This is a genomic window from Lentzea sp. NPDC059081 (assembly GCF_042738015.1).
In the GTDB taxonomy this organism is placed as follows: Bacteria; Actinomycetota; Actinomycetes; order Mycobacteriales; family Pseudonocardiaceae; genus Lentzea.
On sequence record NZ_JBHYGW010000005.1, the window covers coordinates 57672 to 167059 of the forward strand.

The window sequence follows — 109388 nt, forward strand, 5'->3', positions numbered from 1 at the left end:
CGTGGTCGCGACCTCGCAGGACGGGTTCCGCGCCGTGCTGTCGTGGGCCGAGGTCGACCCGGAGTTCGGCTCCTGCTCAGCGCTGCTCGCCACCCGTTACAACGGCCGCAGGCTCACCCGGCCCACGCTGGTCACGCCGCGGGACGCCCGGTCGAGCCGGTACGTCCGCGACGTGGCGCGCATCGAGATCCACCGGGTGGGCGCCGCGGTCACCCGCTGAAGCCGGCGAACAGCACGCTGGCGAGCCCGAGACCCACCAGCAGGTTGAACACGGTCGCGCTGGCGAACACGCCGATCGGCTTCCACCCGGCCTCGCGCAGCGGTGCGACGCGGAACTCCAGCCCGATCGAGACGAACGCGAGGATGAGGAACAACGTGCGCAGGTCGTTGACCGTCGTGATCACCGACTTGTCGCCGCCGGACTCCAGGAACACCGTCGCGATGACCGACGCGGCCAGGAACCCGAGCACGAACTTGGGGAAGCGCTCCCACAAGGCCCGGCCGCTGACCTTCGCGTCCCCGGTCCGCTCGACCTTCAGCGCGAAGTAGGCCGTCAACGCCACCGCGACGACGCCGAGCAACGCGTTCTGCGTCGTCTTCACGATCGTCGCGATCTGCAGCGCCTCCTCGCCCACCAACGCCCCTGCCGCGCTCACCGCCGCCGTGGTGTCGATGTTGCCGCCGATCCACGCGCCCGCGACCGCCGTCGGCAGCCCGAACACGTCCACCAGCAACGGGAGCACGAAGATCGACGGCAGCGCGAAGATGATGACGAGGCTCGCCGTGTAGGCGAGCTGTTCGCGCTTGGCCTGCACCGCACCCGCCGCCGCGATCGCCGCGCTCACCCCGCAGATCGACACCGCGGACGACAGCAGCGCCCGCAGCTTCGCGTCGATGCCGAGCTTCCCGCCCAGCCACCAGGTGAAGCCGAACACGAGCGTGATCAGCAGGAACGCCTGGGCGATCGCGGGCCCGGCCGCCTTCACGATCACCGCGAAGTTGATCGACGCGCCCAGCAGCACCAGACCGGTCTTGATGAAGAACTCCGTGCGGAACCCGCCGGCCAGCCGGTCGCGGAACCCCAGCCCGGTCAGCACCGCGTTTCCCAGCAACCCCAACAGGATCGCGTAGACGGGGTACTCGACGCTCTTGGCGACGCCGCCCAGCCAGGTGCCCTTGGTGAACACCGGCACGTTCTGCTCCAGGTACCGGGTCAGCGCACCCAGCACCACGACGACGGCGACCCCGCCGACCGCCCACCAGACCTGGGACCGTTGCCGCGCCTCGACTTCCGCCATCACGGCACCAGCCAGCCGGGCACGACCTTCACCAAGACCAAGATCAGCAGCACCAGCCCGACGATCGTCGCCGCCCAGTCCTCGTTCAGCGCGAGCCTGCGCTCGCGGCCGACACCTTCCTCCGCACTCACGCCGCCCCTCCGTCCACTCGGTGGTGGCGGCCATGGTCAGAGCAGCGGGGCAGGCACGGCAAGGGCTCCCGCGATGTGGAACGACGCCGGCAGGGCTTGCGCCGCGACCGGCCGGGGCTTGTGCTGTCGCCGGCCGGAAACCACCACCGGGCGCGGTGATCGTTTGGTAAGAATCCCGCCATGCAGACACAGGTGTGGGTCGCGATCCTCTCCCTGACCGGCGTGGTGCTCGGTGGCGGCCTGTCCTTCCTCGTGCAGACCACCGTGCAGCGCCGGGTGGAGCGCAACGACCAGCGGCGCCAGGCCACCGAACGCGCCGACGCCAGGCGGGTGGAGCAGCTGGACCTGTTGCGCCAGTTCATCCAGGTCGCCCAGCAGGCCGAACGCGCGGCGGAGGACCGCGACGACTCGGCGGCGTGGAAGTCGAAGGCGCTGGACGTCCTCGACGAGCTGTGGGTGTGCGAGCGGATGGTCCACATCCTGTTCGCCTCGTCGCTGCACGGGCTGGCGCGGGCGTACGTCAAGGCGCTCGACCACGTTCTCTGGCAGGAGCCCGCCGAGGGAACGCTGTGGGATCACCTGAAGGGCCCCAAGGTCGAGTTCCTGGACGCCGCGCGGAAGGAGCTGGCGGAGCCGTTTGCCGGGAAGCCCGCCGGGTAGTCCTGCCGGATGCGCATCAGCCGGAAGCCCACGGGCACGAAGTTCTTCGAGCTGTTCACGGAGATCGGCGCGAACATCGCCGCCAGCGTGGAGTTGTTGCGGGAGTTCGTGAACGCGCCCGTCGAGCGGCGCGGGCCGTTGGCCGAGCGGATGCACGCGCTGGAGAACGCGGGCGACGACGCCACGCACGCCATCATCGGGCACCTGGACCGGTCGTTCGTCACGCCGTTCGACCGCGAGGACATCTACCGACTGGCGTCCACGTTGGACGACGTCGTCGACCACATGGACGCCGCGGTGGACCTGACGACGCTGTACCGCGTGGGTGAGCTGCCCAGTGGCGTCTCGGCTCAGGTCGACCTGCTGGCCAGGGCGGCGCGGCTCACCGCGGACGCGATGCCGCGGCTGGCCGAGCCGCAGGAGCTGACGGCGTACTGGGTCGAGGTCAACCAGCTCGAGAACGAGGCGGACCAGGTCTACCGGCGGCTGTTGTCGGAGCTGTTCAACGGTTCCCGCGACGCGCTGGAGGTCATGAAGCTCAAGGACGTCGTGGACGAGCTGGAGGCGGCGGCCGACGCCTTCGAGCACGTCGCCGATGCCGTGCACTCGATCGCGGTCAAGGAAGCGTGATGCTGACCGCGGGCCTGGTGCTCGTGGTGGTGCTGGCGCTGGCTTTCGACTTCACCAACGGCTTCCACGACGCGGCCAACGCCATCGCCACGGCGGTGTCCACGCGTGCACTCACGTTGAGGGCCGCGCTGTCTCTCGCGGCGGTCATGAACCTGATCGGCGCGCTGCTCGGCACGGACGTCGCCGTCACCATCGCGTCCGGCATCATCGACACCCCGGTGGGCGAGGGCGCGCTGCGCGTGGTCACCGCCGCCCTCGCCGGTGCCATCACCTGGAACCTGGTCACCTGGTACTTCGGCCTGCCGTCGTCGTCCTCGCACGCCCTCGTCGGCGGCCTGGTGGGCGCGGCGCTGGCGTCGGCCACCACCGTGCACTGGTCGGGGGTGCTGGAGAAGGTCGCCGTCCCGATGGTGGTCTCCCCCGTCATCGGGCTGGTGCTCGGCTACGCGGTGATGACCGCGATCATGTGGGCCTTCCGCAACGCCAACGCCCACCGCGCCGGACGGCTGATGCGGCGCGCCCAGGTGTTCTCGGCGGCGAGCCTCGCGCTCGGGCACGGGCTGCAGGACGCCCAGAAGAGCATGGGCGTGATCGTCCTCGCGCTGGTCGTCACGCGGAACCAGGCCGGCTACGCCGTGCCGTTCTGGGTGATCCTCGTGTGCGCGCTGGCCCTGTCGGCCGGGACGTACGCGGGCGGGCTGCGGATCATGCGCACGCTGGGCCGGCGCATCTTCCACCTCACCCCGCCGCACGGGTTCGCCGCCGAGCTGTCCGCCTCCTCCGTGCTCTACCTCGCGGCGTTCGTGTTCCACGCGCCGATCTCCACCACTCACGTGATCACGTCGGCGGTGATGGGCGTCGGCGCGACGACCCGCAGGTCGGCGGTGCGGTGGTCGGTGGCGGCCGACATCGCGCAGGGGTGGGTGCTGACCCTGCCGGCGTCCGCGGCCGTCGCCGCCGGCGCGTACGGGCTGATCGCCCTCGGGCAGGCGGTGTGAACCGGGCGGTGCGCGGGTAACCGCGCGCTGCCACCCCACCCGACGCCCGGCCTCGAAGGGGCACCATGACCACGCTCAGGACCGCTCCCGTCGTCGCCCGCCCGCCGCACCAGGAGGCCTTCCCGGTCTGGCAGGCGAACTGCCGCGCCGTCCGGCACGCCGTCGACCTCGTCGGCCTGCTGGGAGTCGTGGGCGGGACCGTCACGGGCACGTTCACGCTGGTCTTCGGCGGTGCGCTGGTCCTGCTGGCCGGGACGTGCCTGCACGCGTCGGCCAGGAACGGTGCCGTCCGGCACTGATCCCGCGCCCGCTCTACCCGCGCGTGTGGAAGCGCCCCCGCTCCTCCGCGAGCCGCTGCCGGAACCCGGGCGCCGCCGTGGGCCCGAACCCGACCTCCTCCCGTCGGTCCGCCAACTGGCCGAACACGGCGTCGCAGACCTCGTCGACGTCCGCACCGTGCTCCTGGCCGGGACCGGCGACACCGGTCGCCACGGCGGGCGGGATCAGCTCGGTGACCACGATCCCGGTCCCGGCGAACGCGCGCCGGAGGTTCATCGTGTAGCTGTGCAGCGCGGCCTTCGCGGCGCTGCAGGTCGGCGCGAACGGCTGGGGGACGAACGCGCGGACCGCCCGGTGACCACGACCCGGTCGCCTCGCTCGCGGTGGCGCCGGGCGCCCCAGACCGATTCCCCAGGTGCCTCCGGTGATCAGGGGCGACCGGGCTCTCGAGCGCCGACTTCTCGGTGCTCACGCGGGTGGTCGAGGAGGGCGGCGGCAGCCTGCGCCGGCAACGGCTGTCCGACGACCTGGGCTGGGAACGCAGCCGACTCGCCCGCCACCTCGGCCGCATGGAGGAGCGCGGGCTGGTGACCCGCGGCGGCACCGTCGCGGAACGCCTGGTCACCGCGACGGAGGACGGTCACCGGCTCGCCGGCAGCTAGCTCCCCAGCCGCTGCAACCCGACCACGCGCAGCAGGTCGAGCTTCTGCTCGTCCTCCGACCCCGGCGCGGCCGTCATCACCACGATCGTCTGGTCACCGGGTCCGCCGGAGAACGTGTCGCAGTCCACCACGACGTCCCCGACCTGCTCGGTGTGCAGCGTCTTGCGGCTGGTGCGCAGCTCCCCCACCGTCCCGGCCTTCCAGCGGCGCGCGAAGTCGGGCGAGGCCTCGACCAGGCGGTCGATCAGGCGCGGGATGTCCGGGTCGGCGGGGTAGCGGCCCGACGCCGCGCGGATGTGGCCGACGAGGTCCCGCGAGTACGCCTCGTCGTCCTCGGGTGTGTGGGTCACCGGGAGCGAGCCGGCGAAGTGCTGCCAGGCGACGTTGCGCTCCAGCCGGGACTGGCTGGAGGGGTCGCCGAACAGCACCGCCCACAGCGGGTTCCACAGCACCAGCTCGTAGATCGCGGTGTGCACGGCCACCGCGACGGGGGCGTTGCGGAACCGGTCGACCATCCGCTGCGCGCTCGGCGTGACCTGGCGGGGCACGAGGCCGGACGACGGCGCGGCCGCTCCGGCGACGCGGAACAGGTGGTCGCGCTCGGCGTCGTTCAGGCGCAGCGCCCTGGTCAGCGAGGTCAGCAGCTGCGGCGACGGGTTGACGGCGCGGCCCTGCTCCAGCCGCACGATGTAGTCGACGCTCACCCCGGTGATCAGCGCGAGCTCCTCGCGCCGCAGACCGGGCGCGCGCCGGTTCAGGCCCGGCGCCAGCCCGACGTCCTCCGGGCGCACCCGGTCCCGCCACGCCCTCAGGATCTGCGCGAACTCACCCATGCCGTCCATGGTGCCCCGGTTCCGGCACGGCGGGTGGTACTGCCGGTACCACCGTCGAACGGTGCCTGTCAGCGGCTCCGGCGCGAGCCCAGGGTGGTGGCATGACCACCACACTGGTGACCGGGGCCAACAAGGGCCTCGGTCTCGAAACCACCCGCCGCCTGATCGCCGCGGGCCACACCGTCCACGCCGGCATGCGCGACCTCGCCACCGGGGACGCCGTCAGGGAGCTCGGCGCGATCCCCGTCCAGCTCGACGTGACCGACCAGGACAGCGTCGACAAGGCGATCGCGTCCCTGCCCGAGCTCGACGTCCTCGTCAACAACGCCGGCGTCACGGGACCGTCGTGGACGCTCGACGACCTGGACGTCGAGGCGATGCGGGTGGCGTTCGAGACCAACGTCTTCGGCGTCGTCCGCGTCACCCAGGCCGCGCTGCCCCTGCTGCGGCGCTCGGCGAACCCCGTGATCGTCAACGTCGCCTCGTCGCTCGGCTTCCCGCGGGCCATGCTCGACCCGGACGACGACTCGTTCGGCGCGCTGCTCGTCCCCTACCCGAGCTCGAAGGCCGCCGTGATCGCGCTGACGGTGCAGTACGCCAAGAGCCTGCCGGGAATGAGGATCAACGCCTCCGATCCGGGCTACACCGCCACGGACCTCAACCAGCACCACGGCCACCAGACCGTCACCGAGGGCACCGACGCCACGGTCGCGCTGGCCCGGATCGGCCGGGACGGCCCCACCGGGGAGTTCCACAACCGCCAGGGCCGGATCGACTACTGACGATCGACGGGATGGAGAAGGTCATGACCGACGACGACCTGCGCGACTGGTACCTGCGGTACGTCGCGACCCTCGACGCCCACGAGCTGGGCGGGATGGACGAGTTCATCGCCGACGAGGTGCTGCTCAACGGAGAACCGGGGACCAGGGACGACGTCGTCGCCGACATGCGGCGCAGCATCGACGCCGTCCCGGACCTCCACTGGCGGGTGGACGAGCTGCTGCTCGACCGCGACCGCATCGCCGTGCGGGCGGTCAACACCGGGACCCCGGTGGAGGAGTGGCTCGGGGTCACTCCCACCGGGGCCTCGTTCGAGGTCGTCGAGTACGCGATCTACCGGGTCAGGCGAGGCCGGTTCGTGCAGATGACGAACCTGCACGACTCGGCAGAGGTGCGGCGGCAGCTGACGCGGTGAGCAGCAGCGCGAGGTTCGCGGCCACCGCGGCTCCGAGGATCGCGGTGGCCGGTGCGGCCAGGCCCGGCAGCGCGTACGTGCCGAGCAGGGCGCCCAGCAGCGCCGCGCCGATCGCGGCGACCAGACTGGTCCGGCGGGCCCGGCCGGTCCACTCGGGACGGACGCACGCCAGGTGCGCGCCGAGCCCGACCAGCACACCGACGCCGGGAACGACCACCGTGGCACTGACGAGGTAGTCGCCGGGGAAGACCGTCCACGACACCAGGACGCCCAGCAGCCAGCCGCCGAGTCCGAGCGGGAGTGCGGTGGCGACACGGGTCCAGACGCTCGCCCGTGCGCTGAAGCCCTGGCGGCGCGACCTGCGGACGAGCCACGCGAGCACGAGCAGGCCGAGCACCGCGCCACCGACGGCGACACCGACCAGCAGCCGGGCGAGGGTGGACATGCTCAGCGGCACGTCGGCGAAGGCGATCGGACGGCGGTCGAAGCCGGAGCTGTCCACCTGTCCGGACTCGAAGAACGCGGTGAGGAGGTGCTTGCCCGCGTCCGGGCGGTGCTCCCAGAAGTCGTAGGTGTGGCCGAGACCGGGGAGGATCACCTGCTTGCCGCGCGAGAGCGACGGGAGCAGCTCCTTGGTCGCGTTCTGGGCCGGGGTCGAGAAGTCGACCTCCCCGCTGATCACGAGGGTCTCGACGTCGCTGGGCCGCATGGTGCGGTACTCGGCGTTGTCGGGGCTGTCCGGCCACACCTTCTGCACGCCGGCGCCCGCCCAGAGGAAGTCGGTGGAGGAGTTGCCCAGGATCGAGCCGTGATCGCCGCCCGCGTCGTAGTACCGCTGGTTGAACTCGGCGTCGAGCATGGCGAACGAGGCGAACTCGCCCCACACGAGCGACTCCGGCAGGGCGACGTCACCGAGCACGGACATCGCCCACAGCGCACCGGTGTCGCCGCTGAGGTAGGCGTCGAAGACGGTCGGGGCGTTGTTCGGCGCCGACACGTGCCCGTTGTGGTTCATGGCGTACTGGCTCACCACGCGGACGTTCGTGTCCTTGATGGACAGTGGTCCCCAGCTGTCCGGCATGGCGCTGGTGACGGAGCGCATCGAGGCCGCGAGGTCGGAGGTGCGGGCGGAGCAGCCGGCGTCGGCGCGGCACAGGTCCGCGTACTGGCCGAACTGCGAGTCGGTGGTGGCCGGGTCCCAGAACAGGTGTCCCGGCGGGTTGACGGCGATCATGGCGGACCGGTTCAGCGCCTCGGGGTGGCGCCAGGAGTAGATCATCGCGGTGCGGGTGCCGGCGCTGGTGCTGATCAGGTTGATCTTCTGGTAGCCGAGCGCGGTGCGGGCTGCCTCGAGGTCGTCGACGCGCTGGGCGACGGAGTAGCCGGTGAGGTCGGCGCCGTCCGCGGTCAGCCGCTTCGCGCACAGCTCGAACGCCTTGGTGGTGGCGGGCAACGTCTTCGCGTCGGCGATCCCGTCGCCCCCGCGCATCGACCCGACGACCTCGGGGCAGTCCAGGCGGCGCGAGCCGTCGATGCCGCGGTACCCGACGATCACCACGTCGTGGCGGTCGGTGAGCCTGCTCGCCTGCGGGAAGGCCATGTTCGTCGCGCCGGGGCCGCCGCCCAGCTTGAAGACCGGCTCGGCCGGGTCCGGCGTGGTGGCGCGGATCCTGGTGACCGGCAGGGCGATCATCTTCGTCGCGGGGTCGCGCCGGTTCTCCGGGACGACGAGCGTGCCGCAGTCGGCGGCGACGGTGCCCGCCTCCGTGTCGAAGTCGCAGGGCTGCGTCGTCAGCGAACCGGGAGCCGCACCGTCGGGCACGGCGAGGACCGCGTCGGGGCGCACGCCCAGGTAGGCGAGGCCGAGCAGGACGGCGCCGGCGAGCCCGATGGCGACCACCCGGCGGGAAGGCTTGAACGAAGGCATGGGGAGAAACCTAGGAACTCCGGAGACGCGGATCTTCCCCTCGCCGAGCGGACCCGTCTCCCTCGCGCGAGGGATGTCGCGCGCCCGCCGCCCTGACATCGTCTGCGGGTGATCAACGTCCCCTCGCTGTCCCGTGCCAGGACGAACCTCCAGCGGCAGTCCCTCCTCGTCGCCGGGGTCTGCGCGGTCGCCGACGTGCTGTCGTTCCTCGTGCAGGACCTCCCGGTCGACGGCGCGTGGATGATGGCGCTGCTGGGGATCGTGGTGGTCGACGCGGCGCTCGCCTCGCGGACGAAGTGGTCGGGGGCGGTCGCGGTCGCCGCCGTCGTGTTCAACGCGGCGGTGGCGTTGCTGCTGGGCGGGCCGCGCACGCTGCGGCTCAACGAGACCGGCATCCTCGTCGCGTCCTACCGGGCCGGTGCCTGGCTGCGCGGGCGGTGGGCGGTCGCCTCGCTGCTCGGGGTGATCGGCGGGCTCGTGCTCGCCCACCTCACCCGCGGGTACGCGCTCGACTGGTACGTGCTCGTGTCGGCGGCCAAGACCGGGCTGATCTCGTGGCTCGTCGGCCGCTACACCACCTCCCGCCGTGCCTACCTGGACGAGATGAGACGCCAGGCCGAGCAGGAGGAGCGCGAGGCGCAGGCCGAGGTCGACGCGGCCATCGCCGAGGACCGCGCCGCGATCGCCCGCGACCTGCACGACGTGATCACCCACCACGTCAGCGCGATCAGCGTGCACGCGGGCGCGGCGCGGCTGCGGCTCACCAGGACCGAGGGCGACGAGTCGGCGCTGCGGTCCGTGCGGTCGGTGGAGGACTCCAGCCGGACCGCCCTGCACGACCTGCGGCAGATGCTCGACCTGTTGCTGGGCCAGCGTCCCCACGCCGACCGCGATCCCGGCCTCGCCGACATCGGCGCGATGCTGGAACGCTTGCGGGACACCGGGTTGGAGGTGCGGCTGGACGTCTCCGGCACGCCGCGCGACCTGTCGCCGCAGCTCGACGCCGCGGTGTTCCGCATCGTCCAGGAGATGCTGACCAACGCGCTGCGGCACGGCTCCGGCGGGCCCATCGAGGTCGCGGTCCGCCACGCCCCCGAAGGGCTGGAGATCGAGACCGTCAACCCGCTGGCCGGTGACGTGCGCGACGAAGGCCGTGGCCTGGCGGGGATCCGCGCTCGCGCCGAGGAGTTCGGCGGGGTGGTCGACAGGGGTCCCGGGCAGGACGGGAAGATCTGGCGGACCGCCGTCTCGTTCCCGCTCGGAGGACCTCAGTGACCATCACCGTCCTGGTCGCGGACGACCACGCGGTCTTCCGCTCCGGCCTGCGGGCCATCCTGGACACCGAGGACGACATCGAGGTCGTGGCCGAGGTCGCCGACGGCGAGCAGGCCGTGGACGCCGTGCTGCGATTACGCCCGGACGTCGCCGTGCTGGACATCCGCATGCCGCGCCGCGACGGACTCGGTGCCGCGTCGGCGATCCTGGCCGCGCCGGGCAACCAGACCAAGATCGTCGTCCTGACGACGCACGACACCGACGAGTACGTGCACCGCGCGATGAGCGCCGGAGCCCGCGGTTTCCTGCTCAAGTCCATGCCGCCGGAGGAGATGATCGCCGCCGTGCGCATCGCGGCGCGCGACGACGTGCTGATCGACCCGTCGATCGTCCGGCGGCACCTGGCGCGCTTCGCCGACACGCTCAGCACCCCCGCTCCCCCGAGCGACCTCGACCGCCTGACGGCCCGTGAGCGCGAGGTGCTGCTCCTGCTGTCCCGCGCGCACACCAACTCCGAGATCGCGGGCCTGCTGCACGTCGGCGAGGAGACCGTGAAGTCGCACGTGTCGAGCATCCTGCGCAAGCTGAACCTGCGCGACCGCACCCACGCCGTCGCCTACGCCCACCTCACGGGGTTCGCGAGCCGGAGCTGAGGCGCCCGTCGGCCTCGGCCGCGGCGGTGGTGATCCTCGCGAGGAACGCCGCGACCGTCCGGAGCTCGGCCGGCGGCGTCGTGTGCAGGACGCCCGCGATCTCCGTTCCGGCGAGGGCGAGGAACCGGCGGGCGTGTTCGCGCGACTCGGGAGCGGGGCGGAGCGTGACGCGGCGGCGGTCGGCGCTCTCGCGGCTGCGGACGACGTGCCCGGCGGTCTCCAGGCGGTTCAGCAGGATCGTGGTCGCGCCCGTGGTCATGCCGAGCTGCCGGGCGAGCTGAGCGGGTGAGAGCGGCGCGTCCGTCTCGGCGGCCCAGATGATCTGCCCGAGGGCGTTGGCGTCGGAGGCCGGCAACCGCATCCACGTCCCCAGGTGCTGGTTGAGCGCCGTGAACCCGACGACCCAGTCGCGCAGCCGGTGCATCACCTCCACCTGCGCGGACGACCAGTCCGCGGCGAGCGGGTCGTTCGTCATGCAACTCCCTTCACACCGAAGTAGCTTTGCAGCAAAGCTACCAATGGGGAGTGGGACATGACGACACGACACGCGGTGGTCTCCGGCGCGAGCATCGCCGGGCTCTCGGCCGCGTTCTGGCTGCGCCGCACGGGATGGGAGGTGACCGTGCTCGAGCGGGCGGAGGAGTTCCGCGACGGCGGGCAGAACGTCGACGTCCGCGGCACCGCCCGCGAGGTGCTGGACCTGATGGGCCTCACCGAGGCCGTCCGGGAGCAGAACACCACCGAGACCGGCACGGTCTTCGTCGACTCGGCGGGCGAGGTGCGCGCCGAGCTGCCGTCGGAGGGTCCCGACGGGGCGACCGCCGAGCTGGAGGTGCTGCGCGGCGACTTCGCCCGGACGATCCTGCGGCACCTGCCGGCCGGCGTCGAGATGATCTACGGCGACACGATCTCGTCGGTCGAGGGCGACGGCACCAGGGTGACCACGGCGTCCGGCCGCACCTTCGACACGGACCTGGTGGTCATCGCGGAGGGCGTCCGGTCCACGACCCGTGACCTGCTCTTCGGCGACGCGGTCGAGCGCCGTGACCTCGGCATCGCGATGGTCTTCGGCACGATCCCCCGCACAGCGGACGACGACTCCCGGTGGCGTTGGTACACCACCACGGGCGGACGGCAGATCCACCTGCGTCCGGACAACCACGGCACGACGCGCGCCATGCTCGCGTGCACCGACAACCTCACCCGGCTGGACCGGAAGGAGGCCCTGGCGCACTTCCGCGAGCGCTACGCCGACGCCGGCTGGCAGGCCGGCCGCGTGCTCGACGGGTTCGACCGGTCCGAGGACGTCTACGTCGACCAGCTCACCCAGATCCGCATGCCTGCCTGGCACCGCGGCCGGGTGTGCCTCGCCGGGGACGCCGCGTGGTGCGTCACGCCGATGGGCGGAGGGGGCGCCTCCCTCGCGCTGATCAGCGGCTACGTCCTCGCGGCCGGTCTGTCCGGGGCGCGGCGGGTGGAGGACGGGCTCGCCGCCTACGAGGAGTGGATCCGGCCCCTCGTCGACGACGTGCAGAACTTCCCGCGCTGGATCGTGCCGTTCGCCTATCCGCGGACGCGGCTCGGGCTCGGCCTGCGCGAGCTGGCCGACAAGGTCCTCACCTCACGGCTGTTCGCGCCGGTGACGGCCAAGATGACCCAGGTCGCCGCCAGCGACCGGGCGTTGCCGCCGATCGCAGCCGTGCGGTGAGTCAGGGCTGGAGGTTCTCCAGGTCCTCCAGCAGGCTCGGGTGCTGCGGCTTCCAGCCCAGCACCTCGCGCGTGCGGGCGCTCGACGCCGGCTGGTCGGCGGCGAAGATGACGCCGAGCGGCCCGTAGGTCTCCGCCGGCACCGGCTGGACGGGCAGCCCGAGCCGCCGGCCGATCACGGCGGCGATGTCGCGCACCTGGTCGCCCTCGTCGTCGACGGCGTGCCAGGCGGTGCCGGCCTCGGCGTTCTCCAGCGCGAGCCGGAAGAGCGCGGCGGCGTCGAGGGCGTGCACGGCGGGCCAGCGCTGCGTCCCGTCACCGGGGTAGCCCGAGACGCCGCTCTGCCGGGCGATCCCGGTGAGCAGACCGGCGAACCCGCCCTGCCCGTCCTGGTGGACGGTCCGCGGCAACCGCACGGCCGAGGCGCGCACCCCGCGCGAGGCCAGGCCCAGGACCTCGATGACCGCGCGGCTGCGACCGCCGACCGGACCGTCGGTGGCGACCTGGTCGTCCTCGGTGGAGACGCGGCCCGGCACGGCGGGCGTGCCGGAGCAGACGACGAACGGCCGGTCGCTGCCGACGAGCGCCTCGCCGAGCGTCGCGACGGCGGCGTTCTCCTCGGCGACGGCGTTCGCCAGCGCCTCGGGGCTGCTGAAGTCGTTGGAGAAGGCCAGGTGGATCACGCCGTCGGCCCGCCCGGCCGCGGCCCGCAGGACGTCCAGGTCGGCCAGGCCACCCCGGACCACCTCGGCACCGGCCGCCTCGGCGGCCCGCGCGGACGCGTCGGACCTGGCGAGCGCGAGCACGCCGTGCCCGTGACCGAGCAGCTCGGCGACGACGGCGGACCCGATGAGGCCGGTGCCGCCGGTGATGAAGACGCGCATGAGAACTCTCCCGCAAAGTGATGGGACTCTTGTCCCATGACCGTACCAGAGTGACGGGACAAGAGTCCCGTCACGTATGCTCGTCCCATGGGTCGCTGGGAACCGGGCGCACGGGAACGCCTCGTCGTGGCAGCGGTCGACCTCTTCAGCGAGCAGGGGTACGACGCCACGACGGTCGCGCAGATCGCCGAACGGGCCGGCGTCACCAAGAGCACGTTCTTCCGCCACTTCCCCGACAAGCGCGAGCTGCTGGTCGCGGGCCAGGAGACCCTGAGCACGCTGCTGGCGGAGGGCATCGCGGAGGCACCGCGCGACGCCACCCCGCTGGAGGCCGTCGCGGTGGGCCTGGAACGCGCCTCGACCGCGATGGGCCCGATGAGCCGCGAGATCGCCCCGCGCATGAAGGCCGCCGTGGCCGCTAGCGCCGAGCTCCGCGAACGCGACGCGCTGAAGAGCGTCAGCCTCGCCGCCGCCATGACCGAGGCCCTGGTGGCCCGCGGCGTGCCGGACGCGACGGCGGCGCTGGCCAGCGAGCTCGGGGTGCTGGCGTTCAAGCGCGGGTACGCGGAGTGGTCGGAGGGCGACCGGGCGCCGGAGGACGACTTCGCCGGGTACCTGGTGAAGGCGCTGGCGGAGCTGAGGGCGGCGAGCACGTCGCTGGGGTGAGCGCGCGGCGGTCCGTGCGGGCGCTGCTGTTCGACGACCGGCACCCGCCCAGCTCAGCGACGCGTTCGCCGAGGAACTGAGGGCGGTGGCAGAGGTGCGCGGCCGGGTGCCGGTGATCTCGGCGGAGACCTCGCGGAGCGTCGCGGTGCAGGAGATCTTCGCGGCGCGGCTCGTGAGCATCGACGAGGCGGCGCGCAGCGGGGCGGAGTGGACCGACGCCGGCCGCGGTGGTTACGACGTCGAGCGGGTGCCGGTCGACGAGGTCGGCGGCCTCGACCTCAAGCCCGCGGAGCTGCGGGACTTCGTCATCCGCAACGCCCACACGCTCCTGGCCGACCTGTTCGGCTGAGCCCGCGGCGGCGGGAGCGGTCGAACCGGTCCAACGCGCGTTCCGGGCCGGTCGTTGATCAGGAGCGCCGGAGCGGCTGGGATGAGCGGCGTGGCGACGACGATCGTGAACGCGAAGGTGTTCGACGGGGCAGAGCGGAGCGGCTGGACGTCGGTCCGGTTCGCGGACGGTGTGATCACCGGAGACCAGGCACCCGAACCCGGTGACGAGGTGGTCGACGCGCAAGGCGGGACCGTGCTGCCCGGCCTGATCGACACGCACGTGCACCTCGTGCCCGGAGCGTTGCAGCAGTCGCTGAACCACGGCGTCACGACCGTGCTCGACATGTTCAGCGAACCGAGCGTGGTGGCCACCGCCAGAACCCAGGCCCGTGAACGGAAGGACGTCGCGGACGTCCGGTCCGCCGGGATCGGGGCCACGGCACCGGGCGGGCACCCGGCGCCCCTGTACCCGCCGTTCCCGACGGTGGCCGACGCCCGCCAGGCCGAGCGGTTCGTGGCGGACCTGACAGCGGATCACCTCAAGGTCTTCTCCGGCGTGGGGGGTCTGTGGCCGGCGCTCGACGACGCCACGATGACGGCCCTCGTCGCCGCCGCGCACGCCCGCGGCCTCGTAGTCGTCGGACACGTCAGCTCGCCGGCCGGTGTCGCGCAGGTCGTGTCCGCCGGTGTGGACGTGATGGCCCACGTGCCGGCCCAAACCCTCGGCGACGCGCTCGTCCGCCGCATCGCCGACGCCGGGATCGCGGTCGGCCCGACGCTGGCCACCGTGCGGAACACCCTCGGCGCGCCGCTCTGCTCGCGAGCCGAGGACAACCTGCGCAGGCTGGCCGAGGCGGGCGTCACGCTGCTGGCGGGCACCGACGCCCCGAACCCCGGGACCGTGTTCGGCGAGAGCCTGCACCAGGAGCTGGAGCTGCTCGTCCGGTGCGGCGTCACCCCGGCACGTGCCCTGGCGGCCGCCACCTCCGCGGCGGCACGGGTCTTCGGCCTCACCGACCGGGGACGCGTGGCGCCCGGCCTGCGCGCGGACCTCGTCCTCGTGAGCGGCGAACCGCTGGCGGACATCACCGCGACCCGGTCCGTCGAACGGATCTGGCGCGCCGGCGAGGAGTGCGAGCGCCGCCCGTTCGTCCCGGACGCCGCCGAGGCCGCGCAGCTCGAGGCCTTCGACGCGCGGATCGAGAAGGTCGTCGCGGAGGTGCGCGCACGCCGGCCGAGGTGAAGCAACCATTCCCGCCTCCCGACTGGTAGTAGCGGTGACGGACTGAGGCGAAGGGCCGGGAAGTGCGCACACCTGAGGGGTTCGAGGAGTTCGTGGCGTCCGCGTCGCCACGGCTCTTACGGCTGGCGTTCCTGCTGACGCGGGACACCGGGCACGCGGAAGACCTGCTGCAGACGGCGCTGGCCAAGGCCTGGCGGGCCTGGGGCCGCGTCGACGGCGATCCGGAACCGTACGTGCGGAGGATCGTCGTGACCGTGCACGCCACCTGGTGGCGGCGGCGGTGGAGGGGCGAGCACCCGACGGGCGACCTGCCGGAACAGCCGGGCGACTCGCCGCAGGACGCCGTGGACGAACGCGAGTGGCTGTGGCAGGCGCTCGGCCGGCTGCCGCGCAGGCAGCGGACCGTCGTGGTGCTGCGGTTCTACGAGGACCTCACCGAGGCCCAGGTGGCCGCGCTGCTCGGCTGCTCCGTCGGCACGGTCAAGAGCCAGGCCAGCAAGGCGCTCGCCAAGCTGCGGCTCGACGACACGATCACCACGTTCGAAGGGGTGCGGCGATGAACCTGACCGACCTCACCGAGGTGCTGCGCGACCGGGCCGAGGTCGCCGACGCGTCCCACGAGGCCAGGATGGCCGGGGTGCGCGCACGGGTGTCGGCCACCCGCGCGAGGCGGGCGGTCGCCGGTGTCGCGTGCGTGGTGCTCGCGGTCGTCGGCATCGTCTACGCGACGCTCCCCCGCCCGCAGGCACTGCCCGAGCCCGCCGTGCCGCCGCGCAGCCTGCCGGAGTACCAGCAGGGCACCAAGCTCATCGGCCAGGCGTGGGGCGACCTGCCGACGACGACGATCACGCTCCGGTTCGTGCCGAAGTCCCTGGACCTCTGGGTGTTCACCCGGTGCGACGCGGGACCGGACACCGCGCTGCTCATGGACAACTCGGTCAACGGGCACAGCATCGCCGACCAGAACACCTGCGGGGGCGCGGGCCGGCCGGTCGACTGGAGCGGGATCGTCGTGCCGGGACAACCGGCGGTCCTCACCATGACCGTCACCGGGAAGCAGTTCTTCGACGAGTCGAACCAGCTGCAGTCGCTGCCGCTTCCGGACAAGGGCTCGTTCGCGGTCGGGGTCGGCGAGGCGGTGCCGGTGGACGAGTACCCGCTGCCGCCACGCCCGCAGACGCTGGCGACCTTTCCCCCACAGCCAGGCCGGGAGCCGGAGTTCGAACTGCGGTCGGACCCGTCGGACCCGGTCGCGCGGAAGGAGCTCACGGTCCGGTGGCCCGGCCGCAGTTCGCTGAGGGCGCAGATGAACACACCGGGCAAGGTCCGGGTCCTCGTGAACGACGTCCAGGTCATCGACATCTCGAACTGGGGGTACGGGGTGTACCAGCAGGAGATCTCCCCGACCGACTGGGAAAGGGGGCCGAACTTCGCCGAGGGACAGACGGTCAGGATCACCGTGATCCCGGAACGCGTCACGGGCGACTGGTTGGTCACCCTGACCCCGAGAGGCAGGTAGAGGTGACGGGTGCGTGCCCCGGCCGGGACACGCACCCGCCGGCTCACGCGGCGACCGGCACGCGAACCTCGAACACCTGCCGGATCACCCCGACCCACCACAGCATCGTCAGGGCGATCACGGTCGGGTTCTTCACGAACAGCAGCACGGCCAGGTAGGTCTGCCGGGCCGACTCGGGCAGCAGTCCCGACACCACGTGCTCGGCGACCACCTCGAACACCGCGAACGCGACCCCGAGGAACAAGGCCTGCCACAGCAGGCTGACCCAGTGCGCGCGCACGAAGGCACCGGCCGCGCTCCAGCTCAGCGCCACGCCCGCCATCGCGCCCCGCCACATCAGCACCACCAGCGCGATCCTCACCGCGACCACGACGAACTCCGAGGCCGTCGCGAGCCCGGACGGGATCTCGCCGGTCCAGTTCACGACGACCAGCCGCTGCACGGACGCGACCAGCGACAGCCCCACGACCAGCCCCAGGTGGGACGTGTACCAGTGCCAGACCCACCTCGGCACCTCCAGAGCCAGCTTCCACTCCGTCACGCGCTTCCCCCAATACTTCAGTCAACTAAACCTTTTAGTTCAGCATACTGAAATATCGAGCCGGGTAAAGTGCGTGGGGTGGAAGGTCGAGACGCCGGACGTGAGCTGAGCACCGCAGTGGTGGCGTTCCACGAGGCGGTGGGCGCGCGCCTCGGCGTGACGGCGGTGGACCAGCGGGCGCTCGCGTTCATCGCGGGCTCGGGGTCGGTGTCCGCCGGCGAGCTGGCCAGGGAGATCGGCCTGACCCCCGGCGCGGTCACCGGGGTGGTCGACCGCCTCGAACGGGCAGGGCTCGCCCGGCGCGCACCGGATCCCGGCGACCGCCGCCGGCTGGTGATCACGGCGGTGCCCGGCGCGTTCGGGGACGCGTTCGCCGGGCTGGCGAAGGCGATGAGCGAGCTGACCGACAGCTACTCCCCCGCAGAGCAGGCCGTGATCGCGGACTGGGTGGTGCGGACGATCGACGTCCTCAAGGAGCAGACCCGCGTCCTGACCGCGCGGAACCAGCGGGAGAGCTGATTCCTGCCACCGCGAGGGGTAGGAAGCGCCGGGGTTGGTTCCCCACCTCGTGAGGCCGGTCCAATGGCGTGGTGACGACGACCGGAGGACTTTCCATGACCAGCACCGAGACCCTCGACCCCGCGGACTTCGGCTTCACCCGCCAGGCGTGGGTCGACGCCACCCCCGACGACGTCTACCGGCTCGTCAGCGACGTGTCCGCGATCGGGCGGTGGAGCCCGACCGCGAGCGACGTCGCCTACGACGAGGGCGCCGGGCCCGAGGCGGGCGCGTGGTTCAGCGGCCGCAACCGCAGGAACGGCAAGGAGTGGACGAGCCGCTCCCAGGTCGTGCGGGCCGACCCCGGCGCCGTCTTCGCGTTCGTGGTCGACGGGATCGTCGAGTGGACCTGGACGCTGCGCGGCCAGGGGCGGGGAACGGTGGCGGAGCAGTCGTGGCGCCTGCTCCGCCTCGACCCCGTCCTCGGCCGCACCCACGACGACCTGACCGCGTTGCGCGACTACATGGCGGCGAGCGTCGAGACCACGCTCGCCGCGCTCGCGGAGTGGGTCACCACCCAGCGCTGACCGGAGCCGGGCTGACCAGAGCTCGGCCGGGTCAGAGCTGGGCTGGTCAGAGCTGGGCTGGTCAGAGCTGGGAGGCCCCGCCGTCGACCGGGAGCTCCGCGCCGGTGGTGTAGGTGGCGTCGAAGGCCAGGTACAGCACCGCCGACACCACCTCGGCGGGGTCGCCGAACCGGCCCATCGGGTTGGTGGCCTTCATCTGCGCCTTCATCTGCTCGGCCTTCTCGCCGCCGACGGTCCTGTCGAGGATCCCGGTGTCGATGGGTCCGGGCATCACGGCGTTCACGCGCACGCCATGCGGGATCATCTCGCGGGCGAGCGTGCGGGACATCGAGCGCAGCGCCGCCTTGCTGGCCGCGTACACGCTCCTGCCCGCGATGCCCTTGCGGTTGACCACCGACGTGGTCAGCACCACCGACCCGCCCTCCGCGAGCAGCGGCGCGAACCGCTGGACCGTGAAGTACGGCCCCTTGGTGTTGATCTCGAAGACCCGCTCGAACTCGCCCTCGGTGACGTCGCCGAGCGGGGCGGGCACGGTGATGCCCGCGTTGACGAACAGGAGGTCCACCTCGGTGAACTCCTCCCGCGCCCGTGCGGCCAGCTCGTCGACGTCGGCGAGGACCGAGGTGTCGCTGCGCAGGGCCACGCCGCGGTCGCCGAGCTCCGCCTGGGCCTTGGCGAGGAACTCCTCGCCCCGGCCGGTGACGAGGACGCGGGCGCCGCCGTCGACCAGCCGCTTCGCGGTGGCCAGCCCGATTCCGCTGGTCCCGCCCGTGATGACTACGCGCTTGCCGTAGTAGTCGGCCACGACTTCCTCCTTGAACGACCGGTGACATGGATGACGGTGAGGGTCACGGCGACGATCGCGCCGAGAGCACTGGCGGCCAGGAACGCCGCGGAGAGACCGGCTCCCACCACGATCGGCTGGGCGATCAGCGGCGACGAGAACTGGCCGAGGTAGAGCAGGGACGTGACGAGACCGAGCGCACGGGTGCGCGCGCTGGGGTCCACGGAGGACACCACCCAGCCGTTGAACGTGGGGTTGCTCAGGCCGATGCCGACGCCCGCGATCAACATGCCGATCACGGCGGTCACCAGGTTTCCCGCGGTGCCGACGACGACGAGCCCGATCGCGTAGGCGGCGAAGAGGGCGACGGCCAGCGCGCGGAAGTCCCAGCGGGCACGCAGCCGCCCGAAGTTCAGGCCGATCACGGTCATCACCAGGTTCACCCCGGCGAACGCCGCGCCGATCACCACCGGGCTCATGGCGCCGACCTCGACCAGCCAGAACGGCCCCTGGGTGGGCAGCACGTAGAACACCACGATGCTGAGCGCGACCAGCGCGTACAGGCCGAACAGCTGCGGGGTCCACGTCGCGCGAGCCGGACGGGTTCCCTCGGTGCCCGACTTCGGCTCCGGGGTGTCCATCACGAAGAACAGCACCAGCACCAGCGCGGGCAGGGCCAGCAGGTAGACGGCGAACGGGCCGCGCCAGGACAGCTCGGCCAGCGTGCCGCCCAGGAACACGGCGATCACGCCGCCGAACCCCAGCGCGGCGCCCTGGAAGCCGAGCACCCTGCCGTGCTCCGAGGGCGGGTGGTGGTCGGCGATGAGGGCCGTCGCGGTCGTCATGATCGCCGCGACGCCGACGCCCAGCAGCGCCCGTCCGCCCAGCAGGGCGGGCAGCGAGTCGAGCACCAGGCCGGACCCGCCGCCGGCCGCGTAGAGCACCAGGCCGCCCGCGAGCACCCGCACCCGGCCGATGCGCGTGCTGAGGAAGCCGAGCACCGGCGCCGTCAGCACGATCACCAGCCCCGGCAGGGTGAGGACCAGGCGCACCAGCAGGTCGACGTTCTGCGTGCCGGCGAAGTACTGCCGGATGCCGGGCAGTGCCGGGGTGATCGTGGCGCTCGCGAGGATCGTCAGCGTGCTGACGCCGAGCAGCGTCACCAGCAGGGCCGGGGACGTCCTTTCCCGTGGCATGCGAATGCTCCTTCGTCAGAGGTGGGTGTCGAACCAGGCGAGCATCGGCTCGGGACGGCGCTGGAACTCGGCGTAGCCGTCCCAGCGCAACGGGGTGTTCTCGATCCACTGCAGCTTCTTCTCGGCGATCGGGATGGCGTCGTACATGCCCTCCAGGTCGGCAGGGACGGTCAGCAGGTCGTCGCGGACCCCGTAGAGGAACGTGGGGACGCGGACCGAGCCCGCCCACGCCGTCGGCGTCCGGTCGGCGAGGCCGAGCCCGGCGCCGACGCGCTGGACGACCAGCTCCTCCAGCCGGTCGTAGTGCTCGCCCAGCCCGGCGTAGGCCAGCCAGCGGGGCGTGACGACGCGGGGCGTGATGGGCTGCGCGGCGACCAGCGCGCCCACGCCGTCGAACGCGCGCGGGAACTGGGCCATGGCGGCGAACGTCGAGGCCGCTCCGAAGCACCGGCTGAACAGCCCGATCGCCATGTCCCCGGTCTCGGGGCGTTCGCGTGCCCAGTTCAGCGCGCCGACCACGTCGCGGGCCTCGAAGAAGCCGCTCGTGACGACGCCTCCGTTGGCGGCGGCGCTCAGGCCGTGGTTGCGCAGGTCGTAGGCGAGCACGGCGTAACCGGCGTCGTGCAGGATCTTGTAGTCCGGCACGAAGTTCAGCTCGAAGTCGTTGCCGGTCGGCGCCCAGACCGAGCGCCACGGTTCGAGGTGGGTGGGGAAGCCGGAGCGCGAGAACCCCAGCGGGTGGTTGGCGATGATCAGCCGGGTCGCGCCGGGGGCGGGGATGAACCAGCCCTCCAGCGGGACACCGTCGGTCGCCGGGAACGAGACGTTCTCGTACTCGAGGCCGGCCTCCGACGGCTGGTGCAGGACAGGCGAACGACGTGGCTGCGCGACGTTGTCGGCGAACCGGGCCAGCGCCTGCTCGATGTCGGGTGCGGTGGTCATGGCGACGAGTCAACCGCCGGACCGTTCGCAAACGGAAAGACCGCTTCGCTCTGGATTGATATCCTGGCGGTATGAGTGACCTGGAGACGCGTCAGCTCCGGTACTTCGTGACGGTGGCCGAGGAGCTGCACTTCGGCAAGGCGGCCGTCCGCCTCGGCATGGCCCAGCCGCCGCTGTCGAAGGCGATCCGCGACCTGGAGCGGCAGCTCGGCGTGCAGCTGCTGTTCAGGACCACCCGCAAGGTCGGGCTCACCCCGGCCGGGGAGCGGCTGCTGGCCGACGCCTCGGTGGCGCTCGACGCGGTCGCCGCCGCCGAACGCCGCGCCCGCCGGGCCGGCGAGAAGTCACCGGTGCTGCGGCTCGCCCTCAAGGCCGACTTCGACGCGGGCCTGCTCCCCCGGCTCCTGCGGGCCTACGACGCGCAGCCCGTCGAGCTGCTGTTCGGCGGCCGCGGCGAGCAGGTGAAGGCGCTGCGCGACGGCCGGGCCGACGTGGCGCTGGTGATGACCCCGTTCGACGAGCGGGGCCTCGACGCGGAGCCGCTCGTCACGAGCCGCCGGGTGGTCGCGCTGGCCGCCTCCGACCCGCTCGCGGCACGCCCGTGCGTCTGGCTGGCGGACCTCGTCGGCAGGACACTGCCCGACGGCGCACCGGCCGAGGGCGGCGGGCTGGAGCTGCCGAAGGGGCCCCTGGACCACCTGGACATCGCGAAGATCTTCACCATGATCGAGGTCGGCGACACCGTCTGGGTCGTGCCGGAGTGGGTCGCCGACCGGTTCCCGCGGCCCGGCACCGCCTTCCTCCCGGTGGTCGACGCCGAACCGGCGACGCTGGCGGTGGCTTGGCCGGCCGAGTCGCGGTCCCCGGCGGTGGCGGCGTTCGTGCGCACCGCCCAGGAGGTCGCCGACGTCCGGAGCCGGGAAACCGCGTCCTGACGGCCGTCATCCGGCGAACCGCAGCAGGACCTTGCTCGACTCGGCCGGGTCGCGTGCCGCTGTCATCGCGTCCTGCACGCGGTCGGCCGGGTACTCGGCGGTGACGACCGGCTCGACCAGGTCCCGGTGAGCGGCGATGGTCGCCAGCGTCTCCCCCATCCCGCCCGCGAACCGGCTCGACCCGGACAGCACCAGCTCACGCCCGACCGCCAGGTGGAACGGCGCCGTCACCCCGGCGCCGGGGAGCTGCCCGACCTGGACGAGCGCCCCGCCGGGCCGCACCGCGCGCAGGGCCGCGGCCAGTGCCTGCGCCGCGCCGGACGACTCGAAGGCCACGTCGGCGGCCGGCAGGTCCTCCCCCGCCTCCACCACCCGCGTCGCGCCCACCCGTTCCGCCGTCCTCAGTGGACGGTCGTGCAGGTCGGTCACCGTCACGGACCGGGCGCCCGCGATGCTCGCGAGTGCCACCACCAGCAGGCCGATCGGGCCCGCGCCGGTGACGAGGACGTCCCGGCCGCGGACACCGCCGGTCAGCGCCTCTGCCCTGGCGAGCGCGTGGGCGGCGACGGAGGCCGGTTCGGCCAGTGCGGCGGTGCGCAGGTCGAGCCCACCGGGCACGGGAACCAGCCGGTGTCCCGGCACGAGCAGGCGGTCGGCGAACCCGCCGTCGGTGTGCGGGCGCCGGGCCGCGCTGCCGAGGTAGCGCAGGGCGGGGCACAGGTTGGCACGGCCGGCGAGGCAGGCTTCGCAGCGGCCGCACGTGTCGGCGGGATGCACGGCGACGGGCGTGCCGGCCGGCGGGCCCGACCCGTCGGCGGCGGCCTCGCGGACGGTGCCGACGACCTCGTGGCCGAGCACCATCGGGTCCACGAGGACGGACTCGCCGACCTCGCCCCGCTGCCAGTAGTGCAGGTCCGAGCCGCAGATGCCGCCGTAGACGACGTCGACCACGGCCTCGCCGGGACCTGGCTCCACGGCGGGGAGTTCGCGCAGTTCGAGCCGGTCGGCGCCGAGGACGGTCACGGCTCGTCCCATCGGGGTGACGGTCATGTCAGATCACCGCCGTCAGGCCGCCGTCGACGTAGACGACCTGCCCGTTCACGAAGTCCGACGCGGACGACGCCAGCCAGACCGCCGGGCCGGTGATGTCCTCCGGGGTGCCCCAGCGCCCGGCCGGGGTGCGCCGGGTGATCCAGTCGGTGAACCCGGGGTCGGCGACGAGGCTCGCGTTCAGCTCGGTGTCGAGGTAGCCGGGTGCGAGGCCGTTGACCTGCAGGCCGTGCCGCGCCCACTCCGCGCACATCGACCGGGTCAGGCCGCCGAGGCCGCTCTTGGCCGCCGCGTAGGGCGCCGTGGTCGGGCGGACGAGGTGGTTCTGCACCGAGCAGATGTTGATGATCTTGCCGCTGCCCCGCGCGACCATGCCGCGGGCGATCGTGCGGCCCACGACGAACGCGCTGGTGAGGTTGACGTCGACGACCTTCCGCCAGTCGTCGACCGGCAGCTCGGTGAGCGGTCCGCGCAGCTGGATGCCCGCGTTGTTGACGAGGACGTCCGGGCAGCCGTGCTCCTCGACGAGCGCGGTCAGCGCGGCTTCGGCGGCCTCGGTGTCGGAGACGTCGAACGCGCAGGTGAGCACGCCGTCACCGAGTTCCGCGGCCGCCTCTCGCAGGGCGGACGCGTCCGGGCTGTTGAGAACCACGCGGGCGCCCGCGGCGAGGTAGGCCTCGGCGATGGCGCGGCCGATGCCCCGTCGTGAGCCGGTGACCAGGGCCAACCGGCCGGTCAGGTCGAAAGTCGGCAAAGTCAGTTCTCCCCTTCTGCTGGGCCGAGCACCTCGGCACGGGCTTCGCGCACGAGTGCGCGGGACGCCGCCTCGGCCGCCGCCTCGTCCCCCGCCGCCACGGCGTCGACGAGCTCGGCGTGGCGGACGAGCGACAACGCGGTCGCGTCGCCGAACGAGCGGTGCCCCGCGTACCGGGCGTGCAAGGTGGCGAGGACCGTCTGGACGAGCTGGCTGAGCACGTCGTTGTGCGCGGCCCGCAGCAACGCCTCGTGGAACGCGGTGTCGGCGGTGGCGAAGTCGTGCGGTTTGCCGTCGTGGAACGCGGTCTCCATGCGCTGCAACGACTCGCGCATGGTCCGCACGGCGTCGTCGTCCCGTTCGGCGGCGGCCCGGTGCGCGGCCACCGGTTCCAGCGCCTCGCGCAGGGTGATCAGCTCGCTGAGCTGCCGGCGCGAGTCCGGCCCTGTCGAGCGCCAGGCGATGACCTGCGGGTCGAGCAGGTTCCAGGCGTGGACGGGCCGCACGACGGTGCCGACCCGTTGCCGCGGCTGGACCAGGCCGAGGCCGGTCAGCGTGCGCAGCACCTCCCGCACCACCGAGCGGGACACCCCGTGCTCGGTCTCGATCCCCTCGGTGGACAGCACGGCGCCGGTGACCAGCTCACCGGTCGCGATGCGGCGACCGATCACGTCGACCACCTGCGCGTGCAGGCCGCCCGGTCCACTCAGCGGGTTCACATCGCCTCCAGTTTGCGTATGATAAATCATACTTTATCCGAACGGGGTGGTCATGCGAGTCATCGACGTCGAGACGTTCCTCGTCGCGCCGCGCTGGATGTTCGTCAAGGTCTCGACGGACGCCGGCGTCCACGGCTGGGGCGAGGGCGGGCTCGAGGGGTCGGCCGACGTCACCGCGGCCGCGGTGGCCGCGCTGGCCGAGCAGCTGATGGGCGAGGACCCGACCCGCATCGAGGATCACTGGCAACGTCTTACCAAAGGCGGCTTCTACCGCGGCGGACCCGAGCGCTCCTCGGCGGTCGCGGCGCTCGACCAGGCGTTGTGGGACATCGCCGGACGACGGCTGGGCGTGCCGGTGTACGAGCTGCTCGGCGGTCCGGTGCGCGAGCGCGTCCGCGTCTACGGCTGGATCGGCGGCGACTCGCCCCAGGACGTGGCCGCCGCGGCCGCCGCGCAACGCGAGGCGGGCATGACGGCGGTGAAGATGAACGCCACCGCGCAGTTCCCGCCGCTGCCGAGCGCGCGGGACGTCGCGGAGGTCGCCGACCGGGCCCGGCAGGTCAGGGCCGCGCTGGGCGACGAACGGGACTTCGCGGTCGACTTCCACGGCCGGGTCAGCGCGGCGGCGGCACCGCGGCTGATCGAGGCGGTCGAGCCGTTCGACCCGCTCTTCATCGAGGAACCCGTGGTGCCGGAGCAGAACCACACCAACCTCCGGCGGCTCGTCGAGAGCACCAGCCGCCCGATCGCCACCGGGGAACGGCTCTTCTCCCGCGCCGACTTCCTGCCGGTGCTCCAGGCAGGGGTGCGGGTGGTGCAGCCCGACCTGTCGCACGCGGGCGGTATCTCCGAGGTCCGCCGGATCGCCACGCTCGCCGACACCTTCGGCGCGCTGCTCGCACCGCACTGCCCGCTGGGGCCGCTCGCGCTCGCCGCGTGCCTGCAGGTCGACTTCGCCACCCCCAACTTCCTGATCCAGGAGCAGTCGCTCGGGATCCACTACAACCGCACCGGCGAGCTGCTCGACTACCTCGCCAACCCCGAGGTCTTCACGTTCGCCGACGGGCACGTGGCCAGGCCGACCGGTCCCGGGCTCGGCGTCGAGATCGACGAGGGCGCCGTCCGCAAGGCCCACGAGCGCGGCATGCGCTGGCGCACGCCGATCTGGAACCACCCCGACGGCTCGTTCGCGGAATGGTGATGTGCACAGGGCGCAACAACGTGGGCAATCGACACCGAAAATCTTGACAGGAATGGAGGCCCGCCTCAGTCTTCGCCGCAGAACGTGCTTATTTCGCACCAGGGTGTGCACATCGCGCAACAAAGGAGTTCGCCATGAACGTTCGCCGCACCCGGACGACCATGACCGCGCTCGCCACGGCGGCTCTGCTCGTTCTCACCGGATGCACGAAAGCATCCGACGACGCGCAGCAGCAGTCGAACCAGAACACCGCGAAGCTGACCGGCTCGACGGAGTTCAACGACAAGCAGCTGGGCGAGCTGACCAGGAAGATCAAGCAGGCCGTGCAGGGCAGAGACCTCGCCGCCGTGCGCGTGGCGATGGTCATCAACAGCCCGTCCGCGTACTGGACCGAGGGCCGCACCGGCATGGAGAACGCCGCGAAAGAGCTTGGCGTGCAAGCGAACTTCCAGGCTCCGGCCGGTGGTGACCTCAATACCCAGCTGTCCATCCTGGACACCCTGCGCGCCGACAAGATCGACGGCTACACGATCTCCGCGGTCGACCCGAAGGCCGTCGCCGGCCCGGTCGGCACGGCGCAGAAGGCCGGCATCGGCGTCGTCGCCATCGACTCCCCGCTCGCCGGGACGCCCGATCCCACGGTCTACCTCGGCACCCCGAACACCGACGCCGGACAACGCGCGGGAGAAGCGATGAAAACGCTTCTGAACGGGTCCGGAAAAGTCGCGATCCTCACCGGTTCGCTGACCGCCGCGAATGCGACCCAGCGCATCGCGGGATTCAAGAAGGCGCTCGAAGGAACGGGCATCCAGATCGTCGACACGCTCAACGACGACGCCGACCCGTCCAAGGCGCTGTCGAATGCGCAGGCCGCTCTCCAGGCGAATCCCGATCTGAACGCGTTCTACACCGTGTGGTCCTACGACGGCCCGGCGGCCGGTCAGGCGGTCAAGGCGGCGGGCAAGTCCGGCAAGGTGCTGATCGTCGCGGACGACGCCGAGCCGAAGACCGTGGAGTTCGTGAAGGACGGCACGGTCCAGGCGATGATCCTCCAGCGGCCGTACCAGCAGGGCTACGTCGGCGTGTACGTGCTCACGGCGCTCAAGGTGCTCGGCAAGGACGCCACCGCCGAACTGCTCAAGCCGTACCTGGAGGACAAGGACGGCGCCAGCACGCTCAGCTCGGGCATCGGCCTCGTGACCGGCGACAACCTGCAGACCTACCTGGACGACCTGAAGAAGCTGGGCGTCACCCAGTGAGGGTCGGCGCGGTGACCGCTCGGGTGGAGGCCACCGGGCTGCGCAAGCGGTACGGCACGGTCGAGGTGCTCAACGTCGACCGGCTGGAGCTGCGCGGCGGCGAGGTCGTGGCGGTGCTCGGGGAGAACGGCGCCGGCAAGTCGACGCTGATCAAGGTGCTCACCGGCGCCACCGCGGCCGACGAGGGCCGGGTCGTGATCGGCGGCGCGGAGCTGCGCAACGGCGACCCGGCGCACGCCCAGGAGCTCGGCGTCGCGATGGTGTCGCAGGAGTTCCCGCTGGTGCCCGAGCTGTCCGCGGCGGAGAACCTGCTGCTCGGCCGCCACGCCGGGAAGGGCGTGCTGTTCGACCGGCGGGCCACCGAGCGGACCGCCCGCGCGATGCTCGCCCGCATCGACGCCGACATCCCGGTGCGGCGGCCCGTCGCCCGGCTGTCGGTGGCGCAGCGCCAGCTCGTGGAGATCGCCAAGGCGCTCGGCCGCGACCCGTCCGTCCTGGTGCTCGACGAACCGACGTCGGCGCTGGGCCCGGTCGAGTCGCGCCGGGTCCTGCGGTGCGCCCGCGACCTCGCCGCGCAGGGCAAGGTGGTGATCTTCATCGGGCACCGGCTGGACGAGGTGCGCGAGATCGCCGACCGCGTGGTGGTGCTGCGCAACGGACGGCTGGTCGCAGACCTGACGCCGGAACAGGCCACGAACCGGGCGATGATCGCGGCGATGGCGGGCGACGAGGCCGAGGTCCTGGTCGACGGCGACCCTCCCCCGGCGGGCGACGGCACGGTGCTCGCCGTCCGGGACCTGGAGGCCGCCGGCATCGGCCCGGTGAGCTTCGAGGTGCGGCACGGCGAGATCCTCGGCGTCGCGGGGCTCATGGGGTCCGGGCGCAGCCGCCTGATCCACGCGCTGATGGGCGCGCTGCCGACGACGGCCGGTGCGATGTCGCTCGACGGCGAGCCCTACGCGCCGAAGCACCCGGCCGACGCGGTGCGGGCGGGCGTCGGCCTGATCCCGGAGGACCGCAAGCACCAGGGGCTGCTGCTCGACGCCCCGGTCCGCTGGAACATCTCGCTCGCCTCACTCCCCCGGATCGCGAAGCGCGGCTACCTCAGACCGCGCGCCGAGAAGGAGTTCACCGACGAGGTGCGCAGGTCGGTGCGGGTGCGGTGCGCGACGCAGGAACAACCGATCGGCACCCTCTCCGGCGGCAACCAGCAACGCGCGATCTTCGGCCGGTGGTTCGCCACCCGCCCGAAGCTGCTGCTGCTCGACGAACCGACGCGCGGTGTCGACGTCGGTGCGAAGGCCGAGATCTACGCGCTGATCGAGACCTTCGCGGCGCAGGGCATGGCGGTCGTCATCGCCTCCTCCGAGCTGGAGGAGCTGATGCGGCTGGCGCACCGGACGGTGGTGCTCGCCGGCGGCCGCGCCACCGCCACTCTCGAGCGCCGCGACTACAGCAAGAACGCGCTGATGACCGCCGCCAACGACGTTCCGGAAGAGGTGAGCAGGTGACCACCACGCGGACTGAGCCCGCGCTCGCGAGAACGGCGCCCGAGCGCGGGTTCGCCGGCTCGTTCCTGCACGTCAAGGAGCTCGGCGTGGTGGGGGCGGTGGTGGTCGTGTTCGCCGCCTTCTCCTTCGCCAACCCGAACTTCGCGAGCGGGGACAACCTCCAGACCATGGGCGTCGACCTGGCCCAGTACGGGCTGCTCGCGCTCGGCGTCAGCTTCGTGATCATCACCGGCGGCATCGACCTGTCGGTCGGCTCGGTCGTCGCGCTCTCCGGCGTTTGGTCGGCGTGGCTGAACGTCCACGCCGGACTGCCCGACGTCGTGGCCATCGTCGTCACGCTGCTCACCGGCGTGGCGATCGGGCTGGTGCACGGCTTCGCGGTCACGTTCCTGGGCCTGCCACCGTTCGTCACGACGCTGGTCACCCTCGTGGCGGCCCGAGGTGCGGCGCTCGCGCTGACCCAGGGCTTCCCGATCGACGGCATCGGCGACGCGTTCGGCAGCATCGCCCAGTACCGGCTGGCCGGTGTGCCCGTGCCCGCACTGCTGTTCGTCGGCGCGTGCGTGGCCGCGTTCTTCTTCCTGGAACGCACGCACGTCGGCCGCCAGGTGTACGCGGTGGGCGGCAACGCCGAGGCCGCGCGGCTCGCCGGCATCCGGACCCGGCGGCGGATCATCCTCACCTACGTGGTCAGCAGCACCTGCGCCGCCGCCGTCGGCATCCTCGTCACGGCCCGGCTCACGGTCGGCCAGCCCGGGGTGGCGGTGGGCTGGGAGCTCAACGCGATCGCCGCGGCGGTGATCGGCGGGATCAGCCTCAGCGGCGGTGTCGGCCGGGTCCTCGGTGTCGCGTTCGGCGCGATCCTGCTCGTGTGCATCAACAGCGGCCTGGTGATCCTGCACGTCTCGCCCTACTACCAGCAGATCGTGCTCGGCGCGGTGCTGGCCGTCGCCATCGTCACCGACCGGTTGCGCGCTCGCAGGTCCGAGCGGCTGCAGAGCTGAAGAGGGCCACCATGAAACGCGTCCTGCTCGCGGTGCTGGCCTTCGCCCCGGCCGGGAACCCGCGCGACACCGTTCCCGAGCAGTCCACCGTGGATCTGACCGGGACGACGACGTACACGTTCCCGGCCCGCTCGTACACGTCGTTCCGGATCGGACAGGGGGACCGTGCGCACCTACCAGGCTGAGATCTGCCTCAACGAGCGCGCCGAACACGCCGAGGGACCGGTGTGGGACGACGTCCGGCAGGAGTTGCTGTGGGTCGACGTCTACGCCGGGCTGGTCCGGCGGGCGAAGTGGGCGCCACCGCGGCTGCTGCCCGTGCGGACGTACTCGTTCGGCGAGATGGTCGGCGCCGTCGTGCCGTGCGCCGAACCGGACGACGGCTGGGTCGTGGCGAGCGAGCTGGGGTTCGCCCGGCTGGCCACCGACGGTGCGGCACGCAAGCTGACCGAGCCCGAACGCGGGCGCGGCACCAGGATGAACGACGGCGCCGCCGACCCGCGGGGCCGCTTCTGGGCGGGCAGCATGGCCCACGACGTCACGCCGGGCGCGGGGACGCTGTACCGCCTCGAAGGCGCCGAGGCGGTGCCCGTGCTCACGGGCGTGACGATCTCGAACGGCCTCGCCTGGCGCACCCCGGACGAGTTCTTCTACATCGACACCCCCACCCACCGGGTCGACCTGATGACACCGGACGGCCGGGAGCCGGCGTTCGCGATCGACCCGGCGCTGGGCGCCCCGGACGGCATGAGCATCGACGCCGAAGGTGCCCTGTGGGTGGCGTTGTGGGGCGGTTCGGCCGTCGTGCGGTTCAGCCGGGACGGCGAGGTCCTCGCCCGCGTCGACGTGCCGGCCACGCAGGTCAGCAGCTGCTGCTTCGGCGGCCCGGACCTGACGACGTTGTTCGTCACCACGTCTCAGGAACGCTTCACGCCCGAGCAGTCGGCCGCCGAACCCCACGCCGGGAAGCTCTTCGCCGTCGACGTGGACGTCGCCGGGCTGCCGGTGGACCGGTACCGGCCGGAAGGAGAAGCGTCGTGACTCAGGTGGCGCTCGTCGGGTGCGGCGCGATGGGCGAGATCGTCGCCCGCTCCGTCTACCCGGCCCTCGGCGGGCTCGCCGCCGCGATCGACCCCGACCCCGCCCGTGCCGCCGCGGTCGCCGGGCTGACCGGCGCGCGGCCGTTCCGCTCGCTGGCCGAGGCGCAGCGGGAGATCCAGGTCGACGCCGTGGACGTCCGCGTCCCGCACCACCTGCACGCCGCGGTGACGCTGGAGGCGTTCCGGTCCGGGTGCCACGTGCTCGTCGAAAAGCCTTTCGCCACCACGCTTTCCGACGCGCGGGCGATGGTGGAGGCCGCCGAGCGGACGGGGCTCGTGCTGGCCGTGGCCGAGAACTACCCGCACCTGCGGGCGGTCGCCGACGCCCGTGCGGCTCTGGAGGCCGGTCGCATCGGAGAGGTCCTCGCACTGCGGTCCACCCGCGCGTACCGGGTCGGCGGGGTGTGGGTGCGCGACGGCTGGCGGCACGGCCGCGGACCGTCCGGCGGCATCCTGCTCGACCAGGGCACCCACCAGGTGAGCCTGCTGCGGCGGCTCGGCGGCGCGGTGGAAGCGGTGTCCGCCACCGGGAACGCCGACACCGTCTCGCTCACGTTGCGGATGGCGAGCGGCGTCGTCGCGCAGTCGCTGCTCACCTGGTCGGTGCCGGGACCGGCGGCGCAGGCGGAGGCGACCGTGCTCGGCAGCGGTGGCCGGCTGGACGTCGTCGTCGACTACGACAACGACGAAGGTGGGTGCCACGTCTGGACTCCCGCCGGCACCGAGCGCCTCGGCAAGGAGAACTACTACGACAGCCACCGGCTGATGATCGAGGACTGGCTCGGCGCCATCTCCACGTCGAGAGCACCCGTCGTGCCTGGTGCGGAAGGACTCGAGGACCTGGCGGTGGTGCTCGCCGCGGCGGAGTCGGTGGCGAACGGCGGCGCCTTCGTCGAGGTCGAGGCCGGGAGGAGCTGACATGTCCCAGTCCGTCGACCGCGCAGCCGTAATCCTCGACGCCTGCGCCCGCGGCCCGTCGCGGCTCTCGGACCTCTCGCGGCTGCTCGACGTCCACCGCTCCACCGCGTTGCGGCTGTTGCAGACGATGGAACGCCACCGGCTGGTGCGCCGTCTCGACGACAACACGTGGGCCATCGGGTTCGGCCTGATCGGGATGGCGTTGGAGAGCCTCGACCGGATGGACCTCCGCGCGGCCGCGCGGCCCCGGCTCGAACGGCTGGCGCGCGAGGTCGGCCACACCGTGCACCTGGCCGAGGTGGTCGGCACCGACATCGTCTACGTCGACAAGGTCGAGGGCCACGGCGCGGTGCGGATGGCGTCGCGGATCGGCGCGCCGGTGCCGGTGCACACGGCCGGTGTCGCGAAGACCATCCTCGCGGGCCTGGCGCCCGAACGCCGGGACGCGATCCTCGCGACCACGCGGTTCGAGCGCTTCACAGCGTCGACGATCACCAGCCCGTCGGACTTCGCGGCGGTCCTGGCGCGGGTGCGCAAGCAGGGGTACGCGGTCGACGACGGCGAACACGAGAGCGTGCTGGCCTGCATCGCGGTGCCCGTGCGCGACCACACGGGCACCGTCCACGCCGGGGTGTCGATCACGGCGTTGTGCGCCCTGGAACCCCTGGACCGCCTCAAGCGGCACCTGCCGCTGCTGTGGCGGCTGGCGTCGGAGATCTCCCAGCACCTCGGCTGGGACGGCACCTCGGGGGTGCGCCGTCATGTCGGCTGACTTCTTCGAGCGGCACCTCGCCGCGGTGCCGGCCATGGTGATCCTGCGCGGTCACGACCCCGAGACCACCGTGCGGTTGTGCCGAGCCGCCCAGGGCGTGGCGCTGATCGAGGTTCCCTGGCACGGCGAGGAGTCCACCGCGTCACTGGCGGCCGCCGTCGCGTGGGCGCGGGAGGTGCCCGGGGTCAGCGTGGGCGCCGGAACCGTTGTGTCCCTGGACGTTCTCGACGCCGTCACCGCGCTGGGAGCTCAGTTCACCGTCGCGCCCGGCTTCGACGCCCGTGTCGCCGCGGCCAGTGTCGAACGCGGTCTGCCGCACCTGCCGGGAGTCGCCACCGCCACGGAGGTCGGCACCGCGCTCGCGGCCGGGTTCCGGTGGCAGAAGGCGTTTCCCGCGAGCGTGCTCACGCCCGCGTGGTTCACCGCCCTGCTCGCGCCGTTCCCCGGCGTGCGGTTCGTGGCGACCGGCGGGGTCGATGCCGCGAACGCGCGGTCGTTCCTCGACGCGGGAGCCCGTGCGGTCTCGTTCGGCAGCTCGTTCACCCCGGAAGCCTTGTCCTCGCTCATTTCCTGACCCGCGAGAACGGAGTACAACGATGTCCCAGCACTCTCGTCGTGTCTTCTTAGGCGCTGGAGCGGCACTGGCCGCCGCTCCCCTGCTCCAGCCCGGTACGGCCGCGGCGAAACCGGGTGTGCGGGCCGGGCAGGAGCTCCTGCGCGACACCTTCGGCCCGGTCAGCGGCTGGGAACGCCGCGGCACCGTGATGCGGCAGGACCTGCCGTGGGAGACCTCCCTGCTGCAGGACCCGTGCCTCGTCTACAACCAGGGCGGCGGCCCGAGGTTCAAGCTCTGGTACGGCTCGCTGTACTACGTCGGCTACGCCACCAGCGAGGACGGCGTCACCTGGACGAAGAAGGCAGAGCCGGTGCTCAGCCGCTCGATCGACGCCGACCACAACAACCTCAACCAGCCCAGCGTCGTGTACCTCGACGGCACGTGGCACATGACGTACTTCGGCATCGACGCGGCGGGCAAGGGCCGGGTCCTCTACGCGACGGCGGCGAAACCGGAAGGCCCGTGGACCAAGCACGGCGTCGTCCTGGAGTCCACGATGCCGTGGGAGGACGACTACATCTACAACTCCTCCCTCTTCTACGACGACCGCGAGCGCCTGTGGAAGATCTGGTACACGGCGGGCAAGATCGCGTCGGCGGGCGGCGAGCCGGAGTACATCTGCTACGCGACGGCCCGCAACCCCGCCGGCCCCTGGACCAAGTACGCCGGCAACCCGGTGCTGCGCCCGATGAAGGACGGCGGCTGGGCGTCCCTGGGCATCGGCGGGCCGAACATCCGCCGCACCAGGGACGGCGGCTACGAGATGCGCGTGGTCGGCTGGCAGGCCGACTACCCGTCGCGCGGCGGGAAGCTGCTGTCCCGCGACGGGGTCAGGTGGGAGCTCACCCGCGCGAACCTCGACCTCGACCTCGGTGTGACCGGCGGGCCGGAGGACTCGATGGTGTACCGGACGTTCGTCGTCACCCACAACGGCTCCGACCACGTCTTCTACAACGTCAAGAACTTCCGGCCCGGCTGGAACGAGACGATCCAGCTCGCCGTGTGGCGCGACCGGCTGCCGATCGTCGACCCCGCCAAGTGGACGATGACGCAGGGCACCGCGATCCCGAGCGGCGCGTCGTTCGAGGTGCGGGACGGCAGCGCGACGACCCTCGGCAACTCGTCCGGCACGCAGACGTTGCAGGGCAACGTTCTCCTCCGCGCGCTGGACTACGAGCTCTCGGCCGACGTGACGCCGCGCAGCGCCGCCGTGGCGGACCGGGACGCCGTGCTCATGGCCCGCTACACCATGCGCGACTCCTACTACTACGCGGGAATCGCGTCGTGGGGCCAGAAGTACGCGATCGGCGTGATGGACGGCGGCGCGAACACGAAGCTCGCCGGGGTCGGTTCGGCGTCGGACATCGTGGCGGGTGAGAAGCACGCGCTGCGGTTCGTGGTCCGCGGCACGACGCTGACCTTGTTCGACAACGGCCGCGAGGTCCTGTCCGTGGTCGACCCGACCCTGATCCCGCAGGAGAGCCACGTCGGCCTGCAGAGCTCGACGGGAACGGGTCGCACGTCGTTCGCGAACGTCTCAGTGCGCGCTCTCTGAGGCCGCCTCCAGGATCGAGCGCAACGGGGTCGTCGGCCGGCCGATCAGCTTCTCCAGCTGGTCGCCGGTCGTCGCGAACTCGCCGCGGCGCGAGGCGTGGAACATGCCGAGCAGCAGGGTGGCCTGGGCCTCGGGAACGCCGTGCCGCACGAGGGACGCCGTCCACTCCTCGTCCTCGACGACGACCCGGCGGATCGTGCGTCCGGTGATCTCGGTCAGCTGTGCGGCGACGTCGCCGAGGTCGAAGGCCTCCGGCGCGGTGAGGGGCGGGGTGGGTCCGTCGAACCGCTCCTCACCGGCCAGCAGGACGGCCGCGGCCTCGGCGAGGTCGGCGTGCGCGGTCCACGACACCGGGCCGTCCGCGGGCGCGACGAGCTCGCCCGTGGTCAGCGCCTGGCCGAGCAGCTGCGGCACCGTGCTGGCGTAGAAGCCGTTGCGCAGCGACGTGAACGTCCCCGTCCGCGCGAGGTACTCCTCCGTGGCGGCGTGGTCGGGCATGGGCTCGAAGAGCGAGCCGGCCGCCGCGCCCTGATGGCTCGTGTAGAAGACGCGCTCCGCTCCGGCCGCGCGGGCGGCGTCGATCGCGGTGACGTGCTGCTGGACGGCCTCGGGACCGGTGGTGCCCGCCGAGACCACGAGCACCGCGGACGCCCCCTCGAAGGCACCGGCGAGGGAGCCCGGCTCCGCGAAGTCGCCGCGCCGCACCCGGACGCCCTTCCCCGCCAGTGCCTCCGCCCGGCTCACGTCCCGCACGCTCACACCCACCCGGCTCGCCGGCACCCGGTCGAGCAGCCGCTCCACGACCTGTGCGCCGAGCTTGCCGGTCGCTCCGGTGACGATGATCATCCCAGCCTCGCTAACGTTGGTAGTAACGCTGTCACTATCGACGTTAGCAACAGATCGGTAGGATCGGCAACGTGGTCGAGAACAACCGGGACAGGGCCCGCGCGAACGTCGTGGAGGTCGCGGCCCAGCTGCTGCGCGAGCAGGGAGCCGCCGCGGTCACGATCCGCGCGGTGGCCCAGGCCGCGGGCACGCAGGCGCCGACGATCTACCGGTTCTTCGCGGACAAGGACGCCCTGCTGGACGCCGTCGCCGAGCACGTCTTCGCCGGCTACGTCGCCGAGAAGGCGACCACCGCGCAGCTGGAGGACCCGGTGGCCGACCTGCGCGCCGGGTGGGAGACGCACCTCGGCTTCGGTCTCGCGAACCCCGAGCTGCTGAGCCTGCTGCTGGACCCGGTGCGCACGGCCCGGTCCCCCGCGATGACCAGCGGCATCGAGATCCTGCGAGCCCGCGTGGCCAGGGTCGCCGCCGCCGGACGGCTCCGCGTCGACGAACGGCGGGCCGTCGAGCTCATCCACGCCGCCGGCACCGGCGCGATGATCACCCTGCTCGCCACCGCGCCGCAGGACCGCGACCCCGGCCTCGCCGACGCGCTGTACGAGACGCTCATGCGGGAGATCCTCACCAGCGAGCCCGCGACCACGTCCTCGGTCACCGAGACGGTCCGCCGCGCCCTGCCCGCGTTGCACCAGCTCACGGAGGCGGAACGCGCCCTGCTCGGAGAGTGGCTGGCCAGGACCTGAGGACGCCTCGAACCCTCGGAACGACGTCGAGAACATCACGGAGAACGTCGCGGCTGCGTCGTTTCTGAGTCGATGGAGCGGGTACCGCTGGATCAGGTACCACCCACGATCTCAACGGCAGGGAGTCGCACGTCATGAGCACGATCACCAAGTCCGTGGACGTCGAGGCGGACGTGACCAGCGTCTACAACCAGTGGACCCAGTTCACCGAGTTCCCCCGCTTCATGGAGGGCGTCGACCGGATCGACCAGCTCGGCGACACCCGCACCCACTGGACCGTCAGCATCGCCGGCGTGCAGCGCGAGTTCGACGCCACCATCACCGAGCAGCACCCGGACGAGCGGGTCGCGTGGCGGTCCGACTCCGGCCCCGACCACGCCGGCGTGGTCACCGTGCACCGCCTCGACGCCGCGCACACCCGCGTCACCGTGCAGATGGACATCGACCCCGAGGGCTTCGTCGAGAACGTCGCCGACAAGCTCGGCGTCCTCGACCGCCGCGTCCAGGGCGACCTCGACCGGTTCAAGGAGTTCATCGAGCACCGCAACGGCAGCGAGACCGGTGCGTGGCGCGGCGACGTGGACCGTCCCGGCCAGGTCTGACCGAGCTGTAGCCGAAAGGCCGCGACCCCGACGGGGGTCGCGGCCTTTTTTGCTGTCCGCGCTCAACCCAGGGTTGACGAACTTCTCATCTCGCGGCAATAGTATCCGTCTAGCGAGAGAAGTTACCACTGTATGAAAATCTACGGAGGCGGCATGCGGGCGTCTGTCCTGGGGTTGGGTGAAGCCGGCGCGCTGTACGCGGCCGGTCTGGTGGAGCAGGGCTGGACGGTCACGGGCTACGACCCGGTGGCCGCCGCCACACCGCCGGGGGTCGTGCGGGCCGCGACCCCGCAGGCGGCGGTTCAGGGCGCGGGCCTCGTGGTGAGCCTCGTCGGGGGCAAGGCCGCCGAGGACGCCGCCGTCTCCGTGGCGCCGCACCTCGCGGTCGACGTCGTCTACGCGGACCTGAACACCGCGGCCCGCGAGGTCAAGCGCCGGATCGCCGGCGTGGTGGGCGAGGACCGGTTCGCCGACGTCGCCGTGGTCGGGTCGGTGCCCGCGCACGGCGCCGCGACCTCGGTGGTCGTCAGCGGGACCGCGTCGGCGCGGGCGGTGAAGGTGTTCACCGCGCTGGGCGCCCCGGCGGAGGACATCGGCGGGGCCGCGGGCGACGCCTCCGCGCGCAAGCTGCTGCGCAGCACGTTCATGAAGGGACTGGGCGCGCTCATCGTCGAGTCGGTCGCCGCGGGTCGCGCGGCCGGCGAGGAGACGTGGGTGCGCGAGCAGATCGCCCGCGAGCTCTCCGGCGGCGACACCGCGCTGAACCGGCTGCACGACGGCACGGTCAAGCACGCGGCCCGGCGTGCGGGCGAGTCGGCGGCGGCGGCCGAACTGCTCGACACTCTGGGAGTGAGGCCGGTGATGACGCGGGCAGCCGCCGAGCTGCACCGGGCGGCGGAGGACGCGGCCCTGCGGCCCACCGACGACCTGCTGCCGGCGTTCGACGGGCTCGCGGTGGCGAACATCGGCGACGCCCGTGACCGCATGGGCATGCTCGACGGCGCCGTCCACGCCCTCTGGCGGGGTGCGCGCGTCGTCGGCCGCGCCCGCACGGTCTGGGTGCGCAACGGCGACAACCTGGCCCTGCACCGCGCGATCGCGACCTCCCAGCCCGGCGACGTGCTCGTGGTCAACGGCGGCGGCGACGTGACGCGGGCGTTGCTCGGCGAGCTGATGGCGGAACGGGCCAAGCTGCGCGGCGTGCGCGGGATCGTGGTCGACGGCGCCGTGCGCGACGTCGTCGAGCTGGAGAAGATCGGCTTCCCGGTGTGGGCGCGCGGGGTCTGCGCGGCGGGCCCGTACAAGAACGGGCCGGGCCAGGTGGACGTGCCGGTCGCGGTCGGAGGCGTGGTCGTCCAGCCGGGCGACCTGGTCGTCGGCGACGACGACGGGGTGATCGTGGTGCCCGCGGCCGAAGCCGCCGCGAGCCTGCTCGCCGGGCGCGCCGTCGAGGCCGACGAGGCCCGCCGCCGCACCGCGATCCTCGCCGGGACAGCGTGATGACGGGCGTCTGGGCGCTGCTGGCGTTCGTCGGCGTGATCGTGTTCTGGAACGCGGTCGTGAAGCGCAACATCGGCGAGTCGATGATCCTCGGGTTCGTCGCGGTGTGCGGGTTCGCCGTGGTGGGCGGCGTCGAGGGCGGCTCGGCTTGGCACTCGATCGGCGAGGCGCTGCTCGACGCCATGCAGGAGGAGGTCACGTTCGCGGGGCTCGCGTTCGTGTTCATGTCCTACCTGCTGGCGCGGACACCGGTGCTGGACCGGCTGATCGACCTGCTGAACTCGTTCCTGGGACGGCTGCGCGGCGGCTCCGTCTACACGGCGACGGTCGCCGGTGGTGTCTTCGGCGCGATCGCCCACGTGGGCGCGGCCGTGACCGCCGCGGTCGGGTCGGTGACCGTGCCGTGGATGAAGCGGTCCGGCGTGAAGCCCGAGCTGGCGGCCACCGTCGTCGCGGGCGGCGCCGGCATGGGCGTGAGCTTCCCGTTCTCGGCCACCATGTTCATCCTCGTCGGCGGGCTCGCCGCCCAGGGGGTCATGCAGCCGGACGAGATCGTCGCGCCCCTGGCGTTCGCGGGCCTGTGGTGCCTCGGCTACCGGATCGTGCTGGCGTGGTTCCTGGTGCGGCGCAACGGGATCGAGCCGATGTCGCCGGACGACCTGCTGCCGGTGCGGCGGAGTCTGCGCACCGGCTGGACGTCGTTGCTGCTGTTCCTGCCGATCCTGGTGCCGCTGCTGCTCACCCGCGGCCCGATCGCGTCGCTGGTCGGCAGCTGGTCCGGGGTGGCCGACGACCTGAAGAAGCCGGTGAAGCTCGCCGACGGCACCAGCCTGGCCGCCCAGCCTTACGGGATGCCGGACGTGATCAGCCTGGTCACCTGGATCCCGGTGCTGATGATCGCGCTCGTTCTGGTGCTCGGCCGCCGGCACCTGCCGCGCACGGCGTCGGCCTGGCGCACGACGATCACCGGTGCCGCGCCGTCGTTCGGCGTCATCGGCGTGACGATCGTGGCCGCGTTCGCCGCGTCGAACGTCCTCGCGGACCTCGGTCTGGCCGGGCAGCTCGAGTCGGTGCTGACCGGGCTCGACGCGCCGGGATGGCTGATGGCGATCGCGATCGGCGTGATCATCGTGGCCACCGCGGTGCCGCTCACCGCCAGCGCGACCATGGCCGCGATCGGACCGGTCGCCGTCGTCGCCCTGATCGGTGCCGGGATCCCGGCGCCCGTCGCGGCCGCCGCGGTGCTGATCTTCGCCTCGACCGAGGGCGCCTCACCGCCGTCCGGCGCGCCGATCTACGTCGCCGCCGGCATCGCGCGGGTCGACCCCGTGAAGACGTTCATGCCGCTGCTCAAGTACTACTGCCTGCCCATCCTCGTCATGGGCGTGCTGATCGCCGTCGGCGTGCTCCCCGTCTGATCCCCGAAGGAGAAACCTGATGCACACCGAGACAAGGACGTCCGGGATCGTCTCCGTCCTCTTCGGACTGTCGGTCGTGTTCTTCCTGCTCGCCGGCCTCGCCGTCGTGGTGGGGCAGGCGGCGACGCTGATCGCCGGGGACGCCACGGCGGCCAGGGCCTGGTCGACCGCGCTCGCCCCGTACGCGTTCGGCGGCGCCTCCGTGGCCGGGCTGCTGTCGTTCGCGCTGTCGTACGGGCAGAAGAGTGAGTGACGGCCACCCGTCGTACGCGGACCTGCTCGACCGCGACCCGCCCGGTGCCAGCTGGGGCGTCTTCCGCGACGACCCGGAGCGCGGGACGGCGAACTTCGCGGAGGCCGCGCAGGTAGCGGCGGCCGCCGCGACCGTCACGCGCGGCGCGGTGTTCAGCCTCGACCACGCGCTGGACGCGTTCGACCCGCCGATGGCCCGGGCCAGGTCCGCTCCCCGGCACGAGCTGCTGTCGTCCCACGAGAACTCGCGCGACGACGTGTTGCGCGAGTTCTACCTCCAGGCCACGTCGCAGGTCGACGGCCTGCGCCACCGCCGCGCGACCGGGCACGGCTTCTACAACCGCGTGCCCGACTCGGAGATCCGGGCCGGGAGCCCGGCGCTCGGCGTGCAGCGGTGGGCGGAGAAGCCGATCGCCGGACGGGGTGTCGTGATCGACGTGGCCGAGGGGCTGGACCACCGGCTCGGTCCCGTGCTCGACGTCGACCTGCTGGACCGCGCGCTGGAGGCGCAGGGCGAGGACGTCCGCCCCGGTGACCTGGTGCTCGTGCACACGGGGTGGGCCCGCTGGTTCCTGGACGCGGACCCGTCCGTGCGCGCCGAGGTCCGCGACGCGCGCCGGGCGACCGGGTTCCGGCAGACCCGCGACCTGCCCGCGTGGCTGTGGGACCACCGGGTCGCGCTGTTCGCCACCGACACGTTCGCCGTCGAGGTCCTGCCGGTCGCCGCGGACACGTTCCTCGCCGACGCGCCCGACGACGCCGGGATGATGCACCAGGAGCTGATCGCGAAGCTCGGCGTCCCGCTCGGCGAGCTGTGGAACCTGGACGAGCTGGTCGCCGACAGCCGGGCGCACGGCCGGTGGGACGCGCTCGTCGTCGTGAAGCCGCTGCACCTGGTCGGCGGCGTCGGCTCGCCGCCCAACGCGACGGCCCTGCGGTAGGTCCCCTGACGTAGATCCCTGAGGTAGATCCCTGACGTAGATCCCTGAGGTAGATCACTGTTCCCGGAAGGCGTTACCACTGTGTGGAAGGATGGCGTCGTCAGCGATCTTCCGCAGGAGGCGTCATGTCCGAGCCGGCCAAGCCCGCGACCAGCATGCGGTCGCTCGAACGCGCCATCGACATCCTCGAGGTCATCGACAGCAGCCACCACGCCCTGCGGCTCACCGACGTGGCCCGCCAGGCCGGCCTGCCGATCCCGACGGCACAACGGATCCTGGGCGTCCTCGAAGCACGCGGCCGCGTCGAACGCGACGCCAACGGCTACCGCCCCGGCGTCGGCCTGGTGTTCGGCGCGCACGCCTACCTGACGACGAGCCCCCTGCTCAACGCCGCCCGCCCGGTGCTGCAGGACCTGGCGGCGGCGACCGGCCTGACCGCGTCGCTGTTCAAGCGCATCGGCTGGTCCCGCGTCGTGCTGGCGCGGGTCAGCGGCGCCGCTCCCCTGCGCTACGAACTGCCCATCGGCGAACGGCTCCCCTTGCATTTGGGCGCCGGCAAGGCCCTCACCGCCCAGATGCCCGAAGACGAGCTGGCACAGTTCCTCGACCAGCTGACCGCCCACACCTACGCCGACGGCTCCGCGGTCTCGCGCGACGACTTCGTGGCCGAGCTGGCCACCATCCGCACCCGCGGCTACTCGCACGCCCGCGGCGAACGCGAGCCCGGCATGGCGTCGGTGGCCGCGCCCGTACCCGCGTCCGGCGGGGAGGCAACCGCGGCCGTGCAGGTCACCGGAACGGCCGCCGACGTGCCGGAGGAGCGGGTGCCGGAGCTGGGGGCGGAGCTGCGGCGGGCGGCGATCGCGATCTCGCGCCGAATCCCCTGACGGAACGCCCGTCGGGACGCGCGCCTGACGACTGGGCGACTGCGCCCCTCTGGGCACGGGGGACGCCGAGACGCACGCGTTCATCGGGGACACCCGTCGTGGCGCTCAACCGGGCCATCGCGGTGGCCGAACTCGACGGACCGGAGGTGGCGCTGGCGACCGTCGACCGCCTCGAACCGCGCCTGGCCGGCTACCACCCGTTCCACGCCACCCGCGCCGACCTGCTGCGCCGGCTGGGCCGCACGGCGGAGGCACGGGACGCCTACGACAGGGCAGTCGAGCTGGCGGGCAACGCCGCGGAGGCCGCCGAGCTGACCCGCCGCCGCGACCGGCTCGGGTGACGTCAGGCGCCCTCGAAGCGCAGGCCCAGCAGGACGGTGTCGTCCGTGTACACGACGACGTCGTGCATGTCGTGCACGATCGCCGACAGCGCGGCCCCGAGCGGTCGTTCCGCGTGGACGCCCGCCGTGTGCACGAGGCGGTGTTCGCCCTCGTCCACGTCGCCGCGGCTCTCGACGAGCCCGTCGGTGTAGAGCAGCAGCAGGTCTCCCGGCGCCAGCACGCTGTGGTGGATCTCGGTGCTGCCGGGGTCGGGGAACCCGACCCCGCGGCCGGGCGCGGGCAGGTACGCGGGCTCGCCGGTGGCGGGCAGCAGCAGCGCGGGCGGGTGGCCGCCGCCGGCCAGGCGCAGCTCGCCGGTGCGCGGGTCGAACCGGGCCAGCAGCACGGTGGCCATGAGGCCGTCGTCGATCTCGGCGGCACGGCGCACCAGGTGCTCGAACGGGTGACCCTCGCGGGTCAGCGTGCGGATCGTGTGGGTGACGGTGAGGGCGTTGCGGGTGCAGGTGACACCGTGGCCGACGGCGTCGACGACGGTGATCTGCAGGGTGCCGTCAGCCAGCACGAACCAGTCGTAGAGGTCACCGCCGGTGGGCGCGTCCCGGTCGGCTGGCGCGTAGTGCACGGCGAGCTCGACGCCGGCGACGTCGGGCGGTGGCGGGCGCAGGGCGTCCTCGAGCTCGCGGAAGATCACGGCGTGGGCGCGGCGGAGCTGCTCGTCGCGCTGCTCCAGCTCGACGTACATCGCCATCACGCCGGTGTTGGTCTCGGACAGCTCCTGCTTGAGCTTGCGGTGCTCGCGTTCCAGCACGTCGGTGCGCGCGAGGCTGGCGACCAGTTCGAGCTCGGTCGCGCCGAGGTCGTCTGCCGCGCCCGCTCCGCCGGCGGGGGCCGTGTGGGTGGGGAGGTGCCACACGGCGGCGAGCTCGTCGGTGGCTTCGGGGAGCAACGGCAGCGTGAACGACCGGGCGTGGTCGAGAGGCGCGCGCAGCGGCACGGCCACGACCAGCGTCGTGCCGGCCGCGACGCGGGCGTGGACGGCCAGGGGTTCGGTCGTCAGGTGGTCGCGGGCCAGGAAGGTCGCGCTGAGCACCAGCCGCGCGCGGAGCTCGACGTCCACGCCGTGGTCGTCGCACAGCGACCGGAGCAACGCCCGCAGCCCGCCGACGTCACCGGCGGTGGCGGACGAGACGGGCAGGTCGGCGGTCACCGGGCGCCGGAACCGCGGACGGCGGAACCACCGGCGCACCGCAGCCTCATCTGTCGCCATCCACGCCCTGACCGCCGAGTCGTTCCCGTCCTGAACTATTGTCGCCCGGCAAACGTTAGCAGAGGCGGCTCACCGCGGGCGGTGTCGTGGCGCGGGAGTCCCGGCGGGTCGTGAGGGGGCCGGTCTGTCAGGCGGTCTGGGTGCCGGCCCCGTCGTGGCCGTCCTCGAGCGGGTGCACCGCGGCGGCCGTGTCGCGGAACCGGCGCAACCCGCTGACCAGCGTCGACCGGGCGGCGGGCGGCAGGGCGTCCACCACGTCGCGCAGGTGCTCGCGCCGCCGCTCGCGCAGGTCGTCCAGGTAGGCCCTGCCGCGGTCGCTCAGCGACAGCTCGACCTCGCGCCTGCTCGTGGCGCTGAGGCCGCGTTCGAGGAAGCCGACCGCCTGCAGCCGGTCGCAGAGCCTGCTCACCGACGACGGCGCGGCGTCGAGCGCCTCACCGAGCGCGCGCAGGTTCGTGCCCGCCGAGTGCTCCAGGACGAACATCACGCGCAGCTGGGACACCGAGATCGGGGCGGGCGAGACGTCCTTGCTCCGCTCCCACATGACCTCGATCTGTTCGACCACCTGGGTGAGAACCTGGAGCACGTCGTCGACGGCGGCGTGCGGCCGTATGCGGTTCACGTGCCCACTGTCGCATCATCGCCTCGTCCGTGTCATGTTCCACCTCCCACCCAGCGCGGCCGGCACCCGTCCGCAGAAAGCAGGAAGCCCGTGGCCGCCCCAGCCGAGAACAGATATCTGGCCGTCGAGCAGGCCCTCCGCACGGCGGAGCCGCACGAGCTGCTGACCGTCGCCCGCGCGCAGCTGCGGGAGCTCTTCCGGGCGGACGCGGTGGACCTGCTCCTGGCCGACTACGCGCTCACCATGCTGCAGCCCGTCGCCGAGCTGCCCTACACGACCGAACCGATCCCGGTGAACGGCAGCACGCCCGGCCAGGCGTTCGGCGCCCAGCAGCCGTTCGTCGAACGCCGCCCCGGCCCGTCCGCCACGGCCCACCTCCCGGTCACGGTCCGCGGCGACCGGCTCGGCGTGCTGGTGGTCGAGCTGCCGGACGTGCCGGAACCCGGCGAGCTGGCCGAGCTCGCCACGATCGCGATGACCCTGGGCCACGAGATCGTCATCGCCGAACGCGACACCGACCTGTACCTGCAGGCCCGGCGGGCCACCCGGCTCACGCTCGCGGCGGAGATGCAGTGGCAGCTCCTGCCGGGCAGGTCGTGCCGCGGCGCCGAGTACGACCTGGGCGCCCAGCTGGAGCCCGCGTACGCCATCTACGGCGACAACTTCGACTGGTCGACCTCCGCCGAGCACCTCACGCTGACGCTCACCAACGGCATGGGCGAGGGCCTCGACGCCGCGCTGCTGACCAACCTCGCGATCAGCGCCCTGCGCAACGCCCGCCGCGCCGGCGTCCCGCTCGCCGACCAGGCCGCGCTGGCCGACCAGGCCGTCTACGGCCAGTACGGCGGCCGCCTGCACGTGTCGGTCCTGCTCCTGCGGTTCGAGCTCGGGACCGGCAAGGTCGAGGTGATCGACGCGGGCTCACCGAAGATGTGGCGGCTGCGCGGCAACACCGTCGAGCAGATCGGCTTCCAGGACCAGCTCCCCCTCGGCATGTTCGAGGACACGCCCTACGCCGCCGAGCAGTTCCAGGTCCAGCCCGGCGACCGGCTGATCTTCGTGAGCGACGGCGTGTACGACGTGGCGTCCCCCGCCGGCGAGCGCTACGGCGCCCGGTCGCTGGCCCGCGCGATCAACCTGACCCGGCTGCTGCCCGCCGCCCAGGTGCCGAGGGAGGTGCTCCAGCAGCTCGCCGGGCACCGGACGACCGGCACGGCGGAGGACGACGCGATGGTGATGTGCCTCGACTGGCACGGCACGACCGGCGACTGACCCGTCTGACCGGCCCGATCCGGCTGGACGACCGGATCCGGCGGGCGCGTCGATCCGGTGGCGGGCGTCACGCGGGTTCGGTGGCGCGGACTCTCGCGGGAACCCCGAACCGCGCCTGCACCCCCGGCGAGTACAGGACGCTGAACGGCTCGCCGGTCACCTCGATCCCCGCCGACGCCACCAGGTTGTCGTCGCACCGGACGACCGTGGCGCGGTGCAGCACCCACGGCGCGTGGTGGTTGGGCAGGTAGGCAGTCCGGCCGAACCACGACGTGTGCAGCCCCCACCGCGCCGTCAGGAACTCGTCCAGCGGACTCGGCTCGATCCGCTCACCCGGCCGCACGGTGAGCGAGCTGGTCGCCCCGGGACGGCGCGGCCACCTCCGACGGCAGGTGTAGGTCAGCTCGTCGCCGTCCCGTCGCACGGCCATGTCCGACCACATGTACGGCAGTCCGACCGAAGCCCGTGTGCCCGCCACGAACGTCAGGTCGGCGGCGTCCATCGACAGGAACACGACGCCACGGCGTCCCGTCGTGTCGACGGTGTACAGGCGCACGTTGGTCTCGGGGAAGCTCCACCGGCCGGTCAGGGCGGGCCAGCCCAGCGGGGACAGGCGGAAGGCGACGAGCCCGACGAACGTGTCGCCGTCGACCACGTCCGGTCGCGTGCCGGCGGGCAGCAGGTGGTCCACCGCGCCGGGAGGGACGCGCCAGTGCAGGAACGTCACGTCGCCCCACCACTGCGTCAGCGCCGACCGGTCGATGCGACGGGGCGGGTCGAGGTCCATGGTCACGATTCAACCGCACCGCACCTGAGAGGAAACTTGCGAAGGTTGACGGTCTCGTCGGCACCACCCGCCGGCCGCCGCTGCGACAGTGACGTCATGTCACCCGCCGAACGTCCCCGCAAGATCGACCTGGCCGCCGAGGCGGCGACCCTCACCGAGTTCTGGTCGCAGCGGGAAGTGGCCCGTGCCAACGGAAACCTGTTCAAGGTCGCCAAGGGCATCGGGTCCACGAACTGGCACGCGCACGACGACCAGGACGAGACGTTCGTCGTCCTCTCGGGACGGATCACCATCCAGCTCAGGGACGGCGACGTCGAGCTGGGGCCGGGCGAGCTGTTCGTGATCCCCCGCGATACCGAGCACTGCCCGGTGGCCGAGGAGGAAGCGCGCTTCCTGCTCGTGGGCCCGGAGATCACGTCGACCGCGGCGGGCGGCAAGCCCGCGTGGAGCCACCGGGCCGAGTAGGTCAGACCAGGATCCGGTCGAGGCACAGGGTCAGCCCGGCCTCGAGGTGGTCGGCGGAGCCCGTGGAGAGCAGCACGGTCACCCCGCCCTGCACGGTGGCGAGCAGGGCCGCCGCGGTCCGGTCGGCGTCCAGGGCGGGATCCGCCTCCCCCGCCGCCTGGGTGGCCTCGATGCCGGCGCGCAGGCAGGCCTGCCACCGCCGCACCAGCTCCGCCGTGACGGCCCGTGCCGCCGGGCTGTGCCGGCCCACCTCGGAGATCAGCACGCCGAGCGGGCAGTACAGGCCCTGGTCGCGGTACTGGACGACGACCAGGTCGCGCCACGCCTCCCAGGCCGCGCGCGACACGAGCTCGTCCAGGTACGGCTGCTGGTCGTCGAACACCCGCTCGGCCTCGAGCTGGGCGACCGCGAGCAGCAGCTCCTCCCTGCCCTGCGGGAAGTAGTGGAACAGCTGGCTCTTGCCGGTGCCGCTGCGCCGCCCGACGTCGTCGAGCGTCGTGGCGTTCGTGCCGCGTTCCCGGATCTCCGCGGCGGCGGCCTCGACGATCCGCAACCGGGTCGCGGCGCCCTTCTTCGTGGTCACCACCCGGACTGTACCCGCGGGTACATTTCACCGCCCGGCCTCAGCCCCTGCGGTGGTGCACGACGATGCCGCCGCCGAACAGCAGGGCGAGCACGCCGAACGCGATGCCGACGACGGTGAGGCCCATGGCCTGCACGGTGGCGTTGGTGAGGATGCTCAGGACCAGGCCGGTCCAGAGGAGGGCGCGGGTGCGGGAGCCGGTGGCTGCGATCTCGTTGTTCGTCATGGGGAGAACGCTATTCATCCTGCGCGGCACCGACGATCCCCCGCACTGCCCGGTGCGGGGTGGAGCAGGCTCCACCGCAGGGTGGTCGCTGCCAGGTCGGCCCGGCGCGCTCGGCCCACCCGGTCCTGGTCGCACGGCCAGGGCCGTCCGGGTGGTTTCCGTCCACCTCACTAGGAGTTCATTTGGTTGCTCGTTGACAACCCGCGCGCGCACTCGACAGGCTGCACCTCCCTGCGACCGAAAGGTGCACCTGTCGTGAAACTCCGTTTCCTCCTACCGGCGCTCGCCCTGGTCACCGGCGTCGTCGTCACCCCGGCGGCGGCCCAGGCGGACCCCGTCTCCGCCGCCGACGCCTGCTACACCTGGGGACGCACCCTGTCCGAGGGCACGTCGGGCGAGGACGTGCGCCAGCTGCAGATCAGGGTGGCCGGCTACCCCGGTTACGGCGCCGTGCTCGGCATCGACGGGCAGTTCGGGCCCGCGACCAAGGCGGCGGTGACCCGGTTCCAGCAGGCCTACGGTCTCGGCGCGGACGGCATCGCCGGGTCGGCGACGTTCTCGAAGCTGTACGCGTTGCAGGACAACGACTGCACGCCGGTCAACTTCAGCTACGACGAGCTGAACAACTGCAACTCCGACTGGTCCGGCGGCAACGTCTCGGCGGCCACCGCGCGGGCCAACGCCCTGGTGTCCATGTGGAAGCTGCAGGCGATGCGGCACGCGATGGGCGACCGGCCGATCGTCGTCAACGGCGGGTTCCGCAGCGTGTCGTGCAACAACGCCGTCGGTGGCGCGTCGGGCAGTCGTCACCTGTACGGCGACGCGGTCGACCTGGGTGCGGGTGCGCAGGGCTTCTGCGCGCTGGCCAAGCAGGCGCGCAACCACGGCTTCAACGAGATCCTCGGCCCCGGCTACACCGGCCACGACGACCACGTGCACGTCGCGCACAAGTCGAGCCGCTTCTGGTCCGCGCCGAGCTGCGGCGTGTCCTAGCCGCACCACCGGATCGCGGTGATCGGCACCGGTCACCGCGATCCCCACTCTAAGATGTCGTCATCATCTGAATGCTGACGACATGGGAGCGTGCGATGGCGCCCAGGCACCTGTACGTGGTGCGGCACGGCGAGGCGAGCCCGTTCGGCGAGCTGACCGACGTCGGGCACCGGCAGGCGCATCTGCTGGGCGAGCGCCTCGCGCGGCTGCCGGTCGACACCGTGTGGCACTCCCCTCTACCGCGTGCGGTGAGCACCGCGCGAATCCTGGGCGAGCACCTGCCGGGGGCCGCCGTCGAGGAGGCGCCCGAGCTGATGGACCACGTGCCGCACGTGCCGGAGGACGTTCCACCGGCGTGGGCGGGGTTCTTCGACGGGCACGACGCCGAGGAGGCCGCCGCCGGGGCCCGGCTCGCGGCCTCGCTCACCGCGCGGTTCGCCCGGCCCGCCGAGACCGAGACGCACGAGGTGCTGGTCACCCACGCCTACCAGGTGGCCTGGCTGGTGCGCGACGCGCTCGGCGCCCCGCCGTCCCGCTGGCTCGCGATGAGCTGCGGCAACGCCGCCGTCACGGTGGTCCAGCACCGCGACGGCACCCCTCCCGCGCTCGTGCTCTACAACGACATGGGCCACCTGCCGCCGGACCTGCGCTGGACGGGGTTCGGACCCGCCGTGCGGCCGTGAGCCCGGCGCGGTTTCGCCTCGACGCGCCGAGGGTAGGCACCGGCCGTGAGCAACGCGGAAGAGTCGGAGCACCGGCGTCTCGCCAGGAACCTCAACGAGCTGCTCCAGGAGCTCCGGGTCGCCCAGGCCGGGGTGCAGATCCTGTTCGGCTTCCTGCTCTCCATCGCCTTCACGGACAAGTACTCGACGGCCTCGGCTCTCGTCCACGTCACGCACCTGGTGACCGTCCTGTGCGCCGCCGCGGCCGTCGCCCTGCTGACCGCCCCCGCCGCCTGGCACCGCGTGCTGTTCCGCCGCGGGCGCCGTGAGGACGTCGTGGCGGCCGGCAGCACCTTCATGCTGGCCGGGCTGGGCTTCCTCGCCACCGCGATGGCGGGCACGGTGCTGCTGCTCTGCGAGGTGGTCCTCTGCGGGTGGGTCGCCGTGCTGATCGGCGCCGTCACCCTCGTCGTCTACGCCGGGCTGTGGTTCGTCATGCCGCGGCTGGTCCGCGACACCAGCTCGAAGCTCGGCGACGACATCACCGACATCTGAGCTCTGCTTCCTGGCCGACGTCCGGGCCGCACCGGAAAGCGAATTCCCGCGGCCGCCAGTTGAGACGAAATCGCTTTGGAAATGCTGTTGACCCTCTCTCCACAATGGATCGCGCCGATCTCCGCGTGATACCCAGGAATCACCACGCCGGACTCGTGCAGGCTTTCGCCATCGGCGTGGTGAGAGGAGATCCGAGGTGAAGAGGACATTCGTCGTCGCGCTGCTGCTCGCGCTCTGCACGCCGGTGGTCGCGTCGGCCGCCACCGCCTGTTCGGAGTTCACCAGCCCCGGCGGCATGCACGCGGAGCTGTGCGACCCCGGCGCGGACGTCGCGGTGGTGATGGTTCCCGGCGCCACCTACAACTCGGCGTACTGGGACTTCCCGTACCAGCCCGAGGTGTACTCGTTCCGCCGCGAGCTCAACGCCCGCGGCTACGCGACGGCCACAGTGGACCGCATCGGCACCGGCAGGAGCGCCAAGCCGCCCAGCCTCACCGTGACCGCGCTGCGCCAGGCCGCCGCGGTGGACGAGGTCGTGCAGTCCGTGCGCGCCAGGGGTTTCGGCAAGGTCGTGCTGGCCGGGCACTCGCTCGGCTCGATGATCACGATCATGTCCGCCGCCACGTTCCACCACGTCGACGGCGTCGTGGTCACCGGCGCCACCCACGCCATCGACCCGCCGGCGCTGGCCACCCTGCTGGGCAGCCGGCTCGAACCGAGGTCGCTGCTCGACGCCGGCTACCTCACGACCAGGCAGGGCGAGCGCTACAACGCCTTCCACGCACCGGGGAACGTCGACCCGCAGGTGCTCGCGACCGACGAGGCGACCAAGGACGTGGCCTCGCTGGGCGAGATGCCGGACGGCCTGTCGCTCGGCATCGTGCTGCCGTACTCGGCGCTGATCGACGTCCCGGTGCTGCTCGCGGTCGGAGAGCGGGACACGCTGTTCTGCACGGCGTTGTCCCGCGACTGCTCTTCCGCCCAAACCCTGGTCGCGGGTGAGCGCGGTTACTACGCCGGCTCACCGGACGTGCGCGGGTTCGTGCTGCCCGGCGCGGGTCACGACGCGAACCTGCATCCGCGCGCCAAGGAACTGCAGACCGCGGTGGCCGATTGGATCCGCGACGTGGTGTGACCGCTGAACCGGATGGGTTCGTGGAATGAATTTCCGCACCGGCCGCGATTCATTCCACGAGCTCGTCGAAAGAAATCCTGGAGCGGCACTTCTCCGCATCGTCGTCCAGACGCCGTCGCCGGTCAGGAACGTCTTCGCGTGCCGGCCGAGGTGCCCCACCTCGTTGCGCACGTCGTACGCGAGGACGTCGTATCCGGCCTGGTGCAGGATCATGTAGTCGGGCAGGAGGTCGACGCCCTCGGTGTTCGCGCCCGGCCCCCGGACCGGCCGCCACGGCTCCCGGCAGCCACGGCTCCCGGCCGTGCGGTCAGCCCTCCCAGGCCTGCGCCAGCGCCTGCTCGAACAGCGCCACCGGCTGGGCACCCGAGACGGCGAACCGGCCGGAGAGGACGACGAACGGCACGCCCGACACACCGATCTCCCTGGCACGCCGCTCGTCGGCGCGCACCTCGGCGGCGTAGGCGTCCGGGTCCTCGAGCACGGCCTTGACGTCAGCGGCGTCGAGCCCGGCCTCGGTGACGATCCCGGTCAGCGACTCGGGCGTGAACAGCGACCGCGCCTGCCCGAAGTTGGCGTGCAGCAACGCGTCGAGGACCTGGTGCTGGACGCCCCGCTCTCGCGCCAGCCGCACCAGGCGGTGGGCGTCGAACGTGTTGCCGACCTCGCGGTCCAGCCGGTACTCGAGGCCCTCGTCGCGCGCGAGCCCGGCGACGGAGTCCTCCATCTCGGCCGCGCGCGGCCCGAACTTGGCGGCGAGCATCTCCTGCACGGACTCCACCCCGGTCCGGGTGGGGTCCAGCTCGAAGGCGCGGTGCACCACGGTGACCTCGTCGCGGTGCTCGAACGCGGCCAGCGCCTTGTCGAAGCGCGCCTTGCCGATGTAGCACCAGGGGCAGATGACGTCCGCCCAGAACTCGACCTGCATCGTTCGATCATGTCACGGACGGCGGGCCGGGAGCGCCGGCTGCAGCCGGGGTCACGTCGTCCCCCGGCTGCGGCTCCCGGAGCGACCGGGCTACTTCTCCCTGAGCAGGTAGACGTTGCCGTTGCCCTTGCCGTCCGCGTCGCTGTTGAAGATCAGGTCCGTGTCGTTGACGAAAGCGGCGTGCGGGTGCACCGACTCGGTTTCCGAGGAGCTGTTGTGCTTGAACATCTTCACCGTGTCGACCTTGTTGGTGCCCGGTTTGATGTAATAGAAGTAGATGTAGGGCGTGCTGCCCTTGTGCCCGTCGCCTTCGATGATCGTCCGCGCCGGGTTCATGGCGAAGTGGTTGCTGGACTCGCGGATGTCGTAGCTGAAGAACTTCTCGTCGCGGATGTCGTAGGTGACCACCTGTTTCGGCGTGTCGCCCTGTGCGTCCTGCGAGAACGCGGCAATCCTGCCGTTCACCCAGAACGGGTGCACGCCGTAGTCGTGGGAATCGGTCAGCATCGTCTTCTTCTTGCTCTCGACGTCGACGAGACCGATCTGGCCGATGTCCTCCCCGTAGACGTGGAAGAGCAGCGTGTCGCCGCGCACCGGGTTGATCAGCACGTGGTCGACCTTTCCGTCGATCTTCTTGATGGTCTCCAGCTCGCCGGACCTCACGTCGATCAGGACGAGCGAGGACCGGTCCTCCTCCTCGTCGTAGAGGGACGAGGCGATGGTCTTCCCGTCCGACGTCAGCGCGACGATCCCCTTGACGTCGTACCTGTCCGGCACCTTGCGGATCTTCCGCTCCCGGTACGGGGCGCGCAGGCTGACGCTGGTGAACGTCCGGTCCTCGACGTAGAACACCTCCTCCGTCGCGGGCGAGACGTTGGCGTGGTCCCCGTCGATGTCGTCGGAGTCCGTCAGCTGCACGAACCTGCCGTTCTGCAGCGACATGAGGTAGAGGTTCTCGTGCCCGCCGTCGCGCTCCGAGTTGAACACGACGGAGTCGAGCGAGGGGACGTACGGGTTCACGTCGAGGTACATCTTGTTGTCGAGCGATTTCGAGGTGGTCAGCTGCACCACCTCGTAATCCGGGTCCAGGGCCGGGAGCTTTTTCCACTCCGCCTCGAATCTGGCCCCTTTACCCGGTTCGACCGCGGATTCCTCCGCGAAAGCGGGAGAATAGGATCCCATCATGCCCACGACGATCAGGAGTGCAAGAGTCGATTTCACGCGAACAACCTTCCCGGGACGAATGCGAGAGGTGCGCCGTTGTCGACTATAGAAATCGCGGTTCATGGTCACAACGAAATCGTCCTCATCCTTTCGAGTGGAGCGAAATCGAATTCGCGTCACGCTCGACTCAGAACCCGGACTTCTCGTTCCCCCAGTCGAGCAGACGCCGCAGGCGGGGGTCAGCCCCACCCGTCACCACGCGGGCGCGCCCCAGTGCGACCTCCCCGCTCGTTCCGTCGATCGTGACCAGCGTGCCCTCGGCGAGCGTGCGGCCGCCCAGCGTGATCGAGTCCGCGGCGACGGCGAGGTCGGTGACGCCCACGACAGCGGGCTTGCCCATCGACCGGGCCACCACCGCGGCGTGGCTGGCCGGGCCGCCGAGTGCGGTGACGACGCCCGTGGCCGCGGCGAGGCCGCGGATGTCCTCCGGCGACGTCTCCTGGCGGACCAGGACCACCGGGCCGCCGGCGGCCATGCGCACCGCGTCGTCGGCGGTCAGCGCGATGCGGCCGATGGCCACGCCGGGGCAGACGCCCAGGCCGCGTGCCAGCACCTCGGCGTCGGCGGTCCTGGGGGTGCGGGCGTGCCGGAGGTCGTGCGGTGTCACTCTGCGGACCGCCTCGGCGCGCGTGATCGCGCCCTCGTCGGCCAGGTCGACGGCCAGGCGGACGGCGGCGGCGCCGGTGAAGTGGCCCGGCCGGACCTGCAGGAGCCACAGGGTGCCGGACTCGTAGGTGAACTCGACGTAGCAGGCGTCGCGGTAGTGCTGTTCGATCCGGCGCAGCGCGTCCAGCAGGTGCCGCCACACCACCGGTTCACGGGTGGCCAGGTCGGGCAACGGGCGGGTGCGGGAGCGGCCGGACACCACGGCGTCACCCTGCTGTCCGAAGAGGACCTCGCCGAACGGGGTGTTCTCGCCGGTGTCGGGGTGGCGGCTGAACGCCACGCCGGAGCCGCTGTGCGCGTCGCGGTCGCCGAACACCATGTCCTGCACAACCACGGCCGTACCCAGGTCGTGCGGGATGCCGTGCAGGGTGCGGTAGGTCCGTGCGCGGGGTGTGTTCCAGGACGAGAACACCGACTCCACCGCTGCCGCCAGCCGTTCCGGCGCGTCCGTGCGCAGGTCGAGGATCGTGTCCATCATGCCCGGCATCGACACGGCGGCACCGGACCGCACTGAGACGGCCGGGGACGAGATGGTTCCGAGCTCGTCCCGCAGGCCGTCCGGGAGGCGGCCGTCGCGGAGGTAGGCGCGGCAGGCCTCCGTGGTCACGACGAAGCCGGCCGGTACCGGCAGACCCAACCGGTGCAGCAGAACGAGTCCGTGCGCCTTGCCGCCGATCACCTCCGGCGGCAGGGCGAGACCGGCGTGCAGCCGTGTCATCCATGCCATCGCGAGATCCCCTGCGTGGCGAGGAGGTCCTCGTGCAGCTCGGCCCACACCGTGTGGAACGAGGCCATCTCGTCGGCCAGGTAGCCGAGCTCTCCCGCGTGAGCACGGGCCAGCGCCGCGGCGAGCCGGGACTCGTAGCGGGCGAAGCGGGGTGCCACGGCGGCCAGTGCGGCGATCACGGTGGTCGCTCGGGCGTGGAGGTCGGTGAACAGCCCCAGGACGCGGTGGTCGTAGGCGGTGTCGCTGTGGTCGTTGATGGTCGCGACGCCGTCGACGGTCCGGACCTGCCACGCCGTGCACAGGTCGAGCAGCTCCGGGTTCAGCACCAGGAACTCCTCGAACGCCACCGCCAGCGCGGCACGGCCACCGGCGGCCTCCAGTTCGGCGGCTGTCCGCTCGGCGTCGGCGGCCTTGCCCGCCTCCGTCAGCGCCCACCCGCCGAAGCCCCGGTGGTGCGTGACGAGACCGGCCACCGCGAGATCGATCAGCTCGGACTCCGCCTCGGGCTCCGGCAGGCCCGTGAACGCCGCCACGCGGGTCAGCCCGGTGGTCCCGACGCACCGCAGGGCGTGCAGCACCTGGCTCACGACGCCACCTTCCCCGCCGCGTGCCCGGCGCCGCGGCCGGCAGCGCGGGCGACGATCACGCCGTCCCGCACGCGCACGGCCGCCTCGGTCTCGTCGCCCGGATCCGCCACCCCGATGGCCGACGCCACCAGCCCGTCGTCGTCGAGCACCAGCCGGAGGCCCTCCCAGGTGCCGGGAGGGAACACCCTGCGCAGGCAGGCCATCAGGTCGGTCACCCGGAGGCGGACCAGGCGGCCGGTCTCGGCCGGGTCGTCCGTCACCGCGGCGATCATCACCCGCTCGCCGGGCCCCGCCGACCGGACGGCCTCCTCGGCGGCGCCCAGCCTGCTCGCGCCCAGCACCACGACCACGCCGTCGGCCGGGGTCACCTCGGTGCCGCTGATCTCGTCCACCAGGTCCTCCGGCGGGGTCCAGGCGTCCGCGCACGTCCGTGCCGCAGCCACGAAGGGCAGGTGCGGAGGGGACCACGTGTCGGCGAGGTCGATGCCGGCGAGGTGCCGGCACGCGTGCGCCACGTCGAAGGGGTCGCCTGCTCCCGGCGCGGTCGCGGCTCGGTGACCGGCCCCGTCGAGCAGCGTCAGCACCAGGTCGGCCAGGCGCACCTGCCGCGCCGGGTCCCGCCGTTCCAGCGCCGTGGCCAGCAGCAGGGCCTCCAGCCGGGCCACCTGCGCGGGCACCGGACCGTCGACCACGCCGTCCAGCGAGCGCAGCTGCAGGCGACCGCCCGCCGCCGAGTCGCCGACCAAGGGCAGGCGTTCCAGCCACGTCCTGGCGAACGCCGCCAGCGCGTCGGCCGTCGACGCCGGCGCCGGCTCGGCCGGCCGCCCCTGCTCGACCAGGTCGATCAGCACGGCCAGGTACAGGGCCCGCTTGCCGGGGAAGTTCGAGTAGACGGCACCCCTGGTCAGCTCGGCCCGCTCGGCGATGCGGTCGACCTTCGCCGCCGCGTACCCGTGGTCGGCGAACTCCTCCCTCGCCGCCGTCAACACGGACGCCCGTGTTCGCGCCTGTTGCTGCACCCTGGTCAACCGAACCATCGCCGCCCCACTTCAGATGTCGTCACCATCCAGATTACGCCATCGTCCGAACTGGTCGCGCGTTGCCTTTTTGCGACAACTTGTCGTAACGTTCGCGACAGGTTGTCGCAAAAAGAAGGAGTCACCCATGACCGACGATCGCGCCGAGCTCGTCGAGCTGCTCAGCCACTACGCCGACATCGCGGACCTGAAGGAGTTCACGACCCTGCCCGGCCGGGTCTTCACCGACACCGTCACGCTCGACTTCGCGTCCGTGACGGGCCTGCCCGAGATGACGGTCCCGCTCACCGGCTACGTCGAGGTGCTCCGCGCGAGCTTCGCGCCGTTCCGGGCCACGCACCACGCCATCACCGGGCACGTGGTGGTGGTCGACGGCGACACCGCGACGATCCACGCCCACGTCCGCGCCGAGCACTGGCTCCCGGACGCCGACCGCTGGCTGGTCGTCGGCTTCTACGACAACGAGGCGGTCCGCACCCCGCACGGCTGGCGGCTCACCCGTGTCAAGCTGACCGCCGTCCACCAGGAGAACCAGCCGGACCTCGCCACCGCCGCGAACTGAGGAGACCGACCCGATGCCGCGCATCCGTGCCGCCACGATCGAGGAGCACCACGAGGTCGTGTGGGCCGGCCTCACCGAGGCCGTGCGGCAGCTGCTGCTCGAACGCGACTACGACTCGATCACCCTCGGCCACATCGCGGCGCGGGCCGGGCTCGCGCGCAACACCCTCTACAACTACGCCGCCGACAAGAGGACGCTCGTCCTGGAGCTCGCACGCCGGGCGAGCCGTCCGCTGGCGGAGCGGGTCTCCGCGATCGCCGCACGGTCGGCGGTCCCGGCGGCGGACCGGCTGCGGGAGATCGTCGACGTCGTCCTGGCGGGATCGACGGACCCCGGCATGGCGCTGCTGTTCCTCCCGAACGTCGGCCCGCTCGTCGCGGAGCTGCCGGCGTGCCGGGACAACCCGTTCGGCGCGGTCGTCGTCGAGGTGGAGACCGTGGTGGCGGACGGGCTCGCGGCCGGTGAGTTCCACGGCGCCGAGGACGTCGGGCTCACCGTGGAGCTGCTGGCCGGCGCCATGCGCGCGGCCTGCGACCGGGTCAGCCGGGACCCGGCCGCCCTGCCCGCCGCGACCAGGACGGCTCAGCGGATCACGCTGGCGGCGCTCACTTCGCCAGCACCGTGAGCATCCTGGCCACCTCGTCGCGCACCGCGTCGCGGCCGGGCGCCAGGTAGCGGCGCGGGTCGGTCAGCGTCTCGCGTTCGTCCAGGACCGCGCGGACCGCCTCGGTGAGCACCTGGTTCAGCCGCGTCCCGATGTTGACCTTGACGATGCCGGCCGCGACCGCCCCGCGCAGGCCGTCGTCGGTCACCCCGGACGAACCGTGCAGCACCAGCGGAACCGGCACCGCCTGGGCCAGCGCGGCGATCAGCGACTCGTCGAGCACCGCGCTCCGGTCCGTCATGGCGTGCGACGACCCCACGGCCACCGCGAGCGAGTCGACGCCGGTCGCCTCGACGAACTCCGCCGCCTCGCGCGGGTCGGTGCGCACGCCGGGCGCGTGGGCGCCGTCCTTGCCGCCGACCTCGCCCAGCTCCGCCTCGACGAGACATCCGGTGGCGTGACAGCGTTCCACGATCGCGCGGGTCCTCGCGACGTTGTCGGCGTAGTCGAGCTTGGAGGCGTCGAACATGACCGACGTGATGCCGAGGCCGAGTCCTTCGTGGACGAGCTGCTCGTCCTCCACGTGATCGAGGTGCACGAGCACCGGCGTCGTCGCGTCGGCGGCCAGCTGCAGGCACGCGCGGGCGAACGGCGCCAGCGACCCGTGGTAGCGCACGGCGTTCTGCGAGATCTGCAGGATCACCGGTAACCCGCTCAGCTCCGCGCCGGCGACGATGGCCTCGGCGTGCTCGATCAGGATCGCGTTGAACGCGCCCACCGCGCGTCGTTCCGCCCGCATCTCGCCGAGCAGCGTCGTCCAGTCCGCGGTCATCGCGTCTCCTCCACGGTCGTCAGGGGGATCCAGCGGGCCCTGGCCCCGCGGTCGATCTCGCCGGCGACCGGCCGCAGCACGGCGGCCGCCGACGTCGCCACCAGGTCGGCCAGCGCGGCCGGCCAGTCGACGTCGCCGCCGGACCGGGCGAGGTGCAGGGCGAGCGCCGCGGCGGCCGCGTCCCCGGCACCGGTCGGGTTGCCCTCGACCACCTCGGCGGGGCGAGCCCGCCACGAACCCCGTGCGGTCACGGCGATCGCGCCGTCCGGACCGGCGGTGGCGACCACGGCGGCCGCTCCCCCGGCCACCAGGTCCTCGACCCGGCCGTCGTCCACGAGCTCGGCCAGCTCGTCGGAGTTGGGCATCAGCACCGCTCCGCTCGACGCGGCCGCGCGCAGTGCCGCTCCGGACACGTCGGCGATCACCGGCACGCCGTGCGCGGCGCACAGGCGGGCCAGCCGGGCGGGCACCTCCGGGTCCAGCGCGGCGGGAACGCTGCCGGAGATCACCACGGCGCCGGCGCCGGCCCGCAGCTCGTCGGTCAGCACCGCGGTGATCGCCGCCTCTGCCCGGTCCCCGGCCGGGGAACCGTTCTCCTGCAACATGGTCGTGGCACCGTCGTCGGCCACGACCGCGATGGTCCTGCGCACCGAGGCGAGCGCGGGCACCAGCCGGTGGGCCAGGCCCAGCTCGTCCAGGCCCGCGCGGAACTCGTCCGGCGTCGCGGTCGTGGTCAGCGCCAGCACGAGACTGTCCGCGCCGAGCTGCCTGACCACGGCCGCGACGTTCACGCCCTTGCCGCCCGCCCGCGTCCGGACCTCCGGGACGCGGACCGTCTCCCCCACGCGCAACGCCTTCACGCGGTAGGTGACGTCGAGGGCGGGGTTGAGCGTGACCGTGACGACCCTGCTCGTCACGTCGCCGCCCCGGTGGACGGTGCCCCGGTGGACGGTGCCTCGGTGGACGCGGCCCCGGCCGACGGTGCTTCGGCGGAGGGGACCGCCTCGCTGCTCTTCTCCGCGCGGTAGACCATCAACGTCGAGCCGACGAGCGCCAGCACGATGCCCGCGACCTGGAACGCGGTCGGCGTGGCACCGAACACCAGCAGCGAGAGCACGATGGTCAGCACGGGCGCCAGCGCGTTGGTGACCGGCGCGACGATCGAGGCCTTGCCGCGGCTCATGGCCATCACGAGGAACAGCGCGCCGACGGCGTTGAGCAGCTGGGTGCCGGCGGTGAGAGCCGGTGCCTGCCACGGGAAGCCGAGCGGCAGCCCGCCCATCATCAGCACCGCCACCGGGATCAGCACCAGGCCGCTGATGGTCATCCAGCCGAACGTCGTCGCGTCGTCGACCCCGGCGAGGGCCGCCTTGCGCATGTAGAACGCCTGCACGCCCCACGCCACGCAGACGAGGACCGAGAGCAGCAGGTACAGCCAGCCGCTGTCGGACGAGTCGCCGGTGGACACCGAGAAGAGAACGATCGCGACGAGCGCCAGCACCACGCCGATCCACGACAGGGCGCCGAGCCGTTCGCGCAGCAGGCCGAACGCCATCAGCACGGTGATCGCGGGCGACAGGGCGACGATCGGGAAGATCACGTACGCGGGCCCGATGGTGAGCGCCTTGAACAGCAGCAGCTGGCCGCCGGCACCGGTGAGGCCGATCAGCAGGCCGTAGCCCGCGGCCGTGCGGCCGCGGTCGAACTTCTTGCCGCGCAACGACACCCACGCGGGGATGAGCATCGTGAGCGACCACACGACGTAGACCATCGGGTCGGGGTAGGCGTAGAGCTTGGTGGGCAACGCGGAGAAAGCGCCCCACACGCCCCAGAACAGCACCAGCAGTCCCGCGTACGGGACCCAGCTGTTCGCGCGGAGGACGGAGGGGGACGCGGCGGATCCGGTCATGGGGAGCTCCTCAGAGGGAGAGCGCGGCGGGAGAGATGTCCTGTGCCCGCAACGGATGCCCGTGCAGGCGCGCCGCGTGGAGCGCGGCACCGATGTGCGGTTCCAGCAGGGGTGCGCGCAGGTCGAAGTCGTGCGTGAGCGACTCCCGGAACGACGTCAGCACGTGCGCCGAGCCGAACATGCCGCCGGAGTAGGACACCGGGACCTGGTGCGCGGCGGGGAACTCGAGGGCCGCCCGGCCGACGTTCACGAGCAGGGCGAGCTCCTCGCCCGCGCTGCGCAGGACGCCCGCGGCCGCCACGTCGCCGGCGTCGGCCGCCGCGACCACGACCTTGCTCAGGTTGGCGATCTTGCCGCGGTCGCCGTGCCACCGGTTCACCACGACGTCGATGGCGTCGAAGTCCGCCGCCAGGCCGAGGGCCGTGCGCATCGCGTCCACCAGCGGACCGGCGGGCAGGCGGCCGTCGACCATGCGGCTGAACGCGTTGAGCCCGTTGACCGCGACCCAGTACCCGGATCCCTCGTCGCCGAACAGCTCGCTCCAGCCGCCGCCGCGCCACTGCCTGCCGTCGTGCTCGCCGTACGCGATCGACCCGGTGCCGGCGACGACGTTGATGCCGTCGATCCCGCCGAGCGACCCGGCCCAGCCGCAGATCATGTCGTTGCCGCAGCGGTAGTGGCCGCCGCCGAGGATCTTGGCGGGCAGCGCGTCGAGCACCGGGACGTCCCCGCTGATCTCGCCGTACGCGGGCAGTCCGAAGAACGCGTACGAGATGCCCGCGACCGGGATGCCGGCCGCGGCGCAGACCTCGTCGATCCCTTGGCGCAGCAGGGGTTCGACGATCCCGATCCCGTCGCTGAGGTAATACACGCTGGCGGTGCGGGCCTCCGCGACCACGCGGCCGTCGAGGTCCACCAGGCAGAACGCGGTCTTCGTGCCACCGCCGTCGACACCGAGGAACATCTCAGCTCACTCCCTCTCCGAACTCGTGGATGACCACGCCCCGCACCACGCGGTTGACCTCGCCGCCGGGGAAGGGGTTGTCCGGCGTCAGGTCCAGCGCGAGCGAGCACGCGAGTGCCGTCGTCTGCGCGGTGATCACGGCGACCAGCGCCCACGCGGACGGCGAGCCGAACGCGCCGCGGACCGGCCAGACCTGCGCTCCCCCGCACTCGGCGGAGTCCGCCTCTCCCACCACCACGACACGATCGGCGCCCAGCGACTGCACGAGCTCGCGGGCGATGTCGACGTCGTACGAGCGCGCGTACGGGTCGGTGGAGAGGAAGACGAACGCGATCGTGCGGTCGTCCAGCACGGACTTCGGCCCGTGCCGGAAGGCCAGCGACGACTCGGCGATGCCGACCACCTCGCCGCGGGTCAGTTCGAGGCTCTTGAGCGCGGCCTCCCGCGCGAGTCCCCGCAGCGCGCCGGAACCCAGGTACACCAACCGTTCCGGCTTGGCTCCGGCGATCGCCGACGCGCGGTCCGCGGCCTCGGCGAGCACCGCGGTCGCCTCCCCGGCCAACGCCTCGACGTCCACGTCCAGCCCGAAGGCCAGCAGCGCCGCCAGCGCCATGCCGGTGAACGACGACGTCATCGCGAAGCCGCGGTCGTTCGTCTCCTCCGGCAACGCCACCACGACGGCGTTCTCCGCGCCCGCCCACCGCTGGGCCAGCTCACCGGACGCGTCGCAGGTGATCACCAGGTGCCGCAGATCGGGTGTGAGCCGGTGCAGGAGCTCTGCCGCCGCAAGGGACTCGGGGCTGTTGCCGCTCCTCGCGAACGACACCAGCAGCACCGGCTGGTCGCCGATGGCCGCGGTGCCCGGGTCGGCGACGATCTCGGTGGTGGGCAAGGTTTCCACGGGCCTGCCGAGGTGCCGTGCCAGCGCCGGGGCCACGACCTCGCCGATGAACGCCGACGTGCCCGCGCCGGTCAGCACGATCCGCGTCCGGGCGTCCACCGGCCCGACCAGCCCGTCGACCAGCGGGCGCGACCGCTCCACCGCCTCCGCCACCCGCGGCCAGGTGACCGGCTGGTGCCAGATCTCCTCCGCGGTCCAGCTGCTGCCGAGCCCACGCTCACCCATGGTGTCGCCTTCCGATTACCGGGACACTTCCCAGACGCATTCGGACGCTTTCCCCGAATGCCGTTGATCGCCCTGATCCCCCGGCTCCTCCGCCGGTTCGACGAGTGGTGCATTCGTACGTCCGGCGCTGCGCGAGTGGCAAGACTCGCCGCCGAAGTGAGCATTTCGAATGAGCGTTTCGCGGCGTCTCCCCTGCTCAGGCCTTACGCCGGTCGGTGCAGCGCGCGCACAATCGCTCACCGGCAGGAGTTGTCGTAGGCTCCGTTCCATGGCCGACTCGACGGATTCCGCCGCACCTGAAATCCGCCCGCGGAAAAGGCGCACGACCCGCGCGGAACGCATGTCCGAAATACTGCGAGTGCTCAGGGAAACGGGTTCGCTGCAGGTCGGCGACCTCTGCGCGCGGCTCGGCGTCTCCTCGGCCACACTGCGCCGCGACCTGGCGCAGCTGGAGGAGCAGCGCCTGCTGACGAGGACGCACGGCGGGGCGAAACCGCAGGGCGCGGGCAACGAGGTGCCGGTGCGCTACCGCGGCGGCCGGTCCCGCGACGCGAAGCGGGCCATCGTGCGCCAGGCGGTCCGCATGCTGCCGTCCGGCTCGCACGTCATCGCGCTGACCGGCGGGTCCACCACGAGCGAGCTGGCCAAGCAGCTGCCGAGCCGCGCGGACCTGACCGTCGTGACCAACGCGTTGAACATCGCGATGGAGATGGCGTTGCACCCCAGGCACAAGCTCGTCGTGGTCGGCGGCGTCGCCAGACCGCAGTCCTACGAGCTGGTCGGGCCGTGGGCGGAGCACGTGCTGGCGTCGATCAGCATCGGGACCGCGTTCATCGGGGTCGACGGGATCGATGCCGCGGCTGGGATCACCACGCACGACGAGAACGAGGCGCGGACCAATCGGGCGATGCTCAGCCGGGCGAAGCGGGTGATCGTGATGGCTGACGGGAGCAAGCTCGGGAAGGCCACGCTTGCGCGGATTGCGGACATTCATGACGTGCATGAGGTTGTTACGGATCTGTCGGCTGATCCTGGTGCTGTTGCGGCTATTCGGGCTGTGGGGGTTCGGGTTACGGTGGTGGAGGTTCCGGCCACATAGGACGGTTGGGGTTGGATGCGGGTTCCAGCGTGGTTGCTCTGGGCGGTCTGGTGCCTGTTCCAGCGTGGGCGTGCACCTCGGACGAAAGACTGGGGTACATCGCCGCTCCGCGACGATTGCGATTGGGGCTTGACTTCGGGGCCCTTGCGAGGCGCTGGTTCGGCCGGAAAAGGCCGGATGCTTCGCACCCGGCCGATCCACAAGCGGTAGCACCTCGCACCCAAAGTCAAGCCCCAATCGCAAAACCACGAGTGGGTGCACCGCTACCCATCAGCGCAAGGTCTTTCCGGCTCGCCTTCGGCATCGCGGTCGCGAGTGCGTGGGGGGTTGTTACTGCTCGCCTTCGGCATCGCTTGGGGCCTCGGCTTGCCGTTGGCGTCTGAGTCGTTTGTCGAACGACTAATCGTTGATGTTCGTCGAAAAATTGACGGCCGTCAGGGAAGTGAATAGCTTCGCGGTTCTGGGGAGCTTCGGAACCCTGACCGGAGGTCGTAGTGATTGCGCTCGGAAGAATCCTGATGGCAGTTGTATTGGCTCTGTCCGCCACCTGTCTCGCGTCGGCGCCGGCGTCTGCGGCGTCGCTTGTCGAGGTGACATCCTTCGGAGACAACCCCGGGCGGATGCGCATGCACGTCTACGTGCCTGACACACGGCCCGCCAAGCCCGCGATCGTGGTCGCCATGCACGGATGCGGAGGGTCCGGCCCGGGGTTCTACTCGAGCAGCGAGTTCGCCTCGCTCGCTGACAGGTACGGGTTCGTGGTGATTTATCCGAGCGCACAGCAGGAGGCCGGGTTCGGCAAGTGCTTCGACACTTGGTCGGATGCCGCCAAGCGGCGTGGTGGTGGTAGCGATCCGGTGTCGATCGTGTCGATGGTGAGCTACGTGCAGCAGCGCTACGGCGGTGATCCGGATCGTGTGTTCGCCACGGGGTCTTCGTCCGGCGGCATGATGACCAACGAGATGCTCGTGCTCTACCCGGACGTGTTCAAGGCGGGCGCGGCGTTCATGGGGGTGCCGTTCCACTGCTTCGCCAACGCCGCGGACTATCCGCCCGGCAGCAGCAGGTGCACCGGGGGTGGTGGGCTGAACCGCACGCCGCAGGAGTGGGGCGACCTCGCCCGGCAGGCCTATCCCGGGTACAGCGGGCCGCGGCCGAGGGTGCAGCTGTGGCACGGTACCGCGGACACGCTCGTGCCGTACTCCTTGTTGCAGGAGGAGGTCGAGCAGTGGACGAACGTGTTCGGGTTGAGTCAGACGCCTACGTCCACGGACACGCCGCGGGCCGGGTGGAACCGCAGCAAGTACTCGGACAAGGTCGAGGCGTACAGCATCCAGGGGGCGGGGCACAGTCTGCCGTCGTCGGGCATGGCCGCTGTCGCCCTCGAGTTCTTCGGGCTCACCGGTGGGGGTGGCGACCCTGATCCCGACCCGACGCCGGGAACCTGTTCGGTCAGGGCCACCGTCAACGCCTGGAACAACGGGCTGACCGCGAACCTGTCCATCACCAACACCGGCACGGCGGCGGTGAACGGCTGGTCCCTGGTCTTCACCCTGGGGTCAGGGCAGACCATCACCTCCGGGTGGAACGCGACCTACTCGCCGTCGTCGGGGCAGGTCACCGCGCGCAACGCGGGGCACAACGCCACGATCGCACCCGGCAGGTCCGTCGACATCGGGTTCCAGGCCGTCCACGGCGGGAACGCGGCCGCCCCGACGTCGTTCTCCCTCAACGGCACTGCCTGCGCCACCGGCTGAGACGTGCCACTTGCTCCACAAGGGACACTGGGCGCATGACCCTGCACGATCTCGGCGCGGAGGTGCGCCGGTTGCGCGAGACCACCGAGCCCGCCGCCGTCGGACTGCCGTCCGGTGGACGGCGGGCTCGCGGGGTGCGGCGGGAGGAGCTCGCCGAGCTGGCCGGGGTGTCCGCCGACTACGTGCGCAGGCTGGAACAGGGGCGCCGGCACCCGTCGGCCGCCGTGGTCAACGCGCTCGCCCGCGCCCTGCGGGTGGGACCGGCGGAGTACGAGCGGCTCTGCGCGCTGGCCGGGTACGCCGCCGCGCACGGCCCGGTGCCCAGGGAGGCGGGCCCGGTCGCGATGCGGCTGGTGGAGCGGTTCGCGGACACCCCGGTGTTCCTGTGCGACCTGGCGTGGAACGTGGTGGCCGTCAACGGTGCGTGGATGGCGCTCGGGCCGGGGGCGTCGAACCGGCAGCCCCGTGACTGGAACGTCGCCTGGCGCACGTTCTCCAAGGCGCACCAGCAGATCAGCCGCAGCGACGACGACGCGGCCGCGTTCCGGGCGACGCTCGTGCGGCGGCTGCACAGCGCGTCGCTGCGCCATCCCGGCGACGAGTCGCTCGCGGGGCTCGTCGACGAGCTGCGGACCACGAGCCGGCCGTTCGACGAGCTGTGGCGGGCGCCGGGGAAGGCGGCCGGCTCCTGGACCAGGGCCGTGTTCCGGCATCCCGGCGCCGGGGACATCGCTCTCGACGGCAACCTGCTCGACGTGCCGGGCGACAACCTCCTGGCGGTGGTGCTCACGGCGGCGCCGGGGTCGGCCGACGCGGACCGGCTGAGCGAGGTCGTCGCCTCCGCCACCGGCCCCGCGGTCATCCGGGTGGGCCAACCTGGCCCAGGCTGACCGGTGCGAGGGCGGCGATCCTGGACCGGTGTCGATCAACGCCTCGGTCCGGGACGCGGACCTGGTGGGCAGGGACGCCGAACGCGCGGTGCTCGACCGCGTGCTGACCGGCTCGTCGCTCGTGGCGTACCTGCACGGCCCCGGCGGCATCGGCAAGTCCGCGCTGCTGCGCCACACCGCCCGGCAGGCCAGGCTCGCCGGGCGCGAGGTGGTGCGGGTGGACGCGCGGTCGCTGCACGCCGACCCGCGCCGGCTGGAGGAGGCCGCCGCGCCCGCGTCCGTCGAGGAGGGCGCGGTGCTCCTGGTGGACGCGTTCGAGCACTGCGGCCGGGCCGAGCGGTGGCTGCGCGACACGTTCCTGCCCCGCCTCGCGGAGGGCGCGGCCGTGGTGATCGCGAGCAGGACCGCCCCCGATCCGGAGTGGACGCTGGATCCCGGCTGGGCGCGGATCTTCGCCCCGCTGGTCGTGCGGCCGCTCGACGCCACCGCGTCCGACGCCCTGCTCGCGGCGCGGGGTGTCGCACCCGAACGCCGCGGTGCCATCACGTCCTTCGCCGGCGGCAACCCGCTCGTCCTCTCCCTCGGCGCCTGCGCCGCATCCCCAGGTGACGTGCTCACGACGCTGGTCGACCGGCTGGTGGGCGAGGTGCCGGGGTTCGTCCACCGGCGCGGTCTCGACGTCCTCGCGCAGGCCCGCGTCACCCGCGAGTCGGTGCTGCGCGAGGTCCTGGGCGACGAGGACGCCGCGACGGTGTTCTGCTGGCTGCGCCGGCAGCCCTACGTCGAGGCCACCCCGGACGGGCTGGTCCCGCACGACGCGGTGCGGGCCGCGCTCGACGCCGACCTGCGCTGGCGCGATCCCGAACGCCACGAGGACGTGCGTGCCCGCGTCTCGGCGGAGCGGGTTCGCGCGACCCCACCCGATCCCCTGCCGCGCGAGGACTTCGAGGCGGCCGTGTTCGAGGCCCTGCGCACGTGGCGCGCTCCCCGCGAGTTCGCGACCAGCGTCCTGCTGCGCTCCCACCTGGTGCCGAGCGACTCCCCCGATCCCGTGACGGACCTGCGCGCCACCATCACGGCCGCCCTCGACGCGTTGCGGGTCGACCCCGCGGGCGTGAAGGCGCACGACGCCCTCACCGCCACCTACGTCTCCGCGTCCGGCACGCACAAGGCGACCGCGCGCCGGCTCGGCGTGCCCTACGGCACCTACCGGCGGCACCTCGCCCTGGCCAAGCACCGGCTCGTCGAGCACCTGCTGGCGCGCTGAGGTCAGCCCTTGCGGCGACGGGGCGCGGCGGACCGGGGCGGGGTCGACCGCATGTGGTCGCGCACCGGTGCGAGCAGCCCGGCGAGGGCGTGGACGTCGTCGCGCGACAACGGCTCGAAGAGCAGGCCGCTGACGATCTCGACGTGTCCGGGCAGGACGGTCGCGAGCAGCGTGCGCCCGGCGTCGGTGATGGTGACCGTGACGCTGCGCTCGTCCTCGGCGGACGGGGTGCGCTCGACCAGGCCCGCCTTCTCCAGCAGCCCCACCTGGTAGGTCAGGCCGCTGCGGCTGTAGACGACGCCGTCGGCCAGGTCGGTCATCCGGTGGCTGCCCGTCGGCGCGTCGCCGAGCCGCGCCAGCAGCTGGAACTGCACGTAGCTGAGGTCGCCCGCCTCCTTGAGCTGCTGCTCGACCGCGTGCCGCAGCAGGCTCGTCACCTCGACGAGGGCGAAGTAGGCGCCGAGCTGGACGGGGTCGAGCGACGGCGGCGAGTCGGGCATGCCGGCAGTCTACTGCTTCGAATTCGAAGAGCCGGGACGACCGGATCCGGGCAGCGCTGGGCACCGGTGGGCACCGCGGGCCCTGGCGACCGGGCAGCGGCACGGGTGAGGGTCGTCGCACACCCATCCCGGCCCACCCCGATGACGATCTCGAGCAGAGGACGACCTTGAGCATCCCCCACCTCGCCCAGCGGGAGGACCAGCAGCAGCTCGAGTGGATCGGCGGGAGCGTCTTCAGCGTCCTGCTCGACTCCGCCGCGACCGGCGGGCAGCTGACCGTCGGCCGCTTCGACGCGGGCCTCGGCGAGGCGCCGCCGTGGCACCTGCACACGAACGAGGACGAGGTGTTCCTCCTGCTGTCCGGCACCGCGCTGGTGTGGGCCGGCGAGGAGGAGCACGAACTGCGCGAGGGAGGAATCGTCTTCCTGCCGCGGCGCATCCCGCACAGCTACCGGATCACCTCGGAACGGGCCGACCTGCTGCTCATCTCGACGCCGGGCGGACTGGAGAGGATGTTCCGCCACGCCGGTCGCGACCTGCGGGAACCACGTCCGGAGGGGTACGAGATCCCGCTGTCGCTGCTCGCGGAGGCCGCCGAGATCTCCGGCAATGTCGTGCTCGGCCCTCCTCGCTGACGAGTGCCGCACGTCACTTTGCTTCGAATTCGAAGCAGGTCTACTGTCGGTCCCAGTTGCTTCGAGTTCGAAGCAAAAGACGAGGGAGAGCGGTCATGAAGGCAGTGCGTTTCCACGAGTTCGGCGGCCCCGAGGTCCTGGTCCACGAGGACGTCGAGCAGCCAGTCCCCGCCGCCGGCGAGGTCCTGGTCCGGGTCACCTCGACGTCGTTCAACCCGGTCGAGGGCAACATCCGGCTGGGCGTCATGCAGGGACCGATCCCGGTCGGCCTGCCGCACACCCCCGGTCTCGACGTCGCCGGCACGGTCGACGCGCTCGGCGAGGGCGTCACCGGTCTGGCCGTCGGGGACGAGGTCGTCGGCTTCCTGCCGATGACCAAGCCCGGCGCCGCGGCCGAGTACGTCCTGGCCCCGGCCGAAGTGCTGACGACGGCGCCCAAGGGCGTCCCGCTGGCCGACGCCGCCGCGTTCCCGCTGGTGGGCCTCACCGCCTACCAGGCGCTCTTCGACCACGGTCAGCTCCGGGCCGGGCAGCGCGTGCTGGTCAACGGCGCGGGCGGACCGGTCGGCGGCTACGCCGTCCAGCTGGCCAAGCAGGCCGGCGCGCACGTGATCGCCACGGCGAGCCCGCGCAGTGCCGAGGCCGTGCGGACCGCCGGTGCCGACGAGGTCGTCGACCACACCGCCGCCGACGTGCTCTCGGCGGTGACCGAGCAGGTCGACCTGGTGCTCAACCTCGCACCGGTCGCCCCCGAGGTCCTGGCCCAGCTGCCCTCGCTGGTCCGCCCCGGCGGAGCCGTCGTCAACACGACCATCTGGATGCCCGCGCCGGCCGACGAGGAGCGCGACGTGCGCGGCGTGAACCTCTACGTCCGCAGCGACGCCAAGCAGCTCGCGAAGCTGGTGGCTCTGGTCGACTCCGGTGAGCTCCGCGTCGACGTCGCCGAGCGCCTGCCGCTGACCGACGTCCAGGCCGTCCACGTCCGTGCCGCCGCCGGCGAGGTGCGCGGCAAGGTCGTCTTCGTCGTCTGACCCACCACCCCCGAACAGGAGAAGACCATGTCACTCGGGCTGGACCCCGAGATCGCCGCCGCGCTGGCCCCGATGGCCGGCGCGATGGCGGCAGCCACCCCTCCGGCCGTCGGCGACGTCGAGGCGCGCAGGGCGATGTGGGAGCCGATCATCGGCGCCGCCGGGACGGCCCAACCGATCCCCGCCGACGTGACCACCACCGACCACCAGGTCAGCACGGACGACGGCGCCGAGATCACGGTGCGCTGGTACGCCAAGGACGGCTCCGCACCGGGTTCCGCGGTGCTGTTCTTCCACGGCGGCGGCTACATCTTCGGCCACATCGACCTGTTCGACGGGCCGGTCTCCCGGTACGTGTCCGCGAGCGGGGTGCCGATGCTGTCCGTCGAGTACCGGCGCGCCCCCGAGCACCCGTTCCCCACCCCGCTCGAAGACGCGTACTCGGCGTTGCGGTGGCTGCACGAGCACGCCGCCGAGCTGGGCGTCGACCCCGTCCGGATCGGCGTGATGGGCGACAGCGCGGGCGGCGGGATGGCGGCGGCGCTGTCGATCCTCGCCCGTGACCGCGGTGAGCTCCCCGTCGCCCGGCAGATCCTGGTCATGCCGATGCTCGACGACCGCACCACCGAGGTCGACCCGCACGTCGCGCCGTACGCGTTGTGGTCCTACGACGACAACCTCACCGCGTGGCCCGCTCTGCTCGGCGACCGGGCCGGTGGGCCCGACGTCCCGGCCACCGCGGCTCCGGCCCGGCTGGCGGACGCGACCGGTCTGCCCGCCGCCTACGTCGAGGTCGGCCAGCTCGACGTGTTCCGCGACGAGGACCTGGCCTACGCGGTGAAGCTCAGCCGGGCCGGCGTGCCGGTGGAGTTCCACCTGCACCCCGGTGCGCCGCACGAGTTCGACTCCATCGCGTTCGACTCCGACGTGGCCAGGCGCGCCATCGCCGACCGCGTCCGGGTCCTCAGGTCGATCTGACCCCGCTCGGCAGGACGTCCGGCTCGGTCACGGCGGCGAGCAGGACGTCCGGGTCCGGGCGGCGGGGCTGAGGTCTCGTCAGCCGCGCACGCTCTCCAGCTCGGCGCCCAAGTGCTTGCGCACCAAGGTCTTGTGCTCCTCGTACCAGTCGCCGGAGTACTGCCGCGGCGTGCCCTCGACCAGCATGATCAGGTACAGGTAGGCGCGGTACATCGCCAGCCGTCGCCGGGCGCCGGCGGTGACCGCCGCGGCGCCGTACCCCGCCAGGAACTCGCGGTCCTCTTCGATGTCGCCGAACAACGCGAGCGACACCATCTCGGCGAGCGGATCGCCCCAGAACGCGCGTTCGCCGTCGACGAGCCCGGTGACCTTCCCGTCCTGGACGAGAACGTTGCCGTCCCACAGGTCGAAGTGCACGAGCACGGGCCGTTCGACCTCGTCGAGCAGGTCCGCGCGCGCTCGCACGGCGGCCGCGATCTCCCTGCCGGGCAAGGGGAGCTCGGTGCCGAAACGGGCAGCGTCGGCGAGCACCGCGTCCACCATGCCCAGGAAGCCCTCCCGCCACGTCGGCGCGAGGCCCAGCTGCGGGTAGCCGAAGCCCGTGCCGGTCACCTCGTGCAGGCCGGCGACGACCTGACCCAGCTCCCTCCGCATCGCCGCGCGGGCCTCGGCGGTGAGCGTGGTCGCGTTGTCGCCCGGGATCTCCGTCATGAGCAGGAAGTCCGACGGCACCAGGCTTCTGGCGAAGTCGGCGTGCACGACCTCCGGCACCACCGCGTGGCCGTGGGCGGCGCGGTAGAAGGTGGTCTCGGTCCGCATCAGGTCGCGTTCGTACGTCAGGCCGGGCGCGTCCGGGCGCGGCGCCACCTTGAGCACGAACCCGCCCTCGGAAGTCCTGATGCGGTAAGCGGTGTTGAACGTGCCCTCGGTCAGCTCGGTCCAGCCGGTGACCGTGGCCGGGTCGAGGCCCGCCGCGCTCAGCACGCGGCGCAGGGCGGGCTCGTCGAGCTGGAGGCGGTGCTCGTTGTTCACGGGGCTCCCGGGTTCGCGGGCGGACTCTCGAACGGGTCGCCGGTCAGGGGACGAGGAGGGCCACCGCGGTCGTCATGCGCGACAGGTACTCCTCCCGCGTGGCGACCTGGTGCTTCACCCCGATCGACACGCTGAGCAGAGTCTGGGCGACGTCGTCCGCCGCCGCGCCCCCCAGTGCCGCACCGCCCAGCGCCGCGACGACGAGCTCCTCGAACCGCTCCGGTGCCGTGTGGACGATCGGCCCGAGCAGGTCGGGGTTCTCCTCGATCACCGACGGCACGTCCCGGCTCATCGGTCCGACGTAGCGGCCCGCCCACCGGTCGAACGCCTCGACCAGCCTCTCTCGCACCGGCCGCGCGGTGTCGGCGAGGGCCGTCTCCGCGGCGGCGAGGTCCTGGTCGAGCGCTCGGGTGACCGCCGCGCGGAACAGGTCCTGTTTGGACGAGAACAGGAAGTACAGGCCGGGCCGGGAGATCCGGGCCGCGCGGGCCACCTCGTCCATGGAGGTCCTGCGGTACCCGTGCCGCGCGAACGTCAGCAGTGCCGACTCCAGCACCGCGTCCCGCCGGCCGGTGTCGGCGGTGTCCAGGGGTTCGGCCATGCCACGACCGTACGCGGTCGAGACTTACTATACAAATATCGTCTAGTGCGTATAGTTCGCCACATGACCACCGGCAAGCTGATCACCACCCCGTTCACCGCCGCCAGCACGGCGGACGACGTCCTGGCGGGCGTGGACCTCACCGGCGTCCGCGCCGTCGTCACCGGGGCGTCGTCCGGCCTCGGCCTGGAGACCGCCCGCGCACTGGCCGCCGCCGGCGCCGAGGTGACGCGCGCGGTGCGCGACCCCGCACCGCACCCGCGGGCCGTCCGGCTCGACCTCGCCGACCAGGCGTCCGTCCGCCGGTTCGCCGACGAGTGGGACGGGCCGCTGCACCTGCTGGTGAACAACGCGGGCGTCGTCACCGCAGGACTCGACCGCACGCGCGAAGGCTGGGAGCTGCAGTTCGCGACCAACCACCTCGGGCACTTCGCCCTGGCCACCGGACTGCACCGGGCGCTGGCCCTCGGCGCGGCCGAGCGGGGCGAGGCGCGGATCGTCTCGGTCAGCTCGACGGCGCACATGCGCGCCGGAATCGACTTCGCCGACCCGCACTTCGACCGCCGCCCGTACGACCCGCAGATCGCCTACGCGCAGTCGAAGACGGCCAACTCGCTGTTCTCGGTGGAGGCGACCCGGCGCTGGGCCGCCGACGGGATCCACGCGAACACGGTCAACCCCGGCGGCGTCGCGACCGGGTTGCAGCGGCACTTCTCCCCGACGCAGAAGGAGTCCCTGGCCGCCGCGGAGGCCGCGGGCGTCTTCACCTACAAGACGGTCGGACAGGGCGCGGCGACCACGGTCGTCGCGGCGGTCGCTCCCCAGTTCGCCCGCACCGGTGGCCACTACCTCGACGACTGCCGGGAGGCCTACACCGTCCCGGATGACGCGGCGCTCGCCGACCACCCGCACGGCGTGAAGGCATGGGCGCTCGACCCCGAGACCGCGCACCGGCTCTGGCAGGTCTCGGCCGGCCTGGTCCGGCGCTGACCGGTTCCCGGTGTCCTACAGGCGGAGGTTGCCGACGTACTGGACGGCCTTCGCGCCCAGCTTCTTGGCCACGGCACCGCGGACCTGGCTGTAGACCTCGTCGTCGAGCGTGCAGGCCTGGGTCGCGTGGGTGAGCGAGCCGCCGCAGTCGTCCCACGGGAAACGTGCGGTGTTTCCGTTGGTGCGCAAGGAGAAGCAGGACAGCTGGAGCACCAGGACGGCCCCGAACCCGGCGCAGCTGCCGACCTGGAACGCGGCGGTCGCCCGGTCGCGGCCGAGCGCGTCCCAGACCTGGTACCAGGGGTCGTCGGCCGGCAGAGCCGCCAACGCACGGAGGGCCGCGGAGCTCAGCGCCTGTTCGCCGGCGGGCAGCACCGCGCCGAGGAGCCGGTCGACCGTGGATCTCGTGGGCTCGTCGTCGATCTGCCTGCGGTGGAAGGCGAACTCCCGGACGTCCCAGCCGAGAGCGGCCAGGACGGCGGCGTAGTGGTGGTGCCAGCCGGTCCGCTGGTCCTCGTCGAAGCGGTCGAACAGCCGGTCGGAGCTCAGCTGGGCGAGCAGGGTCGAGTGGAGCGCGTCGGCGCGGTGCTGGGCGCCGACGTTCGTGGTGAACGACAGCAGGCTGCCCGCGGCGACAGCGGCCGCGGCTCCCCGTGGCGCGACCCCGTCGGCCGCGCGGGCGAGCGCGAGCTTCGGGTGGATCGTGCCGATGTCGAGCCTCTGGACGAAGGCGGTGCGGTCGAGCGTGGTGGTCACGGGAAGTCCTCCGGCGGCGGTGGCGTGCCGGGGTCCCGGCGCATCGGAAAGCTATGGAGCGCAAGGGGTAGGTCCGCTGGACGCGACCGGGCCGCCGGTACCGCGCACGGACCTGGGAACTGCCGCTGTTCGGTCGTCGCGGCCGACCGGCAGAACCGGCAGGATGATCATGGGGTGGTCACGGGGTGGACGGGTTCGGGCAGCGGTTGCGGGCGGCGCGGCGCCGGCTCGGGCTGACGCAGAACGACCTCGCGCGCCGGACCGGCGTGAGCGTCCGGGCGATCCGCGACCTGGAGAACGGGCGGGTGCGCACCCCGCACTCGCACACCGAGCAGGTGCTCACCGCCGCGACCGGGATGTCCGCCGAGGCACCACCGGGGTTCGCGGGACTGCGGGTCGACGTGCTGGGCCCGCTCACCGCGCACCGCTCCGGCGCGCCGGTCGACCTGGGGCCGCCGATGCACGCGCTCGCTCTCGGCGTCCTCGCGCTGCAGCCTGGTGAGCCCATCTCGCAGGACGAGCTCGTCGACGTCCTGTGGGGCGACCGGCCACCGCCCAGCTGCGTGAACCTGTTGCACACCTACGCTTCCCGGCTGCGGCGGGAGCTGGGTGCCGACGCGCTGGTCCGCGACCGCAGCGGGTACGTGCTGCTGCCGGACGCGTCCGACGTGCTCGAGTTCACCGGCCTGGTCCGGCGCGCGGCCGCCGCGACCGGGGACCGCGCGACCGTGCACGACCTGACGTCGTCCGCCCTGGGCCTGTGGCGGGGCGACCTGCTCGCGGGGTCGCACGAACGCCTGCGGTGGCATCCGGCCGCGGTCGCCGTGGCCCAGCGGCGTCTGTCCGCCGCCCTGCTCAACGCCGCGACGGCCGCCACCCCGCAGGAGCACGCCGCCGTGGCCGCCCGGCTGTTTCCGTTGTCCGCCGCGGAACCCCTGCACGAGGAGCTGCACGCCGCGCTGATCCGCGCGTTGTCGTCGTCAGGCCAGCGCGCGCTCGCGGCCACCCGCTACGCCGAGATCGGCGACCGGTTGCGCACAGAGCTCGGCGTGGCGCCGGGAGTCGTGCTGCGGGCCGCGCTGTACTCGGGTCCGGTGGCGCGCGACGAGCCGGGAACGCACCGCGTGCCCGCCCAGCTGCCGCCGCTCGCCGTCGGCTTCACGGGCCGCGAGACCGACCTGGCCGCGATGGACGAGATGCGCGCGGAGTTCGTCGCGAACGGCGTCACGCCCGTGCTGCTGGTCGTCGGGACGGCGGGGGTCGGCAAGACCGCGATGGCCGTGCAGTGGGCGCACCACCAGCAGGACCAGCACCCCGACGGCAGCCTCCACGTGGACCTGCGCGGGCATTCCGGTGGCGAGCCGGTGACCGCGCACGACGCGCTCGCGGGACTGCTGCGCGCGCTCGGCGCGACCGCCCAGGAGATCCCCGACGACCCGGAGCAGCGGGCCGGCCTGTACCGGACGCTGCTCGCCGAACGCCGGGTCGTGGTGGTGCTGGACAACGCCGCGACCGCCGACCAGGTCCGCCCGCTGCTGCCGGGAGCACCCGGCTGCACGGTCGTGGTCACGAGCCGCAACCGGCTCGGCGGGCTGCTCGCCAGGGACGGCGCCGGGGTGATCGTGCTGGACGTGCTCACCCCGGCGGCCGCGCGGGCGGTGCTGGCCCGGCAGCTCGGCACCGCGCGGGCCTCGGCCGAACCGGACGCCGTGGCGGACCTGGCCGAGCGCTGCGCGCGGCTCCCGCTGGCGTTGCGCATCTCGGCCGCGATCCTGCGCAGCCGCCCGCACCTGTCCGTAGCGGACTACGCGGTGACGCTGACCGGAATGGCCGGGCTCGACGCGCTTGCGATCGATGACGACGAAGATGCCGCCGTGCGCGCGTCGTTCACCCTCTCCTACCGCCGTCTGCGCGACCCGGCGCGGGCGGTGTTCCGGTTGCTGGGCACGTTGCCGGGCCCGGACTTCACGGCCGCGACCGTCGCCGCCGCGCAGGCCGACGACGTGCACCGGGTGGCGACCCAGCTGGACCTGCTGGAGTCCGCGCACCTCGTGACGCAGCACCGCGCCGGCCGGTACTCGCTGCACGACCTGCTGCGCCTGTACGCGTCCGCCCGTGCCGCGACCGAGGACCCCGCGGAGCACCGCCACGACGCCCGCCGGCGGTTGCTGGAGCACCTGCTGGCCCACGTGCACCAGGCCCGCGTCGCGCTCTACCGGCAGGTGCACGTGCTGCCCGGCGCGCACCTCGTGGCAGCGGCGGAGTTCGCGGGAGGCGACCAGGCGAAGGCGTGGCTCGACGCCGAACGCCCCGGCCTCGTCACGGCGATCACCGCCCTCGACGACGACCACCCCGAGCTCGTGTGGACCCTCGCCGACGCCCTGCGCGGCCACTTCATGATGGGCGCGCACCTCATCGACTGGGCCCGCACCGTGCCGGTGGCCCTGGCCGCGGCGCAACGCGCGGGAGACCTGCCGGCCCAGGCCGCCCTGCAGCTCAGCCTCGGCGACCTGAACCGGTTGCGCGGCAGGAACCAGCGGGCCCTCGTGCACCTGCACGCGGCGCTGGCACTGGTGCGCAGGACGTCCTGGACGCTGGGCGAGGCCGCGATCCTCAACAACACCGGCGTCGTGCACCTCAAGAACGGCGACCTGGAGCACGCCGCCGCACACCTGCAGGCAGCACTGCGCATCTTCGAGCACGACGACGAACCGTTGTGGCAGATGAGCCCTCTCGGCAACCTCGGGCTCGTCCTGCGCGACTCCGGCAGGCTGCGCGGTGCCGTGGAGATCTGCGAGAGGTCGAGCGAGCTGCAGCGGCGCCTGGGATCACCGTTCAGCCAGTGCATCGCGGCGTCGAACCTCGGCGAGGCGCTGGGCGACGTGGGAGAGCTGGACCGGGCTCGGGAGGTGCTGAGCGAGGGGCTGCGGCTGAGCGAGGCCTACGGCGACCTGGGCACGCAGGGCGAGTGCAATCGACGGCTCGCGGTCGTGCTGTGCCGGGCCGGTGACCTCCCCGAGGCGCTGCGCCTGGCGGAACGCGCGTTCGCGTTGGCGGACAAGGGCGGCGACGCCATCGACCAGGCCTTCGCGCTCAACACCCTGGGCACCGTGCTGCTCGCTCTCGGCCGCGGCGAGGACGCGACGTCCGACCACCGGCAGGCGCTCGCCGTCGCCGAGAACGCCGCGAACCCCTACGCCACCTGCGAAGCGCGGACCGGACTGGGGTGGTCCACCGGCGACCGCGAGTCGGCAGAGGCGTCGTTGCGCCTGGCCCGCAGGTCGGGTTTCCAGGACCTGGCGGGCGCGGCGCTCGGGGCACTGGCCCACGCGCACCTCGTGGCGGGGTCGCGCGAGGAGGCCGCGCGGTACGGGGCGGAGGCGGTGGAGGTGCACCGCGGCACCGGGAACCCGTACGCGGAGGGACGGGCGGCGGAGGTGGTGCGGCGCGCCGCAGGGTGACGAGCCGAACGCCCGCCACCGCCGCGCCGCCCGAGCCCGGCCGGCGCCCGCACCGGTCGAGCCCGGTCGCCGCACCCGCCGTACGAGCCAGGCCGCCGCATTCGCTGTCCGAGCCCGGTCGCCACACCCGCTGTCCCAGCCCGGCAACCAGGCCTGGTCACCGCACGCGCAACCCGAGCCAGCTCGACGCGGCCACCATCCCGGCCCGGCCACCGCACCCGCCACCCACACCCGCTGCCCAGCCCGGCCACCGCACCCGCCGCCCCAGCTCGGTCACCGCACGCGCCACCCGCCAGCCGAGCCCGGCCACCCACTACCCCAGCCCGGCCACCGCCTGTCGCGCCCCGAACGGCGCCAGCACCCCGGCGTACGGCTTCGGCGGCGGCGCGGCGAACTCCCCCGCCGCGCTCGTCCGCAACCCCATCCGCACCAGCGACTCCACCTGCAGCACCGCCGCCTGCACGCCGTCGACCACCGGCACGCCCACCCGGCGTTCGATCTCCGCGCGCTGCGACGTCATCCCGGCGCAGCCGAGCACGACCACGTCGGACCGGTCCGCCGCCACCGCCGAACGGCAAGCGGCGACCACCACGTCCACCGCGGCCTCCACCTCCAGCACGGGCACGTCGCAGGCCGACACGCCGCGGCAGAACCCCGCCATCCCGTACCGGTGGGCGAGGTCCCAGGCGCGGCCGCAGGTGCGTTCCAGGGTCGTGACGACGCTGAAACCCCTGCCCAGCAACGCCGCCGTGCGCATCGCCGCCTCCGCGATCCCGACCACCGGGCCGTCCGCGAGCTCGCGCGCGGCGTCGAGGCCGGGGTCGCCGAAGCAGGCGATCACGTAGCCGTCGGCGGGGGCGGAGGCGATCTCGGCCAGCAGTCCCGGGACGCTCAGCGCCTCGTCGTAGTGGCTCTCGATCGACTCCGGGCCCATCTCCGGGCAGGTCGTGCGCACCTCCACGCCAGGACCGGCGATGGCCGCCGCGGCGCGGCCGATCGCCTCGGTCATGGACCTGCTGGTGTTCGGGTTGACGACGCCGATCCTCACCGGTTCCCCCGCGACAGCCCCGCGAACAGGGCGAAGCCCAGCGCCATCCCGATGAACCAGCTGTACGGGGCGACATCGGCCAGCGCGGGCACCAGCACCGGCACCATCGCGACCGCGGAGGCGACGGCCGTGGAGACGATCGCCGACGGGTTGTAACCCTTGCGGTACCAGTACTTCCCGGTGGGCGACATGGTGAACAGGTCGTCGACCTCGACCTGCTGACGCCCCACGACGTAGTGGCCGGCGATCAGGACGCCGAACAGCGGGCCGATGAACGCTCCGAGCGTCTCCAGCGTGTAGTGGATGACGGCGGGGTTGTGGTAGAGGTTCCACGGCGTGATCAGCACCGAGCCGACCGCCGCGATCATGCCGCCCGCGCGCCAGCTGATGCGGCGCGGGTTGACGTTGGAGAAGTCGAACGCGGGCGAGATGAAGTTCGCGACGATGTTGATGCCGATGGTCGCGATGCTGAACGTCAACGCTCCCAGCACGATCGCGAACGTGCTGTCGATCCGCGCGACCGTGGCGACCGGGTCGGTGAGCAGCTCGCCGAACACCGGCACGGTCAGCGACGCCGTGACGACCACGAGGACTGCGAACACCAGGAAGTTGACCGGCAGGCCGAGCAGGTTGCCGCGCTTGACGGCCGCGAACGACTTGCCGTAGCGGGAGAAGTCGCCGAAGTTCAGCATCGGGCCGGAGAAGTACGAGACCACCAGGGCGATCGCGCCGAACATCACCGGCACCGACGCCCAGCCGGTGTGCTTGACGTCGCCGAGGGTGAAGTCGATCGCGCCCCAGCCCGCGCGGGCGATCAGGTAGCCGGCCAGCAGGAACATCACGACGTACACGGCGGGGCCGCAGAAGTCGATGAACCGCCGGATCGTCTCCATGCCCGTCCAGAACACCGCCGCCTGCAACAGCCACAGCGCGGTGAACGACGCCCAGCCCAGGGTGGACAGTCCCAGGAACCCGTGCTGCTGCACGTCCGCGTACGGCAGCAGCGACGGGAACAGCTTGAGCAGCACCACGTCCAGCGCGGCCGACGCGAGGTAGGTCTGGATGCCGTACCAGGCCACGGCGATCAGGCCGCGGATCACCGCCGGCACGTTCGCCCCGAGCACGCCGAAGACGCTGCGGCAGATCACCGGGTAGGGCACGCCGGTCTGCTGGCTGGGCTTCGCGACCAGGTTGCAGAAGAAGTAGACGATGCCGATCCCCGCGAGCAGCGCGACCAGCACCTGCCAGCCGCTCAGGCCGAGCAGGAACAGACTGCCCGCGGTCACGTACCCGCCGACGCTGTGCACGTCCGACATCCAGAACGCGAAGATGTTGTAGGAGCCCCAGGTCTGCTTCTCCAACGGCGCCAGGTCGGCGTTCGTCAGCCGGGGGTCGTAGGCCAGCTTGCGTTCCGCGTTCGTCGCTGTCGCTGTCATCGCGCGCTCCTGCCTGGTGGGTTGGCGCCACCGTAGGGAGCGGTTGTTTCCCGGCTGCTACGGGAAACGTATATCTTCCCCGTCCGCGAACAGCCCGGTGTGCGTCGGCACCGCCGCGAGCGACGAGCGCAGCCGGTCGTGGTGGGTGCGGGCGGCCTCGACCAGCGCCGCCGCGTCCCGTGCGACGAACGCCGCGAGCATGCCCTCGTGGTCCGCGTGCAGCGCCGTGCGTTCCTCGGCGGGCACGTGTGCCATGGGCTGCAACGGTTCGGTGAGGTTCCAGGCCGCCTCGAACATGCCCAGCAGCCGCTTCATCCCGCTGGGACGGACCAGCGCCAGGTGGAACCGGCGGCTCTCCCGGTGGTACGCCCGCACGTCACCGGCCGCCTGCGCCTCCTCCAGCGCCGCGTGCGCGGACCGGGCCAGTTCGTCGTCCGACGGCTGCGCGTGGGCGACCGCCGCACCGAGCGCCGCCGCTTCGAGCACGCCCCGCACCACGTAGAGCTCCTGCAGTTCCTCCGGGGTGAGCTTCGCGACGAAGTACCCGAAGTTCTGCCGGTGCTCGACCAGTCCCTCGCCGATCAGCGTCTTGAGCGCCTCGCGCACCGGGATCCTGCTCACCCCGAACACCGCCGCCACCTCGTCGAGCGGGATGGCGGCGCCCGGCGGCACGCCGTCGAGCAGGCACCGGCGCAGCTCGGCGAGGATCGCCACCTGCCCGGCGCCACCGCGGTCGGCCTCGAGCTTCGCCGCCACGATCGACCGTCTTCTGGGGGCGCGCATCGCGTCACGGTAGCGCGAACGGCCTCGGGTCAGTCCACGTCGCGGAGCCAGCCGCGCAGGACCTCCCCGGCCGCGGCGGTGAGCGCCGGGCCGTGCTCGGCGGCCGCCCGCCTGAGGTCGGCCGGGTCGATCCCCGCCGCGGACAACGCCTCGGCGTGCCCGATGAGCCAGCGCTCGACGTCCGTCGCCGGGGTCTCCAGGTGGAACTGCAACGCCAGCGCCGAGCCGTGGCTGAACGCCTGGTTGTCGCACGACGGGGTCGACGCCAGGTGGACGGCGCCGGCCGGGATCGCGAACCGGTCGTTGTGCCAGTGCAGCACCGGCACGCCCGCCAGTGGCGCGAGGACCGAGTCCGCGGTGAGGGTCAGCGGTCCGTAGCCGATCTCCGTGACACCGGACGGCGCGACGGTGGCACCCAGCGCGCGGGCGATGAGCTGCGCGCCCAGGCAGATGCCCAGGGTCGGCAGACCGGCGGCGAGCCGGGGCCTCAACGCCGCGATCTCCTGGTCCACCACGGGATAGCGGTCGCCGTCGTTGGCGCCGATCGGGCCGCCGAGCACGACCAGCAGGCCGGCGGACAGGAAGACGCCGGGGTCGATCTCGTCGACGCCGGCGTCGAGGTAGCGGACGGCGTACCCGTGGTCGCGCAGGACCGGGTCGATCAGGCCGAGGTCCTCGAAGGCGAGGTGCCGCACCGCGACGGCGGTCTTCTGTGGTGTGGTCATCGCAGGTACGAGGCTCCGTTGAGGTCAAGGACCGCACCGGACGACCAGGCGGCCTCCGGCGAGGCGAGGTGCACGACGGCGGCGGCGATCTCCTCCGGCGTCCCGACCCGGCCGAACGGGCTCTGGTCGCGCACGGCGTCCCCCTCGGCCCCGGCGAGCTTGGCGGCCTGGCGTTCGGTGGCGATGAACCCCGGCGCGACCGACGTGACCGAGATGCGGTGGGGAGCGAGCGCGACCGCGGCCGACTGCCCGAACGCGTGCAGCGCCGCCTTGCTCGCGCCGTAGGCGGGGTGGTCGGGTTCACCGCGGAACGCCCCGCGCGAGCCGACGTGGACGATGCTGCCCGGCGCGCCCCGGTCGATCAGGTGCTGCGCCACGGCCCACGTGACGTTGACCGCCCCGAGCAGGTTCACGTCCAGCATGGACCGCCACGCCGCCGTCCACGCGTCCCACGACGTGTCGCCGATGCGGTGGAGGTTGGCGGCACTCGGGGCCACCGCGGCGTTGTTGACCAGCACGTCGACCGCGCCGAGCCCGTCCACCGCCTCCGCGACCAGCCCACGGGCCGCCTCCGCGTCGGCGAGGTCACCGCCGATCAGCACGTGCCCGTCGCCCGCCAGCTGGGCGAGGGTGGCTTCGGCGTCGTCACGGCGGCTGCTGTAGTGCACCGCGACCCGGCAACCGCGTTCGGCGAACGCCACGGCCGTCGCGCGACCGATCCCCCGCGACGCCCCGGTGACGAGCACACCTCTTCGATCCGACATGGATCGAAGCGTATGACACAAGGTTTCCTATCGGCAACTGGGTGTCCGAGCGGGTAGAGTCCGGACGATGAGCACGCTGCGCATGCTGAGGCAGGAGCGGGGCTGGACGCTCGACGCGCTGGCCGAGCGGTCGGGCACGACGAAGTCGTACCTGTCGAAGGTCGAACGCGGGCACAGCACGCCGTCGATCGCCGTGGCCATCAAGCTCGCGGAGGCACTGGGCGTCGAGGTCACCGACGTCTTCGGTGAGACCGCGGACGCCGCCCACGTCGAGCTGACCCGCCACACCGGCACGCCCAGGACGCCGGACGACGGCTCGCCGTACGTCAGCCTCGCCACCCGGATCAGCGGCAAGCACATGCTGCCGTTCCTCATCACGCCGTCGACGTCGGCCGAGGGCTGCGTCTTCCGCGAGCACGCAGGGGACGAGTTCGTCGTCGTCCGGTCCGGCCGGGTCGAGCTCAGCTTCCCCGACCGGGCCGAACAGCTCGGGACGGGCGACACCGCCTACTTCCGCGGCGGCATCCCGCACCACTTCCGTTCCCTGGACGACGAACCGGCACAGGTCCTCGTCGTCATCGCGGCGACACCCCGTGACCGAACGGGAACAACGGATCCTCATACCCCGCAACGTCTTCGGAGTGCTGACGCACCTGCTCCATCGACCGCGGCAGGTCGAACGGCAGCCTCCCCTCCGGCGGGATGACGCCCGACAGCGCGTCGGCCAGCGCCTCGTCCGTGGTTCCGTAGCTGACCACCAGCGTCGACACGATCGGCAGCAACGGCGTCAGCACGGCAGGACGGTCCAGCGTCACGTCGACGACGAGCGGGCAGACCGCGGCGATCCGGGCCAGCCGGGACGCCAGACCGGGCTGGAACTCCAGCGAGCCCTGGTGGAACCACGACTCCAGGAACAGGTCGGCTCGCGGGTCGAACGGCGCCATCAGCCGTACCAGCGCCAGATCGGCCTCCTCCGGCGTGGAGACCACCGTGCCCAGCCGTGCGGCGACCTCGGGCGAGAAGTTCTCGACGTAGAGCTTCAGCCCGGGAGCCAGTGGCAGCGGAACGCCCTCCTGCAGCACCGTGACCGACCGGGCCTGCGCGGCGTGGCCCTCGTCGCGGAAGTCCTGCCGTCCCACCACCTCCGCCGCCACGTCCTCGTCCACGAACGGGTCGTCGAAGAGCCCCAGCCGGAACTTCACGGCGAGCAGCCGGCGTGCCGAGTCGTCGATCCGCTCCTCGGTCACCCTGCCCTGCGCGACCAGTTCGAGCAGCACCTCGACGCACTCCTCGCCGCCGAACTGGTCGGCGCCCGCGTGCAGGATCAGCTCCATCCGCCCGTGGGCGTCGAGGTGCTCGACGCCCCAGGCCCGCGCGGGCAGCACCTTGTCGCCGACGTGGTTGTCCATCACCAGCTCCCAGTCGGTGAGCACCACGCCGTCGAAGCCGAGGCCCTCGCGCAGCATCCCGGTCACGACCTGGCGGTTGTAGCCGAACCCGACCTCCTCGACCGGTTCACCGTCCACCTCCAGCCCGACCGGCATGCCGTAGTAGGGCATCACCGCCGCCGTGCCCGCCTCGACCACGGCGCGGAACGGCGCCACGTGGTCGTCGAACCGCCCGCCGGGGTAGACCTGCTCGCGGCCGTACGGGAAGTGCGCGTCCTCGCCGTCCTTCTGCGGGCCACCACCGGGGAAGTGCTTGCTGCAACAGGCGACGGACTCGCGGCCCAGCTCCGGCCCCTGGAACCCGCGCACGTACGCCACGGCCAGCTCGGCCGTCAGCGCGGAGGACTGCCCGAACGTCCCCGCCTGCCGGGCCCACCGCGGTTCGGTGGCGAGGTCGATCGCCGGGTGCAGGGCGCAGCGGATGCCGGCCGCGACGTACTCCTGGCGCGCGATGTCCGCGAACCGGTGCACCAGAGCGGGATCCCGCAACGCGGCGAGGCCCAGCGACTCCGGCCACTGCGAGAAGGCCTTGGCGCTGAACGAAACGCCCGCGTTCTCGATGAACGCGTGCCGCGGGTCGGTCGAGATGGTCACCGGGATGCCGTGCGGCGTGCTCTCGGCGATGAGCTGGAGGTTGTTGTACCAGCGGGCGGCCATGCGCGCGTCGTTCAACGCGTGCACGTTAAAGTGCGACAGGTGTTTCTGCCGCACCACGACGCTGGTGGGCGACTTGCTGATGTCACCGGGCGCCTCCTTCACCGTGCCGTCCGCTCCCGCCTCGATGACGGTGTGGAACAGCAGACCTGCCTTCTCCTCCAGCGACAGCCGCCCCAGCAGGTCCTCCACCCGCTCGGCCACGGGCAGGCGTGGATCCTCGTAGGGGTCCATCACGCCGTTGCCGTTGAGGTCGCGGTACTCGACGCCGTCCTCGGAAACCAGCCGCACAGGCCGCATGTCAGAAAGCCTCCCTCACACTCGGCTCGCGCCGAACTCCTCGACTCCGATCACCGGGCGCAGCGCGCGTTCGACGGCCGGAGTCGCGAACGCGCGGCGGATCACGTCCCGGCACAGGACGTTCCCGATCGCGCCCATCACCATCGCCTGGTCCAGGGCGAGGTAGCGGCGCGCGATAGCGCCCGACCGCACCGCCACGGCGTCGAAGAACCCGCCCCGGCCGTAGGCGCGCAGGTCCTCCTGGATGCGGACGAGGTTGGCGTAGGCCTCGTCGCGTTCGTGCATCATCGCCAGGAATGCCGCGTGCGGGGTGACCACGCCGTCGCCGAACGTGGGTGTGGGTGCCGTGGCAGGACGGCACGTGCCGAAGCCGACGTCGTAGTTCGTCATCTCCTGGTCGGAGAAGTAGCCGTTCGCGCCGTTGCCGGGTTCGTTGCCCGGCCCCATCCCGAGCGCGTCGACGCCGTACTCGCGGTAGCCGCCGGCGGGGTTGCTGGCCGGGCTGAAGCCCCAGAAGCCGTACTTCGCCTCCAGCAGCCCGTGTTCGCGTTGCGCGCGGACGTGCAACGGGTGGTTGCGTCCCCACGACCGCGGCGCCCATCGCGCCTCGGGCACGAACACGTCCGGCATCAGCTCCTCGAACATCGAACCACCCCAGCCGGGCACGATCCGCATGCCGCGATAGGTGTAGGCGCCCTCGAAGACCTCGATGCCGTAGTAGGTCCGGTTCTCCCCCACCGGCTGCATCTCGTGCCACGACCAGTCGCAGGAGGCCGGGAACGTCCGCCACATCGCGAAGTACTGCTTCGGCGGGATCTGACCGGTGAGGATGCCGAGGTAGCTGGTGATCCGCGTCTCGGAGACCGTCGTGTCGTAGTGGTGCGTGGTCAGCCAGACTGGGTCGCCGCCGATGTGCGTGCCCTGGTAGACCCCGCCGGGCCGGTCGTGGTCGAACGGGAAGAACCCGCCGTGGATCAGCCCGCCCGGCCTCACGGGGTGCGCGGGGTCGTCACCGGGGTTGTAGAACGAGTCCCAGCGCATCCGCGCGAAGATCCGCCGTGCCAACGCCGACGACGCCCGGTCGGCCTGTGCGGCCACGAGCAGCGCCGCACCGAGCCAGCCGTTGTCGACGCTGGAGCAGAACGGGAAGACCGGTGCTCCGGTACCGGGCCAGGACCGCAGCGCCTCGCCGGTCTCCTCGTCGTACCAGTTGAAGTACATGCCGCTCGGGCCGTGGTGTTCCATCCGGTCGAGGGTGGTGAGCGTGCGGGTCAGCCGCGCCGACGCCTCGGCGTCGGAGAGGAACCCGAGCTCGCGGGCCACGACCGTCGACCACAGGTAGCCGCCGATGTTGGTCGGCGAGGTGTAGCCGGAACGGTCGCCGGGGGCGAGCGACTCGGGGATGTTGTCCGCGGGCAGGCCGGTGCCCGACGGCGTCATCGCGACCAGGCTGCGCCACGTGTCGCGCGCCCAGCCGCGCACGCGCGCCGGGTCGTAACCGCGGGAGGCGGAGGCGATCCCCGGCACCAGCAGGGTTGCGGTCGTTCCCAGTAGGACGGTTCGGCGGGTGATCTTCGCGGTCATGCCAGACCTCTCACTTGATGCCGGTGGTCGCGATGCCTTCGATGAAGCGCCGCTGGAACACGAGGAACACGAGCAGGACCGGGACGACGACGATGGTGGCCCCGGCGAGCAGCAGGCCGTACTGGATGGAGTTCTGGCCGGTCGAGTAGAGGGCCAGCGCGACGGGGAGCGTGTACTCGCTCTCCTGCTGCGCCACCACCAACGGCCACAGGAAGTTGTTCCAGCTGCCCAGGAACGTGAGGATGCCGAGTGTGGCGAGCGCGGGCCCGCACAACGGCAGGACGATCCGCGCGAAGATGCGCACCTCTCCCGCGCCGTCGACCCGGCCGGCGTCGAGCAGCTCGCTCGGCAGCCCGGAGATGAACTGCCGCATCAGGAACACGCCGAACGGCGAGACGAGGAACGGCAGGATCAGCGCGGGCAACGAGTTCGCCAGACCGGCGTTGACGACGAGCACGTACAGCGGCACGAACGTCACCACACCGGGGATCATCAGGGTCGCCATGACGACCAGGAAGAGCACCCGCTTACCCCGGAACTCGAGCTTCGCGAGCGCGTAGCCGACCATCGAGCAGAAGACCAGGTTGCCCACCGTCACCAGCACGGCGACGATCGCCGAGTTGAGGAAGTACGTCCCGAACTGCAAGCGCGAGAACAGTTGCGTGTAGTTGTCGAGCGACGGGCTCGTGGGCAGCCACGTCGGCGGGTTGGCGCGGATCTCGCCCTCGCCCTTGAAGCTGCCCAGCACCATCCAGGCGAACGGCGAGACGACGGCGACGAGCGCGACCGCGAGCGGAACGTAGAGCCACCAACGGTTCCGGTTCATGGTCAGCTCCTCTCCCGCAGCAGGCGGAACTGCAGGGCGGTGACGACCGCGATCACGACGAAGATCAGGTAGCTCATCGCGGAGGCGTAGCCGTAGTTGCCGAACCCGAACTGGCGGTAGGTGTACATCGACGCGGAGATCGTCGAGTTGAGCGGTCCGCCGTTGGTCATGACGTAGGGCTCCTCGAAGAACTGCAGGTAGCCGATCGCCGTCGTCACCGACACGAACAGGATCGTCGGCCGCAGCAACGGCAGCGTGATGTGCCGGAACCGCTTGACCGCGCCCGCGCCGTCGATCGACGCCGCCTCGTGCAGCGACGCCGGCACCGCCTGCAGCCCGGCCAGGAAGATGATCATCGCGGTGCCGAAGTTGCGCCACGCCGCCATCAGGATCAGCGCGGGCATCGACCAGTCCGGGTCGCCGAGCCAGTTCGGGCCGTCGATCCCGACCCAGCCGAGCACGGTGTTGATCAGCCCGAACTCGTCCTGCAGCAGGAACCGCCACACCACGGCGACCGCGACGATCGAGGTGATCACCGGCGTGTAGAAGCCCAGCCGGAAGAACGCGCGGAACCGGCTGATCCCCTTGTCCAGCACGACGGCCGCCGCGAGCGCGATGGCGAGCGTCAGCGGCACGCCCACCAGCACGAAGTACGCGGTGTTGGCGGCCGCCGTGCGGAAGATCGGGTCGGTGAAGGCCTGGACGTAGTTGTCCAGCCCGGTGAACTCCACGGCGAACGGCGTGCGCAGGTCGCTGTTGCGGGTGTCCGTGACACTCATGAACAGCGACTGCACCACCGGCCACGCCGTGAAGACGAGGAACAGCAGGCAGAACGGGAGGATCAGCAACCACGCCGCCCGTTCGACCCCTCTTCTGCGCCGGCTCACCGCACCCGTCGTCGCGGAGGTCACTTGCCGGTACCGATGGAGTCGGCCGAGGACTGCGCCGCCTTCAACGCGCCGGCCGGGTCGGCGCCCGAGCGCGCCACCTTCTCCACCTCGGTGTCGAGCGCGGTGATCGCCTGCTCCCACGTCGTGAAGGTGGGCGGCGACTGCGCGGTGTCGAGCTGCTTGCCGAACGCCGCGAGCTTCGTGTCCGCCGCGAGGGCCGGGTCCTGCCAGGCGCTCTTCACCGACGGCAGGTCCGTCGACTGCTGGTACCACTTCACCTGCGTCTTCGGATCCCGCAGCCAGTTCACGAACTTCCAGGCGGAGTCGCGGTTCTTGGTCTCTTTGAACACGACGAAGTTCGACCCGCCGACGAAGCTGGACGACGTCTTCTTCACCGGCATGGGCACGACGCCGTACTGGTCGGAGAATCCAGGCCCGCCGAGCTTCTCGACCGCGGACATCATCCAGGGACCGGAGATGAACATCGGCACGCGCCCGCTCACGAAGTCCGGCTCGGTGGTGGGCTGCGCGGGCGCGCCCTTGTCCGCGATGCCCTCGGAGAAGTAGGAGCCGTAGTACTCCAGCGTCTCCTTCATCTCCTGGCTGTCGAAGTTGTAGGCGCCGCCGTTGTCCTTGGTCAGCTGCGCGCCGTTCGACCAGGCGAAGGGCAGCAGCGTCTGCCACGACCCGGTGCCGCCCGCCTGCAGGCCGATGCCGAACTTGGCGCCCGCCTTGGTCTGCATGGCCTTGGCCATCTCCTTGAGGCCCTGCCAGTCCGCCGGCGGCGTCTCGTAACCGGCGGTCTTCGCGAGGTCCTTGCGGTAGAAGAGAAGTCGCGTCTCGACGTACCACGGGATGCCGTACGAGGTGCCGTCCACCTCGGTCGTCTTCTGCGCGCCCTCGAAGAACGCGCTCTTGTCGATCGACGACGGCGTCGGGTCGAGCGCCTTCATGCCGGCGAACTCGCCCATCCACGTCGAGCCCACCATGGCCGCGTCCGGCGCCTGGCCGGCGGTGATCGCCGAGGTGAACTTGTTGTGCGCGGCGTCCCACGGGATCGCGGTCACCTGGACGTCGACGCCGGGGTTGGCGTCCTCGAACTCCTTCGCGAGCGCCGGGAGCTTCTCCCCCTCGGCGCCCATGGCCCACACGGTGATCGTGCCCGTGGCCGGTCCCTGTGAGATGTCGCCTCCTGCCTCGCCGCCGGCCTGGTCCTCGCCGCGCCCGCAGGCGGTGAGCACCAGTACCAGGGCGGACAGACCCGCGAGCGTCCTGGAAGTTCTGCGCGCCATTGCTCCTCGCTTCCTCTCGTCTCCGGTGGACCGTGGTCGTTCAAGCCGGTCGTTCAGGCAGGTTGGTTCAGGCCGGGGGGCAGCCGCAGGACGACCGCACCACCAGCTGCGTCGGCAGCAACCGCGCCTCGGTGCGCGGCGGCTCCCCGCTCACCAGCTCGTGCAGCCGGTCGGCGGCCAGCGCGCCGAGCTCGTGGACGGGCTGGCGGACGGTGGTGAGCCCCGGCCGCACGTACCGCGCCGTCATCACGTCGTCCCACCCGGCGACCGCGACGTCACCGGGCACGTCCCTGCCCGCGTCCTGCAGGGTGGTCATGATCGACAACGCCAGCTCGTCGTTCGCGCACAGCAGCGCGTCGGCCTCCAGCTCCTCGGCGAGCAGCCGTCGCGCGAACGCCGTCCCCTCGGCCTCGCACAACGCGACGCGGACGGGTTCGGCGGCGGCGAGACCGCGGTCCTCGTGGGCGGCCACGTACCCCGCGTACCGGTGGCGGATGTCGGGACCGCTGTCCGGGTCGCCGACGAACAACGCCCGGCGCCGCCCGTGGTCGAGCACGTGCCCCGCCAGCTCCCTGGCGCTCTCCCGGTTCTCCGCCGCGATCACCTCGACGCCCTCCTGGGGCTCCCCGGCGATGACGACGACCGGCTTCCTGTCCTTGAGCAGCCGCACCGCCTCGCGCGCCGACCCGAACACCGCGATGGCGTCGACCCTGGTGGCGAGCTGCTTGACCGCCGCGGCCAGGTCGGTGCGGCTGTCGGTGAGCACGAGCACGACGGACTGCGCCAGCTCGGCGGCCCGCGCCTCGAAGCCCATGAGCAGCTCGGCGTAGTAGGGACCGGACAGCTCCGGCAGCACCAGCCCGTGCGCCTCGTGATGGCGCACCGCCAGGCTGCGCGCCGCGCCGAGCGGCACGTACCCGAGCTCGTCGACGGCCGCGAGCACCTTCTGCCTGGTCCGCTCGGCCACGACGGTCGCGCCCTGCAACACCCGCGAGACGGTGGCGATGCTGACACCGGCGCGGTCGGCGACCGAGTAGATCGTCGCCCCCGCAGGCCTGGCCTCGGCAGAGGCTCGCCCGGCTTCGGGAGAGGCTTGCTTCTCCATCGCTGTCCGCTCCGTCGTCGCTGGCGGTGTATGTAAGCGCTTACATCTCACTCTTCGTGATGTAAGCGCTTACATTGGGGTGATTGGTCAAATATAGGCACGAGTGGACGATCGACACAAGGGCGGGGTGCGGCGGCCCGTGCGCGGCACGCCTCACAAAGCGCAGGTCAGAGACCTTTTTCCGCGACTTGAGTTCGTCGCGGCCACGTCGGTGGTTGAAGCCGATCATGGCGGGGTATAACGCCGGTCAGCACAGGTGTTCGAAACCTGTCCGTCCTCGATCGGAACGATTGACCATGATGACGCTCTCGGCGAACGACCTGTTCAGCCACGTCGAAACGCACCAGCCCCAGGCACCCGCGGCGTCGGCGCGCCCCGACCAGGCGTCGTGGACGAACCTGTTCCAGGAGCCGCCGCCCGCGCCCGAGGTGTCCGCGGAGTAGGCCACGGCGCGCAGGTCGGCGGCCTCGTGCCGCCGACACCTCAGGTGACGCCCGACCGACTCAGCCCCTCACCCCGGCGGCACGCGCCAGCCCGTCCACCATCAGCGCGAGCCCCGCCTCGAACGCCGCCTCCTCGTCGAACCCCGGCAGGCCGTCCGACTCCCCGTCGCCGTCCTGCGGCCCGTCACCACCGGAGGCCTGCTCCTCCAGCACGCAGCCGACCGTGTACCGACCGGCGGCCAGCATCGCCATCTGCGCGTCCCGCTCCGGCACCCCGGACGCGACCAGGAACTCCATCTTGTGGCGGATCCGCTCCAGGTCACCGGCCGGCGTGCTGCCCGCGTGCAGCCGCGCTCCGTCCCGCCTCAGCAGCAGGGTGCGCCGGAAGCTGCGCGTGTTGGCCAGGAACCACTCCCGCCAGTCGTCGCCCGGCAGGGGCAGCGGTTCGGCCGCGTGGGGTTCCATCGCCGCCTGCGCCATGGCCGCCAGCAGGTCCTTCTTCGTGCGGAAGTGCCAGTACAGCGACGGCTGCTCCACGTTCAGGCGCGCTGCCAGCCGCCTCGTGCTCACGGCGTCCAGGCCGGCCTCGTCGAGCAGGGCGAGCGCCTCGGCGACGACGGCCTCGCGGTTCATCTTGGTCACGTTGACAATCTATCGCTGATAGGCGACTCTCGAACACAACCTTTCACCGATAGATTTTGGAGTCGTCATGAACGGACCACTGCGCGTCCTCGTCGCGGGCGGCGGGATCGCGGGAGAAGCCGCCGCCTTCTGGCTCGCCCGGGCCGGCCACCGGGTGACGGTCGCCGAGCGCTTCCCGTCGCTGCGCGCCGCCGGGGCCCAGGTCGACCTGCGCGGCCAGGGCATCGAGGCGGTCCGGCGGATGGGGCTGCTCGACGCCGTGCGCGCCGTGCTCGTGGACGAGCCGGGGGTCGCGTTCGTCGACGCCCGCGGCAGGAGGAAGGCCACGATCATGGCCAACACCTCGGGACGGGGGCGGCAGACCCTGACGTCCGAGTACGAGATCATGCGCGGCGACCTGGTCCGCGTCCTGCACGACGCGGTGAAGGCCGACGCCGAGCACGTCCACGGCAAGGGCGTCGACGGCTTCGAGCAGGATGAACACCGCGTCGTCGCGCACTTCTCCGACGGCTCCACCGGCGAGTACGACCTGCTGATCGGTGCCGACGGGCAGGGCTCGCGCATCCGGCGGGCGCTGCTGCCGGAGGGGTTCGACCCGTACTGGCGCGTCGGCGTGCACATGGCCTACTGGTTCGTGCCGCGCATCGCGTCCGACAGCAACATCCGCGACACCTACATGGCGCCGCGCGGCCGTCAGATCATGCGCCGCAGCCACAACGCGACCGAGACCCAGGCGTACTTCGTGCTGCGGGAGCAGTCCGAGGAGGCGTCGGCGATCCACCGCGCGCCCGTGGAGCGGCAGCAGGAGTTCTGGGCGGGCAGGTTCCGCGACGCCGGGTGGCAGGCCGGGCGGTTCATCGAGGGCATGGGGTCGAGCCCGTTCTTCTACTCCCAGGAGGTCGTCCAGGTCCGCACCGACACCTGGTCACGGGGCCGCGTGGTGCTGCTCGGCGACGCCGCGCACTGCTCCTCCCCCTACAGCGGCATGGGCACGTCCGGCGCACTGGTCGGCGCGCACGTCCTGGCCGGCGAGATCACCCGGCACCCCGGCGACCTGCCCGCCGCGCTGGCGAGCTACGACCGCGTGCTGCGGCCCTTCGCCGACGAGATCCAGGCCGAGGTGAAGCCGCGGCTGCTGCGCGTGGCCCTGCCCGACTCCCGGTTCGCGATCGGCGCGATCCAGACCACCGCGGCGCTCGCCGGGCGCCTGCGCCTCGCGGACCTCGCGGCGCGGTTCGCGAAGGAGGACCGCGGCGGCAGCTGGCCGCTCCCCGCCGACCCGGTGCTCCTGCCCGGCGTCCACCGCCAGCGCGGCCAGCACGCACCGCTGGCGCGCGTGCCCGAGGTCGAGCGCGCCGCCGTCGGCGAGCACCGCGATTCCGCCCAGTAGAACGAGTTCCATCCGCCGGTTTCCCCGAGGTGAGGTGTCCTTGTCCCCGGTGATACCAGCTGCGCGCACGGATGTCCTTGGAACGCCACAGGTTCACGTGCGCAGTCCCGGCAGCGTCCCCGGAGCTGGCAGCGGTGGGCGGAGGAGGTGTTCCACCCGCCGCAGCCGTGGCGGGACCTGCTGAGCGCGGCGGTCCGCTCGGCCGTCTCCGCCCCCCGGCGTGGGCGACGACTACACCTGAGGCCGCCTGCCGGACGGTCGTCGGCCTCTTCGCGCGAGACCGCGGCTACGACGAGGACGATCCCGACCACGTCCCCCACCTCCCGCCCGAGTGGGCGCGTGTGGTCGCCGTCGGCTGATGTTTTCGAAACTTTTCGATATTTCTTGCGGCTTTTCGAAACATTCCGCAGGACGTGTTCAATTCGAATGGACCCTTGATCGGGCGCACCGTCCCGTTCAATACTGACTCCGCCTTGATTCGTTCGGCGAGTGGTCATGGCGCAGGCCACTCGCCCCGAAAGAAAGCGCCGAAAAATGACGCTGACAGTGAAGTCAGTAAGCCGCTTCGCCCTCATTTCCTCCCTGGTCGCCGCCACCGCGGGGGCCGCGCTCCTCTCGGCGGCACCGGCCAGCGGTGCCGCTTCCACGCTCGGTGCGGCCGCTGCTCAGAGCGGTCGTTACTTCGGCACCGCGGTCGCTGCGAACAAGCTCGGCGACTCGACCTACGTCGGAATCCTGAACAGGGAGTTCGACATGGTCACGGCCGAGAACGAGATGAAGATGGACGCCACGGAGCCGAACCAGAACCAGTTCAGCTTCAGCAACGGCGACCGGATCGTGAACCACGCCCGCAACCAGGGCAAACGAGTGCGCGGACACGCTTTGGCGTGGCACTCGCAGCAGCCCGGCTGGATGCAGAACATGTCCGGCAGCTCGTTGCGCAACGCGATGCTCAACCACATCACCCAGGTCGCTACGTACTACCGCGGCAAGATCTACGCCTGGGACGTCGTGAACGAGGCGTACGCCGACGGCAGCAGCGGCGGACGCCGCGACTCCAACCTGCAGCGCACCGGCAACGACTGGATCGAGGCCGCCTTCCGCGCGGCGCGGTCGGCCGACCCGAACGCCAAGCTCTGCTACAACGACTACAACACCGACAACTGGTCGGCCGCCAAGACCCAGGGCGTCTACCGGATGGTGCAGGACTTCAAGTCCCGCGGCGTCCCGATCGACTGCGTCGGCTTCCAGGCGCACTTCAACAGCGGCAACCCCGTGCCGTCCAACTACCACACCACCCTGCAGAACTTCGCCGCTCTCGGCGTGGACGTGCAGATCACCGAGCTCGACATCGAGGGTTCCGGCAGCTCGCAGGCGCAGCAGTTCCAGGGCGTCACGCAGGCCTGCCTCGCCGTCTCGCGCTGCACCGGCATCACCGTGTGGGGCATCCGCGACAGCGACTCGTGGCGTTCGTCGGGCACCCCGCTGCTGTTCGACGGCAGCGGCAACAAGAAGGCTGCCTACAACTCGGTGCTCAACGTCCTGAACAGCGGCACCGGCACCACCACTCCGACCTCCACGACCACCACCACGACGACGTCCAACCCCGGCGGCGGGGGTTGCACGGCGACGTACTCGGAGGGCGAGAAGTGGAGTGACCGCTTCAACGGCAACGTGACCGTGTCCGGCACCGACAACTGGGTCGTCACCGTCACGGTGAGCTATCCCCAGCGGATCATCGCCACCTGGAACACCGACGCGTCGTGGGGTTCGCAGAACGTGATGACCGCCCGGCCGAACGGCAACGGCAACACGTTCGGCTTCACCATCCAGCACGGCGGCAACTGGAGCTGGCCGACCATCTCCTGCCAGGCCGGCTGAGCTGACGGTGCGGGAGGGTTTTCCGGCCCTCCCGCACCTCCCGTGCTTCACCCGGGTCGATGGTTGTGAGGCACGCGGCATCCGCGACCGTCCACACCCGCCGGAGCGGCCGAATGATCCTTTCGGCCGCGCACCGCTGCGGCGGAAGATCCAATTTCCCGGCCGAGCCATCCTCAGCGCCGCGGCGCGCGTTTCCAGCTGACGAGGGGCCGCACCGATGCGGCCCCCGGAAACTGGGGTTCTCCTTTGCGCGCTTTGATGATCGGTGCCGCGGCCGTGCTGGCCGCCGCACTGGCACCGGGTACCGCCCACGCGGCACCACCGGCCAACGACGACTTCGCGGACGCCACCGTGGTCACCGCACTGCCCTTCTCGTCCACTGTGGACACACGCGAGGGCACCGCCGCGAACGACGACCCGACGAGCTGCGACTGGAGCACGAGCAGCGTCTGGTACCGCTACACCGCACCGGCCGACGGCTTCGTCAGGATGGCGACCGACCGCCCGGACGACCGGAAGCCCACCATCTCGGCGTACACCGGGGCCCGCGGCGCGCTGACCTGGACGCCGGGAGCGTGCAAGTACCCGCACGGCGGCGGTTCGGACACGTTCGCGGTCACCGCGGGCAGCACGTACCACTTCCTGGTGCAGGACAGGGAGTTCGCCGGTCCCGTCGGGTTCGAGCTGCGGCTCGTGCCCAGGGTCGCCAACGACGACCTGGCGGCGGCCGTGGACGTGCCGTTCGGCACCGACGTCGCGGGTGACACCGGTGCCGCCACGCTCGAGGCGGGCGAGGTGCAGCCGAGCTGCGAGAGCTCCACGACGCGATCGGTGTGGTACCGCCACACCGCCGACCACGCGGGGTTCCTCTCGGCGCGGGTCGCCCAGGACCTGAGCAACGCGACCGTCAGCGTCTTCCGCGGCAGCGCACTGGCCGAAGTGGACTGTCTGAACACCAGCCACCAGCCGGCGGTCTTCGCCTCCTCGGCCGGTGAGACCTACTACATCCGGGTCGCGAACGGCATCTACGGCACGGCGCCGCTGACGTTGCGGGTGGAGGACGCGCCGCAGATCAAGCCCTTCGCGAGGTACGTCCTCCCGGAACAGCCCGGTGTCTTCGACGAGGTCCGGTTCGGCATCGAGCCGGGCGACCCGGCCGGCCGCTGGCTGCGCGGCGGCGAGATCCACTTCGGCGACGGCACGTCCGCACCCCTGCGGGCCTCCGAAGGGGTGTCGCAGGTCCTGCACCGGTACGCCGCCGACGGCGAGTACGAGATCACGATCAGCGGGTACACGACGGACGGCCGTTCCGGCACCACCACCCAGAAGCTGAAGGTCGAGACGCACGACGTCACGGTGTCGAACCTCGTCGCGCCCGCGACCGCGAAGCTGCGCGAGACCACGACCGTCGAAGCGTCGCTCACCACAAACCGGTACGACGAGAACGTCGTCGTGGAGCTGTTGCGCCGCAAGGCCACCGGATACTGGGAGGTCGTCGGCACGGAGACCCTGCCGCTGGCGAAGGACGGCATGGCGGTCGTGCCTTTCACGTACACCATCACCCGCGAGGACGAACTGCTCGGCAAGGCGACGTTGAAGGCGCGGGTGCGCCTCGCCGGCCACGAGGACAACCACCCGGTCGACAACGAACGAGTGGTCGAGACGATCGTCGTCGTCGGGACCAGGTAGGCGGGTCCTCCTCCTGAACCGTCCGGGCAGCGCCGAGGAGGGCGCTGCCCGGACGGGCCTTTCCTGCGGGTCACGCGGAAGCCGGCCGTCCGGGTTGGACAGGCGTGACTGAGGCACTTTTCCTCCGCGCTCTCACTTCCGGGCACACCCGCTGGAACTTCCGTTAGCGTCGAACGCCATGAAGGCTGTCGCGGTGCACTCGTTCGGCGGTCCGGAGGGCATGGCTCTGGTCGACCTCCCGGTCCCGGTTCCACGCCCCGACCAGGTCCTGATCGCCGTCGAGGCGGCCGGGGTGGGCGGAGTGGACGTCATGATCCGGCGCGGTGATCTCGCCTCCTACGGATTCCGGGAAGGCCATGTGCTCGGCGGTGAGGTCGCGGGCGTCGTCACGTCGGTCGGCGAGGACGTGGACCCGTCGTGGAAGGGCCGCCGGGTGTGGGCGTCCACCGGGAGCGGCGGTTATGCCGAGCTGGCGGTGGCGCCGGCCGAGGAGGTCGTCGCGCTGCCCGCGGACCTGCCGGTCGCCGACGCGGTGGCGCTCGGCAGCGCCGGGGTGGTGGCGCACTTCGGCCTCGCGCACGCCCGGTTCACACCCGGCGAGTCCGTGCTGGTGCGGGGCGCGTCCGGCAGCCTCGGGATCATGACGGTCCAGCTCGCGGCACGCGAGGGCACGGTGTCGGTCACCACGTCGTCAGCCGAACGGGGCGAACGGTTGCGCGCACTCGGCGCGACCCACGTGCTGGACCGCTCCGGGTCGTCCGGCAGCTACGACGTCATCATCGACGTCGTGGCCGGCCGGGACCTGCCGTCGTTGTTCGACCGCCTCAACCCGAACGGGCGCCTGGTCGTGGTCGGTGCCGTCGCGGGTCAGCCGCCGGCGGACTTCGGCGCACGGATGATGGCGGCGTTCCAGAAGTCGTTGTCGTTCGCGACGTTCAGCGCGGCGACCGTGCCCGAGCCCGCGAAACGCGAGGTGCGCGCGGACCAGTTCGCCGCCGCCGTCCGCGGTGAGCTGCGCGCGGTGGTGCACGAGCGACTGCCGTTGGAGCAGGCCGCGCTCGCACACCGCAGGATGGACGCGGGAGAGGTCTTCGGCCGGATCGTGCTGACGGTCTGATCCCCCACCCGGGAGCCGGGCACGCCGACGCGCCGGGAACGACACCGCGGGCGCGGCGACCGGAGTGGTCACCACGCCCGCGGGCAGGGGGAAGAACTCAGTGACGGCCCCAGTTCGGGACGTCGTAGCCGTTCATCGTGACCTCGAACTGGTCGTACTTCGCCATCAGCGTCAGCAGCTCGTCCTCGGTGGGCTTGTTGCCGTCCGCGTACATCTCGGCGAGGCCGCGGAAGTACTCCTCGCGGTTGAGGGCGGGCGTGAAGATGATGAGCATCGTGGCCTGGTCCTTGTACGGGTTGTGGAACCCGTGCGACATCCCCATCGGCACGTTCACGTAGGTGCCGGGCGGCGCGGCGAACGACTTGCCGTCGAGGTGGAGCTCCACCATGCCGCTCAGCACGTAGAACGCTTCCAGCTGCTCGTTGTGGACGTGCGGCGAGGCGCCCGGCGCGTTGGGAGCCATCCGGTGCTCGTAGATGCCGAGCTTGCCGTCGGTCTCCTTGCCCTGCGCCTTGAAGGTGGTGTGCGTGGTGGTGCCGATCTGCACCGACTCGCCCTCGCCGGGAAGCAGGATGTTGGGCACTTGCGTCATGTCTGGTCACTCCTCGTTGGTGGCTGCGTGCGTCTCGCCGGTGTCGGTCGTCGTGTCTTCCTGGTTGAACCACGAGAGGTACCGCTCGCCCGTGTCCGGGAAGACGGTGACCAAGTTCTTGCCCGCGTACTCCGGTCGCGCGGAGAGCACGCGGCAGGCATGGGCGGCCGCGCCGGACGAGACGCCGACCAGCAGTCCCGCCGTCCTGGCGAGCTCGCGCGCGGTGGCGTAGGCGTCCTCGTTGGACACCGTCAGCACCTCGTCGATCAGCCCGACCTCGGTCGTCGGCGCCACGAACCCGCCGTTGAGACCGGGGATGCGGTGCAGGCCGCCCCAGCCCTGGCTGAGCACGGGCGAGCCCTCCGGCTCCACCGCGACCACGCGGATCGCGGGGTTGCGCTCCTTCAGGTACTTCGCCGTGCCGCTGAGCGTGCCGCCGGTGCCGACACCGCAGACGAAGACGTCGACCTCGCCGTCGGTGTCGTTCCAGATCTCCGGCCCGGTGGTGGAGTAGTGCGCCGCCACGTTGTCGGAGTTCTCGTGCTGGCAGGCGAACCACGACCCGGGCCGCTCGCGGTAGATCTCCTCGGCCTTGGCGATCGCGGCGACGTACCCCTCCTGGTAGGGCGTCATCACGATCTCCGCGCCGAACGCCTTCAGCAGCGCGATCCGCTCACTGGTGGCGCTGTCCGGCAGCACGATCACGCACTTGTAGCCGCGCGCCGCCGCGATGGCCGCCAGGGAGATGCCGGTGTTGCCCGACGTCGCCTCGACGATCGTGCCCGAGCCCCTGGTGAGCTGACCGCGTTCCTCCGCGCCGTCGACCATGTAGAGCGCGGCGCGGTCCTTCACGCTGGACAGCGGGTTCGCCATCTCCAGCTTGGCGTACAGGTGCGCTGTGGTGACACCGAGATCGAGCCTGACGGTGGGTGTCCCCCCGATCAGGTCCACGAGCGACTGGGCAGGCGGTCGGTGGATGAGGGGCTGACTGACTCGGGTCTCCACGAGCCCTCCGATCTGCTTCGCTGGTCACCAGCTGGGGAAGACGGCCGCGCCCTTGTGCTTCTGGCCCGCGACCACCACGGACTGGCGTGGCTTGGCCGCCTTCGCCACGCCGCGGGTCGACCTCAGGTTCGGGATGGAGAACGGCGCCAGGACGCGGGAGTCCGCCGGCACGTCGCGGATCACGAGTGCCTGGGCGCCCACCACGGAGTCGTGGCCGACGGAGATCGGGCCGAGCAGCGTGGCGTTGGCCCCGACGACCACCCGGTCGCCGAGCTTCGGGTGGCGCCGCGAGCCCTCCGGCCGCTGGTTGTCGTGCCACCACCCGACGGCGCCGAGCGTCACCTGGTGGAAGATCGTGACGTCCTCGCCGATCTCGACCGTCTCGCCGATCACCACGCCCGCGCCGTGGTCGATGAAGAACCCGCGGCCGATCGTCGCGCCGGGGTGGATCTCGATCCCGCCGGTGAGCAGGCGGGCGAGGACCATGACGAGCCGGGCGCTGCGCCGATGACCCCGCAGGTGCAGCCGGTGCGAGACGCGCCAGCCCCAGACCGCGATGACCGTCGGGTGCAGCAGTGCCTCGCTGCGCGACAGGATCGACGGGTCGCGGTCCATCACCATGTCCAGGTCGTCGGTGATCATCCGGAGCAGCGCCCGCGGGGTCACCGGACCGCTCCGGCGGTCGCCGGGTCGTTCTTCTTGCGCAGCTGCCCGAGCCGGTTCTCCGCGTAGGCCACGCCGACCAGCACGACCAGGCCACCGGCGATGAGGTTCCAGGTGATGTGCTCACCGAGGAACAGCACGCTGATGAGCACCGCGAACACCGGCACCACGTAGTTGACCGCCGAGGCCGTGGTCGCGCCGACGTCCCCGATGAGGCGGAAGTAGAGCACGTAGGCCAGGCCGGTGCTGAACAGGCCGAGGACGACGATGCTGAAGGTCACCGAGCCGGTCAGGTCCGGGACGCGCCAGTCGAGGAACGGCGTCACCACCGCCTGCAGCACCGCCGCCGCGACGAGCTGCGACGCGGCCAGCGCCAGCGGCTTCAGGCCGAGCGGGGACAGGTACTTGCGGACGTAGACGAAGCCGACCGCGTAGCTGATGGCCGCGCCGAAGCAGGCCAGGCGGCCGCTCAGCGAGCCGAGCGACTCGTGCCACGGTCCGACCAGCAGCACCACGCCGATGAACCCGAGCCCGAGCCCGACGGCCTTGCGCGGTGTGGCGCGCTCGGTCGGCAGCGCGGCGGTGGCCAGCGCCAGCGTCAGCAACGGCGACGCGCCGATGAGGACACCCGCGATGCCCGCGCCGGTCGTCTTCTCGCCGTAGGACAGCAGCAGGAACGGGATCACGTTGCCGAACAGGCCGGCGGCCCCGATGTGGCCCCAGACCTGGACGGAGCGCGGCAGGGCGATCTTGCTGATCGCCGCGATCGTGAGGAGGACGGCCGCGCCCAGGACGAGTCTGGTGAGCACGAGCTGTCCCGGTGTCAACCCTTCCAGGGACACCTTGATGAAGGTGAAGCTGCTTCCCCAGAGCAGCGCCAGCAGCAGGAAGCGCGCGACGGATGCCTTGTCCATTGCTTCTCGATTCGGGTCATCTGTCAGTGGTCCCGAAACTTCACCATGGGTAACTAGTGGCGCGGTCGAGTCGCGGACCCGGCGCAGGTGAGAAGCAGTGCAGCCGCGAACGAACGCGACCGAACGGACAGCGTCGTCCGTCGCTGTCCGTCAAATTCGCATCGGTCGCCGAGACATCCCGCCCCGGACGAAGATCAACCGCTCGGCTCTGCCCCCGGTCAGCCGATGACCGCGTTCAGGCCGCTCGCCTGCGTGCGCCAGTCGACCTGGTTCGAGCTGCCGCCGCCCCACCGCTGCCCGATCCGGTTCAGCGCGTCCCGGTCGCTCGCCCACACCGAGTCGGACTGCCGCGTCAGGTACTGCTGGTAGGCGCTGGAGCCGGTCGCCCTGGTCAGGTCCTTCAGGTAGCGCACGAAGATGCCCTTGAACTGCTTCTGGTTGTCGTCGCACGAGCTCGTGCCGGTGTCGCACGACTCGGTGAGCACGCCGTTGCGGGTGAGCACCGTGCTCGCGATCGCCGAGTCCGCGAGCTTGCGCGAGGCGTCGAGGTAGCGGGAGTCGCCGGTCAGGCGGTAGACCTCGACGAACCCGCCGATGCCCAGGCCCTGGTTGTAGGTCCACACGGTCTGGCCGTTGTTGCGGCAGTCGCTCGTGAGCCCGTCGTTGACCAGGCCCGCGGACCCGATCAGGCCGCTGTTCAGGTACCAGTCGGCGGCCGTGCGGGCGCGTTGCAGCCACGTGGTGTCGCCCGGCGTGCGGCGGCTGATCGACGCGGTGAGCCTCAGGTACTGGCCGTTCGTGACGGCGTTCTTGTAGGTGCGTTCGCGGTCCCACCAGACGCCGCCGTTGCACGTGCGGGTGTCCCAGTACTGGTGCACGTAGTTGGCGATCGTGGTGGCCATCGAGAGGTAGCGCTGGTCGCCGGTGAGGTCGTAGGCGGCGACCCAGGCGAGGCCCCACCACGCGCTGTCGTCGATCGAGCGGCTGATGAAGTTGCCCTCGACCGGATCCGTGCTGCGCTGTCCCGCGGCGAACGTGCCGCGGTTGACGTCGAACGTCCGCGAGACCACCCAGTCGTACTCGCGGATCCCGGAGTCCATCAGGGCGTTCAGCGTCGTCGCCGAGTTCCACCAGCTCGACGGCCACCAGGCCGTGGACGGGTCGTAGGAGTACATGAGGGCGTCCGCGGCGGCGCGCGGCCTGCTCGGTGCCGGGCGCGCCCACGCCGTGCAGCTGCCTTCGTTGTGCGCCGCTTCCCGGCCGCACGCGCGCACGGCTCCGCCGTAGTGGCGGCCGCGGGGGTCACGGGTGGCGAACAGGGTGGTGCGCGTGGAAGTCGAGCCCGAAGGCGTCGCCGTCCGGCCGAGCGAGGAGCCGCCGGGCCAGCTCGCACCGCTGTCCCACGACCGGTCGAGCCAGATCTCGTCGCCCGCGCCGCCCGCCTCGATGGTGCCCCACGCCATGCCGTTCAGGTCGGTGTGCAGGCGGATGGTGCGGCCGTACAACGTCGTCGGCGGCACCGGCTGCGCGTCACCGTTGGCCTGGCTCGCGTTCGTGCGGTCGCAGAGCACGTCGCACACCGTCGGGTAGATCCAGTCCGTGCAGGTCACGCCCGCCGCGTCGCCGCACGCGCGGATCAGGCCGCGCCTGTGGTGGACGGGGTCGGTGACGTTGTACATCAACGTCCTGGTGCCGGTCCACGTGCTCGGGATGCTCGCCCTGCCGAGCAGGCCCTCCCAGCTCGCGCCGCCGTCCCACGACCGGTCCAGCCACACCGAGTCGCCGGTGACACCGTTGTCGACGCTCCCCCACGCCATGCCGTCGCGGTCGGACACGTGCAGCACGATCCGCCGGCCGTTGAGCTGCCGCTCCGGCACCGGGAAGATCTCCTGCGCCGCGCGGGACGGGTCGAGGGTGTCGCACGCGAGCACGCAGACGACCTCGGCCGCCACGGACAGCGTGCCGGGGGCCGACGTGCCGGGAGTGGCCGTACCGCTCGGTGTCGCCGGACCGCCGGTCGGAGAGCTGACGGCTGTCGCCGGGCCACCGGACGGGCCACTGGGCGGCGCGGAGATCGGCGCCAACGCCACCAGGAAGGCAATGAGAAGGTTCAGCACGCCGACCACCCCCGCATCCGTGGGAACGCTCTCATGGTCGTGAACCCGGCACGACCAGGTCAACGGCGTGACCGGTTCATGTCCCGGACAAGATTTCGGCAAGGTTTCGCGCTTAGGGTCGCCGTCGAGCGCAACCGGGGGTGGCGGATGGAGTGCTGGTTCTGCGGCCGGACGGCCGGGCACCGGTGGCACGACCGCGCCGTCGGGTTGCACAAGGGCGTCGACACGAGCCTCACCCCGTGGATCGTGCTCATCCGCACGACGTGGCAGCGCGAGGTCGTGCTCGTGCCCCGCTGCGCCCGCTGCCACCGGGGCCACCTGGTCGAGCAACTGGCGATGGTCCTCGCTCTCGCCGCGCCGATCGCGTACGCCGCCAGTGGCGGCCTGGACGTGCTACTCGGCATCAACCCCGGCTCGAAGGCGGTCGCGGCGGTCTGGGCAGGAGCCGCCCTCGTCCCCGCTCTCGGGTGGGTCGCGATCCGGCAGGCCTGGCTGCCGCTCGACCTCCTGGCGCCGCGCCGCCTGCGGTACGCCCGGCGGCACCCCGCCGTCGTCCGGCTGCGCGAGGAGGACGACTGGCGGTTCCGGCCGGGACCGTTCCCGTACTGGGGCTTTCCGGAGGGGACGGTCCCGCCGCCACCGTCCACAGGGGCCCGCAGGACCGCCGGCCGGGTCCTCGCGCTGCTCGGGTTCACGTGCTTCGTCGCGACCGTCGTGGTCTACTTCCGCGGGAACAGCGAGCTGGCCGGTGGACTGATCGTCGCCACGGCCGGCCTGTTCTACCTGGCGTCGAAGGCGGACCCGAAGGCCTGAGAAAAAAGTCGCCGGAAAAGTTGTTATTGCCGCTCACCTGGGACATCTCCTGGTCAGAGGACCCTGGACCGGCAAGTGAGGTGGGCATGGCGGCAGTGCGGGAACCCGGCGTCGCGACGGTGGTGGCCGCGCGCGACGGCGACCAGCGCGCGCTCGACGACCTGGTGAGCGGCTACCTGCCCCTCGTCTACAACATCGTCGGGCACGCGCTCGGCGGGCACGCGGACACCGACGACGTGGTCCAGGAGACCATGTTGCGGGCGGTCCACGGGCTGTCCTCGCTGCGCGACCCCGCCGGGTTCCGGTCGTGGCTCGTCGTGATCGCGATGAACCAGGTCCGGATGCGGCACCGGGAACGCCAGCGCGTGCCGGTCACCGGCGAGATGCCGGACGACCTCGCCGACCCCGGCGCGGACTTCGTCGACCTCACGATCATGCGGCTGCAGCTGTCCGGGCAGCGCCGCGAGGTCGTGGCGGCCACCCGGTGGCTCAGCGCGGACGAGCGCGAGCTGCTGTCCCTGTGGTGGCTGGAGGCGGCCGGGCGGCTCACCCGCACGGAGGTCGCCAACGCGCTCGAGCTCACGCCGCAGCACACCGCCGTGCGCGTGCAGCGGGTCAAGGCCCAGCTCGACGCCGCCCGGATCGTCGTGCGGACGTTGGAGCGCTCACCGCGCTGCCCGGAGCTGGCCGACGTCGTCGCGGACTGGGACGGCGACCCGAGCGCGTTGTGGCGCAAGCGGATCGCCCGGCACAGCCGCGACTGCGCCCGCTGCGAGCGGGCCGGTCACGACCTGGCGTCCGTCGAGGGCCTGATCGCCCGGCTGCCGCTGGTGCCGCTGCCCGCCGCGCTGGGGTTCGACCCGACCGCGCTGGTCGGCACGCACGTGACGTTCTCCCACGCCGCCCCGGTCGACCCCGTCACGAGCGGCAAGCTCAGCCTGTTCCTCAAGGGCGCGCTGGTGAAGCCCGTCGCGGCCGCGGCCGCCGCGGTGGTGGCCGCCGGGGCGATCGTGGTCGCGGTGCTGCCCTCCCGCGAGGAACAGCCGGTCGCGGCGGCGGTCACGGCCACGACCGAGAGCACGCCGACGACCACGCCGCCCACCACCACGTCGGTGCCGCCCGTCTCGACGACACCCCTGCCGTCGTCGACGACAGCGGCGGCACCGCCCCCTCCGCCGGCGCCCGCGACCCGGATCGCGGCGTCGGCGAAGAAGGGGGTCAGCACCTGGAACTTCGACGGCGTCGGCAAGGCGCTGACCGACGTCCGGGCCGGCTGGTACTACAACTGGGCCGTGCACCCCGACGGCGTGCCGACCCCGGCGAACGTCGAGTTCGTGCCGATGATCTGGGGCGCGAAGTTCACCGACGACGCGACCATCGCCCGTGCGAAGGCCAACGGCAAGGTGCTGCTCGGGTTCAACGAGCCCGACTTCCCCGACCAGGCCAACATGTCGCCGCAGCAGGCGCTCGACCTGTGGCCCAAGCTCACGGCGACCGGGCTGCGGGTCGGCAGCCCCGCCGTCGCGCACAGCGGCGACAAGGCGGGTGGCTGGCTCGACCAGTTCATGACCGGTGCGGCGCAACGAGGCCTGCGCGTCGACTTCATCGCGGTGCACTGGTACGGCTCCGACTTCAGCGACGCCGCCGTCGGGCACCTGAAGAACTACCTCGAAGCGGTGCACAACCGCTACGGCAAGCCGGTGTGGCTCACCGAGTACTCGCTCATCGACTTCTCGGGCGGCTCGGCGCGCTACCCGTCGCAGGCGCAGCTCGCGGCGTTCGCCCGCGGGTCCAGCGCCATGATGGAGAGCCTCCCGTGGGTCGAGCGGTACGCGTGGTTCGCGCTGCCCGCCGACAAGCCGGGCACCGGTCTCTACGCCCCCGGCGGCACCCCGAACCAGGCCGGTCAGGCCTACCGCGACGCGGGCTGAGCCCTCCGTCGTCCCCGTTCCACCACCCCTGTGTCAGCTCACCCTGCTCGAAAGGACTTTCGATGACCCACGCCCCGGCTCCTTCACGGTTGCGGAGGCGCGTCCTGATCGCCGTCCTCGCCGTGGCCGGCGTCGCCGCGTCCGCGGTGACCGCGAACGCGATGTTCTTCACGCCGCCCAAGGCCCCGCCGGTCGCGTCCTCGACGACCACGACGACGAGCACCACCACGCAGGCGCAGACGAAGACGGCCGATCCCACGACGGCCGCTCCCGCCGGGACCGGCTCCTCCACCGCGGCCGCCCCGGCGACCACGAAGGCCGCCGTCGTCCTGCCGCCGCAGGAGCCGATCCCCGCGAACGCTGTGCGCGTCGCGGAGTTCGTCGCCGAGTGCCCGTTCACGCACCGCCTGCCCGACGACCCGATCGTGCTGCCGAACCTGCCCGGCGCCTCGCACTCGCACAGCTTCTTCGGCAACGAGTCGACGAACGCGCACACGACGATCGAGACGCTCGACAAGGCGAACAGCTCGTGCAACCCCAAGAAGGACCTCTCGTCGTACTGGGTGCCCACGCTGCTGGTCGACGGCCAGCCCGTCGAGCCGACCGGCACCACGTTCTACTACCTCGGTGAGGGCGTGCGCGACGACGTGACCGCGCGCATCCAGCCGTTGCCGCACGGCCTGCGCATCGTCGCGGGCAACGCCAAGGCCACCGCACCGGATGGCACCACCCAGTCGCGCTGGTCGTGCCTGCACGCCGGGCACGTGGGCGCCTCCAAGGACTTCGTGACCTGCCCCGCCGGCACGATGCTCGAGTCCTACCTGGACTTCCCGCAGTGCTGGAACGGCAAGGACCTCGACTCGGCCGACCACAAGAGCCACATGGCCTACCCGGTCGCGGGCGACTGCCCCGCCACGCACCCGGTGCCCGTGCCCAAGCTGCGCCAGGTGCTGCGCTACCCGGTGAGCGGCGACCCGGCGAAGATCAAGCTGTCGTCCGGGCCCGGCTTCACCATGCACGGCGACTTCTTCAACGCCTGGCCCGAGGCCGAGATGGCGCAGCGCGTCCGCGACTGCATCAACCGGATCGTCAAGTGCGGGCCGAACGGCCGCCCCTAGATGAGGGCACTTGTACTCGCGGTGGTCCTGGCGGTGGCGGGATGCAGCGCCCAGGCCGCACAGGAAACCTCCGGGACCGCCGCGACCCCACCCGACCTGTCCGCCACCGACCTGGCGTTCGTGGACCTCGTGATCCCGCAGAACGAGTCGGCGCTCGCCGCACTCGCCCTCGCGCGACCGGGTTCCGCGCTGCGCCCGGTGGCGGACCGGGTGGCCGCCACCTACCAGGCGGAGCTGGTCCGCCTGCGCGACGTGCTCGCGCGGGCGGGCCGGCCGGAGTCGGACCAGCACGAGGGCCACGACATGCCCGGCATGATCACGGCGGCCGAGCTGGCGTCGCTCGAGCACTCGCCCGACGCGGACGAGCAGCTCAGGACGTTGTTGCGCACCCAGTTCGAGGAGGCGCGCACCGTCGCGCGCGCCGAGCTCGCGTCCGGGCGGCACCAGCCGGTGCGCGACCTGGGCGCGAGCATCGACCGCACCCGAGCGGAGTTCCTCGCACTCCTGGGTGCCGCATGACGAGCTGAGCCGGGTCGTGGTCGAGAATCGCGGGGTGACCCACCTCGACCACACCCGGCTCCTCGCGTCCGGGAGCACCGGCAGCGCAGTCACCGAGCTGGTGGTCCCGGCACTGCTGCTCCGCGCACCGGAGGCGTCGTGGTCGCAGCTCGTGCACGTCTACGTCCCGAGCGGCCCGACGGTCGCCTTCAGCGGCCGAGACCTCCGCTCCCCCGGCATCGCCGCCGCCACGGCGGTGGCGCACGCGGCGGGCTTCGCGACGGTCGTCCGCTCACCGGGCGGACGGATGGTCGCCTACGACAGCGGCGCCGTCGTGATCGACCACCTCGACCGCACCACCGGCATCGAGCACGCGGGCAGCGCCACCTTCGCCGCCAACGCCGAAAGCCACGTGCGCGTGCTGCGCGACCTGGGCGACCTGGACGCGCGCGTCGGCGAGGTGAACGGCGAGTACTGCCCCGGCGAGTACAGCATCAACGTCGGCGGCGTCGCGAAGGTCGTGGGCTCGGCGCAACGCGTGACCGCCACCGGTTCCCTGTTCAGCACGGTGGTCCAGGTCTCCGTCTCCCCGCGCGTCCGCGCCGTCATCGAGGACGTGTCGGACGCGCTCGGCTACGACCTGCGCCGCAGTTCGATCGCGGGGGTGGCGGACCACTCGCCCGGGTTGACGGCGGACGTGGTGGCTGCGGCGTTCGTGGCGGATTATCGCGAGCGGCTCGGCATGGTGGACGGGAAGGTGCCGGCCGAGGTCGTCGCGCACGCATCAGTCGCGAATGGAGTATCGCCGTTCCACGTGGACGACTGGACGCGCGCCCATCCCGCACCGACCGTCTGAGGTTCGTGGAAAGGGCTTGCCCTAGCATGCCGGGGCATGAGCTCCCCGCTGCGCGAACGACTGACCGTCTTCCGCGAAAAGGCTGCCGCACAAGGATTGTCCACCGATGAAGTGCGGCGGTGGGCGGAGTTACCGAGGCCCTGCGCGAGACTCGTGCCGGGCGGCGCCGGACCGGTCGTGGGCGAGTTCGGCGGCCCTCTCCTGCTGCCGCCGGACTTCCCGAACCCCGCGCACCCCTACGTCGCCGCCATCGACCTCGCGGCACTGCCCGCCGGGATCACGGACCTGCCGCTGCCGACGGACGGCCGCCTGCTGCTGTTCGTCTTCCCGGAGGAGGAGGGCTGCTACGGCGACATCGGCAGCGCCGTGTACGTCCCGGCCGGAACTCCCGTGGCGGAGCGGGACAAGGACTACTCGTGGTACTCCACTGTGGAGGATTACCAGGAGCAGATCGACGGCTTCCCCGAGGGACCCCTGCACGCCACGGCCGACCTGTCGCTGCCGCACTTCTGCGAGGAGGGCTACCCCGCCGACCTCCGGTGGGAGCCGGGCTGGCCGCCGCACTCGGAGGAGGTGCTGGAGCTCCTGCGCGACGTCCGCGAGGCGCAGACCGACTGGGGGTCGCTGCAGCTCGGCGGGTTCGCCGCCGAGGAGGTGGTCGACCTCGACGCGCCGCTGGAGGGTGTCGTCCACGAGGCAGGAGCGGCCGCGGCCAAGGGCAAGGTCGACTTCGCGGTGTCGGAGGACACCGCGGACTGGGTGCTGCTCGCCGACTGGCAGGTCGACATCGACGGGTGGGAGGGCTGCAGCGTGCACTGGGCGATGCAGCGCCAGGACCTGGAGGACCAGCGGTTCGACCGCGTCTTCGTCACGAAGTACTGGAACCCGTGATGAGCGGCCACCTTCGCGAGCGGTTGCGCGTCTTCCGCGAGAAGGCTGCGGCACGGGGGTTCTCCACCGAGGAGATCGAGCGGTGGGCCGCCGTCGCCCGTCCCAGCGTCAGGCTGGAGCTCAGGGGCGACGGACCCGTCGTCGGCCGGTTCGGCGGCCCGCTCCTGCTCCCGCCCGACGTCCCCGACCAGAAGCACCCGTTCGTCGCCTCCCTCGACCTCGCGGCGCTGCCCGCCGCGGCGGCCGGCCTGCCCCTGCCCGACGACGGCCACCTGCTGCTGTTCGCGTTCCCCGAGGACGACAACTGCGACGCCCGCGCCGGCAGCGCGGTGTACGTCCCGGCCGGAACCCCCGTGGTGGAACGGGACAAGCACTTCTCCTGGTGGTCCACTGTGGACGAGTACCGGGAGCGGATCGAGCAGTACCCGCAGGGTGAGCTGCGGGCGACGCCGGACGTGACGCTGCCCGGCTACTGCGACGAGTCCTACCCGGCTGACTGGTGGGAGCCGGAGTGGCCCCCGCACTCCGCCGAGCTGCTGGAGCTCGTGCGGGAGCTGGTCGAGGACGAGCCGGACTGGGGCGCGATCCAGCTCGGCGGGTACGCGGACGAGGAGGGGATCGGCGGCGAGGACCCGCTCGAGTCCGTCATCGAGGCCGTCGTCCACTCCATCGAGCAGCACGGGGTGCCGGACGACGTGTCGCGGGACCCGGCGGACTGGGTGCTGCTCGCCGACTGGCACACCGACGTCGAGGGCTGGGAGGGCGCCACCGTCCACTGGGGAGTCCAGCGCGAGGACCTCGTGGCCCGCCGGTTCGACCGCGTCTTCGTGACGAGGTACTGGAACCCGTGACCGGCGCGGACGTTCCGCGGCCTCAGGTT

At 72.1% G+C, this 109388-nt stretch carries 117 protein-coding genes and 3 pseudogenes (2 of these 120 cut by a window edge); 67 read left to right on the forward strand and 53 right to left on the reverse strand.

Going from position 1 to position 109388, the window contains the following annotated elements:
* A protein-coding gene (locus tag ACFWV3_RS13330; RefSeq protein ID WP_382411373.1) for a molybdopterin-binding protein crosses the window boundary here: on the forward strand, positions 1-220 show its 3' end. 263 nt of this gene lie to the left of the window's left edge; the window shows 220 of its 483 coding nt (coding positions 264-483); its start codon lies off the left edge, out of view; its stop codon occupies positions 218-220.
* On the opposite strand, the gene ACFWV3_RS13335 is transcribed toward ACFWV3_RS13330, so the two are convergent.
* The gene (locus tag ACFWV3_RS13335) at positions 210-1298 is read right to left on the reverse strand and encodes a YeiH family protein (RefSeq protein ID WP_382411374.1); all 1089 of its coding nucleotides are present in this window, start codon (positions 1296-1298) and stop codon (positions 210-212) included. The genes ACFWV3_RS13330 and ACFWV3_RS13335 overlap by 11 nt on opposite strands.
* Complete coding sequence (locus ACFWV3_RS13340) at positions 1298-1429, reverse strand: hypothetical protein (protein WP_382411375.1); 132 nt, start codon at positions 1427-1429, stop codon at positions 1298-1300. Before ACFWV3_RS13340 ends, ACFWV3_RS13335 begins: the two co-directional genes overlap by 1 nt.
* A 180-nt stretch (positions 1430-1609) precedes the next feature.
* Between ACFWV3_RS13340 and ACFWV3_RS13345 the strand changes: the two genes are divergently transcribed.
* The 4 genes from ACFWV3_RS13345 (at position 1610) to ACFWV3_RS13360 (ending at position 4016) form a co-directional block, all read left to right on the forward strand.
* Positions 1610-2089: a hypothetical protein gene (locus ACFWV3_RS13345; RefSeq protein WP_382411376.1), complete on the forward strand. Its 480-nt coding sequence runs from the start codon at positions 1610-1612 to the stop codon at positions 2087-2089.
* Positions 2090-2098: 9 nt separating this feature from the next.
* A complete protein-coding gene (locus tag ACFWV3_RS13350; protein ID WP_382411377.1) occupies positions 2099-2719 on the forward strand; it encodes a DUF47 domain-containing protein in 621 nt (206 codons plus the stop codon).
* Entirely contained in the window at positions 2719-3717 is a 999-nt protein-coding gene (locus tag ACFWV3_RS13355) for an anion permease (RefSeq protein ID WP_382411378.1), read from the forward strand. Before ACFWV3_RS13350 ends, ACFWV3_RS13355 begins: the two co-directional genes overlap by 1 nt.
* Positions 3718-3782: 65 nt before the next feature.
* Positions 3783-4016: a hypothetical protein gene (locus tag ACFWV3_RS13360; RefSeq protein ID WP_382411379.1), complete on the forward strand. Its 234-nt coding sequence runs from the start codon at positions 3783-3785 to the stop codon at positions 4014-4016.
* Between the two features lie 13 nt (positions 4017-4029).
* Here ACFWV3_RS13360 and ACFWV3_RS13365 read toward each other — a convergent pair whose 3' ends face one another.
* Entirely contained in the window at positions 4030-4272 is a 243-nt protein-coding gene (locus ACFWV3_RS13365; protein ID WP_382411380.1) for a hypothetical protein, read from the reverse strand.
* 176 nt (positions 4273-4448) lie between these two features.
* Here ACFWV3_RS13365 and ACFWV3_RS13370 point away from each other — a divergent pair.
* Positions 4449-4658 (forward strand): annotated as a pseudogene (locus ACFWV3_RS13370) (hypothetical protein); the annotation flags it as partial.
* Here ACFWV3_RS13370 and ACFWV3_RS13375 read toward each other — a convergent pair.
* Positions 4655-5491 (reverse strand): helix-turn-helix transcriptional regulator, encoded by an 837-nt coding sequence (locus ACFWV3_RS13375; protein ID WP_382411381.1) that lies wholly within the window; start codon positions 5489-5491, stop codon positions 4655-4657. The pseudogene ACFWV3_RS13370 and the gene ACFWV3_RS13375 sit on opposite strands and share 4 nt — an antisense overlap.
* Before the next feature lie 101 nt (positions 5492-5592).
* Here ACFWV3_RS13375 and ACFWV3_RS13380 point away from each other — a divergent pair, with 101 nt between their 5' ends.
* Complete coding sequence (locus tag ACFWV3_RS13380; RefSeq protein ID WP_382411382.1) at positions 5593-6273, forward strand: SDR family NAD(P)-dependent oxidoreductase; 681 nt, start codon at positions 5593-5595, stop codon at positions 6271-6273.
* Positions 6274-6296: 23 nt separating this feature from the next.
* Positions 6297-6689, forward strand: coding sequence for an ester cyclase (locus tag ACFWV3_RS13385; protein ID WP_382411383.1), 393 nt, complete (start codon positions 6297-6299; stop codon positions 6687-6689).
* On the opposite strand, the gene ACFWV3_RS13390 is transcribed toward ACFWV3_RS13385, so the two are convergent.
* A complete protein-coding gene (locus tag ACFWV3_RS13390; protein ID WP_382411384.1) occupies positions 6616-8616 on the reverse strand; it encodes an alpha/beta fold hydrolase in 2001 nt (666 codons plus the stop codon). The genes ACFWV3_RS13385 and ACFWV3_RS13390 overlap by 74 nt on opposite strands.
* A 108-nt stretch (positions 8617-8724) precedes the next feature.
* Here ACFWV3_RS13390 and ACFWV3_RS13395 point away from each other — a divergent pair, with 108 nt between their 5' ends.
* Together ACFWV3_RS13395 and ACFWV3_RS13400 are read left to right on the forward strand one after the other, a co-directional pair.
* Positions 8725-9891, forward strand: coding sequence for a sensor histidine kinase (locus tag ACFWV3_RS13395; RefSeq protein ID WP_382411385.1), 1167 nt, complete (start codon positions 8725-8727; stop codon positions 9889-9891).
* A complete protein-coding gene (locus ACFWV3_RS13400) occupies positions 9888-10544 on the forward strand; it encodes a response regulator (protein ID WP_382411386.1) in 657 nt (218 codons plus the stop codon). Before ACFWV3_RS13395 ends, ACFWV3_RS13400 begins: the two co-directional genes overlap by 4 nt.
* On the opposite strand, the gene ACFWV3_RS13405 is transcribed toward ACFWV3_RS13400, so the two are convergent.
* On the reverse strand, positions 10519-11019 hold the full coding sequence (locus ACFWV3_RS13405; protein ID WP_382411387.1) for a MarR family winged helix-turn-helix transcriptional regulator: 501 nt from the start codon (positions 11017-11019) through the stop codon (positions 10519-10521). The genes ACFWV3_RS13400 and ACFWV3_RS13405 overlap by 26 nt on opposite strands.
* 57 nt (positions 11020-11076) lie before the next feature.
* Here ACFWV3_RS13405 and ACFWV3_RS13410 point away from each other — a divergent pair, with 57 nt between their 5' ends.
* A complete protein-coding gene (locus ACFWV3_RS13410; RefSeq protein WP_382411388.1) occupies positions 11077-12252 on the forward strand; it encodes an FAD-dependent monooxygenase in 1176 nt (391 codons plus the stop codon).
* Position 12253: 1 nt separating this feature from the next.
* Here the strand turns inward: ACFWV3_RS13410 and ACFWV3_RS13415 are convergent, their stop codons facing one another.
* On the reverse strand, positions 12254-13135 hold the full coding sequence (locus tag ACFWV3_RS13415; RefSeq protein ID WP_382411389.1) for an SDR family oxidoreductase: 882 nt from the start codon (positions 13133-13135) through the stop codon (positions 12254-12256).
* Between the two features lie 87 nt (positions 13136-13222).
* Between ACFWV3_RS13415 and ACFWV3_RS13420 the strand changes: the two genes are divergently transcribed.
* The 5 genes from ACFWV3_RS13420 to ACFWV3_RS13440 all read left to right on the forward strand — a co-directional run bounded on the left by ACFWV3_RS13420 (position 13223) and on the right by ACFWV3_RS13440 (position 16893).
* A complete protein-coding gene (locus tag ACFWV3_RS13420; RefSeq protein WP_382411390.1) occupies positions 13223-13801 on the forward strand; it encodes a TetR/AcrR family transcriptional regulator in 579 nt (192 codons plus the stop codon).
* A gap of 85 nt (positions 13802-13886) precedes the next feature.
* Positions 13887-14150 carry a hypothetical protein gene (locus ACFWV3_RS13425; protein ID WP_382411391.1) on the forward strand — a complete coding sequence of 88 codons (264 nt, stop codon included), beginning with the start codon at positions 13887-13889 and terminating at the stop codon, positions 14148-14150.
* A gap of 81 nt (positions 14151-14231) precedes the next feature.
* A complete protein-coding gene (locus ACFWV3_RS13430) occupies positions 14232-15374 on the forward strand; it encodes an amidohydrolase family protein (protein WP_382411392.1) in 1143 nt (380 codons plus the stop codon).
* A 62-nt stretch (positions 15375-15436) separates the two neighbouring features.
* Positions 15437-15934, forward strand: coding sequence for a SigE family RNA polymerase sigma factor (locus tag ACFWV3_RS13435; protein WP_382411393.1), 498 nt, complete (start codon positions 15437-15439; stop codon positions 15932-15934).
* Positions 15931-16893, forward strand: a complete 963-nt coding sequence (locus ACFWV3_RS13440; protein ID WP_382411394.1) for a hypothetical protein — start codon at positions 15931-15933, stop codon at positions 16891-16893. The genes ACFWV3_RS13435 and ACFWV3_RS13440 overlap by 4 nt, the downstream gene beginning before the upstream one ends.
* Positions 16894-16936: 43 nt before the next feature.
* Here the strand turns inward: ACFWV3_RS13440 and ACFWV3_RS13445 are convergent, their stop codons facing one another.
* Entirely contained in the window at positions 16937-17434 is a 498-nt protein-coding gene (locus ACFWV3_RS13445) for a hypothetical protein (protein WP_382411395.1), read from the reverse strand.
* A gap of 78 nt (positions 17435-17512) precedes the next feature.
* On the opposite strand from ACFWV3_RS13445, the gene ACFWV3_RS13450 reads away from it, so the two are divergent.
* Positions 17513-17953: a MarR family winged helix-turn-helix transcriptional regulator gene (locus ACFWV3_RS13450; RefSeq protein ID WP_382411396.1), complete on the forward strand. Its 441-nt coding sequence runs from the start codon at positions 17513-17515 to the stop codon at positions 17951-17953.
* Positions 17954-18048: 95 nt separating this feature from the next.
* Positions 18049-18519, forward strand: a complete 471-nt coding sequence (locus tag ACFWV3_RS13455) for an SRPBCC family protein (protein WP_382411397.1) — start codon at positions 18049-18051, stop codon at positions 18517-18519.
* A gap of 61 nt (positions 18520-18580) precedes the next feature.
* Here the strand turns inward: ACFWV3_RS13455 and ACFWV3_RS13460 are convergent, their stop codons facing one another.
* Genes ACFWV3_RS13460 through ACFWV3_RS13470 form a run of 3 tightly spaced genes read right to left on the reverse strand, consistent with a single transcriptional unit; the run spans position 18581 to position 21441 of the window.
* The gene (locus ACFWV3_RS13460) at positions 18581-19324 is read right to left on the reverse strand and encodes an SDR family oxidoreductase (protein WP_382411398.1); all 744 of its coding nucleotides are present in this window, start codon (positions 19322-19324) and stop codon (positions 18581-18583) included.
* On the reverse strand, positions 19297-20499 hold the full coding sequence (locus ACFWV3_RS13465) for an MFS transporter (RefSeq protein ID WP_382411399.1): 1203 nt from the start codon (positions 20497-20499) through the stop codon (positions 19297-19299). Before ACFWV3_RS13465 ends, ACFWV3_RS13460 begins: the two co-directional genes overlap by 28 nt.
* 15 nt (positions 20500-20514) lie before the next feature.
* A complete protein-coding gene (locus ACFWV3_RS13470) occupies positions 20515-21441 on the reverse strand; it encodes an alpha/beta hydrolase family protein (RefSeq protein WP_382411400.1) in 927 nt (308 codons plus the stop codon).
* 71 nt (positions 21442-21512) lie between these two features.
* On the opposite strand from ACFWV3_RS13470, the gene ACFWV3_RS13475 reads away from it, so the two are divergent.
* On the forward strand, positions 21513-22376 hold the full coding sequence (locus ACFWV3_RS13475) for a LysR family transcriptional regulator (RefSeq protein ID WP_382411401.1): 864 nt from the start codon (positions 21513-21515) through the stop codon (positions 22374-22376).
* Positions 22377-22382: 6 nt separating this feature from the next.
* Here the strand turns inward: ACFWV3_RS13475 and ACFWV3_RS13480 are convergent, their stop codons facing one another.
* The 3 genes from ACFWV3_RS13480 to ACFWV3_RS13490 are packed head-to-tail and all read right to left on the reverse strand — an operon-like array spanning position 22383 to position 24899.
* Positions 22383-23426, reverse strand: coding sequence for an alcohol dehydrogenase catalytic domain-containing protein (locus ACFWV3_RS13480; RefSeq protein WP_382411402.1), 1044 nt, complete (start codon positions 23424-23426; stop codon positions 22383-22385).
* A 1-nt stretch (position 23427) separates the two neighbouring features.
* Complete coding sequence (locus ACFWV3_RS13485) at positions 23428-24180, reverse strand: SDR family oxidoreductase (RefSeq protein WP_382411403.1); 753 nt, start codon at positions 24178-24180, stop codon at positions 23428-23430.
* A 2-nt stretch (positions 24181-24182) separates the two neighbouring features.
* On the reverse strand, positions 24183-24899 hold the full coding sequence (locus tag ACFWV3_RS13490; RefSeq protein WP_382411404.1) for a FadR/GntR family transcriptional regulator: 717 nt from the start codon (positions 24897-24899) through the stop codon (positions 24183-24185).
* A 52-nt stretch (positions 24900-24951) separates the two neighbouring features.
* Here ACFWV3_RS13490 and dgoD point away from each other — a divergent pair, with 52 nt between their 5' ends.
* The 10 genes from dgoD to ACFWV3_RS13540 all read left to right on the forward strand — a co-directional run bounded on the left by dgoD (position 24952) and on the right by ACFWV3_RS13540 (position 34835).
* A complete protein-coding gene (gene dgoD / locus ACFWV3_RS13495; protein ID WP_382411405.1) occupies positions 24952-26100 on the forward strand; it encodes a galactonate dehydratase in 1149 nt (382 codons plus the stop codon).
* A gap of 134 nt (positions 26101-26234) precedes the next feature.
* On the forward strand, positions 26235-27359 hold the full coding sequence (locus ACFWV3_RS13500; RefSeq protein WP_382411406.1) for a substrate-binding domain-containing protein: 1125 nt from the start codon (positions 26235-26237) through the stop codon (positions 27357-27359).
* An 11-nt stretch (positions 27360-27370) separates the two neighbouring features.
* Positions 27371-28870: a sugar ABC transporter ATP-binding protein gene (locus tag ACFWV3_RS13505; RefSeq protein WP_382411407.1), complete on the forward strand. Its 1500-nt coding sequence runs from the start codon at positions 27371-27373 to the stop codon at positions 28868-28870.
* A complete protein-coding gene (locus ACFWV3_RS13510; protein WP_382411408.1) occupies positions 28867-29874 on the forward strand; it encodes an ABC transporter permease in 1008 nt (335 codons plus the stop codon). The genes ACFWV3_RS13505 and ACFWV3_RS13510 overlap by 4 nt, the downstream gene beginning before the upstream one ends.
* A gap of 11 nt (positions 29875-29885) precedes the next feature.
* Positions 29886-30059, forward strand: a complete 174-nt coding sequence (locus ACFWV3_RS13515) for a hypothetical protein (RefSeq protein ID WP_382411409.1) — start codon at positions 29886-29888, stop codon at positions 30057-30059.
* On the forward strand, positions 30040-30915 hold the full coding sequence (locus ACFWV3_RS13520; protein WP_382411410.1) for an SMP-30/gluconolactonase/LRE family protein: 876 nt from the start codon (positions 30040-30042) through the stop codon (positions 30913-30915). The genes ACFWV3_RS13515 and ACFWV3_RS13520 overlap by 20 nt, the downstream gene beginning before the upstream one ends.
* Positions 30912-31892 carry a Gfo/Idh/MocA family protein gene (locus ACFWV3_RS13525; RefSeq protein ID WP_382411411.1) on the forward strand — a complete coding sequence of 327 codons (981 nt, stop codon included), beginning with the start codon at positions 30912-30914 and terminating at the stop codon, positions 31890-31892. Before ACFWV3_RS13520 ends, ACFWV3_RS13525 begins: the two co-directional genes overlap by 4 nt.
* A 1-nt stretch (position 31893) precedes the next feature.
* On the forward strand, positions 31894-32664 hold the full coding sequence (locus tag ACFWV3_RS13530; protein ID WP_382411412.1) for an IclR family transcriptional regulator: 771 nt from the start codon (positions 31894-31896) through the stop codon (positions 32662-32664).
* Complete coding sequence (locus ACFWV3_RS13535) at positions 32654-33238, forward strand: bifunctional 4-hydroxy-2-oxoglutarate aldolase/2-dehydro-3-deoxy-phosphogluconate aldolase (RefSeq protein WP_382411413.1); 585 nt, start codon at positions 32654-32656, stop codon at positions 33236-33238. Before ACFWV3_RS13530 ends, ACFWV3_RS13535 begins: the two co-directional genes overlap by 11 nt.
* A 22-nt stretch (positions 33239-33260) precedes the next feature.
* Positions 33261-34835 (forward strand): hypothetical protein, encoded by a 1575-nt coding sequence (locus tag ACFWV3_RS13540; protein ID WP_382411414.1) that lies wholly within the window; start codon positions 33261-33263, stop codon positions 34833-34835.
* On the opposite strand, the gene ACFWV3_RS13545 is transcribed toward ACFWV3_RS13540, so the two are convergent.
* Positions 34818-35681, reverse strand: a complete 864-nt coding sequence (locus tag ACFWV3_RS13545) for an NAD(P)H-binding protein (protein ID WP_382411415.1) — start codon at positions 35679-35681, stop codon at positions 34818-34820. The two genes, ACFWV3_RS13540 and ACFWV3_RS13545, sit on opposite strands and share 18 nt — an antisense overlap.
* Positions 35682-35752: 71 nt before the next feature.
* Here ACFWV3_RS13545 and ACFWV3_RS13550 point away from each other — a divergent pair, with 71 nt between their 5' ends.
* The 8 genes and pseudogenes from ACFWV3_RS13550 to ACFWV3_RS13585 form a co-directional block, all read left to right on the forward strand.
* Positions 35753-36424 (forward strand): TetR/AcrR family transcriptional regulator, encoded by a 672-nt coding sequence (locus ACFWV3_RS13550; RefSeq protein ID WP_382411416.1) that lies wholly within the window; start codon positions 35753-35755, stop codon positions 36422-36424.
* A gap of 134 nt (positions 36425-36558) precedes the next feature.
* On the forward strand, positions 36559-37026 hold the full coding sequence (locus ACFWV3_RS13555) for an SRPBCC family protein (RefSeq protein WP_382411417.1): 468 nt from the start codon (positions 36559-36561) through the stop codon (positions 37024-37026).
* Between the two features lie 153 nt (positions 37027-37179).
* Positions 37180-38526 carry a DUF1932 domain-containing protein gene (locus tag ACFWV3_RS13560; protein WP_382411418.1) on the forward strand — a complete coding sequence of 449 codons (1347 nt, stop codon included), beginning with the start codon at positions 37180-37182 and terminating at the stop codon, positions 38524-38526.
* Positions 38526-39944, forward strand: a complete 1419-nt coding sequence (locus tag ACFWV3_RS13565) for a TRAP transporter large permease subunit (protein WP_382411419.1) — start codon at positions 38526-38528, stop codon at positions 39942-39944. The genes ACFWV3_RS13560 and ACFWV3_RS13565 overlap by 1 nt, the downstream gene beginning before the upstream one ends.
* 19 nt (positions 39945-39963) lie before the next feature.
* Complete coding sequence (locus ACFWV3_RS13570) at positions 39964-40197, forward strand: hypothetical protein (RefSeq protein WP_382411420.1); 234 nt, start codon at positions 39964-39966, stop codon at positions 40195-40197.
* The gene (locus ACFWV3_RS13575; RefSeq protein WP_382411421.1) at positions 40190-41137 is read left to right on the forward strand and encodes a cyclase family protein; all 948 of its coding nucleotides are present in this window, start codon (positions 40190-40192) and stop codon (positions 41135-41137) included. Before ACFWV3_RS13570 ends, ACFWV3_RS13575 begins: the two co-directional genes overlap by 8 nt.
* A gap of 125 nt (positions 41138-41262) precedes the next feature.
* Complete coding sequence (locus ACFWV3_RS13580; RefSeq protein ID WP_382411422.1) at positions 41263-42024, forward strand: IclR family transcriptional regulator; 762 nt, start codon at positions 41263-41265, stop codon at positions 42022-42024.
* A gap of 92 nt (positions 42025-42116) precedes the next feature.
* Positions 42117-42365 (forward strand): annotated as a pseudogene (locus tag ACFWV3_RS13585) (RNA polymerase sigma factor); the annotation flags it as partial.
* A gap of 2 nt (positions 42366-42367) precedes the next feature.
* Here ACFWV3_RS13585 and ACFWV3_RS13590 read toward each other — a convergent pair.
* Positions 42368-43612, reverse strand: coding sequence for a PP2C family protein-serine/threonine phosphatase (locus ACFWV3_RS13590; RefSeq protein WP_382411423.1), 1245 nt, complete (start codon positions 43610-43612; stop codon positions 42368-42370).
* 148 nt (positions 43613-43760) lie between these two features.
* The gene (locus ACFWV3_RS13595; RefSeq protein WP_382411424.1) at positions 43761-44255 is read right to left on the reverse strand and encodes a MarR family winged helix-turn-helix transcriptional regulator; all 495 of its coding nucleotides are present in this window, start codon (positions 44253-44255) and stop codon (positions 43761-43763) included.
* 90 nt (positions 44256-44345) lie between these two features.
* Here ACFWV3_RS13595 and ACFWV3_RS13600 point away from each other — a divergent pair, with 90 nt between their 5' ends.
* The gene (locus ACFWV3_RS13600) at positions 44346-45527 is read left to right on the forward strand and encodes a PP2C family protein-serine/threonine phosphatase (RefSeq protein WP_382411425.1); all 1182 of its coding nucleotides are present in this window, start codon (positions 44346-44348) and stop codon (positions 45525-45527) included.
* 67 nt (positions 45528-45594) lie between these two features.
* Here ACFWV3_RS13600 and ACFWV3_RS13605 read toward each other — a convergent pair whose 3' ends face one another.
* Positions 45595-46314 (reverse strand): YqjF family protein, encoded by a 720-nt coding sequence (locus ACFWV3_RS13605; RefSeq protein WP_382411809.1) that lies wholly within the window; start codon positions 46312-46314, stop codon positions 45595-45597.
* A 96-nt stretch (positions 46315-46410) separates the two neighbouring features.
* On the opposite strand from ACFWV3_RS13605, the gene ACFWV3_RS13610 reads away from it, so the two are divergent.
* The gene (locus tag ACFWV3_RS13610; RefSeq protein WP_382411426.1) at positions 46411-46779 is read left to right on the forward strand and encodes a cupin domain-containing protein; all 369 of its coding nucleotides are present in this window, start codon (positions 46411-46413) and stop codon (positions 46777-46779) included.
* A 1-nt stretch (position 46780) separates the two neighbouring features.
* On the opposite strand, the gene ACFWV3_RS13615 is transcribed toward ACFWV3_RS13610, so the two are convergent.
* Positions 46781-47362, reverse strand: coding sequence for a TetR/AcrR family transcriptional regulator (locus tag ACFWV3_RS13615; protein WP_382411427.1), 582 nt, complete (start codon positions 47360-47362; stop codon positions 46781-46783).
* Between the two features lie 40 nt (positions 47363-47402).
* Positions 47403-47588 carry a hypothetical protein gene (locus tag ACFWV3_RS13620; protein ID WP_382411428.1) on the reverse strand — a complete coding sequence of 62 codons (186 nt, stop codon included), beginning with the start codon at positions 47586-47588 and terminating at the stop codon, positions 47403-47405.
* Between the two features lie 255 nt (positions 47589-47843).
* Between ACFWV3_RS13620 and ACFWV3_RS13625 the strand changes: the two genes are divergently transcribed.
* From ACFWV3_RS13625 to ACFWV3_RS13640, 4 genes are all read left to right on the forward strand, one after another.
* Positions 47844-48581 carry a D-Ala-D-Ala carboxypeptidase family metallohydrolase gene (locus ACFWV3_RS13625; protein WP_382411429.1) on the forward strand — a complete coding sequence of 246 codons (738 nt, stop codon included), beginning with the start codon at positions 47844-47846 and terminating at the stop codon, positions 48579-48581.
* Positions 48582-48676: 95 nt separating this feature from the next.
* Positions 48677-49264 carry a histidine phosphatase family protein gene (locus tag ACFWV3_RS13630; RefSeq protein WP_382411430.1) on the forward strand — a complete coding sequence of 196 codons (588 nt, stop codon included), beginning with the start codon at positions 48677-48679 and terminating at the stop codon, positions 49262-49264.
* A 45-nt stretch (positions 49265-49309) separates the two neighbouring features.
* The gene (locus ACFWV3_RS13635; protein WP_382411431.1) at positions 49310-49798 is read left to right on the forward strand and encodes a DUF6328 family protein; all 489 of its coding nucleotides are present in this window, start codon (positions 49310-49312) and stop codon (positions 49796-49798) included.
* A 196-nt stretch (positions 49799-49994) separates the two neighbouring features.
* Positions 49995-50933 carry an alpha/beta hydrolase gene (locus tag ACFWV3_RS13640; protein WP_382411432.1) on the forward strand — a complete coding sequence of 313 codons (939 nt, stop codon included), beginning with the start codon at positions 49995-49997 and terminating at the stop codon, positions 50931-50933.
* Positions 50934-51240: 307 nt separating this feature from the next.
* On the opposite strand, the gene ACFWV3_RS13645 is transcribed toward ACFWV3_RS13640, so the two are convergent.
* The 5 genes from ACFWV3_RS13645 to ACFWV3_RS13665 all read right to left on the reverse strand — a co-directional run bounded on the left by ACFWV3_RS13645 (position 51241) and on the right by ACFWV3_RS13665 (position 56099).
* Positions 51241-51858 carry a DsbA family oxidoreductase gene (locus tag ACFWV3_RS13645; protein WP_382411433.1) on the reverse strand — a complete coding sequence of 206 codons (618 nt, stop codon included), beginning with the start codon at positions 51856-51858 and terminating at the stop codon, positions 51241-51243.
* Between the two features lie 90 nt (positions 51859-51948).
* Entirely contained in the window at positions 51949-52929 is a 981-nt protein-coding gene (locus tag ACFWV3_RS13650; RefSeq protein WP_382411434.1) for a TolB family protein, read from the reverse strand.
* Positions 52930-53209: 280 nt separating this feature from the next.
* Positions 53210-54475 carry a PEP/pyruvate-binding domain-containing protein gene (locus ACFWV3_RS13655; protein WP_382411435.1) on the reverse strand — a complete coding sequence of 422 codons (1266 nt, stop codon included), beginning with the start codon at positions 54473-54475 and terminating at the stop codon, positions 53210-53212.
* The gene (locus tag ACFWV3_RS13660) at positions 54463-55062 is read right to left on the reverse strand and encodes a transcriptional regulator (protein ID WP_382411436.1); all 600 of its coding nucleotides are present in this window, start codon (positions 55060-55062) and stop codon (positions 54463-54465) included. Before ACFWV3_RS13660 ends, ACFWV3_RS13655 begins: the two co-directional genes overlap by 13 nt.
* Positions 55059-56099: a TetR family transcriptional regulator gene (locus tag ACFWV3_RS13665; RefSeq protein ID WP_382411437.1), complete on the reverse strand. Its 1041-nt coding sequence runs from the start codon at positions 56097-56099 to the stop codon at positions 55059-55061. Before ACFWV3_RS13665 ends, ACFWV3_RS13660 begins: the two co-directional genes overlap by 4 nt.
* Before the next feature lie 127 nt (positions 56100-56226).
* Between ACFWV3_RS13665 and ACFWV3_RS13670 the strand changes: the two genes are divergently transcribed.
* Complete coding sequence (locus ACFWV3_RS13670) at positions 56227-56661, forward strand: nuclear transport factor 2 family protein (RefSeq protein ID WP_382411438.1); 435 nt, start codon at positions 56227-56229, stop codon at positions 56659-56661.
* Between the two features lie 13 nt (positions 56662-56674).
* Complete coding sequence (locus ACFWV3_RS13675) at positions 56675-57286, forward strand: TetR/AcrR family transcriptional regulator (RefSeq protein WP_382411439.1); 612 nt, start codon at positions 56675-56677, stop codon at positions 57284-57286.
* On the opposite strand, the gene ACFWV3_RS13680 is transcribed toward ACFWV3_RS13675, so the two are convergent.
* Genes ACFWV3_RS13680 through ACFWV3_RS13700 form a run of 5 tightly spaced genes read right to left on the reverse strand, consistent with a single transcriptional unit; the run spans position 57267 to position 62096 of the window.
* Positions 57267-58097, reverse strand: a complete 831-nt coding sequence (locus ACFWV3_RS13680; protein WP_382411440.1) for a class II fructose-bisphosphate aldolase — start codon at positions 58095-58097, stop codon at positions 57267-57269. The two genes, ACFWV3_RS13675 and ACFWV3_RS13680, sit on opposite strands and share 20 nt — an antisense overlap.
* Positions 58094-59014, reverse strand: a complete 921-nt coding sequence (locus ACFWV3_RS13685) for a 1-phosphofructokinase family hexose kinase (RefSeq protein WP_382411441.1) — start codon at positions 59012-59014, stop codon at positions 58094-58096. Before ACFWV3_RS13685 ends, ACFWV3_RS13680 begins: the two co-directional genes overlap by 4 nt.
* Entirely contained in the window at positions 59011-60006 is a 996-nt protein-coding gene (locus tag ACFWV3_RS13690; RefSeq protein WP_382411442.1) for a DMT family transporter, read from the reverse strand. Before ACFWV3_RS13690 ends, ACFWV3_RS13685 begins: the two co-directional genes overlap by 4 nt.
* 10 nt (positions 60007-60016) lie before the next feature.
* Entirely contained in the window at positions 60017-60970 is a 954-nt protein-coding gene (locus ACFWV3_RS13695) for an N-acetylglucosamine kinase (RefSeq protein ID WP_382411443.1), read from the reverse strand.
* A gap of 1 nt (position 60971) precedes the next feature.
* Entirely contained in the window at positions 60972-62096 is a 1125-nt protein-coding gene (locus ACFWV3_RS13700) for an SIS domain-containing protein (protein WP_382411444.1), read from the reverse strand.
* Between the two features lie 268 nt (positions 62097-62364).
* Between ACFWV3_RS13700 and ACFWV3_RS13705 the strand changes: the two genes are divergently transcribed.
* From ACFWV3_RS13705 to ACFWV3_RS13720, 4 genes are all read left to right on the forward strand, one after another.
* Positions 62365-63195, forward strand: a complete 831-nt coding sequence (locus ACFWV3_RS13705) for a DeoR/GlpR family DNA-binding transcription regulator (RefSeq protein ID WP_382411445.1) — start codon at positions 62365-62367, stop codon at positions 63193-63195.
* A 590-nt stretch (positions 63196-63785) separates the two neighbouring features.
* On the forward strand, positions 63786-64952 hold the full coding sequence (locus ACFWV3_RS13710; protein ID WP_382411446.1) for a PHB depolymerase family esterase: 1167 nt from the start codon (positions 63786-63788) through the stop codon (positions 64950-64952).
* Between the two features lie 35 nt (positions 64953-64987).
* Positions 64988-65842: a helix-turn-helix domain-containing protein gene (locus tag ACFWV3_RS13715; protein ID WP_382411447.1), complete on the forward strand. Its 855-nt coding sequence runs from the start codon at positions 64988-64990 to the stop codon at positions 65840-65842.
* A 28-nt stretch (positions 65843-65870) separates the two neighbouring features.
* Positions 65871-67109 carry an ATP-binding protein gene (locus ACFWV3_RS13720; RefSeq protein ID WP_382411448.1) on the forward strand — a complete coding sequence of 413 codons (1239 nt, stop codon included), beginning with the start codon at positions 65871-65873 and terminating at the stop codon, positions 67107-67109.
* 2 nt (positions 67110-67111) lie between these two features.
* Here ACFWV3_RS13720 and ACFWV3_RS13725 read toward each other — a convergent pair whose 3' ends face one another.
* Positions 67112-67609, reverse strand: a complete 498-nt coding sequence (locus tag ACFWV3_RS13725) for a MarR family winged helix-turn-helix transcriptional regulator (RefSeq protein WP_382411449.1) — start codon at positions 67607-67609, stop codon at positions 67112-67114.
* Positions 67610-67776: 167 nt separating this feature from the next.
* On the opposite strand from ACFWV3_RS13725, the gene ACFWV3_RS13730 reads away from it, so the two are divergent.
* The 3 genes from ACFWV3_RS13730 to ACFWV3_RS13740 all read left to right on the forward strand — a co-directional run bounded on the left by ACFWV3_RS13730 (position 67777) and on the right by ACFWV3_RS13740 (position 70253).
* Positions 67777-68244, forward strand: coding sequence for a cupin domain-containing protein (locus ACFWV3_RS13730; RefSeq protein WP_382411450.1), 468 nt, complete (start codon positions 67777-67779; stop codon positions 68242-68244).
* Between the two features lie 95 nt (positions 68245-68339).
* The gene (locus ACFWV3_RS13735) at positions 68340-69275 is read left to right on the forward strand and encodes an NADP-dependent oxidoreductase (RefSeq protein WP_382411451.1); all 936 of its coding nucleotides are present in this window, start codon (positions 68340-68342) and stop codon (positions 69273-69275) included.
* Positions 69276-69302: 27 nt separating this feature from the next.
* A complete protein-coding gene (locus ACFWV3_RS13740) occupies positions 69303-70253 on the forward strand; it encodes an alpha/beta hydrolase (protein WP_382411452.1) in 951 nt (316 codons plus the stop codon).
* Positions 70254-70331: 78 nt separating this feature from the next.
* On the opposite strand, the gene ACFWV3_RS13745 is transcribed toward ACFWV3_RS13740, so the two are convergent.
* On the reverse strand, positions 70332-71285 hold the full coding sequence (locus ACFWV3_RS13745; RefSeq protein ID WP_382411453.1) for a phosphotransferase family protein: 954 nt from the start codon (positions 71283-71285) through the stop codon (positions 70332-70334).
* 43 nt (positions 71286-71328) lie between these two features.
* Entirely contained in the window at positions 71329-71886 is a 558-nt protein-coding gene (locus tag ACFWV3_RS13750; RefSeq protein WP_382411454.1) for a TetR/AcrR family transcriptional regulator, read from the reverse strand.
* Between the two features lie 63 nt (positions 71887-71949).
* Between ACFWV3_RS13750 and ACFWV3_RS13755 the strand changes: the two genes are divergently transcribed.
* Positions 71950-72876, forward strand: coding sequence for an SDR family NAD(P)-dependent oxidoreductase (locus tag ACFWV3_RS13755; protein ID WP_382411455.1), 927 nt, complete (start codon positions 71950-71952; stop codon positions 72874-72876).
* A 15-nt stretch (positions 72877-72891) separates the two neighbouring features.
* Here the strand turns inward: ACFWV3_RS13755 and ACFWV3_RS13760 are convergent, their stop codons facing one another.
* Positions 72892-73632, reverse strand: coding sequence for a hypothetical protein (locus ACFWV3_RS13760; protein ID WP_382411456.1), 741 nt, complete (start codon positions 73630-73632; stop codon positions 72892-72894).
* Positions 73633-73817: 185 nt separating this feature from the next.
* Here ACFWV3_RS13760 and ACFWV3_RS13765 point away from each other — a divergent pair, with 185 nt between their 5' ends.
* On the forward strand, positions 73818-77093 hold the full coding sequence (locus ACFWV3_RS13765; RefSeq protein WP_382411457.1) for a tetratricopeptide repeat protein: 3276 nt from the start codon (positions 73818-73820) through the stop codon (positions 77091-77093).
* 157 nt (positions 77094-77250) lie between these two features.
* On the opposite strand, the gene ACFWV3_RS13770 is transcribed toward ACFWV3_RS13765, so the two are convergent.
* Genes ACFWV3_RS13770 through ACFWV3_RS13795 form a run of 6 tightly spaced genes read right to left on the reverse strand, consistent with a single transcriptional unit; the run spans position 77251 to position 81849 of the window.
* Complete coding sequence (locus ACFWV3_RS13770) at positions 77251-77403, reverse strand: hypothetical protein (RefSeq protein ID WP_382411458.1); 153 nt, start codon at positions 77401-77403, stop codon at positions 77251-77253.
* 3 nt (positions 77404-77406) lie between these two features.
* Positions 77407-78141, reverse strand: coding sequence for an aspartate/glutamate racemase family protein (locus ACFWV3_RS13775; RefSeq protein ID WP_382411459.1), 735 nt, complete (start codon positions 78139-78141; stop codon positions 77407-77409).
* The gene (locus ACFWV3_RS13780; RefSeq protein ID WP_382411460.1) at positions 78138-79577 is read right to left on the reverse strand and encodes an NCS1 family nucleobase:cation symporter-1; all 1440 of its coding nucleotides are present in this window, start codon (positions 79575-79577) and stop codon (positions 78138-78140) included. Before ACFWV3_RS13780 ends, ACFWV3_RS13775 begins: the two co-directional genes overlap by 4 nt.
* Positions 79578-79634: 57 nt before the next feature.
* Complete coding sequence (locus ACFWV3_RS13785) at positions 79635-80360, reverse strand: GntR family transcriptional regulator (protein WP_382411461.1); 726 nt, start codon at positions 80358-80360, stop codon at positions 79635-79637.
* 29 nt (positions 80361-80389) lie between these two features.
* Positions 80390-81085, reverse strand: coding sequence for a glutamine amidotransferase (locus ACFWV3_RS13790; RefSeq protein WP_382411462.1), 696 nt, complete (start codon positions 81083-81085; stop codon positions 80390-80392).
* Positions 81082-81849, reverse strand: coding sequence for an SDR family NAD(P)-dependent oxidoreductase (locus tag ACFWV3_RS13795; protein ID WP_382411463.1), 768 nt, complete (start codon positions 81847-81849; stop codon positions 81082-81084). Before ACFWV3_RS13795 ends, ACFWV3_RS13790 begins: the two co-directional genes overlap by 4 nt.
* A gap of 82 nt (positions 81850-81931) precedes the next feature.
* Between ACFWV3_RS13795 and ACFWV3_RS13800 the strand changes: the two are divergent.
* A pseudogene (locus tag ACFWV3_RS13800) lies at positions 81932-82414 on the forward strand (helix-turn-helix domain-containing protein); the annotation flags it as partial.
* A 10-nt stretch (positions 82415-82424) separates the two neighbouring features.
* Here ACFWV3_RS13800 and ACFWV3_RS13805 read toward each other — a convergent pair.
* The 6 genes from ACFWV3_RS13805 to ACFWV3_RS13830 form a co-directional block, all read right to left on the reverse strand.
* Complete coding sequence (locus tag ACFWV3_RS13805) at positions 82425-84251, reverse strand: glycoside hydrolase family 3 protein (protein ID WP_382411464.1); 1827 nt, start codon at positions 84249-84251, stop codon at positions 82425-82427.
* A gap of 15 nt (positions 84252-84266) precedes the next feature.
* Positions 84267-85835, reverse strand: a complete 1569-nt coding sequence (locus ACFWV3_RS13810; protein WP_382411465.1) for a glucoamylase family protein — start codon at positions 85833-85835, stop codon at positions 84267-84269.
* Between the two features lie 10 nt (positions 85836-85845).
* Positions 85846-86661, reverse strand: coding sequence for a carbohydrate ABC transporter permease (locus ACFWV3_RS13815; protein ID WP_382411466.1), 816 nt, complete (start codon positions 86659-86661; stop codon positions 85846-85848).
* A gap of 2 nt (positions 86662-86663) precedes the next feature.
* Positions 86664-87572, reverse strand: coding sequence for a carbohydrate ABC transporter permease (locus ACFWV3_RS13820; RefSeq protein WP_382411467.1), 909 nt, complete (start codon positions 87570-87572; stop codon positions 86664-86666).
* Positions 87569-88843 (reverse strand): sugar ABC transporter substrate-binding protein, encoded by a 1275-nt coding sequence (locus tag ACFWV3_RS13825; protein WP_382411468.1) that lies wholly within the window; start codon positions 88841-88843, stop codon positions 87569-87571. The genes ACFWV3_RS13820 and ACFWV3_RS13825 overlap by 4 nt, the downstream gene beginning before the upstream one ends.
* A gap of 67 nt (positions 88844-88910) precedes the next feature.
* Positions 88911-89948 (reverse strand): LacI family DNA-binding transcriptional regulator, encoded by a 1038-nt coding sequence (locus tag ACFWV3_RS13830; protein ID WP_382411469.1) that lies wholly within the window; start codon positions 89946-89948, stop codon positions 88911-88913.
* Between the two features lie 296 nt (positions 89949-90244).
* Here ACFWV3_RS13830 and ACFWV3_RS13835 point away from each other — a divergent pair, with 296 nt between their 5' ends.
* A complete protein-coding gene (locus ACFWV3_RS13835) occupies positions 90245-90391 on the forward strand; it encodes a hypothetical protein (protein WP_382411470.1) in 147 nt (48 codons plus the stop codon).
* Positions 90392-90451: 60 nt separating this feature from the next.
* Here the strand turns inward: ACFWV3_RS13835 and ACFWV3_RS13840 are convergent, their stop codons facing one another.
* A complete protein-coding gene (locus ACFWV3_RS13840; RefSeq protein ID WP_382411810.1) occupies positions 90452-91024 on the reverse strand; it encodes a TetR/AcrR family transcriptional regulator C-terminal domain-containing protein in 573 nt (190 codons plus the stop codon).
* Positions 91025-91100: 76 nt separating this feature from the next.
* Between ACFWV3_RS13840 and ACFWV3_RS13845 the strand changes: the two genes are divergently transcribed.
* The 4 genes from ACFWV3_RS13845 (at position 91101) to ACFWV3_RS13860 (ending at position 97110) form a co-directional block, all read left to right on the forward strand.
* On the forward strand, positions 91101-92423 hold the full coding sequence (locus tag ACFWV3_RS13845; RefSeq protein WP_382411471.1) for an FAD-dependent monooxygenase: 1323 nt from the start codon (positions 91101-91103) through the stop codon (positions 92421-92423).
* A gap of 534 nt (positions 92424-92957) precedes the next feature.
* Complete coding sequence (locus ACFWV3_RS13850) at positions 92958-94304, forward strand: endo-1,4-beta-xylanase (RefSeq protein WP_382411472.1); 1347 nt, start codon at positions 92958-92960, stop codon at positions 94302-94304.
* A 246-nt stretch (positions 94305-94550) separates the two neighbouring features.
* Positions 94551-95993: a hypothetical protein gene (locus ACFWV3_RS13855; protein WP_382411473.1), complete on the forward strand. Its 1443-nt coding sequence runs from the start codon at positions 94551-94553 to the stop codon at positions 95991-95993.
* 178 nt (positions 95994-96171) lie between these two features.
* Positions 96172-97110: a zinc-dependent alcohol dehydrogenase family protein gene (locus ACFWV3_RS13860; protein ID WP_382411474.1), complete on the forward strand. Its 939-nt coding sequence runs from the start codon at positions 96172-96174 to the stop codon at positions 97108-97110.
* Between the two features lie 97 nt (positions 97111-97207).
* Here the strand turns inward: ACFWV3_RS13860 and ACFWV3_RS13865 are convergent, their stop codons facing one another.
* The 5 genes from ACFWV3_RS13865 to ACFWV3_RS13885 all read right to left on the reverse strand — a co-directional run bounded on the left by ACFWV3_RS13865 (position 97208) and on the right by ACFWV3_RS13885 (position 102401).
* Positions 97208-97702 (reverse strand): cupin domain-containing protein, encoded by a 495-nt coding sequence (locus tag ACFWV3_RS13865; protein ID WP_382411475.1) that lies wholly within the window; start codon positions 97700-97702, stop codon positions 97208-97210.
* A gap of 6 nt (positions 97703-97708) precedes the next feature.
* Positions 97709-98653, reverse strand: coding sequence for a cysteine synthase A (cysK, locus tag ACFWV3_RS13870; RefSeq protein ID WP_382411476.1), 945 nt, complete (start codon positions 98651-98653; stop codon positions 97709-97711).
* Positions 98654-98731: 78 nt separating this feature from the next.
* The gene (gene epsC / locus ACFWV3_RS13875; protein WP_382411477.1) at positions 98732-99373 is read right to left on the reverse strand and encodes a serine O-acetyltransferase EpsC; all 642 of its coding nucleotides are present in this window, start codon (positions 99371-99373) and stop codon (positions 98732-98734) included.
* Positions 99370-100284, reverse strand: coding sequence for a DMT family transporter (locus tag ACFWV3_RS13880; protein WP_382411478.1), 915 nt, complete (start codon positions 100282-100284; stop codon positions 99370-99372). The genes epsC and ACFWV3_RS13880 overlap by 4 nt, the downstream gene beginning before the upstream one ends.
* Before the next feature lie 218 nt (positions 100285-100502).
* Positions 100503-102401 carry a glycoside hydrolase family 76 protein gene (locus ACFWV3_RS13885; RefSeq protein WP_382411479.1) on the reverse strand — a complete coding sequence of 633 codons (1899 nt, stop codon included), beginning with the start codon at positions 102399-102401 and terminating at the stop codon, positions 100503-100505.
* A gap of 147 nt (positions 102402-102548) precedes the next feature.
* Between ACFWV3_RS13885 and ACFWV3_RS13890 the strand changes: the two genes are divergently transcribed.
* From ACFWV3_RS13890 to ACFWV3_RS13920, 7 genes are all read left to right on the forward strand, one after another.
* On the forward strand, positions 102549-103214 hold the full coding sequence (locus ACFWV3_RS13890) for a hypothetical protein (protein WP_382411480.1): 666 nt from the start codon (positions 102549-102551) through the stop codon (positions 103212-103214).
* Positions 103215-103300: 86 nt separating this feature from the next.
* Positions 103301-105145 carry a sigma-70 family RNA polymerase sigma factor gene (locus ACFWV3_RS13895; protein WP_382411481.1) on the forward strand — a complete coding sequence of 615 codons (1845 nt, stop codon included), beginning with the start codon at positions 103301-103303 and terminating at the stop codon, positions 105143-105145.
* 62 nt (positions 105146-105207) lie between these two features.
* The gene (locus ACFWV3_RS13900) at positions 105208-106263 is read left to right on the forward strand and encodes a DUF1996 domain-containing protein (RefSeq protein WP_382411482.1); all 1056 of its coding nucleotides are present in this window, start codon (positions 105208-105210) and stop codon (positions 106261-106263) included.
* Positions 106264-106782 carry a DUF305 domain-containing protein gene (locus ACFWV3_RS13905; RefSeq protein ID WP_382411483.1) on the forward strand — a complete coding sequence of 173 codons (519 nt, stop codon included), beginning with the start codon at positions 106264-106266 and terminating at the stop codon, positions 106780-106782.
* A gap of 34 nt (positions 106783-106816) precedes the next feature.
* On the forward strand, positions 106817-107617 hold the full coding sequence (locus tag ACFWV3_RS13910) for a hypothetical protein (protein WP_382411484.1): 801 nt from the start codon (positions 106817-106819) through the stop codon (positions 107615-107617).
* Between the two features lie 36 nt (positions 107618-107653).
* The gene (locus tag ACFWV3_RS13915) at positions 107654-108508 is read left to right on the forward strand and encodes a hypothetical protein (RefSeq protein WP_382411485.1); all 855 of its coding nucleotides are present in this window, start codon (positions 107654-107656) and stop codon (positions 108506-108508) included.
* Positions 108508-109359: a DUF1963 domain-containing protein gene (locus tag ACFWV3_RS13920; protein WP_382411486.1), complete on the forward strand. Its 852-nt coding sequence runs from the start codon at positions 108508-108510 to the stop codon at positions 109357-109359. Before ACFWV3_RS13915 ends, ACFWV3_RS13920 begins: the two co-directional genes overlap by 1 nt.
* A 22-nt stretch (positions 109360-109381) precedes the next feature.
* Here ACFWV3_RS13920 and ACFWV3_RS13925 read toward each other — a convergent pair whose 3' ends face one another.
* Positions 109382-109388: the 3' end of an epoxide hydrolase family protein gene (locus ACFWV3_RS13925; RefSeq protein ID WP_382411487.1), read on the reverse strand. The gene runs 1220 nt beyond the window's last position; only the last 7 of its 1227 coding nucleotides appear in the window; its start codon lies beyond the right edge, outside the window — the gene reads right to left on this strand; the stop codon is at positions 109382-109384.

Bases quoted from the DNA above. Each gene is read 5' to 3' on its own strand.
- ACFWV3_RS13335 (WP_382411374.1), bottom strand. From the start codon at position 1,298: ATGGCGGAAGTCGAGGCGCGGCAACGGTCCCAGGTCTGGTGGGCGGTC.
- ACFWV3_RS13345 (WP_382411376.1), top strand. From the start codon at position 1,610: ATGCAGACACAGGTGTGGGTCGCGATCCTCTCCCTGACCGGCGTGGTG.
- ACFWV3_RS13350 (WP_382411377.1), top strand. From the start codon at position 2,099: ATGCGCATCAGCCGGAAGCCCACGGGCACGAAGTTCTTCGAGCTGTTC.
- ACFWV3_RS13355 (WP_382411378.1), top strand. From the start codon at position 2,719: ATGCTGACCGCGGGCCTGGTGCTCGTGGTGGTGCTGGCGCTGGCTTTC.
- ACFWV3_RS13360 (WP_382411379.1), top strand. From the start codon at position 3,783: ATGACCACGCTCAGGACCGCTCCCGTCGTCGCCCGCCCGCCGCACCAG.
- ACFWV3_RS13365 (WP_382411380.1), bottom strand. From the start codon at position 4,272: ATGAACCTCCGGCGCGCGTTCGCCGGGACCGGGATCGTGGTCACCGAG.
- ACFWV3_RS13375 (WP_382411381.1), bottom strand. From the start codon at position 5,491: ATGGGTGAGTTCGCGCAGATCCTGAGGGCGTGGCGGGACCGGGTGCGC.
- ACFWV3_RS13380 (WP_382411382.1), top strand. From the start codon at position 5,593: ATGACCACCACACTGGTGACCGGGGCCAACAAGGGCCTCGGTCTCGAA.
- ACFWV3_RS13385 (WP_382411383.1), top strand. From the start codon at position 6,297: ATGACCGACGACGACCTGCGCGACTGGTACCTGCGGTACGTCGCGACC.
- ACFWV3_RS13390 (WP_382411384.1), bottom strand. From the start codon at position 8,616: ATGCCTTCGTTCAAGCCTTCCCGCCGGGTGGTCGCCATCGGGCTCGCC.
- ACFWV3_RS13405 (WP_382411387.1), bottom strand. From the start codon at position 11,019: ATGACGAACGACCCGCTCGCCGCGGACTGGTCGTCCGCGCAGGTGGAG.
- ACFWV3_RS13410 (WP_382411388.1), top strand. From the start codon at position 11,077: ATGACGACACGACACGCGGTGGTCTCCGGCGCGAGCATCGCCGGGCTC.
- ACFWV3_RS13415 (WP_382411389.1), bottom strand. From the start codon at position 13,135: ATGCGCGTCTTCATCACCGGCGGCACCGGCCTCATCGGGTCCGCCGTC.
- ACFWV3_RS13420 (WP_382411390.1), top strand. From the start codon at position 13,223: ATGGGTCGCTGGGAACCGGGCGCACGGGAACGCCTCGTCGTGGCAGCG.
- ACFWV3_RS13430 (WP_382411392.1), top strand. From the start codon at position 14,232: ATGAGCGGCGTGGCGACGACGATCGTGAACGCGAAGGTGTTCGACGGG.
- ACFWV3_RS13440 (WP_382411394.1), top strand. From the start codon at position 15,931: ATGAACCTGACCGACCTCACCGAGGTGCTGCGCGACCGGGCCGAGGTC.
- ACFWV3_RS13455 (WP_382411397.1), top strand. From the start codon at position 18,049: ATGACCAGCACCGAGACCCTCGACCCCGCGGACTTCGGCTTCACCCGC.
- ACFWV3_RS13465 (WP_382411399.1), bottom strand. From the start codon at position 20,499: ATGCCACGGGAAAGGACGTCCCCGGCCCTGCTGGTGACGCTGCTCGGC.
- ACFWV3_RS13470 (WP_382411400.1), bottom strand. From the start codon at position 21,441: ATGACCACCGCACCCGACATCGAGCAGGCGCTGGCCCGGTTCGCCGAC.
- ACFWV3_RS13475 (WP_382411401.1), top strand. From the start codon at position 21,513: ATGAGTGACCTGGAGACGCGTCAGCTCCGGTACTTCGTGACGGTGGCC.
- ACFWV3_RS13480 (WP_382411402.1), bottom strand. From the start codon at position 23,426: ATGACCGTCACCCCGATGGGACGAGCCGTGACCGTCCTCGGCGCCGAC.
- dgoD (WP_382411405.1), top strand. From the start codon at position 24,952: ATGCGAGTCATCGACGTCGAGACGTTCCTCGTCGCGCCGCGCTGGATG.
- ACFWV3_RS13500 (WP_382411406.1), top strand. From the start codon at position 26,235: ATGAACGTTCGCCGCACCCGGACGACCATGACCGCGCTCGCCACGGCG.
- ACFWV3_RS13515 (WP_382411409.1), top strand. From the start codon at position 29,886: ATGAAACGCGTCCTGCTCGCGGTGCTGGCCTTCGCCCCGGCCGGGAAC.
- ACFWV3_RS13530 (WP_382411412.1), top strand. From the start codon at position 31,894: ATGTCCCAGTCCGTCGACCGCGCAGCCGTAATCCTCGACGCCTGCGCC.
- ACFWV3_RS13535 (WP_382411413.1), top strand. From the start codon at position 32,654: ATGTCGGCTGACTTCTTCGAGCGGCACCTCGCCGCGGTGCCGGCCATG.
- ACFWV3_RS13540 (WP_382411414.1), top strand. From the start codon at position 33,261: ATGTCCCAGCACTCTCGTCGTGTCTTCTTAGGCGCTGGAGCGGCACTG.
- ACFWV3_RS13545 (WP_382411415.1), bottom strand. From the start codon at position 35,681: ATGATCATCGTCACCGGAGCGACCGGCAAGCTCGGCGCACAGGTCGTG.
- ACFWV3_RS13555 (WP_382411417.1), top strand. From the start codon at position 36,559: ATGAGCACGATCACCAAGTCCGTGGACGTCGAGGCGGACGTGACCAGC.
- ACFWV3_RS13560 (WP_382411418.1), top strand. From the start codon at position 37,180: ATGCGGGCGTCTGTCCTGGGGTTGGGTGAAGCCGGCGCGCTGTACGCG.
- ACFWV3_RS13565 (WP_382411419.1), top strand. From the start codon at position 38,526: ATGACGGGCGTCTGGGCGCTGCTGGCGTTCGTCGGCGTGATCGTGTTC.
- ACFWV3_RS13570 (WP_382411420.1), top strand. From the start codon at position 39,964: ATGCACACCGAGACAAGGACGTCCGGGATCGTCTCCGTCCTCTTCGGA.
- ACFWV3_RS13580 (WP_382411422.1), top strand. From the start codon at position 41,263: ATGTCCGAGCCGGCCAAGCCCGCGACCAGCATGCGGTCGCTCGAACGC.
- ACFWV3_RS13605 (WP_382411809.1), bottom strand. From the start codon at position 46,314: ATGGACCTCGACCCGCCCCGTCGCATCGACCGGTCGGCGCTGACGCAG.
- ACFWV3_RS13610 (WP_382411426.1), top strand. From the start codon at position 46,411: ATGTCACCCGCCGAACGTCCCCGCAAGATCGACCTGGCCGCCGAGGCG.
- ACFWV3_RS13620 (WP_382411428.1), bottom strand. From the start codon at position 47,588: ATGACGAACAACGAGATCGCAGCCACCGGCTCCCGCACCCGCGCCCTC.
- ACFWV3_RS13630 (WP_382411430.1), top strand. From the start codon at position 48,677: ATGGCGCCCAGGCACCTGTACGTGGTGCGGCACGGCGAGGCGAGCCCG.
- ACFWV3_RS13645 (WP_382411433.1), bottom strand. From the start codon at position 51,858: ATGCAGGTCGAGTTCTGGGCGGACGTCATCTGCCCCTGGTGCTACATC.
- ACFWV3_RS13655 (WP_382411435.1), bottom strand. From the start codon at position 54,475: ATGGCATGGATGACACGGCTGCACGCCGGTCTCGCCCTGCCGCCGGAG.
- ACFWV3_RS13665 (WP_382411437.1), bottom strand. From the start codon at position 56,099: ATGGTTCGGTTGACCAGGGTGCAGCAACAGGCGCGAACACGGGCGTCC.
- ACFWV3_RS13670 (WP_382411438.1), top strand. From the start codon at position 56,227: ATGACCGACGATCGCGCCGAGCTCGTCGAGCTGCTCAGCCACTACGCC.
- ACFWV3_RS13675 (WP_382411439.1), top strand. From the start codon at position 56,675: ATGCCGCGCATCCGTGCCGCCACGATCGAGGAGCACCACGAGGTCGTG.
- ACFWV3_RS13680 (WP_382411440.1), bottom strand. From the start codon at position 58,097: ATGACCGCGGACTGGACGACGCTGCTCGGCGAGATGCGGGCGGAACGA.
- ACFWV3_RS13690 (WP_382411442.1), bottom strand. From the start codon at position 60,006: ATGACCGGATCCGCCGCGTCCCCCTCCGTCCTCCGCGCGAACAGCTGG.
- ACFWV3_RS13695 (WP_382411443.1), bottom strand. From the start codon at position 60,970: ATGTTCCTCGGTGTCGACGGCGGTGGCACGAAGACCGCGTTCTGCCTG.
- ACFWV3_RS13700 (WP_382411444.1), bottom strand. From the start codon at position 62,096: ATGGGTGAGCGTGGGCTCGGCAGCAGCTGGACCGCGGAGGAGATCTGG.
- ACFWV3_RS13705 (WP_382411445.1), top strand. From the start codon at position 62,365: ATGGCCGACTCGACGGATTCCGCCGCACCTGAAATCCGCCCGCGGAAA.
- ACFWV3_RS13715 (WP_382411447.1), top strand. From the start codon at position 64,988: ATGACCCTGCACGATCTCGGCGCGGAGGTGCGCCGGTTGCGCGAGACC.
- ACFWV3_RS13725 (WP_382411449.1), bottom strand. From the start codon at position 67,609: ATGCCCGACTCGCCGCCGTCGCTCGACCCCGTCCAGCTCGGCGCCTAC.
- ACFWV3_RS13735 (WP_382411451.1), top strand. From the start codon at position 68,340: ATGAAGGCAGTGCGTTTCCACGAGTTCGGCGGCCCCGAGGTCCTGGTC.
- ACFWV3_RS13740 (WP_382411452.1), top strand. From the start codon at position 69,303: ATGTCACTCGGGCTGGACCCCGAGATCGCCGCCGCGCTGGCCCCGATG.
- ACFWV3_RS13750 (WP_382411454.1), bottom strand. From the start codon at position 71,886: ATGGCCGAACCCCTGGACACCGCCGACACCGGCCGGCGGGACGCGGTG.
- ACFWV3_RS13755 (WP_382411455.1), top strand. From the start codon at position 71,950: ATGACCACCGGCAAGCTGATCACCACCCCGTTCACCGCCGCCAGCACG.
- ACFWV3_RS13780 (WP_382411460.1), bottom strand. From the start codon at position 79,577: ATGACAGCGACAGCGACGAACGCGGAACGCAAGCTGGCCTACGACCCC.
- ACFWV3_RS13785 (WP_382411461.1), bottom strand. From the start codon at position 80,360: ATGCGCGCCCCCAGAAGACGGTCGATCGTGGCGGCGAAGCTCGAGGCC.
- ACFWV3_RS13790 (WP_382411462.1), bottom strand. From the start codon at position 81,085: ATGACCACACCACAGAAGACCGCCGTCGCGGTGCGGCACCTCGCCTTC.
- ACFWV3_RS13795 (WP_382411463.1), bottom strand. From the start codon at position 81,849: ATGTCGGATCGAAGAGGTGTGCTCGTCACCGGGGCGTCGCGGGGGATC.
- ACFWV3_RS13805 (WP_382411464.1), bottom strand. From the start codon at position 84,251: ATGCGGCCTGTGCGGCTGGTTTCCGAGGACGGCGTCGAGTACCGCGAC.
- ACFWV3_RS13810 (WP_382411465.1), bottom strand. From the start codon at position 85,835: ATGACCGCGAAGATCACCCGCCGAACCGTCCTACTGGGAACGACCGCA.
- ACFWV3_RS13815 (WP_382411466.1), bottom strand. From the start codon at position 86,661: ATGAACCGGAACCGTTGGTGGCTCTACGTTCCGCTCGCGGTCGCGCTC.
- ACFWV3_RS13825 (WP_382411468.1), bottom strand. From the start codon at position 88,843: ATGGCGCGCAGAACTTCCAGGACGCTCGCGGGTCTGTCCGCCCTGGTA.
- ACFWV3_RS13830 (WP_382411469.1), bottom strand. From the start codon at position 89,948: ATGGAGAAGCAAGCCTCTCCCGAAGCCGGGCGAGCCTCTGCCGAGGCC.
- ACFWV3_RS13835 (WP_382411470.1), top strand. From the start codon at position 90,245: ATGATGACGCTCTCGGCGAACGACCTGTTCAGCCACGTCGAAACGCAC.
- ACFWV3_RS13840 (WP_382411810.1), bottom strand. From the start codon at position 91,024: ATGAACCGCGAGGCCGTCGTCGCCGAGGCGCTCGCCCTGCTCGACGAG.
- ACFWV3_RS13845 (WP_382411471.1), top strand. From the start codon at position 91,101: ATGAACGGACCACTGCGCGTCCTCGTCGCGGGCGGCGGGATCGCGGGA.
- ACFWV3_RS13850 (WP_382411472.1), top strand. From the start codon at position 92,958: ATGACGCTGACAGTGAAGTCAGTAAGCCGCTTCGCCCTCATTTCCTCC.
- ACFWV3_RS13860 (WP_382411474.1), top strand. From the start codon at position 96,172: ATGAAGGCTGTCGCGGTGCACTCGTTCGGCGGTCCGGAGGGCATGGCT.
- ACFWV3_RS13865 (WP_382411475.1), bottom strand. From the start codon at position 97,702: ATGACGCAAGTGCCCAACATCCTGCTTCCCGGCGAGGGCGAGTCGGTG.
- ACFWV3_RS13880 (WP_382411478.1), bottom strand. From the start codon at position 100,284: ATGGACAAGGCATCCGTCGCGCGCTTCCTGCTGCTGGCGCTGCTCTGG.
- ACFWV3_RS13890 (WP_382411480.1), top strand. From the start codon at position 102,549: ATGGAGTGCTGGTTCTGCGGCCGGACGGCCGGGCACCGGTGGCACGAC.
- ACFWV3_RS13895 (WP_382411481.1), top strand. From the start codon at position 103,301: ATGGCGGCAGTGCGGGAACCCGGCGTCGCGACGGTGGTGGCCGCGCGC.
- ACFWV3_RS13900 (WP_382411482.1), top strand. From the start codon at position 105,208: ATGACCCACGCCCCGGCTCCTTCACGGTTGCGGAGGCGCGTCCTGATC.
- ACFWV3_RS13905 (WP_382411483.1), top strand. From the start codon at position 106,264: ATGAGGGCACTTGTACTCGCGGTGGTCCTGGCGGTGGCGGGATGCAGC.
- ACFWV3_RS13915 (WP_382411485.1), top strand. From the start codon at position 107,654: ATGAGCTCCCCGCTGCGCGAACGACTGACCGTCTTCCGCGAAAAGGCT.
- ACFWV3_RS13920 (WP_382411486.1), top strand. From the start codon at position 108,508: ATGAGCGGCCACCTTCGCGAGCGGTTGCGCGTCTTCCGCGAGAAGGCT.